This is a genomic window from Tautonia sp. JC769 (assembly GCF_040717455.1).
Taxonomy (GTDB): Bacteria; Planctomycetota; Planctomycetia; order Isosphaerales; family Isosphaeraceae; genus Tautonia.
The window spans coordinates 115344-230686 of sequence record NZ_JBFEFH010000004.1; the positions used below are offsets into that span (position 1 = coordinate 115344).

Consider the following 115343-nt stretch of genomic DNA (forward strand, 5'->3'; position numbering starts at 1 on the left):
GACCTCCGTCCCGACGATCGAGCTGGAAGGCGGATGGGACACCCTGCTCAAGGGACGATCCCGCAAGCGGCTCCAAACGGAAGTCATCCCCGCATTCCTCCGGCGCCAGCGGTGGTTCGCCGGCAAAGCGCGCAAGTTCCGATCGGTCGAGATCCTCGACTCGACCCAGCCGAGGAACCTCCCCGACCGCACGACGATCGTCACGATCGAGGTCCGATACGACGATGGGCACGTCGAGAACTATGTCCTCCCCCTCGGCATCGCGACCGGTGCCGGCGGCTTCGACCTCGTGAATCAGGTGCCGAAGTTCGTCCTCGCCATGCTCCAGGGCAAGGAAGGGCAGGCGGTCCTGCACGACGCGATCGCCGACGACCAGTTCTGCCTCGCGCTCCTCGACGCGGTCCGGAATCGCAGGGAATTCAGCTCCTCCGCCGGCCGCTACCGCGCCGAGCCGACCTCGGCTCTGGCCGAGACGCTCGGTGGCGCCGAGGTCGACCTGAAGCCGAAGCGTTCGACCGGCGAGCAGAGCAACACCAGCATCATGTTCGGGCAGCGCCTGATCATGAAGCTCTTCCGTCGGGTCGAGTCCGGCACGAATCCGGAGCTGGAGATCGGCCGGGCCCTGACGGAGAGGACCAGCTTCGAGAACTTCCCGAGGCTGGCCGGATCGATCGAATACCGACGTCCCGACACGGAGCCGACGACCGTCGCGGTCTTCCAGGAGCTCGTCTCGTTCCAGGCCGTGGGGTGGGAGCACGCCCTTGATGAACTCTCACGCTATTACGAGCTGATCTTGAGCCGGCCCGAGCTGGAGCCCCCCTCGATCGGCACGACCGGCCCGCTGGGCCTCGTCGGGGTCGAGGCGCCCGAGGTCGTTCGAGAGACCGTCGGCGTGTATCAATCGGCCGCGGCCACCCTGGGCAGGCGGACCGCCGAGCTCCATCGAGCGCTCGCCAGCCTGACCAGCGATCGCGACTTCGCCCCGGAGTCCATGAAGGCCCCCGATCGCGAGAAGCTCGCCCGGGAGATCCGAGGGCAGGTCGATTCGGCGTTGAGCCTGCTCCGGGATCGGATCGAGACGCTGCCGGACGAGATCGCCCCGCTCGCCCGCCGGGTCCTCGAGGCGCAGAACCTCATCACCGCCCCGCTCGACGCGCTGCCGAACGCCCCGATCGAGTCGCCCCTGATCCGGGTGCACGGCGATTACCACCTCGGCCAGGTCCTCTGGTCGTTGAACGATTACGTCCTGCTCGATTTCGAGGGCGAGCCGGCGAAATCGATCGAGCAACGCCGGGCGAAACACTCGCCGATCAAGGACGTCGTCGGCATGCTGCGTTCCTACAGTTATGCCGCCTTCGCGGGCCTCTTCGACGCGAGCCAGGATCGCACCTCCGACTTCGACCGGTTGCTTCCCTGGGCGATCGCCTGGGAACAATGGTCCTCGGCCTCGTTCCTGGGCGCCTATCTGGAGGTCGCCGAGCCCGCGGGCCTCGTCCCGAGCGACCGGCAGCAGCTCTCCCTGCTGATCGACAGCTACATGCTCGACAAGGCGCTCTATGAACTCCAGTATGAATTGAACAACCGACCTTCCTGGGTCCGTATCCCGCTCGCTTCCATCGGCCAGTTGCTGGAACGTAGCCAATCGGCCGGTCCTCATGCGGACGGCTCCTGAGTGTCGCCATCGTCTCCGAATCCCAGGAATGCTGTCCGATCCTCTCGGACTCCCGTCGAGGGTCAACTCGTGCCACGAGGACACGAGTTGACCCTCGACGCGGTCAGAACCACACAGCTTGATCTCCTGGCCCCTGCGTTCTGCCTCATGATCGCAGCGATACGCGCCGAAGGGATCGGGAGCTTCCGCCCCGGGCGGTCGAGGGAGACCGTTGCGTTGCTCCTGGGAAGGGGGTAGCCTCGCCTGAGCATGAACCCTTCCTCCCCAGAGGACTCCTCCAATGTCGATCCCGATCCCTCCGATGAACCGCCGCGCGGCGCTGAAGGCCCTTGGAAGCGCGATGGCGATTCCCTTCGCGTCCCGGGTGCGGGCGCAATCGCCGAACGAGACGCTCAACCACGCCAGCTTCGGGGCCTCCGGCATGGCCCTGGCAGACATCCGATCCCTGACGGCCAGCCCCCACATCCGCCTCGTCGCCGTGGCCGACGTCGACCTGAACCGCACGGCCGAGGTGAAGAAACTCTTCCCCGACGTCCGCGTCTATCAGGACTATCGGGCCTTGCTCGATCAAGAGACGGATCTCGACTCGGTCAACGTCTCGACCCCGGACCACATGCATGCGCCGATCACCATGCAGGCCATCCAGCAGGGCCTTCATGTCTATACTCAGAAGCCGTTGACCCAGACGATCTACGAGGCGCGCCAGCTGGCCAGGGTCGCCGCCGAGAAGGGGATCGTCAGTCAGATGGGGATCCAGATCCATTCCCATCCCGTGCACAAATCGGTCGTCGCCACCATCCACGACGGCGCCATCGGCCAGGTCAAGGAGGTGCACAGCTGGAGCGGGAAGCAGTGGGGCGACCGTTCGGCCCGGCCCGACCGCACCGACCCGGTTCCCGAGGGGCTTGACTGGAATGGCTGGCTCGGGGTCGCCGCCGATCGTCCCTACATCTCCGGGTGGTATCACCCCGGGAACTGGCGGAAACGGCTCGATTTCGGCACGGGAACGTTCGGCGACATGGGCTGCCACATCCTCGACCCGGTCTTCGCCGCCCTCGAGCTGACCGCTCCCACCGAGGTCCGATCGGAAGGGGGGGCGCCCAACGAGCACAGTTGGGGGCTCGACTCGGTCGTCCGATACACCTTCCCCGGAACCCCGCAGACGGCCGAGACCTTGACTCTGACCTGGTATGATGGCGATCGTCGCCCCCCCAGCGACGTGACCCAGGTCATCGGAGACCGTGACCTGAGCGATCAAGGGTCGCTCTATATCGGGACGAAAGGGGTACTTTACTCCCCTTACATCGCCCCCCCCGTGCTCCTCCCGGCCGAGGACTTCGCCGATTACAGTCGTCCCGAGCCGGAAGGGGATAACCACTACCTGCAGTTCGTCGAGGCCTGCCGGGGCAACGGGATGACCTCGACCCCGTTCTCATATGCCGGCCCCCTCACTGAAATGGTGCTGCTCGGCTGCCTCGCGACGCGGTTCCCGGCAACGTCGCTGGCCTGGGACGCGGAAGCCATGAAGGTGACCAACGTCGAGGACGCCAATCGCTTCGTTCGCAGGGATTACCGAGAAGGGTTCGAGACGCCGGGGCTGTGACGCAAAGGACCGGCTGATTCGACCCCCTCGCAACGCCCATCCGCCGGCTGTGCGGGACAAACCGCGATCCGACCGGGTTTGTCCCGCACCTGTCGATCGCCCCGGGTCAGGGTGATTCCTCCGAGTGCGTATAGACCTGGGCTCCCTGGAGATACGTCTCCAGGACTTGCGCGTGCAACAGCTCCTCGTCCGTGCAGGTGAGGAGGTTTCGGTCGAGGATGATGAAGTCGGCACGCTTGCCGGGTTCGATCGAGCCGATCTCATCCTCAAGAAACAACAGCTTCGCATTATTGATGGTATAGAACTGGATGGCCTGTTCTCGCGTGAGCGCCTCTTCGGGATGGAGCGATCCCTCGAATCCCTTCGCCTGTCGGGTGGTTGCGATCCACATTCCCAGGAACGGGTTATAGGGGTTGATCGACCGGAACGAGCCGATTTTCTGCATGTGATCGGAGCCGCCACCGACCGTCACTCCCGCCTGGAAGAGGCTCTGCAGCGGCTGGAAGTAGCGCAGGCGATCGTAACCGAACTGGGAGACGAGCGTCCTCGTATCGAGGTAGAGCCAGGCAGGCTGGATATCGACCACGACGCCGAGGCGCGCCGCCTGGTCGATCGCTTCACGACTCATGAAGTTCGAATGGGTCAGGCAGGGCCGGGTCGGGGCGATGAGGAGGTCGCGATTGACGGCCTCGTAGGCATCGAGCAGCGCGTGGACGGCCCCGTCTCCCACGCTATGGGCCGTGAATTGCAGGCCGGAATCCACCGCGGCTCGCACCATCGGCGCGAGCCGCTCCGGGGGGATGAACAGGACCCCTTGATAGTCGGGATCATCAATCGAGTAGATCTCGCTCAGTCCCCAGGGCTCGCGCATGTAGGCGCTCCCGGTCAGCATCCCGCCATCCAGGAACATCTTGATGCCGACGGTGCGTAACATGGAGTCCTCGGTACGCACCGCCTCGTCGGCGACCTTCCGGATCGTCGCCTCGATCTCCTCCAGAGTGCCCGCGGAACCCACGGCGTGCGAGATGCCAATCCGCACGGTCAGCGCATCCGACTCGTGGAGCCGCTCGTACTGTTCGACGGCCGAGGACGCTGCATTCCGATCGATGATCGACGTGATCCCCACCGAGTTATAATCGCGGAACAGCGTCGTTAAACGCTCATCCTCTTCCTCCCTCGAGGGCGTCCGGCCGGTCGACTCCGTCTTCACGTATCGCGTCAGGTTCCGGAGGATGCCGGTGGGCTTGCCGGTCGCCGGGTCCCGTTCGACCTTCCCGGGGCCTTCCGGCTCGAAATCCTCATCGATCCCGCTCAGTTCGAGCGCGAGCGTGTTGAGCGACGCGTCGGGGCCGGTTGCGAACAGGACAGGATTCCTGGGTGCGACTCGATCGAGCTCGTCCTTCGTCGGGTACCGTTGTTCCTTCAGCCTCGTGATGAAGACCTGCCGGACGACGACCCACTTCCCGTCCCCGAGCAGTTCGGCACGGTCGCGAATGTAGCTGAGCACGTCATCGATGGTCTCCATTTCATCGATGTGGTGATCAAACTCATGCATCGACGCCCCAGTCGGATGGGTATGCGAGTCGATCAGCCCCGGCAGAACGGTCCGCCCTTGCAGGTCGACCACCTTCGTCTCCGGCCCCTGGACCGCCTCCATCTCGTCCGCCGACCCGACCCGAAGGACGCGTCCCTCGGCGACCGCCATCGCCGACGCGATCGAGAATTCGGGGTCAACCGTCACGATCGAGCCATTCTCGAAAATGACTTCGGCCGTTGGGGCCTCATCTGCCCGGCCGTCCCCCCCCAGGAGGAGGAGGGCAACCAGCATGGGTGGCATCGTTCGAGACATGGCAGGACCTTGGGTTCGGTCGGACAGGGTGGGGACGAGGGCTGATCGGCACTCGCCCTTGATTCAGGAGCCGGACCCATATTGTGCCGGGGGGGACGTTGCCCGGCAACGGTCTGCTCTCGCGAGGAGAACCCGCGGAAGTGCCCGGTCCGGAGCGTCCAATTACCCGACAACTTATTCGGTTATAATATTAGGTCGATCGAACTAGGAGCCCTCTCACGTCATGGATTTTCTCTTGAATCCGGGGGGCTTACTGCGTGAATCAGGGCGACGGCTCACGCGAGGACCTCCTCCACCACCCGACCGTGCACGTCGGTCAGCCGGAAGTCTCGGCCGCTGTAGCGGTAGGTGAGCCGTTCGTGGTCGAGGCCGAGGAGGTGGAGGATCGTGGCGTGCAAGTCGTGCATATGCACCTTGTTCTCGATCGCCTTGTGGCCGAACTCGTCCGTGGCGCCGACCGCGTGGCCGCTCCTGGTCCCCCCGCCGGCCAGCCAGACGGTGAACCCGTCGGGATTATGGTCGCGTCCGGTCCCTTTCTGCTGGGCATAGGGCGTCCGACCGAATTCACTCCCCCACCAGACGAGCGTGTCCTCGAGCAAGCCGCGTCGCTTCAGATCGGCGAGCAGTCCCGCAATGGGCCGATCCACGCGCCGGGCATGCTGCTCGTGCGCGGGCATATTCGAATGCTGGTCCCAGGCCGGATTGGCGGTGCTGTCTCCGTAGGTCACCTGGATGAACCGCACCCCCCGCTCGCTCAGGCGGCGGGCCAGGAGGCACTGGCGACCGAAATTGTCCGTGGGTTCCCGATCGATCCCGTACAGGGCCTTCGTCTCCTCGGTCTCGCCGGAGAGGTCGAGGACGTCCGGCGCATTCATCTGCATGCGCCAGGCCAGTTCATACGAGGAGATGACCGCATCCAGTTCCGAATCCTCGCCCGTCGATCGCTGTTCCTGATTCAATGATCTCAGGAACTCCATCTGACGCGCCTGCTCCCGGGGCGATCGCACCGGGTTGGAGAGGTTCCGAATCGTGGCTTCCGACGCAGGTGCCCCCGCCTTCCCGAGCGCGGTCCCCTGGTACGCGGCGGGAAGGAACGCATTCCCGTAGTTCCTCGCTCCCCCGTTCCCTGCCGACGGGCCGATCGTGACGAACCCCGGGAGATTCTCGCTCTCCGTGCCGAGTCCGTAGGAAATCCAGGCACCCATCGAGGGCCGGATCCCCACCGTCGCCCCGCAGTGCAAGAAGAGCGTCGCCGGGCCGTGCGCAACCCCCTCCGTGTGCATCGAGTGGAGGAAACACAGGTCGTCGACGTGACGGTTCATTTCGGGGAATAAGGACGACCCCCACCGTCCCGACTCCCCGTGACGGGCAAAGTCCCAGAGCGGACGCATGATTCGCTGCTCGGAGCCCCGTTTCCCGCTATTGGCGAGGACCCGAGCATCGTCGAACGGCATGTCCTTGCCGTCTCGAGCCGAGAGCAAGGGCTTGTAATCGAACGAGTCGACCTGACTGACACCACCTTGCATGAACAGGAAAATGACCCGTTTCGCCCTCGGTGTGAAGTGGGGAGCACGCGACGAAAGCAGATCCGCGGGCGACTCCGCCCGAGTCCGAGCCGCCGAGAGCCCGGCCAGCGCGATCGACCCGAAACCACACGCGGCCGATTGAAGCAAGGCACGACGATTGATTGGAAACCCCACGGCGTCCTCCACGAATGCTCACGGGTCGGTCGTGCTCCTGCGGAAACAGGAGCCATGTCTCGAGGCTCACCACATGTTCCGACGTGGCAGAGACGTCAGTCGGCGTAGCGGAAATCGACCGTCGCAAAGAGGGTGTGAACGAACAACGACCAGGCTTCTCGCTCGTCAAGGGTCGACTCGGCCAGGAAACCCCGGGCGATGGCAAGCTCGTTCGGCGACGGAGATCGACCGAGCATGAGCCGATACGCATGATTAATGCGATCGTCGAGGGTGGCGAACTCGTGCGCCAGCAATCGAGTCGCCGTTCCTCGCGCTTGCTCGATCACGAACGGATGGTTCATGAGGAACAAGGCCTGAGTGGCCACGGTACTCGAATCGCGACGGCCGACCACCATGCTCGGGTCGGCAAAATCGAAGACCTCGAAGATCTCTGGAAGGGCATTCCGAAACACCGGCTCATAGACGGATCGCCGCGAACTCCTTGACTCGAATCCGTAATCCGCCGCGAGTGTCTCGGGGAACGAGGGACCATACATCGCGCGATCGAGCATCCCGGATACCGAGAGCATCGTGTCCCGGAGATGCTCGGCCTCCAGTCGCCTGCGATTCATGCGCCAGCGCAGCCGGTTCTCAGGGTCGAGCACCTCGGCACCGGTCTCGGCGAACGTTGACAGTCGATACGCCCTCGACATCACGATCCTTCGGACGAGCGACTTGATCGACCAGCCGTCCTCCATGAACTGGACCGCCATCGTATCCAGCAATTCCGGATGAGAGGGGGCCTCGCCCGTCGTGCCGAAGTTGTCGACGGAGGCCACCAGGCCCGCCCCGGTCAACCAGTGCCAGGCCCGGTTCACCACGACGCGTGCCGTCAGGGGATTCTGCTCGGAGGCCACCCAATCGGCCAGTTGCCGGCGCCCGCTTTCATCCTCCGGCAAGGGTTCCCACGTCTCCTGGGTCGCGACCCGGAGGAACCCGCGAGGCACTTCCTCGCCCAGATTGTGAACACTCCCGCGGATGTGGATGCTGAGGTCTCGGATCGGCTCGTCCTCGACGACCGACATCACCATCTCTCTCCGGGGGGCTTCTCGCTTGAGATCCTTGAGCCGTGATTCCAGCCGGGCCAGTTCCGAACGCCCCGACGAGTGAGTGTCAGGCGGGGGCGCCGTACCGTCGACGGGACGCCAGACCACCGCATCGGCGGTCACATGCCCCTGGGTCGATTCATTGGAAAGCTGCACATACGCCTGGCCGTTCGCCTCGAACCGGAATGCCCCCAGGCTGACGTACCGCCCTTGGATCGGCGGAGCCCGCCGCTGGTCGACCGCGTGTTCCGAATCCCCCTCCGCGCTCAGGATCCTGACCGGGACCGCGGGTGATCGGCCCGCCCCGGGAGAGTAGGCCAACCAGACTTCGTACATCCCCGCTTCCGGCAATTCGGGCTGAAACGTGAGCGTTTTTTCACCCTTCTCCCGGTTGTCATCGTGGAGATACCCCGCGCCGATGAACGTTCCGGAGTAGGTCGAATGCTTCCAGTCGCCGACCCGGTCGGCCTCCCCGTCATCCACCACGATCCCCGGCACGGCGTCCACGGCGAGGATGCGGTCGCCGGCGCCGGAATCCTTGAGCGACCGACGAAGGGCCTTGATTTGCGCCTCCACCTCGGCGACGGAGGCGTCGTGTGCCCGGATGGCCTCCTCCCGAGCCGGTTCCATCGGCAACGGCACTTCGATCCAGGCAGAGACATTCGCGTGGTCCATGGCGCGAGCATTCCTGAAGATGCCGGCCAGGGCATAATAGTCGCTCGTGGGGATCGGATCGAATTTGTGATCATGGCATCGGGCGCACGAGACGGTCTGCGCGAGGAACGCCTTGCTGGTGGTCTCGATCTGCTCGTCCACCAGATCCATGCAGAGTTGTTCCTTGTCCTGCTCTTCGAGGTTGGTATTCCCGAGGACGAGGAACGTGGTCGCGACGAGCTGACGCCGACGATCTTCGAGCGTCTCCGCCTCCAGCAGGTCGCCCGCGAGTTGCTCTCGGACGAACTGATCGAACGGCATGTCGGCATTGAACGCGTCGATGACATAATCCCGATAGCGCCAGGCCTCCTTGAAGACCAGGCCCCGCAGCGTGAGCGACTCGCCGAAGCGGGCCACGTCGAGCCAGTGTCGACCCCAGCGCTCGCCGAAATGCGGAGATGCCAGCAACCGGTCGACCAACTCGTCGTATGCAGTGGGCGAGGGGTCGTCCGCGAATCGTTCGATTTCCTCGGGCGTCGGCGGCAGGCCGATGAGGTCGTACGAGAGGCGACGGATCAATGCTGTCCGATCGGCATCGGCAACCGGCCGGATCCCTTCCGCTTCCAGCCGAGCGAGGATGAAGCGATCGATTTCGGAGCGAGGCCAGGAGGCGTCGATGACCCGCGGTGCGGGCGTGCGCTGGGGGGCCTGATAGGCCCAGTGCTCTCGGCCCGCTTCGAGGTCGATCTCCGCGGTGCGGGCCCGCTCGCCGCCCCGGTCACGAGGGTCGGGGGCCCCTTGCCCGACCCAGGTCTCGAAGTCCTCGATCACCGAGTCGGGGAGTTTCCCTTCCGGCGGCATCTGCAACAAATCGTAGCGCAAGGCATCGATCAGCAGACTCTCGTCCACCTCGCCAGGGACGACCGCCGGCCCGCTCGCCCCGCCGAGCAACAGCCCGTCGCGATCGTCAAGCAAGAGATCCCCTTTCAGTTTACCGGCGTCGTCGGCCTCGGCTGAATGGCATCGGTAGCACTTCTCGACGAGGACCGGCCTGATCTTCGTCTCGAAGAAATCAACGCCATCTTGCGTCATGGAATCCCCGAAAACGGGGCTCCCCATGGCAAGCAGCACGACCACGAGTAATGAACGCTTCGGAAGTGATTTCATCGAGAGATCGTCCTCGTCTTCACGACCATACGAGGCCGGGGTCATCGAGGTGACCTCTCGACCATGATCCGGAGGGGGCGCGCCTCGGCGACTGAGAGGGATCGGGCAAATTCATCCGAGGCACTTCTATTGGACCCGATTCAAGGCGGCGGTTCAAGGATTCCCGAACATGGCGTGGCAAACCCATCGGAAGATTCGCGTACTCCTCATCGGCGTCTCGGAGCGGGACGCCAGGCTGGTTCGGTCCGACGCCAGCAGCCCCGGGAGCGTGCCCCCGTGGGTAATCGACTCGGTATTCGAGCGAGGGTCGATCTGGCGTGGTCTTCGCTGCTCGCCACAGGCCATCCGGAAGATTTGGGCTTGAATCAGACGATTCGAGCGATGACCTTGGGAATCGCCCTGGGCGGACACCGGACCGTTGGATCGGACTATCGGGTCCCCCTACTCAACCGATTCGGGGAGTGTTTGGCGATCATGATCGAGCGAACCCTGGGCAAGAGTGGCCTGAAGGTCTCGGCCGTCGGGCTTGGCTGCATGGGGATGAGTGAATTCTATCATCCGAATCAGATGAACGACGAGGAGTCCGTCCGCGTCATCCACCGCTACCTCGATTCCGGTGGCAATTTCCTCGACACGGCCGACATGTACGGTTCCGGCCACAATGAGCAGCTGGTCGGCAAGGCCATCAGGGGTCGTCGCGATCAGGTCGTCCTGGCCACCAAGTTCGGCAACGTGCGCGGCCCTGACGGCTCCTTCCTGGGGGTTCGAGGGGACGCCGCCTACGTCCGAGAGTGCTGCGACGCCAGCCTGAAACGCCTCGGTGTCGATGTGATCGACCTCTACTACCAGCACCGAGTCGATCCGAAGACCCCGATCGAAGAAACCGTCGGTGCCATGGCCGACCTCGTCCGCGCGGGTAAGGTCCGCCACCTCGGTCTCTCGGAGGCCGCACCGGCCACGATCCGGCGCGCAGCCCAGGTCCACCCCATCACCGCCCTCCAGACCGAATACTCCCTCTGGAGCCGAGAGCCGGAGGAGGCGATCCTGCCCACGATCCGCGAGCTGGGCATCGGCTTCGTCGCCTATAGCCCGCTCGGCCGAGGCTTCCTGACCGGCCAGTTCCGGTCCATCGACGACTTCCCCGCCGATGATTACCGACGGAACGCACCCCGGTTCCAGGGCGAGAACTTCCAGAAAAATCTCGACCTGGTTGAAAAAATCAAGGCACTCGCCGCGGCCAAGGGCTGCTCGGCCAGTCAGCTCGCCATCGCCTGGGTACTCGCGCAGGGGGACGACCTCGTACCGATCCCCGGCACCAAGCGGTCGCACTACCTCGATGAGAACCTCGGCGCGCTCGACGTCCAGCTCACCAGCGACGAATTGCAGCAAATCGACACGATTCTGCCGGCCGGCGCCGCCCGGGGCAATCGCTACGCCGATCGTGCAATGCAGGCGATCGACCGATAAAGCGGGGGAGCCCGGCCTTCGGTCACCTCGGATCAAATCCGGCGAGCGGGGAGGGGTTCGCGTCCCCTTCCTGGAGCAGATATCCGGTGTCGATCGCGAGTTCGCGAAAGCGGTCGACCTGGCCCGATGGCCAGGCGACCTCCACCGACACGGGCGACCCATCGGTTCCGAGTCCGAAATGCAGCCGAGGATCGTGCGACGACAGATAGCTCTGCCCCCCGAGCCTCCAGGCGACCTGGCGGTGAGTCCCCTGGACGACCTCGACCCGGGCGCCGGTGGCGTCTCGAGGCGAAACCGAACCCTCCAGGCGGAGGGTGAGGAAATGGTGTCCTTCGGGCCGGTTGCGGAAACAGGCGAGCGGGCCGTCCTGGGGGACCAGGATCAGGTCGAGCCATCCGTCGTTGTTCAGGTCACCGACCGCCAGGCCTCGGCCGACTCGGGGCATGGTCCAGGGGAGGCCCGCGCGCTCGGTCACCTCGGTCAATCGGCCGGACGGCCCCCCGAGCATCAGTTGCGTGGGCATGGCATAGGGATAGAGCGGTCGGGAGTCGTTGACCATCCCATTCGCCGAGACGAGATCGAGATGCCCGTCGTTGTTCACATCCAGGAACGCGACCCCGAATCCGAGCAGGTACCGAGTTGGGGCCATCCCGAACGCGGCCGAGGCGTCGACGAACGAACCACCACCCAGATTCCGATAGAGGGTCGTCCCCTCGCCGTAGAAATTGGTCACGGCCAGGTCGGGCCGCCCGTCCCCGTCGACATCGGCACAAGCGATCCCCATGCCTGCCTGGTAGCCTCCGTCGGCATTCGACGCCACCCCGGACAGCTCGCCGACCTCCTCGAACCGAAGTCCCCCGCGATTGATGAACAGGAAATTGCCCGTCATGTCATTGGCCACATAAAGGTCGAGCAGGTCGTCGCCATCGAGGTCGGCCGCCACCACCCCGAGGCCCCGGCCATCCCGCCCGACGATCCCGGCTTCAGCCGTCACATCGACAAACGTCCCCCCATCGTTCCGGTAGAGCCGATCGGGGACAGCCTCGAAGAGCAGCGGCTCGCAATAGGTCGGTTCGCCGGTCTCGTCATCGACGCATAAACGAGGATTCGACTCGTCCCACTTCAAGTAATGGCAGACATAGAGGTCGAGATCGCCGTCGCCATCGAGATCCGCCCAGGCCGCCGACGTGGGCCACTCGGCCGGCCCGTCGAGCCCGGTCGCCGCGGTGACATCCTCGAAGCGGCCGTCCCCCCGATTCCGCCAGAGCTCATAGGAGTCGTATCGGGTCACGAACAGGTCGGGGAATCCATCATTGTCGTAATCCCCGACCGCGACCCCATGCCCGTAGCCGCTCCCGGAACCGGGGAAGCCGGCGGCCGTCGTCACGTCCTCGAAGGTGCCATCCCCTCGGTTCCGGAAGAGCACGTCGCCGGCCCCGCCCGACGCGTCCCCCGGGGGGAAACCGCCCCCTTGCGGAAGATACACATCGATCCACCCGTCTCCGTCGTAGTCGATCAGCCCGACTCCCCCGGACATCGTCTCCGGGAGGTGACGATGCGGCGAATGACCGGCTTCGAACCGGAAATCGAGGCCGATCGCCGACGCCTCATCCGAGAAGGTCGGGATCAATCCGACACTCGAAGGCTGAGGGGATGACGATTCGTTTGCTCGTCCCGTTGCGACGAGATCGACCGCCATCGCCCCGGGGTTGCTGGCAATCCGCTCGTTCGCCCGCTCGCGAACGGCCGCGTCGACCCGTGCCAGCGCCTCCCGAGCGTCGAGGGCACCCGGCTCGCGCCGGATCACGGCCATCCACCAGGCGGTGGCTTCATCCCAACGGCCGAGCGTCTCGGCCAGCTCGGCCATCTTGCGAGCCAGGGGGGCCAACTCGTCGTCGCCGAGGTGGAAGCGTCTCCCGTACACATCGCGTGCCTGATCGAGCTCGGCCTTCCGCCGCCGCAGGTCGGCCGCCTGTTCGGCATCCCCCCCCTCGATCGCCAGCTCCGCCAGGCGATCGAGCGCCTCGGGATGGCCGGGCACCCAATCGATCAGGTTCGTCAACGCGGAACGCTCACGCGAATGATCACGCGATTGGGCCGCGAACCAGGCCTCAAGCTCCAGCAGCTCGGCCGGCTCGAATGCGTCCCCCGGGAGGTGCTCGAGCGCCCGCCGTGCCTCGCTCGGATCGCCGGAGGCCCGAGCCCAATCCAACCGGCCTCGCCAGGTGGGGACGTCCTCCGGGGAGGCCTCGAGACAGGCCTCCAGGAGACGCCCCGCCTCCTCCGTCCGGCCGCCCCTCAGCGAGAGATTCGCCAATCCGAGTCGGACGCGAGGATCCTCGGGGTGATCGCGCCGGGCCTCCTCGAACATCGCTCGGGTGCGTTCCAGCGGGACCGACTCGGCATCGAGCAACCAGAAGTCCCGCACTACCCGGAGGGGATCGGTGCCGTCGACCAGGGCCTCGCGGAGCAACGCACGGGCCTCGGAGCGGCGATCCTGGAAGCGGTAGATCCGGCCGAGCATCTCCCGAGCCTCGGCCTCGTGGAGACCCCGATGATCCCGAGCGTCCCGAAGCAACCGTTCCCCCCGATCGAAGGCTCCCCGCTCCAACGCGACGGCCGCCCTACGCGTCAGGGCCGGACCGGCATACGTCGAAGCGGGCGGGACCCGCTCCCACGCCGCCAGCGCGGCGTCGTAACGACCTTCCTGGAGTTCGCAGATCCCGAGGAGGTACGCCGCCTCCCCCTCGCCGACTCCCCGACCCGCCAACCGCCTGAGCCGATCCAGGGCCTCGCGACGCTCCCCCTGCTCAAGGTGCCGCTTCGCCGCGGCCAGCTCCCGACGGGCCGACGCTCCCCGCGCGAACCAGGTCACCCCCAGCGCGATGGGCACGAGCGCGAGGGCGACCCAGAGGAATCGTCTTGCATATGCAGATCTGCTCGGCATCGGCATCCCCCGGCGGCCACTCTCAATCTCGGGAATCCGTTGCGTAATTTATAAGCGAATTAAGCGAACCCAGGGAATAATTTCCTTGACTCGGGGGAAATAAACCCGTTTATTAGCCTTGGGGTCGAAAGTTCTATCAACATCTCTGAACGTATCGTCTCGGGGTTGAATGGCGCGTCCATCCAACCGAGCAGGTAAACCTGTCGGACCGGGTCTGCGTGGATCGTGCGCCCGCGACTCGGCCCGACCCCACAGTCGTGCCCCCATCCGACGGGGCAGATCACCGCCATTTCGAGTTGGGTCGGCGTGAGCCCGATCGATGACCCCATCCCACGTCGGCTCCCGAATCACGAGCGACCGAACGGACGAATTCGCTCCCCAAGGAGATCGATTTCATGCGACACTCCCCGATTCGAAGGCCCGGCTTCACCCTGATCGAGTTGCTGGTGGTCATCGCCATTATCGGCGTCCTGATCGCCTTGCTGCTGCCGGCCGTGCAGGCGGCGCGCGAGGCAGCCCGGCGTGCCCAATGCACCAATAATCTCAAGCAACTCGCCCTCGCCTCGCACAACTATCACGACACCAACGGCGCCTTCCCCGCGGGCAACTACTCGCCCGACTGGCTCGACCCCAACACCTTCCCCTCTCCGACCGACTGGCACGACCCGAGCAGCAATTGCTGCCCCTGGGGCAGCTACAGCTGGGCCGCCGCCATCCTCCCTTACGTCGAGGGGACGAACGTCTACAACGCGATTAACATCGCCCTCCCCGCATTCGCGTTCACCGTCCCCGAGGTCTCCGGCTGGGCGGGCCCCAGCAACGAGCGCGGTCCGGCCGGCAGCCCGGCCAACTCGACCGCCGCCGGGGCGATGCCCAATGCCTTCGTCTGCCCCTCGGTCGACCGGGTCCAGCCCGAGAGCCAGTTCAAGGACTACGCCATCAACGGCGGGACCGGCCTCTGCTGCCCCGAACGGACCCGGACCCAGGCCCAGCGCCAGTCCGTCGGCGACGGCATGGGCGCCATGAACATGTATGTCAAGATGTCCGAGATCCGCGACGGCACCAGCAACACCATCCTCTACACCGAGAAGGCCCACAACGGCAACCACGGCTGGGTCCCCTTGAATACCGGCAGCAACCAGTTCCTCTGGGTCCACCACGTCTCCCAGGGCTACGTGACCGCCGCCGAGCACAACGGCAACCCCTTCCCCCCGAACTCGACCTACCCGAATTCGCGGGGAGCCTTCGGCCGGCATCCGGGCGGCGTGATGGTCGCCTTCGTCGACGGGCACGTCGCCTTCCTCAAGGAACATGTGAACTTCCAAACATATCGAGCCCTGTTCACCCGGAGTGGCAACGAGGTGATCTCGGCAGACTCGTACTGATCTGCCGCGATTTGCCCGCCAGGCCGTCCACACCGAGCCTCGCGCGCCTTCTTAGACGCGAGAGGCTCGGACCGCATCCCTGATTCGTGCCCACGCCGGCAACCCCGACCGAAATCGGGAGTTGCCGCGCGTGGGCCCTTCCGACCTCCTCATCGATTCGGGTACTCCTGAACATGAACAATTGCACGTTCGCTCGATCTTCGTCTGCGATTGCGCTCCTCCTCGCCCCGCTCCTGCTGATCGGCTGCGGCGATCCCGATGCCCCGGAGATCGCACGGGTCACCGGGCAGGTGACGCGAGGCGGCAAGCCGGTCCCGAACCTCACCGTCAACTACATGCCGACCGACGGGCGGCCGAGCTGGGGCATCACCGACTCCCAGGGGAACTACGAGCTGGAGTACAACGCCGACTACAAGGGGGCCAAGGTCGGTCACCACAAGGTCTACGTCGTCTTCAATCCCACGAGCATCGATGGGTCGATCGGCGACGTCGAGGGGCTCACCACCGAGGATCGCCGGGCCATCCAGCAGAAGTACGGGAGCGAGCAGACGACCCCGCTCGAGGTCGACGTGACCGAGGATCGCCAGGTCATCGACCTGGAGCTCGACTGACCACGGCTCCGGCCTCGGCCCCGACCGGGAGAACGTCCCCTCGCTGACAGGACCCGCCCCGAGAGCGTGCCCATGCGGCCCCGAATCCTGCCTCGGTCACCGGCCCTCACCCCTCGCCGCGGGGACCTCGACCGCCGGGCGCTGGCAAGTCTCGCCGTGTCGCTCCTGCTCCTCGCCGCGGGCTGTCGCGAAGGCTCGACCTCGCTGGCCGGCCCCTCGTCCGAGTCGCCGCCACCGGCGCCGAGCCGCCCCGCCTCCGGGCCGTGGTTCGTCGATCGAGCCCCGGAATTCGGCCTCGACGTGGTGACGACCTGCGGGACCCCGGAGAAGCGGTCGATCCTCGACTCGCTCGGGGTGGGCGTGGCCCTCTTCGACATGGATCAGGACGGCGACCTGGACATCTTCGTGGCGTCCGGGAGCCGGGTCGTCGATGGCGAGGTCGTCTCGAGCGGCGGCCCGTGGCTGTTCCGGAACGACGGCCCGGGACGCTGGGTCGACGTCACCTCGCAATCGGGCCTGATCGCCCGGGGATGGGCGCAGGGGGTCGCCGTCGCCGACTACGACGCCGACGGCGACCTCGACCTCTTCGTCGCCCAGCACGGCCCCGACATCCTCTGGCAGAACCAGGGGAACGGCACGTTCCGCGACGTGACGATCGAGTCGGGCCTCGGCCACGACCCGTACTGGGGAGTCGCGGCCACCTGGGGCGACTTCGACGGCGACGGCTGGCCGGATCTCTACGTCACCAACTATGTCTCCGTCGATGCGGCCGACCCTCCCCCGCTCGTCGGCTATCGCGGCCGATCCGTCCCGGTCTTCGCCGGCCCGGAGTCGCTCCGCGGCGAGCCCGACGTCCTCTGGCGCAACCGAGGCGACGGCACCTTCGAGGACGTAACCGAGTCCGTCGGCCTGCTCAGCCCCGACGGCAAGGGCATGGGTGCCATCTTCGCCGACCTCGACCACGACGGCGACCTCGACCTCTTCGTGACCAACGACACCCAGCCCAACGAGTTCTTCCGCAACGACGGCGGCCACTTCCGCGAGGAAGGGCAGCTCGTCGGGCTGGCCGTCGGCGAGATGGGCCGGGCCGAGGGGAGCATGGGGGTCGACCTGGCCGACCTCGACGGCGACGGCTGGCTCGACCTCGCCTACAGCAACTTCCACAAGGAAGGGACCCGACTGCTGCTCAACCACGACGGGCAGATCTTCTCCGACATCTCCCGGCAGTCGTCCGACGCGATCACCACCATCCTCTACGTCGGCTGGGGCATCGTGCTCGCCGACTTCGACCACGACGGCCGCCCCGACCTCTTCCAGGCCAACGGCCACGTCTATCCCGTCGGGCCGACCGAGCGTTACGACCAGCCCCCCATCCTCCTGCGCAACGCCGGCGGGCTACGCTTCGAGGACAGGACCGTTGCGTGGGGCCTCAACCTGGACGAACTCCGCTCCGGTCGCTCCCTCGCCGTGGGCGACCTCGACCTCGACGGCGACCTCGACCTCGTCATGACCACGATCGACGGCCCGCTCCGCGTCCTGATCAACGAGGCTCAGCACCTCGGCCCCTCGGTCACGCTCCGGCTCGTCGGTTCCCCTCCGAACCTCGGCGCCATCGGCGCCATCGCCGAGCTTCGCGCCGGCGAGACCACCTCGGTCGCCACCGTCCGCCACGGCGGCAGCTTCATGGCCGCCTCCGACACCGCCCTCCACTTCGGCCTCGGCCCCGCCGACTCGATCACGTCCCTGCTCATCCGCTGGCCCGACGGCACCACCTCCACCTATCCCGGCGAATCCCTCCCCCTCAACTCCCTCATCACCCTGTCGCAGGACGACCCCCGACCCGTCGTCCGCCCCTACACCCCCCGGTCAGCCTCGACCCCTTCAACGAGCGCCCCCCGCCCCTCTCATTGAGCGTCCGCGCCCTCACCATGCCTCACCCGACGGCTTGGCCGTTTTCGGGTGGCAACACGATTTGTGATGGTCGCTGGCCGCCCTCACGACGCAACCCAACGACCATTGCTCTCCATTCACCACCGGACTTCACCGTCCGGGAACAACACGCTCGAAACAACCCGATCGAGCAGTGGAGCGGAAGGGGATCGAACCCTCAACCTCAGCATTGCGAACGAAAAGCTCTCGAATGCCTCAAGTCGTATCTCCACAATGGTTTATAGTGATTCTGGGGCGACAATCCGATTCCGGCGTTTCTCGCGATTTCCCTTGTTTTTCGGTGTTTTCGCATAGTTTTGGTGCCGTGGCACTGAAACTCGGGAGTTACCCCATCTACGCCAATAAGAGAAGACCTTGGTAGAATACCCAGTCGCTTAGACGGGCGGCGTGCCAACCTCCGGTGGCCCGACCTACAGGAGTGATCGAATGGACCAAGAGTATCGCGAACGGTTGGAGAGTCGGTTAAGAGAGTTGAAGGAACAGCATCCCCGCGCACAAGCCGCTTACGACAGAGAATTCGACAAGGATTACGATACCAGACATCTTCGGGAAGCGCGAGATTGGCTGAACGGCATTGAGACTGAAATCGCAAGCATTGAGGAACAACTGAAACCCGCATCAGGATGATAAGAGCATGACTGAGGATGAACGATGGGATTACTTGGTGCAGTTGGATGATGAGTTGCTGCTCGGCGGGGTGATCCTTTCAGAATGGTGCTCTTTCATCACAAAGGAAGCGGATACTGCGTTTGCGAAGGGCGCGAACCTCGCCGCCCTACTCACGGCGGTGGCTGCCATCGAGACGCACCTGCGGGCCGAGTCCGGGCAGAGAGCGAAGGCACGCTTGGTTGATCTGATTGATGGGGCAGACATCGAAGCCGACCTCCGGCCCGATCTGCACCGCCTCCGCCTCTATCGGAATCGCTGGGTGCATATCGACGACCCGTGGGACGATGCCGATATTCTGGCAAGCCCGGAAACGCATGAGCAAGAGCTTGCGAGCATGGCCGAGTTCGCCATGAGGGCGATGCGTCGGGTGCTCTATAGCAGTCCTTGGGTGTAAATAGTGCTTGCGCGCTATTGCAATTTGCAATAACCTCCATCCGCACGGGCGATGATGCCTGGTTAACGAAGGAGTACTTATGGAGATCACCAAAGAAGAGTATTATCGTCGCTTGAAATGCGCTGAGCTAAAGCTCGACATGCTTGAGGCCGGTGGAGTGGACAATTGGGATTGGTACGGGGATTCCCTCAATCCCGATGGCGAACAGAGCTATTCCGATTTGAGAGATGAACTGAAGGCGGAAATCCTCGGAGGATGAACCCCGCCGAACTGCGGGCCGTCTGCGACTCGCTCAACGACGAGCGAGGCACGGGCGGGCAATCGAAGCTCGCCCGCCTCCTCGACTGGCACCATAGCACCGTCTGGCGTAAGCTCAACGGCCTGTCCCCGATCACCCAGTCCGATGAACTGGCGATCAGGCAGGCCGTCGTTTCACTGCCACCGGAAGTCTAGGCCGGGCTGGGGTTTAGAAGCTAAATCAACCCCATTTCAGTGCCACCGAAGCAGCAATCTTTTAATTCTTTAGTGGGATTTGTTGCCGCAACTGTTTGTGCTGCAATGAGTTAAGAGTGGAGCGGAAGGGGATCGAACCCTCAACCTCAGCATTGCGAACGCTGCGCTCTCCCAATTGAGCTACCGCCCCTTGAGCAAGAGGACTGTACCGCATTCCGGCCTCAGGCTCAAGAGTCGACCGCCCGGGGAGGCTCAGGATCAGGGGCCGGGTGACGGATCTCAACGGTTGCGAAGGGGAGGGCAGGGGGGTAGGGTGTCGGCCCTGGGGATCGAAAGCGGAGAGAGGTCCCGGTTCCAACGAGCCGATACCGAATCGCCCGGGTGCCTTCCGTCGGTGCCCGCCGTCGGGCGCGAAAGGTTCGTCCACGGCACCCGAAGGGACGAGGGTCGAGGCGATCGGGTCCGAGAGGACGACCCCGAACGACACCGAAGAGGGATCAGGCATGAGTCGCGTCTTCCGATGGGCAGTGCTGGCCGGGGTATTGGTGCTGGGGGGCGGCTGGGCGTCGGCGCAGGAGGCGCAAGTCGAGGCGCAGGGGTTCCCGGGCTGGCTCGTTGACTGGGAGCCGGTCGAGGTCAACCCGGTGTTCGAAGGGGCAGGGGGGGAGGCCTGGGACGCGAAGATCAGGGAACGGGGATGGATCAGGAGGGAGGACGACGGCCTGTATCGCCTCTGGTACACCGGCTACAACGAGGATCGATCCCCGAACCGGTTCCTCGGCCATGCCACGTCGCCCGACGGCATGACCTGGACCCGAGACCCTCGGAACCCGATCAACACCGAGCACTGGATCGAGGACATGTTCGTCCTCCGCCAGGGCGACCTGTATTACATGTTCGCCGAGGGCAAAGACGATGTCGCCCACCTGCTGGTCTCTCGCGACGGGATCGATTGGACGCGACAGGGGCCGCTCGACGTCCGCCTGACCGACGGCGAGCCGATCCCCCCGGGCCCGTACGGCACGCCCACGGTCCTCGTCAAGGACGGGATCTGGCACCTCTTCTACGAGCGAGGGGATCAGGGGGTCTGGCTCGCCAAGTCAACCGATCTGCGCGTCTGGACCAACGTGCAGGACGATCCGGTCATCCCCCTCGGCCCCGAGCCCTACGATCAGACCGCCGTCGCCCTGAACCAGATCATCGAGGTCGACGGCGTCTACTACGGCATCTACCACGCCAACGCCCATCGACCCTGGCGCGACTGGACCACCTGCCTCGCGCGGTCGACCGACCTGATCCACTGGGAGAAATTCGCCGGCAACCCGATCATCGCCGACAATCGATCGAGCGGCATCTTCGTCGAGGAACCTGACGGGTGGGTCCTCTACACCATGCACCCCGACGTCAGGCGCTTTCAGTCCGCCGGGTCGCGTGAGGAAGCGGATCGTCCCTGAATCGGCCGCACAGCCGCGGGGGCGGAAGATCGTCACCGGATTCTCCTGTTCGGTGTGGCCTATCCCCGGGATTCCCGGGGAGGGCGAGCCCGGCGGCTCGGGTCACCGATCCGAGGCCTCCGTGCCCCGGACCGATCGCCCCTCATCCCTTCCTTGAGGAACATGAACATCCAGTCGGCCCGCCTCGGGTCCTTCCGAGGGCGGTCAACGACGGCAGCCGATCACCAGCCGTAACCGGGGTGTCGGCCATAACCGGGGAACCGGCCGTGGCCGCCCCGTCCCGGGAACCCGACGTGACCGGGGACGCCGTAACCGGTCCGGTATTCCCGGTAGACCGATTTGCCATAGCCGTAGCCGTAACCGGGGACCCCGCACACGGGAGGGACCGGCGGCGGGCAGAACCGGGGCGGGCGCACGTGGCCGCAGGCCGACTTGCACCCGAGGTGGCAACCGCCCGGCGCCACGTGCGAGGTCCGGCCGATCCCCACATTCACGCTGATCCCGCCGAAGCCGCCGCCCGGCCCGATCCCGAACCCCGGCCGGTGGCCGAAGCCGGGGCCGAACTGCGCCGCCGCGGGGGTCGGCGACCCCAGCACGACCAGCCCGCCGGCCACCAGGGCGCCCACGAGGCTCAGGGTCTTCAGATTCAATCGCATCGGAGTGTCCTCACTCAAGGGGTTGAACTGCATCGGGATCGTCGGGCCGAGGGGCGTTCCTCCGCCCCGCGCCGTCCCGTCTCGGTCGAGCCCGGGGCGGCCGAAGCTCCTCGGCTCGATTCCATCCCACTCGTGCCGCTCGGGTGGTGGTGACGCGTCTCCAAACGGTTTCGAGGCGTTCGATTCGCGTCCCCGATCCTCGCCCGATTTGGCGGCGTCGGTCTGATCGCACCGGCTATGCCAGTGCCCATCCCCGGCAAGGCTTCATCTCCGTAAAGCCTTTTCCGGGAAAGAGGTTATCGAGAAATCCTGCAAATCGAACGGCGCGTGATCCCGAGGGAATCCCCGCCAAGCTCCTGGCGAGCCGTGACCTTTCTGTCGCCCCCGGGGGTCGAGGAGGCGGCCCCCCCGGGCCGGCTGAAGCAGGAGATGATTCAACGCCGGGGCAACGGTCCATTCCGAGCAAACTGGGGTTCCCCGCCCCCCGGGCTTCTGGTATCAACCGACCCGCGGGGCATCACGCGCCGCGACGGGGGGCGGCCCGATCGGACGGGTCCGCCGAGTCGGCGCCGGGAGCGTCCCGGGCCGATCGAGACCCGTCTCGTCCGTCGATCGACGGAGCCTTCGGATCGGGACGACTCCCAGGGAGTGGGAGGCGAAACCATGGCCCGGTGGTGGCCGACCCGCTCGGAGAACGGTGACCAGCCCGTTCGAGCACAGTTCCCAAGGATGGGGAGCGCAGGCATGCCCCTGCGGATGTCGATTGCCGCGGTGATCTCGCTCGGGCTGACCGTTGGCGTGCATTTCGTCACCGGCCAGGCCGCCCAGCAACCGCCCGAGGTCGCCAGGACGCCGCCCCCCGAGTCGTCGTCGACCCGGGACGATGCGCAGCCCGAACCGCCTCGCGTGGCCAGCCCCGCCTCGATGGCCGGGGCGGACGACCCCGCGACGGGCCGGGTCCCGCCCCCCCGCGTCGCCGACCCCGGAACGGCCCTCGCCGGCGACGGGCTGCCGCAACTGCCCGGCAGCGAGGACATCGGGCCTCCCGCGGTCGCCTCCCCCCGATCGCTCGACCTGCCCGCCGGCGTCGGCATCGACGGCCTGACTCCCCCTCCCGTGGCCGATCCCGATGCGATCGACCCCGACCGGGAGTCGCCCCCCGACCTCCCGAACCTCGCCGACGCGATGCCCTTCGGCCCCGGCGACGCCCCCGACCTGCCCGAGGCCCAGCCGCCGGTCGAGCACGAGCTGCCCCTCGACACCCCGATCGTCCCGGCCACCGTCCAGTTCGAGGATCTGCCGACGATCGAGGCCGACACCGCCCTGCCTGCAACCGAGGCCGCCCAGGTCGAGGATGTCTTCGCCCCCGGGCCGCCTCCGGCCGACCCGGGCATCGAATTCGACCAACCGGATCCCCCCGAAGACGCCCTGCCTGACCCCGAGGTCGGCGAGCCCCCCGCCGGCGACGACCCGTTCGCGCCGACCGACCTCGGCGGAGCGCCGGCCTTCGAGGCCCCCGACGACCCCCCGGCCGACCTCGGCCCCCCCGACGACGACCCGTTCTTCGCCGGGACGATGACCGCTCCCGAGGCCCAGGGACCGCCCGAGACACCCGCCGAGGCCCCCGTCTTCGACCCGCCGACGCCGAGGGAGGCCGAGGCCCTGCCGAACCCGGACCCGGCCCCGTCTCCCCCCCCGGCTCCCGCCGGCAACGGCGGCGGGTCGTTGATCGGCCGCGCCCCGGCCGATCCCCCGCCGTTCTCGTCGACCGAGCCGCCGGCCGACCCCTCGATCCGGACGTCCGCCGCCCCCCGAGACGACCTCGGCGCGATGGCGCAGAGCCTGGGCGACCGCTTCTCCGAGGGCCCCCGCGAGATCGGCCTGAACCTCGACGTGGCCATGCCGCAGACGTCGAACATCAACCTGCCGATGAAGGCCGTCATCACCCTCCGCAACGACGGCCGCGACGACGCCTTCGACGTGGTCGTCCGCCTCCCCTTGCCCGACGGCCTCGAATTCATCGAATCGTCCCCCCAGCCCGACGAGCAGGCCGAGGACGGCCGGATGCTCATCTGGAGCTGGTCCTCCCTCGGCCCGAGCGACACCCGGTCGATCGACCTGACCGTCAAGCCCCTGAAGGCCGTGCCCATGGACATCGTCCCCCGGGTCACGTCGGTCATGGCCGCCAAGTCGCGCACGACCGTCCAGGAGCCGAGGCTCAAGATCGACCTCGTCGGCCCGAACGACGACCAGGTCAAAGGGTCGGAGATCGACTTCAGCGTCACCGTGCGGAACAACGGCACCGGGCCGGCTCGGCAGGTCAACCTGATCGCCACCCTCACCGGCGGCCTCAAGGGGTACGACCACAACGGCCAGCTCTCCGACGCCCCCCGCTTCGAGCAGATGATCGGCGACCTCGCCCCCGGCGAGGTCTTCGGGCCGGTCGTCCTCACGGTCCTCGCCGACAGCAAGGGGATGCAGAACTGCACGATCGAGGCCCTCAGCCCCGACGTCGTCCCCGCCACCCCGGTCAGCGCCAAGCCGGTCAACATCGTCGTCCCCGAACTGGTCCTCGACGTCGTCGGCCCCGAGAGCCGCCCCGTCGGCTCCGTCGCCGAGTACACCGTGACCATCACCAATCAGGGCACCCGCTACGCCTCCGACGTGGCCGTCGCCCTCTTCGCCCCCGAGAGCGGCGTGCCCGACGTCCCGAAAGACGCCAAGTATCGCCAGGACCCCGACAAACGCCTGCACAGCATCTACTGGCGCATCCCCCGGCTCGACAAGGGGGAATCGCGCGAGTTCCGCGTCCCCATCCGGCTCGACCGCATCGCCCTCTACACCGTCGAGGCCGCCGCCCACTGCGAAGGCTTCCGCGAGGGGCGAGACACCCGGCGCTCCCAGAAGACGACCGAGGTCATGGGCATCCCCGACGTCAAGATCATGGACGTCACCCGCAAGGACACCGTGATCGACGCCGGCGACTCCACCGAGTTCGAGATCCGGATCAAGAACATCGGCTCGAAGGAGGCCACCAACGTCTTCGTCGACTTCTACACCAATGAATGGCTCTCCGTCGAGCGGACCGACCCGCCCAACGCCAGGACGAGCGACGAGAACCCTTATCATCACGGGTTTGATCCCCCCATCGACCGCCTCGCCCCCGGGGCCGACCGCACCTTCATCGTCACCGTGAAGGCCCAGAAAGCCGGCCCGGCCATCGCGAACTTCGACGTCCATGTCTTCTGGGAGGGCCTGCCCGAGACCGCCGCCGTCCGCGTCAACAATCACGTCCGGATCGCCGAGGGCCAGGTCGCCCGCTCCGAGTCCAACGCCCCGAAGTGATCGCCCGCCAATCCCCCCGATCGACACGCCGGTCCCTCTGGCCCGGCGTGTCGCTTCATGCGCGAATCGGCAACTCCCCTCTCTCTCCCCTCGCCGATCTCATTACAATGGCTTCTCTCGACGAAACGCCCGGTCGGCCGCCCGCCGGGCCATCGCCGCGCGATCCCACCGAGCGAGGCCACCATGCGATCGTCCTTCCCCCCCCCCCCATCCCTTCCCGGTCGTGACGCCTCCCGAGCCGTCTCTCCCGCGATCGCCTCCCTCCTCCTGCTCCTCGCGTCCGGCCCCCTCCGGGCCGACGACGGCCCCAATCGCCTCGCCGGCGAATCGAGCCCCTACCTGCTCCAGCACGCCGAGAATCCGGTCCGCTGGTTCCCCTGGGGCCCCGCGGCCTTCGAGGCCGCCCGGCAGCAGGACAGGCCCATCTTCCTCTCGATCGGCTATCGCTCCTGCTACTGGTGCCACGTGATGGAGCGCGAATGCTTCGAGGACGAGGCGATCGCCGAACTCATGAATGAGCACTTCATCTGCATCAAGGTCGACCGAGAGGAACGCCCCGACGTCGACCAGATCTACATGACGGCCCTCCTCGGGATCACCGGCGGCAGCGGCGGCTGGCCCCTCTCCATGTTCCTCATGCCCGACGGCCGCCCCTTCTACGGCGGCACCTATTTCCCCCCCCAGCCGCGCGACGGCCTGCCCAGCTTCCCCCAGGTCCTCGACGCCATCCACGAGGCCTGGACCGACCGCCGCGACGAGGTCGAGCAGGACGCCACCCAGCTCACCGCCTACGTCCGCCGCCTCTCCGACGTCGGCCCGGCCATCGAGGACGTCCCGCTCACCCGGGAGCTCACCGAACAGGGCCTCAATGCCCTCGCCCGCCGCTTCGACCCCCAGTACGGCGGCTTCGGGTTCGACCCCGAGCAGCCGAAGCGCCCGAAGTTCCCCGAGCCGGCCAACCTCGTCTTCCTGATCGACCAGGCCCGCCGCGGCCGAGCCCCCGCCGGCTCCCTCCCCAATCCGAAAGAGATGGTCCTGACCACGCTCGACCGCATCGGCCGGGGGGGCATCCGCGACCACCTCGCCGGCGGCTACCACCGCTACAGCACCGATCGCTCCTGGACCGTCCCCCACTTCGAGAAGATGCTCTACGACAACGCCCAGCTCGCCTCCGTCTTGCTCGAAACCTATGAGCTGACCGACGACCCCCGCTGGGCCGACGAGGCCCGCGCCACCCTCGACTTCGTCGCCGAGGCCATGACCCTGCCCGACGGCGGCTTCGCCTCCTCCCTCGACGCGGAAACAGAAGGGGAAGAAGGTGCCTTTTACGTCTGGACACCTGAAGGCGTGAAAATCGCCCTGAACGATGATCAAACCGCCTTCGATCTCTTCGCCCGCGCCTACGGCCTGAACGGCGAACCGAACTTCGAGGGCGACCGCTTCGTCCTCCTCCGGCCCGACACCCCCGGCGACCTCGCCGTCGCCCTCGGCCTCGCCCCCGAGCAGGTCGAGGACGCCCTCGCCCCGCTCCGGGCGAAACTCCTCGACGCCCGCAACCGCCGCGAGGCCCCCTTCCTCGACGACACCGCCCTGACCGCCTGGAACGGCCTGATGCTCGCCGCCTTCGCCGACGGCGCCCGCGTGCTCGACGACCCCCGCTATCTCGAGAGTGCCAACCGCGCCGCCGACTTCCTCCTCGATGCCCTGCGAGACGACGACGGCAACCTCCTCCGCTCCTTCCGCAATGGCTCCAGCCGCCTGCCGGGTTATCTCGAAGACTACGCCTTCCTCATCCACGGCCTCCTGCGCCTTCATGCCGCGACCGACGACCCCGAACGCCTCGACCAGGCCCGCGACCTGGCCGACCGCATGATCGCCTCCTTCGCCGACGCCCGCCGCGGCGGCTTCTTCTTCACGGCCGACGACCACGAGAGCCTCGTCGCCCGCGTCAAGGACCCGTACGACGGCGCCCTCCCCGGCCCGAACGCCGTGGCGATCCGCGACCTCCTCGCCCTCGCCCGCCTCACCGGCGACCCGATCTACCGCGACACCGCCCGCGACGCCCTCGACGCCTTCGCCCCGTCGATGGGCCGATCGCCCGCCTCGGCGCCGCTGTTGCTCGTCGCCGTCGATGAGCTGCTCGACCTGGAGGACGCCGCCCCCGCCGCGGCCGCCGACGCCCCGTTCACCCCCGGCCGCCTCCGGCTCCCGACCGATCCCACCGCCCCGGCGGCCGATCGCCCGGCGGTCGTCTCCGCCGATGCCACCGTGCCCGACGAGCCCATCCGCCCCGGCAAGCCGTTCGAACTCCGGATCACCCTGACCATCGACCAGAAGTACCACCTGAACGCCAATCCCGCCGGTGCCCCCAACCTCGTGCCGACCCTCATCAGCCTGCCCGACGACTCCCCCGCCACGCTGATCGACGTGACCTACCCCCCCGGGGAGCCGCTCACCCTCGCCGGCCAGGACGCCCCCATCTCCGTCTACTCGGGCACCATCACCCCCGTCGTCCGCATCACCATCCCCGATGACTCCGAGGCCGACACCGTCGATCTCACCCTCTCGATCCGCTACCAGGCCTGTGACGATCGTTCTTGCCTCGCCCCCGCGTCAATCTCCCTCCCGGTCACGCTCAAACTCAAGTAATCAGAGCGTCCGACCAACTCCCATGCTCGCATTCTCACATCGACATCCAATCGGGTAGTGTCGTTTGCCTGCCCGATCGGACGTCGATTTCTCCACCATCTGCCCCGTGCTGGAGCCCTCCGTGCCTCGCTCCGACGTTCCGCTCTCCGGATTCCTCAACCTCGACAAGCCCACCGGCCTGACCTCGCGTGACGTGGTCAACCGGGTCCTCCGCGCCTTCGGCAAGCCGAAGCCGAAGGTCGGCCACGCCGGCACGCTCGACCCCCTGGCCTCCGGCGTCCTGGTCGTCGCCGTCGGGCCCGCGACCCGCTTGATCGAGCAGGTCCAGCGCCAGCCCAAGACCTACCTCGCCACCATCCTCCTCGGGGCGACCAGCGACACCCTCGACGCCGACGGCACCATCACCCCGACCCTCGATCCCCCCATCCCCTCCGAATCCCAGGTCTGCGACGCGCTGGCCTCCCAGGTCGGCACCATCGACCAGCTCCCCCCCGCCTACTCGGCCCTCCGCGTCGAGGGGAAGCGGGCCTATGACCTCGCCCGCGAAGGCAAGGCCGTCGAACTCGCCTCCCGTCCCGTCCGGATCGATCGCATCGAATTGATCCGCCTCGACTGGCCCCACCTGGAGATCTCGGTCGATTGCGGCGCCGGGACTTACATCCGCTCCATCGCCCGCGACCTCGGCGACGCCCTCGGCTGCGGCGGCCTCATCGCCACCCTCCGCCGGACCCGCATCGGCCCCTTCTCCGTCGACGACGCCATCCCTCCCGATCCCGACCTCATCACGCTCGACTCCATCGCCGATCGCCTCCTCCCCCCGCTCGCCGCCCTTGCCGATCGCCCTCAGCTCCTCCTCACCCCCGAGCAATCCGCCGCCATCTGCCGCGGCCAGGCCATCCCCGCACCCGCCGACGGCCTCCCCTCACTGAGCGACACCGGCCCCATCGCATTGCGCTCTCCCGACGGTTCCCTGCTTGCCCTCGCGGAACTCGATCCCTCCTCCCACACCCTCCACCCCCGCCGCGTCTTCGCCCCTCCCGTCCCCCCTCGATCCTCCGAATTGACCTGACGCGATACGCCCCTGTGTCCCATGTCGTGAGCAACGATCTCACGGCAGCCCAACTCCGACCCTCGCCCCCTGTGGGGGAGAGGGTGGCCGCAGGCCGGGTGAGGGGGGCTCTGCCAGGTCATCCAGATCCGCCCCCCGGATCCGCTCGATTCCGCACTCTCTCGCGTCGCTCCCCGCACGAATTCACTGAACATTTCCCTGCCTTCGGACGAACTTGGAGAAGACCCGTTGTGTCAATCTCGTGGCGGGGCACTCATGGCTCGTTGACGGCACCTCGCACGCCGCCCTAGAATCGGCGGGCAGGGGAGTTGCCGGTCGGCACGCATCCGCTCATGGGGCTCCCCGACGGCGTGAGACGGCGCGTCCCGTCTCACCGTATCCTCTCCACTCCCCATCGAGGGTTGAAGCCGCCTTGACTGAACTGAAGAGCACCGATCGGAAGGATCTCCGCGAACGGGCCATCCTTGTGGGCGTCCTGCTGCCCGACGGGCAGTACAACCCCGAGGACCCCCTCGACGAGATCCGTGGGCTGGCCCAGACGGCGGGCCTGGTCGTCGTCGGTTCCCTCCTCCAGAAGCGGCAGCAGGTCGACATCGCCACCGTCATCGGCACGGGCAAGGTCGACGAACTCAAGGGGCTTTGCGAGGCCCAGGAGACCGACCTCGTGGTCATCGACCACGACATCGGGCCCGCCCAGGGTCGCAACCTGGAAAAAGCCCTCGGTGTGAAGGTCATCGACCGCACCGAGGTCATCCTCGACATCTTCGCCACTCACGCCCGCACCAACGAGTCGCGCCTGCAGGTCGAGCTGGCCCAGCTCGAATACTCCCTGCCGCGCCTCAAGCGGATGTGGACCCACCTCTCCCGCTACAAGGGGGGGATCGGTGTCCGAGGCCCTGGCGAGAAGCAGCTCGAGACCGACCGCCGGCTCGTCGAGGGGCGCATCCAGGACCTGAAAGCCAAGCTCTCGAAGATCCAGGCCCGCAAGGAACGCGAGGTCGCCGCACGCGACGCCGTGCCCACCGTCTCGCTCGTCGGCTACACCAACGCCGGTAAGAGCACGCTCATGAACGCCCTGACCGGCGCCGGCGTGCTGGTCGAGGACAAGCTCTTCGCCACGCTCGACACCCGGACCCGTCGCTGGAACTTCGCCGGCGGCGGCCAGGTCCTGCTGTCCGACACCGTCGGCTTCATCCGGGACCTGCCCCACTCCCTCGTCGCCTCCTTCAAGGCCACCTTGGAAGAGGCCCGCCAGGCCGACCTCCTGCTGCACGTCGTCGACGCCTCCAGCCCCGAGGCCGAGGCCCAGATCAATGCGGTCAACGCCGTGCTCGACGAGATCGGCCTGCGAGAGCATCCCACGATCCTCGTCCTGAACAAGGCCGATCGCGTCCCCGATCGCTCGTTCCTCGACGTGCTCCGCGCCCACCACGACGACTCGATCATCGTCAGCGCCGCCTCGGGCGACGGCCTCGACCGCCTGGAACAGGCCGTCCGCGAGGCCCTCAACGAAAACGCCCTCGACGCCCGGATCGAGACCACCGTCGGCGACGGCCGCGTGCTCTCGTACCTGGCGCAGCACGCCCTGATCCGCCACCGCGAGTACTCCGACGACGACCGCGTCACGCTCGACTGCCGCCTCCCCCGCCGCTGCCTCGGCTACCTCGCCGAACAGGGCGTGGATGTGAGCATCAACGATCAAGGCATCTACGTCTGATCGCTGATCCTCATCGATCGAGCACTCCCTTTCATCGTCCCACAACCCCGGCCCGGCCCGTGACCGATCCCACACCTCGGACACGGGCCGGGTTCTTTTTTTCGTCGGTGGCTGACCCGGGAACAGGCTCTGTTGCACTCTGCCCAATGCGTGGCCTTCCAGCCTCGGCGCGAACCCAACCGCCGACCCACCCCTCCAAGCATGCCCGACCCGCTCATCGGTTCCCGGATCATCCCCAAAAAACCTGCAATTCAGCCCTCCCAATCCTGATGATAATGAGGACGGCCCGGTCTCGCCGCGTCCTCGATTCCCCCCGCCACGAAGGCCCTTCGTCCCCGATCCCCCTTTGCGGCGTGACCGGGAGCGCTCCTGACGGAACGAACCCATTTCGACCCGGCCGATTTCCCGACTCAAACGACACAACTTCCTACAAAATCACTCGTTACGAAATCCCTCATGCCCGGCCAATCCGCGCCAGCAGAAGCGCTCCCGGTCCTGTCCAGGACCGTGTCGCACCGCTCAACCCCCGGACGCAGGCCGGGCGACGGCCCTCGATCACCGGGCCGGATCGGGCCGGGGCACATCGCGATCCCGGGGGCCGCGATCGGGCGCGAGCCGCATGCCATCCCTCGGCGATCAGGGCGTCACTGCGAAGGGGACGGTCACCGTACGCGCCTCAACCCGAGGCTCGACCCGATCGAACACATCGACCTCGAACGGCCGGCCGATGCCGTTGCCGGCCAGGTCTTCCAGGTCGGTGTCGGCCACCAGGCGATAACCCCCGGCGTGCCAGGGTGCCTCCGGCGTGAAGCTCCAGCGCGTCTCCGCCTCGCCCACCTCGGCCCGGCCGGCGAGCAACCTCCCGTTTTCATCGGAGACGGACAGCAGGCGACCGAGCAACGCATGGTCGAGCGGCTCGGGCAGTCGGACGACCAGGGGCGATCGCGTCCCGGCCTCGGGCGTCTCAATCGTCCAGTCCGACGGCTCGGGCGGGACCTCATCGGCGGGGGTCGCTTCAAAGCGCTTGCGGAACGGTCCCGCCAGGGGACGACCGTCGGCATCCGGCCAGTCCGACCCGATCCGGAGCGTGTAGCGTCGCCCCGATTCCAGAACCGGCCCCAGCTCCTCCCGAGGGACGAGCCCCTGCTTGATCCGCCCCGGGTCGATGAGCAGGGTCAACCGGGTCCCCGAGGGATCCCAGAGTTCCTCATCCAGCTCCAGGAAGGGGAACGGGACCGGATCGCCGTCGGGCCCCGTCAGCTCCAGATGGTGATAGACCTCTCCCCGACTCATCGGCGCCGAGAATTGGACGTAGAAGCGGAGCAGATTCTCCGGCAGCCGGTCCCCGGACGGGTAGACGGCGACGATCCGGGTGGCCTCGGCCGAGGCGTCCGGATCGGGGCGCGTCAGATCCGCCTCGATCGGCCCTGCCTCCGGGTCGCCTCCGGGCAGCAGACCGGGCCGGAAGGTCGCCCGGTAGGTCGTCCCCGGCCTGATCGCGTAGCGGGGCTCGAACCGGAGTCGCCCCGACTCCACACGGAGGCGGCCGAGCATCGGGCGATCCGCACCCATCACCGCGACCGAGAAGAGCGACCCGGGCCGCAGGTCGTCATCCTCCAGGAGTTCCAACGCAGGCGCCTCAAGCCCGACGACCTCGAACGCCCCGTCCTCGGCCAGTCGGATCGACGGCCCCTCGGTCCCGACCGGGCCCGGGAGCCCGGCGACGCCCAACAGCAACGGGAGCCAGCAGGTCATGATCGTCCTCAACGGTCGAGGGCTAAGGATGGAGCCTGGCCGGTCGAGCAATTGGCGAGCAGGGTCCCGAGGCCCGGGCAACGGCCCCCGGGCCTCGGGACGAGAAGCAGGCGCTTGCCCCGCGAATCAGGGCAGCTCGATCGTCTGCAGGTCCTGGGCGCCGCTGTCGTCCTGGACGAGGATCAGGGCGTGGCCGTCGTCGAGCCGATCGAGCTGGACGACGCCGTTGAGCTGGCCGAGGGTCTCGTAATCGAGGCCCGCGGTGTCCTCGATCCGGGTGGTGATCCCCTCGATCGAGGTGGCCGGGCCGGCGTCGAGCTTCATCACCCCCCGGGCCGAGTTGGCGATCAGGAGCAGGTCGCGCCCGTCCTTCTGGTACGAGACCATGTCGAGCGGGGTGTTCCGGTTGCCCAGCTCGGCAATCGTGGTCCCCTTCACGTGGGCGCCGGCCTGGAGCTCCTGCATCGGGATCTTCACCAGAGGCGTGCAGGTATAGGCGGCCATCAGGTACGGCTCGCCCTGGAGCTGCGTGGCGATGAAGGTCCGGATCGGCGACCGGGTCTCGAACCGCCCGTGGGCGCCGTGGTAGATCTCCAGGCTGGCCGACTCGGCCTCGGCCTGGAACGGCACGGGAATGGCCATCAGGCGCGAGGAGAACTCCTCGTTCGACAGGCCGGCGACGAACAGGCGGCCGTCGGCGAAGACCAGGTCGGTGATCGACTGGCTGCGGAGGCTCCGGCCGCGCTCCTCGGCGTTCGGGTCGGGCGGGTTCGGCAGCATGGCCTTGGCGAAGGGGACGTCCGAGAGGTCCATGACCTCGACCACCCCCGACGGCTCGACCCGGACGATGGCCGGCTCGGCGTCCGGCCCTCGGCCCCTCGAGACCGAGAGGTAGGCCTTGCCCGAGGCGGGATTGACGGCCAGGTCGTTGATGAGGATCTCGCGGCTCTCGGTCCCGAGCTCGGCGGCGATCCGCTCGTTGATCTTGGCGGCCTCGATCGCACCCTCGCAGGCGCATTCGGTGTCGTCCGTGGCGATGGCGAAGACGGCCGCGCCGGCCGAGTCGCCGACGAACAGGACCCCATCCGGGCCGAAGGCCAGGGCCCCGGCCGACTTCAGGTCGGGCGTCCCCCTGTCCATGCCGGCGGTCAAGGTCTGGGCGTTCGCGGAAGTGGCCACCAGGGCCCCGACAGCCAGGCTCGCCAGGGCGGTGCGCATCGTCTGCGTCATGAGAAGACCCCTCTTTGGTTCGACGTCTCGGGTGTCGATCGACGCGGGCGGAGTGGAGACTCCCCCTCGGGGAAGTCGAGCGCCATCTTGGTCCCGACCGTCCCGAGAAATCAACCGGCAACCCGACAATCGGCCGCCTCCCGGGCGGCCCGGGGGCGGTCACCGATGCAGTGGGCCGGCCGATCGGCCGGCCGGTCAGTCGAAGTCCACCGCCTCGTTCCTGGCCCCTTTCGGTTCTTCCTCCTCGTTGATCGGTTGCCAGTCGGCGTCGGCCACGATGGCTTCCGAGACGGGCAAGGTCGGGTCCCGATCGACCCGGATCGTCTGCCGGAAGGTCGCGCCGTCGACCTCAAGGATGATGCCGTAAGTCCCGGGAGGGACCGGAGTTCCCCTCGCCGGACGGCCCAGGGAACGCCTCCGCCCCCCGTCCTCCCTGCGGGTCAGGTCCCAGACGACCCGGTGCAGGCCCGGTTGCCGGGAGGTCCTGAGGGTTTGCAGGGCCTGACCCGCCGCGTCGACCACCGTCAGGGAGACCTCCTCGGCCTCCTCGGTCATCGAGTAGTAGAGCACGCCCCCGTCCGTCGGGTTCTCGCCGTAGAACTTCCGGTTGGTCCCACCTCGGATCGGCTCCCGCTTCCATCGGACCGCGGGCAGGGGGCGGTAGAGGTGGGCCTTCGCCTCGCGGACCTCCTCGGTCATCTCGCGGAGCGGAGACACGTCGAGCACCCAGAGGCTCCGGCCGTGCGTGGCGGCGACGATCTCCCCGGCGGTCGGATGGACGGCGATCTCGTGGATCGCCACGGTCGGCAGGTTGCTGTTGAGCGACTGCCACGACCCGCCGCGATCGACCGAGAACCAGAGGGCGAACTCGGTCCCGCAGTAGAGCAGGTCGGGGTTCGTCACGTCCTCCCGGAGGCATCGGGTCGAGCCTCGGGGGAGGTCGGCGGCGATCGCGTCCCAGGTCTGGCCGTAGTCCTCGGTGACGAACAGGTAGGGGTTGTCGTCGTCGTTGCGGTGGGCATCGACGGCGACGTAGCAGCGTCCGGCCTCGAATCGGGACGGCTCGATCGAGCTGATGCCCCTCGGGCCGGGCAGCCCGAGCGCCTCGGTCACGTCGGCCCACCCGGACCCACCGTCGCGGGTCGCCCAGAGCTTGCCGTCGTCGGTCCCGACGTAGAGCACGTCGCGATCGACGGGAGACTCCCCCAGGGCCGTGGCGCTGCCGCGGTCGGTCCGGGTGACCTCGGGGGAGATGATCCGCAGGTCGTCCCCGCGGTCGAGCGACTTCAAGACGTAATTGCCCGCCGCGTAGTAGATCTTCGGGTTGTGGTTCGAGAGGAGGAACGGGGTGTTCCAGTTCCACCGGTAGCGGACCCCCTCGACCCGAGGCGGCCGGATGCTGCCGCGCTCCCCGGTGCGGAGGTCCACCCGCTGGAGGGCGCCGTACTGGCTGGTGTAGTAGATCAGGTCGGGGTCGTCGGGGTCGACGCGGCACCGGAAGCCGTCGCCGCCGCCGACCCGGAGCCAGTCTTCATCGGTCGGCCCCTGGCCGTTCCGGGTGGCGACCGGGCCTCCCCAGGTGCCGTTGTCCTGGAGGCCGCCGTACGCCGAATAGAATCGCCTGGTGTCGACCGCGACGTGGTAGAACTGGCCGAGGGCCAGGTGATTCAGGTGGTCCCAGTGCTCGCAGCGGTCATACGAGACATAGGTCCCGCCGTCGGTGCCGAGGATGAGATGGCGGCCGTCTCGGGGGTCGATCCACAAGGCGTGGTGGTCGGCGTGGACACCCTGGCCCCCGTCGGCGGTGAAGGTCTTGCCCCCGTCTTCCGATCGGTGCAGGGCGATACCAAGCACGTAAATCCGTTTCTCGTCCGAGGGATCGACGCGGATCTTGCTGAAGTACATCGGCCGGGGGTTCAGGCTGTTGATCCGGGTCCAGGTCTCGCCGCCGTCGGTCGACCTGTAGACGCCGCCGGTCTCGAACCCCTCGTCCCCCTGCTCGTCCTGCTTGTTCTCCTGCTGGCCGCCGAGCGACGACGCGAAGGGGAGTCGCGGGCCTTGCTGGGTCGGCCGCGCGGCAAAGGTCAGCTCGAAGGTCTTCTCCTCGTCGCCCCGCCGGGCGTCGACGGAGACGGTCTCGCCGGCGAATTTCGACCGGAGCACGTCGATGAGATCCTGATACCGCTCGACCTTCGTGCCGTCGATCCGGGTGATGACGTCGCCGGATTCCAGGCCGGCCCGGGCGGCGGGGCCATCCGGGGTGATGGCGGTCAGGCCGGCGCCGATCGCCGAGTCCTCCCCCTGGATGCCCATCAGGGCCGGCTGCTTGCCTTCCGGGATCCGGGGCCCCTCGCCGATGCGTTCCGACTCGACGATGGCGAAGACGACCTCCGGATTCGACCGGGAGTAGTTCAGCCCGATGCGGCCGAGCTTGCAGGTCGGCAGGCCCTCGGTGATCCGCGTGAACGATCGGCCGCCGTCGGTGGTCTTGTAGATGCCGGCCTTCTCGCCGTACTTGACGGCCGGGTCGCCGACGTCGAACTCGTCGCGACGACGCTCGTAGGCGGCCACGAGCAGGGTGTCCGGGTCGTTCGGGTGCATGACGGCGTCGATGACCCCGGTGTCCTCGTCCAGGTCGAGGATCTTGTCCCAGGTCGCGCCGCCGTCGGTCGTCTTGAACAGCCCGCGCTGCTCGTTCGGCCCGTAGAGCCGACCGAGGGCCCCGACGTAGACCGTCTGCGGGTCCTCCGGGTGGATCACGATCCGGCCGATCTGGAACGACTCGGCCAGCCCCATGTTGGCCCAGGTCGTGCCGCCGTCGGTCGACCTGTAGACGCCGTCGCCGTAGGAGACCGAGTTCCTCGGGTTCTGCTCCCCGGTGCCGACCCAGACGATGTTCGGGTCCGAGGGGGCCACGGCGACGTCACCGATCGAGACGCTCGCCTCGCGGTCGAACAGGTGGGCGAAGGTGATGCCGTTGTTCGTCGTCTTGAGCAACCCTCCCGAGGCCGTGGCGACGAAGAAGGTGCTGGGGTCGGACTCGACGACCGCCAGGGCGATGATCCGCCCCCCCATGTTGGCCGGGCCGATCGCCCGCCACCGGAGGCGATCGACCCAGTCGGGGTCGACCGCCGGGGCCCGCGGTCCGGGGTCGGGAGGCTCGGCCTCCTCGTCCTTGATCGCCTCGAGTTCCCGGGTGAGTTCCTCGATCTGCTCCTGGAGTTCCGAGACGCGATCGCGAGGCTTGGCGTCATCCTGGCCGGAAACCGTTGTCAAGGTGAGGGTTGCAACGAACAAAGCGGCCAACACGGTCGATTGCCAACGCACGAAGTTCACCACGGCGGCATTCCGATTCATCGAAGAAATCCTCAGGAGCCGATCTCAAGGGATGACGGCGGCGAGTCCAGGGCGAGGGGCGGGCCTGATTTGCGCAATCGCTCAGGCTTTTCCATCTTAGATGAGCGAGAGCGCGGCGGCATCGGGTCCTATCATTTCAAGACGAACGAGCCGGGGGAACGAGCCGATGAAGGTGGACCACCCACGAATCCCCAAATCCGTTCGACCGCGGAACGCCGGACACCACTGGATGAGCGATCAGCAGGAGCAGGAATGGCGGCCCTGGACGAAGGCCGAGGAACGGGCCAATGCCCTGAGCCACGGGCTCGGGTTCCTGGCGGCCCTGATGGTCTTCCCCTTCCTGATCGGCAGCGCACTTGAGGTCGGCGGGACGACCGCGGCGGTGGCGGCGGCGATCTTCGGGACGACGATGGTGGTCGTCTATCTCTCGTCGGCGCTCCACCATGCGCTGCCGGAAGGCCGGACGAAGCGGCGGGTCGAGGTCGTGGACCGCGCGGCCATCTTCCTGCTGATCGCCGGGACGTATACCCCGTTCGCGCTCGGCGTGCTGCGGGGGACCTGGGGCTGGCTCTTGCTGGGCACGGTCTGGAGCCTGGCGCTGTATGGGATCGGCCGGACGATCGCCGCGGGGTCGCTGCGCCCCTATCAAGGGACCAGGCTCTATCTGGTGATGGGCTGGTTGATCTTGCTCGTGGTCGGCCCCGTGACCGAGCGGATGGACCCGAGGGGGCTGGCCTTGCTGGTGGCGGGCGGGATGGCCTACACGATCGGCGTGGCCTTCTACGCGGCGCACCGGATGAAGTTCCATCATTTGATCTGGCACGTGTTCGTCCTGGCCGGGTCGGCCTGCCACGTGCTGGCGACGCTCTGGTACGCGTCGGCCTGAGTCGGGAAGGGGAGGGCGTCCGAACCCCGGTCGATCGCGAACCCGTCGGCCGGGGACCGGCCCCGTCGCGGGAGGCTCCCCCTTGCGTGGCCCGCCGTCCGTGTCAGAATCGGGACGGGTCGAGGCGGAGGGGCTCGGCGGCGAGCCCGACTCGGTCCGCCCCTTTTTGGCCCGATCGGCGAGCAACGCGACCGATGAACGACGAGCCCGAGCAGCCGCAGATGCCCCCCGACGCGACCGACCCGCCCGCCCAGGTCACGGGGGTCGACCCCGAGAGCCGGAGATCGGCGATCGATCGCGCCTTGAACCTGATCGAGCGGCTCGGCAACATGCTGCCCGATCCGGCGGTGTTGTTCCTGATCCTGATGGTGGTCGTCTGGGGGGCGTCGGCGGCGCTCGCCCCGATCGAGTTCACCGAGATCCATCCCGTCACCCAGGAGCCGATCCGGATCCAGAACCAGTTGACCGGCGAGAGCCTGGCCGACTTCCTGGCGAACATGGTCGCCACATTCGTCGGCTTCCACCCGCTGGGGGTGGTGCTGGTGGCCCTGCTCGGGGTGGGGGTGGCCGAGCACACCGGCTTCATCAATGCGGGATTGAAGGCCCTGCTGGGGATCACGTCTCGTTCGCTGTTGACGCCCATGCTCATCCTGGTGGCGATCGTCAGCCACACGGCCGCCGACGCCGGTTATGTGCTGGTGATCCCGCTCGGGGGGGTGATCTTCCATGCCGCCGGGCGGCATCCGCTGGCGGGGATCGCGGCGGCCTTCGCCGGGGTCTCGGGGGGGTTCAGCGCGAACTTCATCCCGTCGGGGATCGACCCGTTGCTCCAGGGCTTGACGCAGGCCGGGGCGCAGGTGATCGACTCCGACCGCCTGGTGAACCCGCTCTGCAACTGGTACTTCACGGCGGCGTCGTCGGCCCTCATCATCCTGCTGGGTTGGTACCTGACGGACCGGGTCATCGAGCCTCGGCTGGCCATGACGAAGGTCGACGGGGACCTCTCCGACCTGCAGCCGATGGAGTCGCTCGGCAAGCGCGAATGGCGAGGGCTGGTGGCCGCCCTGGTGGCGATGGTCGGCAGCATCGTCGCGCTCGGGGTCCTGAGCATGCCGGCCGATTCCCCCTTGCGGTCGCCCGAAGGGGGCTTGACCGACGCCAGGGCCCGGCTGATGCAATCGATCGTCCCCTTGATCTTCCTCCTCTTCCTGATCCCGGGCGTCGTGTACGGCTACGTGGCCGGGACGGTCAACGACCACCGGGACATCGTCAAGGGGATGAGCAAGTCGATGGCGGCGATGGGGTATTACATCGTCCTCGCCTTCTTCGCGTCCTTGTTCATCAAGGCGTTCAATGACTCGAACATCGGTGCATTGTTGGCGCTGAAGGGGGCCGACGGCCTGCGGGCGCTGCGATTGCCGCCGCAGGTCACGATCGTCGGGATCATCCTCCTGACCGGGTCGGTCAATCTGCTTGTGGGATCGGCCTCGGCCAAGTGGGCCTTGCTGTCGCCGATCTTCGTGCCGATGCTGATGCAACTGGGCATCTCTCCCGAGCTGACCCAGGCGGCCTACCGCGTGGGGGACTCGACCACGAACATCATCACCCCCCTGATGCCCTACTTCCCCCTGGTGGTGGTCTACTGCCAGCGCTACGTGAGGGGGACGGGGATCGGCACGCTCGTGTCGCTGATGCTGCCCTATTCGGTGGTCTTCCTCGTGGCCTGGACGGTCTTCCTGGTGATCTACTGGATGCTCGGGATCCCGATGGGACTCGACGCGCCGTACGCCTATCCCTGATTTTGGACGCGAAGGTGTGCCCGGACCCCGGGGAGGACGATCCCGTTTCCTCCTCCGGGTTCCGGGCCGGTTGAGGCTCGATCGTCCGATCAGGACGGCTCCAGGCCCATCGCTTGGCGTCCCTGATCGGACAGGCGGGCGATCGTCCAGGGGGGGTTCCAGGTCAGGTCGACGACGACGTCCCGAATCCCGTCGACCCTGAGCACATGTTCGCGGATCCCCTCGCTCACCCGTCCTCCGCCCTGGGAGACGAGGAAATCGTGGACCGGGCGGCCGCGGTGCGGCATGGTGACGAGCACTTGGGCGATCCCGGCCCGGACGCGGACATCGTAGACGTAGCCGAGGTCGACGATGCTGGCCTCGGCGGTGTAGAGCTGCTCGTCCTTCACCCGATGCAGGGCCTGCCAGATCTTGCGCTTGAGCGGCCCGAACTCCTCGGTCTCTCCGCCTCGGGCGAGCGCACCGAGGGCCTGCGGGCGGGGAACCTGGGGGAGTCCGTCCGCGCGGCACTCGATCGGATTCAAGAGCCGATGACGCATGGCCTCCAGGGACTCGGCGTCATCGCTCCCCGAGTGGGCGAACAGGTGATAGGCGTTGCGTTGATGGAAGACGGTGCCGGCCTTCAGCAGCGTCTTCTGCGCCGGGTATCGGCTCCAGAGCTGCCCGTGCCCCTCGTAGAAGAGGGTCGGCGAGCCGGAGTGGTCGATCCGGTCGTGCCCCTCGACCCGATGCTCCAGCCAGAAGGCGAGGAAGGCGTCGTGGCTGCGGTCGTTGTAGAACCCGACGCCCCAGAGATCGTCGGCCGACTCGGGGGGGATCGGGCCGTCGTGCAATTTGCCCGAGGCGTCGAACCAGATGAGGTTCGTGTAGGAGTAGCCGGAGAAGACCCACTCGTCGTCGCGCATGGCCTCGATCCGGAGATCCTTGATGACCTCCATGGTCCCTTCCTTGACGAAGTACGGGAGGCCGGCGTGGAAGGTGTAGGTCTGGTCGATGTGCATGCGGCTCGGCGTGAAGAGCGGGTGGATGGGGCTGTGCGGGAATCCCCAGCGCCGGACCCGGACGAAGACCGGGCCCCGCTCGATCTCGTAATCGGGGCATTCGGCCCAGTTGCGCACCCGGAGCTTCTGGAATGACCCCTGGTCGACATAATCATGTGCCCAGTCGATCCCGGGGGGTTCGCCGTGCCCCTTGCCCCCGGCGTAGAGCTCCAGGCCGTGCTGCCGACGAGAGACCAGGCGTTCGAGCTGGCCGACCTGCGCGGAGAGCTGCGCGACGTAATGCTGATTGCTGATCTCCAGCGCGTAGCCCTCGCCGTCGACCGTCAGGTCGGTGACGTACTCCGGGCGCTCGGCGTTGGGGTTGCCGGTGAAGACGAGGTAGGAGGACCGGTCGTGCTGGGGGACGTCGGCGAGGAAGGCCAGGCGGCATCGCCAGCCCCGATCGGACCGGGTCACCCCGGAGACCTGCGAGGGCAACTCCTCCAGCGTCCCGAGCGCCGGGTCGACGCGAGCGACCCGGAGTTCCCGGGCCGGGTCGGTCGCCTGGTCGGCCCGGAGTCGGAGGCGAATCTCGATCGGTTCGCGATCACGAGCCTGCCCGATCGTCTCGAACAATGACAGGGCCTGCACGAACTCCCAGCCGCGTGCCCAGTCGGCCCAGGGCCCGGGGAGCTCCCCGACGGCGACGAACCCGTCGGCATCCAGGTGCGCCGGCCCCGGATCCTCCGACTTCTGGCGATCGCAGTGAATCGTGTCTCGGATCGACTCCGCCAGCGAGAGGGCCAGGTCGAACCGCCCGTCCTCGTAGGCGGCCCGGAGGAGGCGGACCTTCTCGGAAACGGGGTCGGTCCGATCGTTCGAGGGGCTTCGACGCATGACGCTACTCGATTCTGAGTTCTGATTGGGACCGAAGCGACCGCTTGGTGCACGCCGCGCAATCAACCCGATGGTAAACCGCCACCCCGGGCCGGGCCAGCACGCAGCAATCCCGGCCGATGAGGCGTCACGCCCCCTGGCGATCGCGTGATGAGAATCGGATGCCGATGCTTGACACGCGTCGCTCGGGGTGCTGCGATAGCCGTCCGATTGGTCCGCCCGAAATCCGACTGCCGCTGGATACCGCCCAAGGAGCACTCGCGATGGGAATCGAATCAAACGACCTCGAACCGGGGCGTCCGGACGGCCCGACGACTCTCCCATCGACGACGATCTCCCGACGCAACCTGATGGGGGCAGCCCTGGCCGGGGTCGCCGGCCTCTCCCTCGCCGGACGACCGCGCCGCGCCGGCGGGGCGGCCCAGGAGCGGAATGCCGCCCGGACGGATGCCCAGGTGGATGCGCAGGCCCGGGTGGCCCCGCTCTCGATCGAAGACGAGCCCTACATCGACGCTCATTCCCACATCTGGACACCCGACCTCGATCGCTACCCCCTTGCCGAGGGCTTCACCCGCGACGACATGCAGCCCCCCTCGTTCACGGCCGAGGAGCTGCTGGCGACGTGCCGCCCCTCGGGGGTGGGTCGGGTGAACCTGATTCAGATGAGCTACTACGGATTCGACAATACGTACATGCTCGACATGATCGCCGCGTACCCCGATCGCTTCGTCGGCACGGCGATCATCGACCCCGAGGGCCGGGACCCCGCCGCCGAGATGGCGGCCCTGGCGACGAAGGGGGTCCGAGCCTTCCGCGTCCAACCGCAGTTGCTCAACCTCCCGATCGATCGGTGGCTCGATCACCCCGGCTACGACGCGATGTTCTCCAAGGCCCCCGAGACGCGGCAGGCCATCAGCTTCCTGATCGACCCTGATGCGTTGCCGGAGGTCGATCGGGCCTGCCGGGCCTATCCGGAGACCGCGTTCATCGTCGACCACCTGGCCCGGATCGGCGTCGATGGCCAGTTCCGATCGGCCGACATCGCGGCCCTCTGCGATCTCTCCCGGAACCCCAATGCCTATGTCAAGATCGGGGCCTTCTACGCGCTCAGTCCCATGGGACCTCCCTACCGTGACCTGGCCCCCTTGATTCGCCGCGTGATCGACGCCTATGGACCCCGCCGCTGCATGTGGGAAAGCGATTGCCCGTTCCAGGTGGTCGATCACTCGTATGAAAGCAGCATCGACCTGATCCGATCGCATCTCGATTTCCTCGATGACGACGACCGACGCTGGCTCCTCACCCGGACTGCCGAGGAACTCCTGTTCCGGCCGGCCCCCTGATCCCTCCCGACCCCCGGCCCGGACAGCCCCGCCCCCTCCGGGGCCGCGCCCCTCAAGGCCATCGTCGCCTCTGACCCCCTGGAGTCCGGTCCCCCCACACGAACCTTCCCGCCGAGGCCAATCAACCGGCCTCGGCCCTCGGTACATCGGCGATCCCCGCTCGTCCCGAAACCACGTCGAACCGGCTCCATGCGATGTCCCCGACTTCGCAAATCGCCTCCTCTCCCTTCTCTTCTCTCCTATAGCCGCATCCGCTCATCTCGCCGATTTTCCCGCAACTTCGAACGATTCGGCGAGCGACCCTGCCAATCGGCCTTGAACTCCGGCCCCGGTGTTGATTAAATATCCCTCCTGCCTGGTTCCACTCGACGTGATTCGATCGAGGATCCTCGCCCCGTTTTTTTTCACCACCGCTTCGTGGTGTCTTCGGCTGCTCTCCGAATTGGGGAATGGTGTAACGGTAGCACGCTTGACTCTGGATCAAGTAGTCTAGGTTCGAATCCTAGTTCCCCAGCTCACGAGAAACCCGCCGAGACGGCGGGTTTTTTCATGCGCGTTGCTGAATGGGATCACGCGTCGCCGGCGTGTCGATCAGGGCCATGGCGTGCCTGACGATCGGGGAGCAGGCGTCCAGGGCTTACCAATATGGCCGTTCGGCCTCGTGGCCGATCGGTCGAGGAGAAGCCGCGGAGGGAATCCGATCGGGGGGCCGAGCGTCGGGTCATCGGCGGGCGCTCCCGCCGCGGGGGGCAACGTGTTATGATTGGTCGATGGGTGGGGGGGTCGATCGGATCGTCCCGATGGCGAGGAGAATCGGCCGTCCCCGCCCGGAGTCCACAATCGTCAGGAGGGCGAACGATCATGGCGGACGACCCGACCGACGACAAGCCGACCGAGGGGGATGATTCGCGCGTCCCTTCGCTCCCCGATTGGTTCGCGAAGACCGACTTCGACGAGCTCCTGCTCCAGGGAGACACCCTCCCCGACGATTGGCCCGGTCCGGAGCGGGTCGAGCTGGAGCAACTGGGAGAGCTCCTGCACCTGCTGCACCAGCATCCGGACGGGCGGCCCGAGCATGAGGGACCCGCCCCGGGTCGCCCGAAGGCGTCGGCCGAGCCGGGCCCCGGGGCCATCGACGGCCAATTCCCCCCCCTCGGCCGATTCGTGATCGATCGCGAGCTGGGTCGAGGGGGGTTCGGCGTCGTCTACCGGGCCTACGACCCGGACATGGACCGCATGGTCGCCCTGAAACTCCCCCGGGCCGACGCCCTGGTCACCCCCGACACGCGCCGACGCTTCCTCCGCGAGGCCCGCATCGCCGCCCGGCTCGACCACCCGCACCTGGTCCCGGTCTTCGAGGCCGGTCAGGTCGGCCCCATCTGCTACATCGCCAGCGCCTATTGCGAGGGGCCGAACCTGGGGCGATGGCTCCGCGAGCAGCCGAGGCCGCTCGACCCGCTCCTCGCGGCCCGGCTGGCCCGGGTCCTGGCCGAGGCCGTGGCCCATATCCACGCGAGGGGCCTCCTGCACTGCGACCTCAAGCCCGGCAACGTCCTGATCGAGCCGCCGCACGCTCCCGACGGGGACCCGGTCCTCCGACTCACCGACTTCGGGCTGGCCCGGCTGCTCGACTCGGCCCCGAGCACGTCGACCGCCGCCCGGCCGATGGGCACGCCGCCCTACATGGCCCCCGAGCTGATCGAGGGCCGGCCGAATGCCATCGGCCCTCCGGCGGATCTGTATGGCCTGGGGGCGATCCTGTTCGAGCTGCTCGCGGGACGGCCCCCGCATCAGGCCGAGACCCCGATCAAGCTGATGCACGAGGTCCTCTCCCGCCCCCCCGAGGCCCTCCGGAAGGCCCGCCCCGAGATCCCGAAGGACCTGGAGGCCGTGTGCCTCCGCTGCCTGGAGAAACGGCCCGAGTCGCGCTACCGATCGGCCCGGGCGCTGGCCGAGGACCTCGACCGGGTGCTGGCCGGCGAGCCGACCGAGGCCCGCCCCCTGGGCCGCGTGCACCGCCTGGCGCGGTGGTCGGCCCGGCATCCGGCCCGGGCGGCCCTGGTCGGCCTGGGGGTGCTGACGATCGCCCTGAGCCTCGGCTCGGCGATCGCCCTGTCCCGCTCGAACGCCCGGCTGGAACTCGCCCGGGCCGAGACCCAGCGGGCGCTGGAGGGGGAGCGTCGCCTGCGGTACGTGGCCACGCTCGCCCTCGCCCAGGAAGACGCCAACCGGGGTCGGGTGACGCAGGCCCAGCAGCGGCTCCTGCAGCTCGTCCCCGCCCTCGACGGCGACGACCAGCTCGACTTCGCCTGGCACTACCTGTACCGCCGGCTCCGGGGCGATCGCACGGTCCTGGGGGTCCTGCCCGGCCTGGTCGAGCACGTCGCCGCCGGGACTCGGGGGGACGTGCTGGCCAATACCCGGGGGAGCGTCGGCTGGTGGCGGCTCGACTCCCGGTCCGGGGAACGCCCCCGCGTGCGGAGGCTCCCCCCGCCGGCCCTCGGGGGCCTCTACACGTGGTCGGTCGGGCCGATCACCCCCGACGGATCGCTGGCGGTGCTCAACGTCGATGACCGCCTGATCGACGACCTCGATCGGTGGCGGACGGTCGCCTCGCCCCCGCTCGACGCCGAGCAGAAGGCCGAGGCCGATCGTCGAGAGGCCCTCGCGCTGCTCTCCCTGACCGACGGCCGGGTCGACCTGGTCGAGGTGGAGGACCTGGAGCTCGCGATTCCGGGCGCCTTCTCCCCCGACGGGTCGACCCTGGTGGTTGGCCGTCGGGACGAGGGCAGGGGAGTCCCGCTGGTCGAGTCGATCGAGGTGGGGCTCGCGACGGGCCGTCGGCTGTCGATCGTCCTGGTCCGCGAGGCCAGGGAACTCTCGATCCGTCCCGACGGCCGATGCGTCGCCTCGATCCTGCCGATCGAACGCCGGGCGGGGGCGGGGGAACCGCGCGACCTGATCCTCTTCGACCTGCCGTTGCAGGCGAAGGCGAGGGCCCGTCGCATCCCCCTGGCCGACAACGCCTTCCTCTCGGCCGCCCCCGTCGATGGCGGGCCGATCGTCTCGACGGCGGGCCGCGAGCTGGAATACCGGGACGCGACGACCGGCCGCCTGGTCCGCTCCGAACCGTGGTCCGACGACCTCATCAATCACGTTGTCTTCTCGGGAGACGGCGATCGGCTCTTCGTTGCGGACGAATCGAGGCGGGCCGCCGTGATCGGAACCGGCATCGAGACGGGCAGCGAGCCGCTCGGAGGGCTCTCAAGCCCGGTGAACGCCGCCGAATTCCTCCCGGGGAAGCCCGACGTGGTGATCGGCATGGGGAACGGCCAGGTGATGCTCTGGCACCCCGAGCCGCTCCCCGATCTCCCTCAGCTCGAGGGCCACGCCGACGAGGCCTGGGACGTAGCGTTCGCGAACGACAGCCGTCGATTGGCCTCGTTCGGCGGGGACGGGCTGGTCAAGGTCTGGGATCTCGAGTCGGGGGCGCTGCTCGGCGAGTTCGAGGGGCACGAAGGCTGGTCCTCGTGCCTGGCGATGGCCCCCGACACGCGACTCCTGGTGTCGGCCGACTTCCTCGGGAGGATCCTCGGCTGGGACCTCGACGCCGGCGGGCTCTCCAGGGAGTACCGGGGACACGACGCCCGGGTCCGCGACCTGGCCTTCAGCCCGGATGGGGCGATCCTGGCCGCCGGCGGCGACCTCGGCGAGGTCGTCCTCTGGGACGCCGCCACCGGAAAAGAGCACGCCCGGCTCCCGGGGAGCGGGGCCAAGATTCGGGGCCTGGCCTTCCGGCCCGATGGCCGGGTGCTTGCCGTGGCCGACGACGAGGCCCGGGTGCTGCTCTTCGATCTGCGCACGAGGCGCCGGCTCGGCTCCTTCGCGGCCGGTTCGACCACCTCCGCCACCTCGGCGGTGACCTGCATCGCCTTCAGCCCCGACGGCCGGGTCCTGGCCGGTGGCGACAACCTCGGCTCGGTCATCCTCTGGGACGCTTCGAGCGGCCGGGAACGGGTCCGCCGCATGCTGCGACACGCCGAGGAGCTGAGCGACCTGGCCTTCAGCCCCGACGGGCGATTGCTGGCCACGGCCGGGCAGGATGGGGTCGTCTCCCTGCTGGACGTCGCCACCGGCGAGGCGCACCTGTCCCTGACCGACCACGACGGCGGCGTCAACGCGGTGGCCTTCTCCCCCGACGGCCGCACCCTGGCCTCGGCGGGCCACGACGGCTCGATCCGGCTCTACTGGGCGGGCCTCGGGACGCCGCTCAACGGCCGACGCCCGCCGGGCCCTTTCCTGGCGAATTAAGGCCGATCATCGGGCGGCCCCAGGGCGTCGAGCACCGGGATCGGGAAGAGGGCCGAAGGCTCCCTCGCCTCGAACATCAGGCGTTCGATCCGGTCCACGATCTCCGGGTGTTCTGCCGAGCGGTCGTGCAATTCCCCGGGGTCGGAGGCGAGATTGTAGAGCTCAAGACCCAGATCCTCGCCGCGCATCAGGTCGGTGCGAACCCCCTTCCAGTCGCCGAGCCGGAGGGCCTGCTGCCCCCCGTAGCCCGGGAATTCCCAGTAGAGCCAGTCGTGCCCGGCCTGGTCTCCGGGGGAGCCGAGCAGGGTCGGCGCCAGGCTCAGGCCGTCGATCGACTCGGGGATCAGGTCCGATGCCCCTGCCAGGTCGAGGAGCGTCGGCAGGAGGTCGGGGAAGTAGCCGACCGCGTCGCTCTCGGTCCCCTCGGGGATGCGGCCGGGCCATCGGGCGATGGTCGGCACGCGCAGGCCGCCCTCGTAGACCTGCCCTTTCAGGCCTCGGAACGGGCCGTTGGAGTCGAAGAAGGCGCTGTCCGCCCCCCCCACGCGGTCGTGGGTCGGGCCGTTGTCCGACGTGAAGAGGACGATCGTCTCTCCGGTCAGGCCGAACTCGTCGATCCTGTCGAGGATGCGACCGATCTCGTGGTCGAGGTAGCTGACCATGGCCGCGTAGCCGGCGTGGGGCGTCGGGTGCGACGTATAACCCCTCGGACTCTCGTTGATCCATCCGGGATCGTCGCCGAGCGTGCCACGGTACCGGGCGATCCATTCCTCGGGAGCCTGGATCGACACGTGGGGGATGGTGAACGGCAGGTAGAGGAAGAAGGGGCGATCCCGATGCTCCTCGACGAACCGGAGCGCCTCCTCCGAGAACCGCTCCTGGGCGTGGATGGCGCCGGTCTGGCCGCGATCGTTGCCGGGCAGCGGGACCTGCTCGCCATTGCGCCAGAGGAACCTCGGGTAGTGATTGTGCGCGTGGGCCTGGCAGAGATAGCCGAAGAAGAGGTCGAAGCCCTGGCGGTTCGGATCGCCCGACGACCCCTCGAAACCGAGCCCCCACTTGCCGATCGCCCCGGTCGCGTACCCCCGACGCTTGAACAGCTCGGCGAGCGTCACCTCATCGTCGGGGATGGGATTCTGGCCCGGGAAGAGGCCGCGATCGTCGTCCCGGACCCGGCCCGGGGGGTTCCCATTGTTCCGCACGAAGGAATGGCCCGTGTGCTTGCCGGTCATCAGCGTGCAGCGGGCCGGGGCGCAGACGGGGCTGCCGCTGTAGAAGGAGGTCAGCCGCATCCCCTCGAACGCCAAGCGGTCGAGGACCGGCGTCCTGATCCGTTTCTGGCCGAAGCACCCGAGTTCGGCATACCCCAGGTCGTCGGCCACGATCAGGACCACATTGGGCGGCCGGCCTTCCTCGGGACCCGAACCGGAGGCCACGCCCTGGCCCACGAGTCCGGCAAGAATCCCGTAAAACCATCGGCTCAACCGGGGTCGACTCATGGCACGCCCTCAGACAGGAGTGATGAACCCATCGGGGTCCGGGTCCGGCACCGGCCCTCGATCCGCCCATCCTCCCGGACGACCTGCAGGGGATCAAGCGTGCAACACCTCCCGCCTCCGGCCGCACGTGAGGTCGAAACCATCGAGGCCGGCATCAGCGCCCGCAGGTGAGACCATCCGGGAAAAGGCTCAACGCTCCTGGCGGTCGGCGGGGGAATTCGACGATAATTGCCGACGCGATCCGCACTGCGATCGCTCGCGAGCGGCGGACCCCAAACCCCCGGGTGAGTCATCCCCATGGATCTGGAGCAACTCCACGTCGTCGCCCGCAGGGAACTGGCCAGGTACGGATTGCAGGAGTGGCGATTCGGATTGGCCAGGACCAGGCGACGGCTCGGGGCGTGCAAGTACGCGACGAAGCAGATCGAGATCTCCGAGTATTATGCCCGGCATAGCCCCGCCGAGACCGTCCTCGACACCCTCCTGCACGAGATCGCCCACGCGATCGCCGGGCCGGGGGCCGGCCACGGGCCGGCCTGGAAGGCGATCGCCAGGCAACTGGGGGCGACCCCCCGTTCCTGCGAGTCCTCGTCGAGCGCGGTCGTCGAGCCGGGCGACTGGCAGGCCACCTGTCCCTCGTGCAATCAGACGGCCCACTTCTACCGGCAACCGAAGAGCCTGCGCGGCTATCGCTGCAAGTGCGCCGCCCGGTCTCCCCTGACCTTCGAGTACAAGGGCGATCCCGCCCGCAAGCCCGCCGCCCCGCCGTCGGCCGAGGGGGCGGCACGCTGGGAAGCGACCTGTCGCGGGTGCGGCGCGCAGTACCTCCGCGTCAGGCGGCCGAGGGACGGGCGGTATCGGTGTCGATGCGTCAGGGGGCACGCGCTCGTCTGGCGAGCACGATCCCCCGGTTGATCATCCGATGGCCGGTCGGCCTGGAGGCGATTGCATCCGAGCCTTCCGCGCGCAACGTTCATTTCGACGGTGTCCCGAGGACCTGGAGCGTCGAGGGCTCCGCGACCGCTCGTCAAACACACCGTTCGGGCCGCGCCGAGGCGGAGACGCGCGGGCGACGACTCAGACCGCCTCGTTGCCCCCGGAGACGGGGGCCGGCGACTCGGAGGCTGATTTGGCCGCCTTGGCCTTGGGGCGAGGCGGTTCGGCCTGCCGGACGGCGCATTGCGGATGAATTCCGGCCCGAGAGTAGACGGGTTGCTGGCAGACCGGGCAGCGAGCCCGGGTCGAGACCGGCATGTGCAGATGCTTCGAACTCATCAAGGCCTCCCGGTGGTTGGGGAACGGGTCACCGAGGATGCCATTCCAGGGGCGACCGCCGGAGCGGACGAGGAGCCCGCACGCGCGAGCTCCCCGAAAAGCCTCGTGGTGGCGGGCGATCAATAACGCCGGCCGCCGCCTCCCCCGTAACCACCGCCGCCGCCGTAGCCGCCGCCGCCGCCGCTCCGGCCCCGGCCGCCGCCGTAGCCGCCGCCGCCGCGGTCTTCCCGGGGCTTGGCCTCGTTCACGGTCAGCCGGCGGCCGTCGTGCTCGCGGTCGTTCAGGCCGTCGATGGCGGCCTGGGCCTCGGACTCGGTATCCATCTCAACGAAGCCGAAGCCCTTGCTGCGGCCCGTCTCGCGGTCCTCAATCACCTGAGCACTTTGGACGGTACCGAACTGCGAGAACAACTGCTCCAGGTCTGAACTGTTGACCGAGTAGGTCAGGTTGCCGACGTAGAGTTTCTTACCCACCACAACTCTCCTGGACGCAGACAGACCGGCCCCTCGATACTTTCCGGGCCGGAGAGAAAGGGGCTCAGCGTAAGCCCGATTTGGCGGGAACGGCGAAGGAGGAAGACGGATGCAGGCGCCAGTAACGGTCCCACCTCGCTCTCTCGGTCGTCAAACCAACCGATTTTGATCATAGCAAAGAAGCGGCGGCGAAGAAAGCGGGTGTTCCGGAACACTCCCCTGAATCCCGGATCTCCCCGCCCCTCGACGCCCCCGCCCCGCGGCGAGGACCCTCGCATTCGCATCAGAGCACGCGACGCTGAGGGCCCATCACCCCGGGCGACCCGGGTCGTCCGGGGCGTCGGCGTGGATCGGCGAGACGAACCCCCCGGGCTTCACCGCGAGGATCGAGCAGGAGGCCTGGCCGAGCAGCGACTCGGCCGTGTTCCCGATCAGCATGCCCGCGACCCCCGATCGGGCCATCGTCCCCATGATGATGACGTCGATCCGCTGCGCCTCGACGAACTCGGGGATGACCGCGTTCGGCGCCCCCCGGAGCAGTTGCACCGCCTCCGAGCCGATCCGCCCCCGGTGCCGCGCGACCAGGCGGTCGAGCGCCCGGGCGGCCCCGGACCGAACATTGTTCACATAGGTCTGGATCTGCTCGTCACTGTATCCGCAGTTGCGGAGGATCCCCTGGGCCTCGGCGTCCCAGACGTGGGCGACGATCAGCTCGGCCGCATCGGCGTCGGCCAGGGCCACCGCCAGGTCGAGGACGCGAGTGCCGACGGACTCCCGATCCGCCGACGACTCGGGGGCGCCGCCCATCGGGGCCGGATCCACGAGCGCCAACATCCGTTCCCTGGCCCCGGGATCTCTCGGCCCGCCCGACCGGGAGAGCCAGACCGGGCAGGGACAGGTCCGCAAGATCTGCCGATCCGCCGAGTGGAAGGCCCCCTCATCGGACGCCGCCGCATCCTTCACGAGCAGGTCGTGGCCGCCCCGGACCGCCTCGCGGACCGACTCCACGGCGGGACGCCCGCGGGCCACCCGGGTCTCCACGCCCACCCCGGCCGCCGAGACCCGGTCGGCGGCCGCCTCGACCCGCCGGCGGGCGTCGTCGAGGACGGCCTGGTCGACGCGGTCCGCGTCGTGCAAGGCGATCCGGGCGTACCAGGGCAATTCCTGCACGAGCCCCAGCAACGTGATCGAGGCGTGGAAATGGTCCGCGAGCCGGATCGCCCGATCCACCGCGTTCGGCGGCTCGGCCTCGTGATCCAGGGGCACGAGTATCTTCTGAATTGCGAGCATCGGTCTTCGCCCCCTGAGTTCGGATCCGTCACCGCTGGCACGGGCGACGGGTCCCGTCATGGCATCGCGACGTCGGTGAATCTCGATCCATCCGACCCCTCTCGGCGACGACGACCGCAGGCCGGGGCTCAGGGGCGACGGAGAGCCTCCTTCAGCAGGGCGACCATGCTCATCGAGTCGGTGATTTCGCCCCGATCGAGCATGGCACGCGCCTCGTCCCACGAGACCCGGCGCACTTGCAGTCGTTCGGTCGGTTCCGGCTGGCCTTGCCCCCGGGTCAACCGGGTGGCCCGATACAGGTAGGCGACCTCGTCGCTCACCGAGTTCGACAGGTGCATCGTCCCGAGCGATTCCCAGTGCTCGGCCGTCAGCCCCGTCTCCTCGGCCAGCTCGCGGCGGGCGGTCTCCTCCGGAGACTCGTCGGGCGGGCACCCTCCTTCCGGGATCTCCCACGAGTAGGAATCGAGCGGATAGCGGTACTGCCCGACCAGCCAGAGCGAGCCATCCTCCTCGACCGGGAGCACGCCGACCGCGCGATTCTTGAAATGCACGACCCCGTAAATCCCGGGCGAACCGTCGGGCCGGATCACCTGATCCTCCCGCACCGCGATCCAGGGGTTCTCGTAGTGGACCGCGCCGGAGAGGGTCGTCCAGGGATTCTCGCCCCCTCCCTCGCGGGCCGGGCCTCCCGGTTCCCGGATCTCGTCAGAGTGATCGGGCGCCAACGGTCGCTCCAAAAAGGGGGGGGATCGAGGGGGAAAACCGGCCGGCGATGCCGTCAGGCGTTGGCCATGGCCTCCTTGAGCGTCACCCCCATGTCGGCCGGGCTCTTGGCCACCAGGATCCCCGCCCCTTCGAGCGCGGCGATCTTGTCCGAGGCCTTGCCCGACCCGCCCGAGATGATCGCGCCGGCGTGCCCCATCCGCTTGCCGGGAGGGGCCGTCTGGCCGGCGATGAAGGCGGCGATCGGCTTGGTGAACGCCCCCGACTTCACATAGGCTGCCGCCTGCTCCTCGGCGTTGCCGCCGATCTCGCCCATCATCATCACGGCATCGGTGTCGGGGTCGTCCTGGAACATCTTCAGGACGGCGACGAAGTCGGTGCCGTTGACCGGGTCGCCGCCGATGCCGACGCAGGTGCTCTGGCCGATGCCCAGGTTGGTCAACTGCCAGACCGCCTCATAGGTCAAAGTCCCCGATCGGCTGACCACCCCCACGCGACCCGGCTTGTGAATATAGCCCGGCATGATCCCGATCTTGCAGGCCCCCGGGGTGATCACCCCCGGGCAATTCGGGCCGACGAGCCGGGCCGACGGGTGATGCGCCTTCAGGTAGGCCACGGCCCGGGCCATGTCCAGCACCGGGATCCCCTCGGTGATCGCGATGATCACCCGGATGCCGGCGTCGGCCGCCTCCATGATCGAGTCGGCGGCGAAGGGCGGCGGCACGAAGATCATCGAGGCGTCGGCCCCCGTCTCGGTCACCGCCTCATCCACCGTGTCGAAGACCGGCACACCCAGGGTCGTCGTCCCCCCCTTCCCGGGGGTCACGCCGCCGACGAGCTGCGTGCCGTAGGCCTTGCACTGCTCCGAATGAAAGGCCCCGGCCTTCCCGGTGATGCCCTGGCAAATCAATCGGGTGTTCTTGTCGACAAGGATGCTCATGGTCTTCTTTGTGAGTTCAGGGCGAGTCAAGGTGGGCGACCCCACCGATTTCTGAAACGATGGGCGGCGCCCACCCCACGTGATGATTCCCGGTCGCCTGACCGACGCTCGGCCGTGCTGACCCAACCGGCCCGAGACCGATCAGGACGACTGCGCCGCGGCCACGACCTTCTGGGCCGCGTCGGTCAAACCCTTGGCGGTGATGATCTTCCGGCCCGACTCCTCGAGCAGCTTCATCCCCTGTTCGACGTTCGTCCCCTCCAGGCGGACGACGAGCGGGAGCTTGAAGTCGATCTCGTCGTAGGCGGCCAGCAGGGCGGCGGCGATCGTGTCGCACTTCATGATCCCGCCGAAGATGTTCACCAGGACCGCCTTGACCTTGTCCGAGGCCAGCAAGATCCGGAACGCCTCGAGCACCTGATCCTTGTTCGCCCCGCCCCCCACGTCGAGGAAGTTCGCCGGCTCGCCGCCGTGATACTTGATCACGTCCATCGTCGACATCGCCAGGCCGGCCCCGTTGACCAGGCAGGCGATGTCACCGTCGAGCTGCACGTACGACAGGCCGTGCTCGGCGGCCCTCATCTCGTTCGCGTCTTCCTCGGCCGGGTCGATCAAGGCGGCGATGTCGGGGTGGCGGTACATCGCGTTGTCATCGAAGTTCAGCTTGCAGTCGAGCGCCAGCACTTCGCCGGCGTCGGTCACGATCAAGGGGTTGATCTCGGCGAGCGAGCAGTCGGAATCGAGGAAGAAGCGCACGAAGTTCTTGAAGAACTTCTGGCCGTTCTTCGCCGCCGGCCCCTCCAGTTGCAACGCCTTGACCAGCTTGCGGGCCTGGAAATCGGCCAGGCCGATCCCGACGTCGATCGTCTCCCGGTGGATCTTCTCGGGGGTCTTCTGGGCGACCTCCTCGATCTCGACACCGCCCTCGGTCGAGGCCATCAGGACCGGCGCCTGCACGGCGCGATCGACCGCCAGGCCCAGATACAGCTCCCGCGAGATGTCGTGGCCGACCGCGACGAGCATCTTGTTGATCTTCGCCCCATCAACCCCGGTCTGATAGGTGATGAGCGTCTTGTTCAGCAGGCTCTCGGCGGCCTTGCGCGCCTCGTCGGCGCTCCGGACCAGTTGGACGCCGCGGGCCACCCCGTCGGGGCGAGGCTTCTGTCCCGAGGCGATGGCCAGGGCGTCGGCCCGGTCGGCGTCGGGGCCGATCGCGATCCCCTTGCCGCGGCCCCCCGCGTGGACCTGGGCCTTGACCACCGCCAGCTCGCACCCGAGCTGCTCGAAGGCCTTCGCGGCTTCCTCGGGGGTCGAGACGACCTTCCCCTCCTGGACGGCGACTCCGGCGGCCTTCAAGAGGTCCTTGCCCTGGTATTCGTGAATCTTCATCGTCGGTCGCTATCCTTCGGAATTCGAGTCGGCCTCGGGCTTCGGGAGTCGGTCGAACCCAATGAGTCCCGTACCATGAGAATGAGGGGCGGTGCGAGCACACGAGACGAGGCTGGCCGCGGTCTCGGCCCGTCGCCCCCGAGCGATGGCGATCGGATCGACCGCAACGGGGACGATCGGCTCGTCGATCCGAGGGATCGGTGGAACGAGAGCCAGTCCGGGCCAGGCCGCCCCGCTCGGTCGAAGATCGAGACGCCCGGCGGAGGAGCGGATCGAGGGCCGTCACCGTCGACCACGGCGAGCCGCTCAACTCCAGGCGGGTCGGGGCCGGAGCCTCGATTCGATCCTCGCGGCGTGCTTCGGAAATTGGTTTTACCAAACGAACAAGGCACGCTGCCAGACCCCACCGCACGACCTCAGCGTCTCGGATTGCGGGGCATGACGCGGAGATGCTGGCGGAATTCCCGCTCCACCTCCCGGGCCACCTCGTCCAGGTCGAGGTCGCTCCACCAGTCCAGGGAGGGGGCCGCATCCTGGCGAGCCTGATCGAGCGACGCGATCGGCTCCTCGAATTCGAGGACCCAGGCATCGACCTCCTCGGGAGTCGGGCGATCCGGGCGGGCGCGTTCCAGATCGTCGGGGGCCGACTCCAGCGGCTTCGGCACGCGGCGACGCGATCGCAATTGATCGAGGAAATCGAGGAAGTCGTCCGACGACCGCGAGGTCGCCCGCCTCCGCTCGGCGGCCCTCCGGATCCGCCGGTCGCTCGACACCACCGTGAGCGACCGCGGGGCCGAATCCCGGGCGATCAGGCGCTCGATCCGGGTATCGGCGTCCTCGTCGTCGATCGCGTAGATCACCGTCATCCCCTTGAAGGTCGACTCGGGCGCCTGGTTCAGGGGGAGCGTCGACGCATCGAAGACGATGGTGGTGGACGACGCCTGCCGCTCGCCGAGCGTGATCGCCAGCTCGTTCAGGAACCGCTGCCGGGCCCTGCGCAGGCCGTCGGGGCCGAACCGACGGTCCATCCGTCCGGCCGCGTGCATCAGGTTGTAGCCGTCGATCAGCCATCTCATCAGGCTCACCCGTTCGACTGGGCCGCGGGTCGGCGCGTGCGTGCTCCTTTCCTTCAAGCATAGTCAACAAACCGCCTTACGGCAAACGTCCCGGTCACCGAGGCCAGGCGTCCAGGACCGCCTCGTCGAGGCTCGGGAACATCTCGATCAGCGATTGCAGCCCCACCACCTCCAGGGCCACCCGGACCGCCGGGGCCGGCTGGGCCAGCCGGAGGCCCCCCCCCTGACGCCTCAATTTCAGGTGATGGGCCATGATCACGCCGATCGCCCGGCCCGAGAGGCAGGCCACGGGGGCCAGGTTCATCACCACGTTCACCGCCGCGTCCGGCCGTCGCATCAGGCCGTCGAGGCTCTCCCGGAGCGCCTCGATCGCCTCCTCTCGGTCGAGCTGGCTCACCACGGGGGAGAGGACCAGCACGTCGTTGATCCGCTCCAGCCGGACGCCCTCGGGGGCCGACGCATCGACCTGTGTCGAAGTCGCTTCGGGCGTCTCGGGGTCGCCCGTCGCCTCCCAGATCGGCGATTCCCGCCCGCCCTCCGGATCCGGCGATCCCGCGGGCCGTCCCGCTCCGGCAGGCATCCCGCCGGATCGAGAGAGTTCGAGCTGATACGGCCCGATCGCAAATGAGGCCAGGCCCTCCAGGAGGGACGAGGAGGACCGGATCAGCGTCCCCTCGACCATCGTCCCGTTGCTCGAACCCAGGTCGTCCAGCCAGAACCCCCCGTCGCGTCGCCCGATCCAGGCATGAACACGGCTGACCGATCGGTGACGGAGCCGAAGCTCGCACGGTGCATCCCGGCCGATCCGGAGTCCCTGCTCCGGGATCCGGAGCGTCCCCAGCACGTTCCCGTCGCGTCGGATGGTGAGGAAGCCGGAGGGGCCGGGGGCTCGTGCCTCGACGCCCTGGCCCGTCGAACGCTCAACGGGAGGGCGGGGAGCCGATCGCTCGTCCAGGCAGTCGAGCAACTCCCTCGGGACCAGCTCCCCGGGGGTCGGCCAGGGACCGTCGAGGGCCGACTGCAGGTCCGGTTCCACCTTGAAATACCGTTCCAGGCCGCACAGCTCGATGAGCCGCCGGACGTCCTCGCCCACCTTGCACAGCTTCAGGCACCCGCCGGGACGCGCCGAGCAGAGGCGGTCGAGCGTCGTCACGATCTCCAGGAACTGGCTGGAGACCTGCTCGACTTTCGCCAGATTCAGGACGATCCGCGAGCAACCGGCCGCCGACAGGTCGCGAAGCTCGCCGCGCAACTCCGCCAGCGGCCCCTCGTGGATCAACTGGCCGTCGAGCAGATGGACCACCGTCAGATCGCCCCGATGCTCCGGGCGAAGCCGCTTCCATCCCTGCTGTCTCGGCGATTGCCGCGCGTCGGGCGGCGATTGCCCCGGGACCCGGCGGACCGGGGACCCGACCGGCGAGGACGAAGGCCCCGGGGCCGGGCCCTGGCGACGGCCCACACCATCGATCCGGGACGTGATCCAGTCTTCAACCAGGCGGTCCGCCTCCCGATCTCGGGAATCCTGGGCGCGGACCTCTTCCGGTCCGCGACCGGCCAGTCGGGCCGTCGAGGTGCGCGCGCAATCCATCATCGAGACTCCCCAACTCGTGGAGCACGGATGCGTCAAGGGGCCCGGCATCGCCCCTGGGACGTGCCGGGCCGCCACTCTCCGGTCCGAACCGCGTCGGACCCCACGAGGATCTTCAGCGTGATCGGGCCGGACTTCGGCCCGACTTTTTCCCCGGGACGACTCGCCTTGCAGAGATCCGGCTCAAGGGCCGGTCAGCGCCCCGGATCGGAACCGGACCTCGCCGTTGACGATCACCGTGTGGGCCCGCCCGGTCACTTCCCAGCCGCCGAACGGCGTGTTCCGGCTCTTGGAGCGCGACCGATCGGGGTCGATGACCCAGTGGGCGGCCGGGTCGAGGATCGTCACGTCGGCGTCGAACCCCGGCTTCAAGCTCCCCTTGCGATGCTCCAGCCCCAGAAGCTGCGCCGGGGCGATCGTCAGCATCCGGACCGCGGCGGGCCAGTCCAGGTGCCCCGGCTCGATCAGGTACGAGATGGTCAATGGAACAAGTGTTTCCAGCCCGATGATCCCGAACGGGGCCAGGTTCAGCTCGCGGGCTTTTTTCTCGGGGGCGTGCGGCGCGTGGTCGGTCGAGAGGACCTCGATCGTGCCGTCGGTCAGGCCCTCGATCACCGCCTCGACGTCGGCCTTCGTCCGCAAGGGGGGATTCATCTTGAAATGCGAATCGAACGATGCGAGCCGGTCGTCGGTCAGGGTGAAGTGGTGCGGGCAGGCCTCGGCCGTCACCCGGACCCCGCGGCGCTTCCCCTCGCGGACGCAATCGACCGCCCTGGCGGTGGAGATGTGCTGGATGTGCAGGCGGCCCCCCGTCACCTCGGCCAGGCGGATATCCCGGGCGACCATGATGTCCTCGGCCTCCGGGGGCATCCCGGGGATCCCGAGCCGCATCGACTGGAACCCGCCGTTCATCACGCCGCCCTCGGTCAATTCCATGACCTGGCAGTGTTGCATGATGACCTTGTCGAACATGCTTGCATATTGCAATGCCCGCTTCATCAGGGCCGGGTTGGCGACCGGGGCGCCGTCGTCGGTGAAGGCCACGGCGCCGGCCTCGACCAGGCGGCCCAGCTCGGCCAGCTCGGTCCCGCTCCGCCCCTTGCTGACGGCTCCGACGGGGTACACGTTGCACTTCTTCGCCCGCTTGGCCTGCAGGACGATGTACTCGACCCCCGCCGGGGTGTCGAGCGGGGGCAGGGTGTTCGGCATGCAGGCGACGGTGGTCACGCCGCCGGCCAGCGCCGCATCGGCCCCGGTGGCGATCGTCTCGTCCTCCTCGTTGCCCGGCTCGCGCAGGTGGACGTGGCAGTCGATCAGTCCGGGGGTGACGATGAGGCCGGAGGCGTCGATCACCTCGTCGGCCTGGCCCGGGCCGTCGCGGCCGACGGCGAGCACCTGCTTGTCCCGGAGCCAGAGGTCGAGGGTCGCGTCGATCCCCTGGCTCGGGTCGATGAGGCGGCCGCCCTTGATGTGGATGGTGCTCACGGTCGGAGATCCTTCACGGCGATTCGGACGGCCTCGCGCCCGTCGAGCGCGAGCGGGGCCTCCTCGATTTCAAGAGCAAAGCGGCGGCCGCGGTCGTCCACAACACGCCCTCGCCAACACGTTTGAGTTTGAGAATTTGAAAGCATCGATTTATTCGATCACGCCGAAATCACTCGGGCCGATGGCCCTGCGCGGCCCGCCCGCTGACGAGGTAGAGGACCGCCATGCGGACCGCCAGGCCGTTGGTCACCTGATCGAGGATCGCCGAGTGCGGTCCGTCGGCCACCTCGGGGGTCAGCTCGACCCCCCGGTTGATCGGGCCGGGGGCGATCAGCAGGACGTCGGGCCGGGATCGGAGGATGCGTTCCTGTGTCACGCCATAGAAGTAGAAGTATTCCGAGACCGAGGGGAACAGGCCCCGCTGCTGCCGCTCGGCCTGGATGCGGAGGACGTTGATCACGTCGAGCCGGGGCAGGACCTCGTCGAGGTGGTGCGCCACCTCGCAGCCGAGCTGCTCGAAGCCCCGGGGGACGAGGGTGGGGGGGCCGCAGAGGATGACCTTCGCCCCGAGCTTCGTCAGGCCCCAGATGTTCGAGCGGGCCACCCGGGAGTGGGCGATGTCGCCGACCAGGCCGACGGTCAGCCCCTCGATCCGACCCTTCTTGCGTCGGATGGTCAAGAGGTCGAGTAGGCCCTGGGTTGGGTGCTCGTGGGCGCCGTCGCCGGCATTGATGACCGACGAGCCGACGTGCTTGGCCAACAGGTGGGGGGCCCCCGAGATCGAGTGGCGGACGATCATCACGTCGCAGCCCATCGCCTCGATGTTGCGGGCCGTGTCGATGAACGACTCCCCCTTGGACAGGCTCGACGTGCTGGCCGAGAAGTCCTGGACGTCGGCCGAGAGCCGCTTGGCGGCGAGGCTGAAACTGGTCCGGGTGCGGGTCGAGTTTTCAAAGAAGAGGTTGAAGACCACCTTACCTTGCAGGGCCGGGACCTTCTTGCGGGGGCGGTCGGAGACCTCGGCGAAGGACTCCGCGGTGTCGAGGATCGCGGTGATCTCCTCGGCGGAAAGCTCCTCGAGTCCGAGCAGGTGGCGGCGGGTCCAGGTCGCGGATGGGGTCGCTGACGCGGTCGCGGCCGAAGCCGGCGCAGTGCTCACGGCGGTTCCTCCTTCGCCGGGAAGCCGATCGAATCAAAAAGGGGAGGGGGGCACGTCAAGGCGGTCGGGGTCGGGTCAGACGGGGACGCGGACGACCTCGTCGACCGGGTCGATCGGCCGGAGCCGGACCTCGATCCGGTCGCCGGGGGCGACCTCGACGACCTGGCCGGCGTAATCGGCCTGGATCGGGAGTTCTCGACTGCCTCGATCGATCAGGACCGCCAGGCGGACGCGGGCCGGCCGACCCAGGTCGCAGACGGCGTTCATCGCCGCCCGGACGGTCCGGCCGGTGTGCAAGACGTCGTCGACCAGGACGACCTCGGCGTCGTCGACCTCGAAGGGGATGTCGGTCCCCTTGAGCACCGGCCAGTGGTCCTGTCGGCCCAGGTCGTCGCGGTAGAGGGTGATGTCGACCGCCCCGACGGGAGGGGGGTCGTCACCGCCGATCAGGTCGGCCAGGCGCCTGGCGAGGGGCACGCCCCGCGTCCGGATGCCGACCAGGCGAAGCGGGGCGCTCGGGCGCCTGCCCTCGGCGATCTGCCGGGCGAGGTCGAGCAGCAAGGCGTCCATGACGTCAGGCCCGCAGACGCGCGATTCGGCTCGTGACATCATCCGAAGTGACCTCGGTCCTCGATCCTCAGATCCGCGTTCGCCCGGGTTCATTGAGGGGATCGTACCAGCAGGACGCGGCCCCGACAAGCGACCGCACCCCGACGTCGCCGCGAGGCCGGGCCACCTCGGGGGCGGGGAGAAATGAAAGGCCAACGCCGGGGGGGTCGGTAGGGGTCGTGCAACCCGGCGTTGGCCCAGGGGGATGTGACTGGGAGGAGCATACAGGAACTCCCCCGTCACATTCCCCCAGGAATCGCCGAAGCTTTGATGAAGCTTTCGTGAGACGAGGGGAAGGCCGGCTCAGCACCGCCCGACGATCGCCCGATCCCCCGATCCCCTTGAGAGGAGTCTAATCCCTGGACTCGAGGGTGGAGAACAGGTCGAGGACCGCTTCGGTGATTTTCGAGGCGGCGCCGACCTCCAGGTAGCTCGACCGGGCCCGCCAGGTCTCGTAACCGCCGAGTTCGTGGTGGGCCTCGGTCGGCAGGTAGCCGTTGTAGCCGTTGGCGAGGGAGACGGTGAAGGTCGACGGGAACGGGCTCTCCTGCTTCAGCCGCAGGCCGATCTCGACGAAGACCTCGCAGGGGATGGCCGCGATCGAGAGGTCGCCGATGCGGAGGGCCTGGAGCGTGACCGGGACGGTCTCGGGGTACTCGCTCAGGAGGATCGACTCGCGGGCGTAGACCTCTTCGAGCGAGGTCATGATCGGGCCGTCGGCGGCCTCGACGATGGACCGGGCGCGGTCGAGGTCGTCGGGGCTGGGGAGGCGGACGCCGAGATTCAGCTCGGTGGCCTGGGCGTCGAGGGTCAGGTCGGAGCGGTAGTCGAGCGACTGGGCGACCCGGGCGGCCTCGGTCGCCAGCTCATCGGCCACGAGCCGCATCTGCTCGTAGGGGGGCCGGGCGGGTCGAGGCTCGCGGAAGTTGATGTTGTTGATGTCGCCGCTGGTGCCGTTGGACATGATCCCGACGAAGGGGGGGGCGAGCCGGTCGGCGTCGAGCAGCTCGGCGACTCGGCCGGCGAACATGCCGTAGTAGTCGGCCGAGACGTCGCCGCCTCGGGTGCCGCCGACGTAGTGCAGCGAGTAGTTGGCCAGCAGGGCGATGGGCCGTCCGTCCCGGGAGCGGGCGGAGAGGACCCAGACCTCCGGGTCGATCGGCCCGGCCGGCTTGACCAGGTCGGCGCTGCCGGCCCCCGGGTTCATGCGGACCTTGTCGGTCCCGCCGAACGGGTTGGTGAGGGTCACCTCGGGCTTCAGGTGCCAGCGACGGTTGTGGACCTGGCGATCGTTCGATCCGGCCCCCCAGGCGACCTCGGCCGGTTCGAGGTTGTTGACGGCGCGTCGGACGCCGTCGCTGATCCGGCGGGCGAGGAACGCGGGGTAGCCCGGCACGGTGTCGCTCTGGAAGACCGGGGCGCAGGTCGGGGCCGAGTGCGTGTGGGTCGCCGAGATCAGGATGTGGTCGGCCGGGATGCCGGTGGCCGCCTCGATCTGCCGCTTGGCGTCGAGGACGATCTCCCGGGGGATCATGCAGAGGTCGCAGACGACGAGGGCCAGCTTGGTCGTCCCGTCGTCGAGGACGAGGCAGCGGGCGTGCGTCTCGTCGTGGACGTTCGAGGCCGGTTGGTCGCGCATGTTGCCGTTGAGCGACGACCCCAGGGCGGGGGTGATGTTGCTCGTCGCGGCGCCGGCCCGCAGGCCGGCGGCCTCAGGATCATCCTGGGGGGCCGCGATCGCGGCGGGACCGACCAGCAGCGAGGCCAGCGCGAGCCGGGCGAGGAGCCTTCGGGGGGCCAACCGGTGGGGAGGGCGTCTCGTCATGATGGCACCGAATCCTGTCGACAGGGGCAATCCGAGGGTCGCGGGCGATCCCGAGACCGCGAGGGCCAGTCTCTCGACGCCGGTCGGGAGATGCAAGGCCCCGGATGCCGGCCGGGGTGTCCGAGGGGAGAGCGGCCCATCGGCCCGGCCCTCGGCGCGGGGCCCAGTCAACGTGCCTCGGGGCAGCCGCGCTGGCCTTTCACCGTCGCTGAAGGCGAGGAGCAGGCCCCTGGCATCGCGGAGCGTCCCGAATCGGCGGGGTCCGACCGGGCCGGCTCATTCAGACAGAAGGAGAGGCGGACGGGGCGAGACGTGATGACGGAGGAAGGGCAGGGGAGATCGGTCGGCGGGACGGGCGGATGGGGCGATCCAGGCCCGCCGATCGAAAAGGGGGCGGGCGGGAAGGCCGGACGCAACGGGGTGGCGTCCGGCGCTTCGGGTCGGGCGGGGCGGGCTTACCAGCTGGCCTTCTTCATGCCGGGGATCTTGCCTTCGTGGGCGAGCTGGCGGAGCATGATGCGGGAGATGCCGAACTTGCGGTAGTTGCCGCGGGATCGGCCGGTCAGGGCGCACATCTTGCGGTGGCGGACCTTGCTCGAATTGCGGGGCAAGCGGGCCAGGGCGGCGTAGTCGCCGGCTTCCTTGAGCTGCTTGCGCCGTTCGGCGTACTTGGCGATCAGCTCCTCGATCCTCTTCATCTTCTCGACGCTTGACTTCGAGGCCATCTCGGCCCTCCAACTCGGGACTTTGCGTGCGATACCCGGACCGGACCCGGAATTCCTCCCTCACGTCGGCCCAAAATCGGGACCATCGACCGCGAGGCTTCGAATCAGACGATCATACCCGCCGCCATCGCCTCTCGGGAAGATGGTTCTTCGGCTTCCGTTCGATTTCGAGTTGCCAAGGAGCGAGGGATGCGGGGATTGCGGGTGATCGCCTCGCGGCCGGGGCCGTCCCGTCCGGTGAGGCGTTCGGCCCAGCGGCATTTCCAGGGTTGATTCCGCAGAGAGCCGTCGAGCCTCCGAGAATGCACCGATCCCCCAGGCCTTCCGGATGGTGCATCATCGGAATTTCGACAGCTCCCTACCTGGATTAGGGGCTTCGGCGTTGCTCGGGATAGGGGGATCGGGGGGTCAGCGGGGGTGCGGGGCGTCTCTGGAGGTCCGGGGGACGGTCTGCGGGGGGACGACCGAGACGGAAATGGGGTGAGGAGCGGTCCGATCGGCCTCGGTGCGCCCGTCGGTGCGCTGCTCGGTGCGCCGGGGGGAGGGGGAGGGAGCGTCGGGAGTGGTCTTGCGGATCTCGTGATCGGGGTGGGAGTTGGGTCGATCAGACGCCTCGGGATCGGGCCGTCGCGGGGGCTCGTTTCGGGAATCGAGGGGGGCAGGCCCGGGACGAGGGGGAGCGGACGGGGGAGGGACGTAGGCGGGGGCGTCGTTGCGTCGGGATTGGGAGGCGTCCATCAGCTTCGCCTCGCGGGCGAGGCGTTTGGTCCGCTCGGCGCGGAGGCGGTCGAGGGCGTGCAGCGACTTGTGGAAGTCGCGGAAGGCCTCGCGGCGGTAGCGCTGGCGGAGCTGGCCGTCCTTGGAGGTGTCGACCAGCGAGGCGGTCTCGACGGCCTCGGCCTGGGGGGCATCGACCTCGTCCCAGACGATCGGGCGGAGGGTTTCGAGGCGGGCGAGCTGGTCGTCGACGAAGGCGAGCAGGCGGTCGGCGGCGGCGCGGTCGGCGACGGATTCGGCGAGGGGCTGGAGGGCCTTCGGGAAGGCGGCGGCGGCCTGTTGCCAGAGGAAGGCCGGCTCGCCCTGGGGGTCGGCCGGCGGGGTCGGGCCGTGGCCGAGCAGGTTCATGGCGGTGGCCAGGTCGCGGCCGCTCCAACCGGGACCCGAGGCGATCGACGCCCGCAACTGACGCCACTGGCGGAGCATCCAGTCGATACCGAAGGCGCTCTCGTAGAACTCGTCGATCACGGTGTCGGGGCTGGCCCTGAGGTCCTGCGCCTTGCGCCGGAAGGCGTGACGCCGCTGCTCCTGCCAGTCCTTGACCGCCTGCCGCGTGCCCGTCTTCAGACGGGCCTCCTCGGCATCGGCACAGCGCAAATAACGCACATATTCGATCGCGGCCGAGGCGACGAGCGCCTCCTCCGGAGGCGTCTCCGGGAACGACTTGGTCGTCCACTGCGCGACGAGGACCACCATGCGCTCGTGCTCCTGATCGCTGAGCGGCCGTTTCGCGGTCAGGCCGTGCGTGACCGCGTTGGTGCCGGGCGATGGCCGGGTGCCTGTGGCGTTCCGGCCGCTCAATTGCGATGGGTGCGTGTTCATGGTGCTGCCGCCTCGATTCGATGGGTGCGCGGGTGACTCTCGGTGCGTCTTGCGATGCGTGCTCGACCCGCGTTCCGTTCCGCAGAGCGTGCTGGGGGAGAAACCGTCGGCGCGGACGGGGATCGAGCGGACACTTGAAATCATCGTGAAAATCGGGAGGCGTAGTCACTTTTTCCGGGGCGAAGGATGGTAGAGCGGGATTGGGATGTTGGCCTGACCTCGGATGGGTCGCGTTTCGCCGCCAGAACGCTTGCATCGTTGCAAGAAAATCGAGAGAATCGTCCAAGCGAACGGTGGCGGACGGGGGACCTGGTATGCTTGATCGCGGGAGGTCCAGCGTCTCCTCCAGACCCAGCCGTCGTGCCGCTGCGCGGCACCCGGAGACCATGCAAATCGACGATCTGGCGGCTACGTGTGGAGCCGTCGGAGGTCATTCCTGGGACGAGCGGCATGGGCCGAGGGCCATGCGAGACGACAACGAGGCCGGCGATGTTGCGCCGCATCAGCCGCAGAACCGTGCTTCGTCCGCGTCGAAACTGCGACGCGGAAGGAGGCACTGCCCCGTTTGCCTGGCACCGCTCGGCAAGGTCGCCGGCCGTACCCGCCTCAAGCGGTCTTGCTCGGCTTGCGGCGCCCATCCCCAGCAGTCGAAGCATTGCCTGCGGTGCGGCGCTTCCGGTCGCGTCTGGTAGGGCAGGCGGGGGGCGGCCTGTCAGGCGTGCGGCCTCCACGGGTCCAAGCATTCGGTCGTCGCCGGGGCCGACGCCTGACCCAGCGTCGCGGCGGCCCCGGCCCGCCGCGGATAGAACGGACGATCAGGTCAGTCGTCCGGAACGCGCTTCGATGGGAGGCATTTGCGGGAAACCGGGCAGCAAAGGCAGGCAATGCCGCCCAATCGGCCTCCTCCGGCTGCGACGCCCGGCAAACGGCACGTTGTCCGGACCGCTCCCCGGGGGACCGGCGCGATCATTCATCTCTCCAGCTCCGGTGTCGTCGTCGCTCCCGGACTCTCATGGACCATGCCCTTTCACCAATGCGGAGACATCCCATGCCCATACGGGATCCGATGGGACCGATCATCGCGACTCGTCCCATGCTCTGGAGGAATGAGGACGGGGTCGACGTTCCTGCACTGGTGGAAATCGGCTTGCCCTTCGAGGATCCCGCCGATCCGGCCGCCCGAGAGGGTTGGTGGTACTGTCGGCTGCGGATTACAGGCCTGGGGGACGACCAGATCCACACCTTTGAGGACGTCGATTCCGTTGGTGCGCTCTGCGCGGCCCTTACCATGGCGGGCACGTTCGTCTCGATCGCTCCCGGTTCCGCCGGTCTCGACTGGGCAATGTTGCCCAACTGGGGCTTCCCGGTCATGCCGACCCCTGACGTTGGTGGTGCCGGTGGGGCGGGTGCCGGCAACCCGGTCGTTGAGTCCTGAACCCAGCTACACACGTACATCCTTTTGGCGGATGACCCGGACAACTTCCGAGTTGTCCGGGTCGCGCAGCGAAAGGATGCGTGCGGGAGAAGCCGAGCAGCGATGACAGGCAAGGCCGCCTGCTCGGCCTCCTTCGGCTGCGCCGCCCGGACAACTCGGAAGTTGTCCGGGCCACCCGATGGTCCGGCGATGACTCGCAATGTTGTCGGCGGGTGGGTAGCACTGGTGACCTCACCAGTGTTCATGTGCGGCGATGAGGAAATGCCCCTTCGCCATCAGAGGCCGACCTCACCGGGCCTTGCGGTCCGGAAGCCCTGGCAGATACGGTCGGGCGAGCCTCCTTCGTCCGCGACGTCTGGTGACATCGGCCGGGAGGGACACTGGGGAGGACGCCAGTGTCACCCAACAGTCAATGCGCGCGAGCAATTGCATTCGGGCGTGGAATTTCGTCCGGCTTCTTGTGTCGCCGAGCGCCGATGCGCGGCATCGTGGAGGGATGGAGAGGGGGCTTCGGTGGCGACTGGCGGAGCCGTCGGAGTGCGTGACGGGACGGGAATGCTCCGGAGAATGATCATGAGGCGATTGAACGTTTTTGCCCTGTTCCAGGTCCTGGCGGGCGGGGCCGCGACGCTGTTGGTGGCATTCGGGTATTTCTGGTTCAATCACCCGCTTCAGGAGGCGCTCGGCGAACTCGACAGGATGGCGGCGAGGGCCGAGTCCGAGATCGCGACCGTCGAGGGTCTCCTGACCGACATCGACGGGGTGGCGGAGAGCGTCCAGGACGCGTTGCCATTCCATCGCGAGTCGCTTGAGGCGATCGGCCAGTCGACGACGGCGGTCGCGAGGACGATGGGTGAATGGGAGGCGGAGATCCCGGGCATTCAGGACCTCGCCACCGACACGGCCCACGTCTGCGAGACCTTCGCGGCGCAATTGCCGATTCGCGTGCCTGCCGTCGATCTGAGATCCCGGGTGGTCGAATACCAGTTGCCGGAGATCACCGCGAAGACCCAGGAGGTCGAGATCCCTTACCAGACGGCGAAGGTGAAGACGAGTACCAAGACGCTGACGTATCCGACGGGCGCGAAGGATGAAATGAACGGGTTCGAGCGGGGATTGGGCCGCGTCGCCGGTCGCAGTCTGGGCAACATCCGCTTCGAGTACCCCTCGGGCATTACCCTGTCGAATGGGAGCGTGACCCTCGACTATCCCAGCGCGATCACCCTCCAGACGGCCCGCAAGACGGTCTCCATCCCCGCGACGCCCGAAGTCACGATGAAGGACCACAGCTTCGAGGTTCCCGACGCAATCGAGGTGACCCATCGCGATCTGATGAAGGACGAGAAGGCCATTCTCGAGCAATCGTCGAGGCAGTTGGCGTCGATGACCAGGTCGCTGGACTCGACGAGGGACTCGCTCCGCGACGTGATCGGGCTCCTCGAGAATGACGTCCCGAAGTCGCTCGACGAGACCCGGCGGAATTTCGAGGCCGCCGAGACGGCGTTGACGACCTTCCGGTCCGAACGCATCCCGAGGGCGCTGGCGGATCTGGAGGAACAACGACTCGGACTGAATCAGTCGCGGAGTGTCTTCCTCGCGCTTTCGGGTCTCATCCCCCTCGCCTTCGGCACCATCGCATTGATGTGCGCGGCGATGGCCGTCGGCGGTGTTCAGAAGGTGTTCGTTGCACGGTCGTGAACGGCGGGCGGCCCGGGCAAGGGCGTGTTGAGGTTGGCCGAGAATTTCCAGGGGTCGATGGGGCAGACACGTCGCGGCGGTGTCGTGGTATCATCGAGGCCGGTTCTCGGCGGGGCAGTCTGGTGAGCTGAATCGGGGGGCGAGGCGGTGGGGATGTCGCGTGAGGGCTTCCTGCGCAGGCTCGGCGCGGGGAAGGCCGTCAACTGCACGTATCGACGCGGCGAGTTCACCGGCCTCATCTCGGCGTGGGCGAATGCGAATCGGTTCGTCCTCACCTGGGAGGAGTGCCCCGAGGGAGAGCAATACGACGAGTCGACGTACACCCGAGACGAGCGGCACGAGTTCGCGACGGCCGGGGAGGTGCTGGCCTTCGTCGAGCGGAGCGGCCATCCGGCGTCGGACTTCGGGCCCTGAGGCCTCGACTCGCCTCGCGCCGGGGCGGACGAGGCGCGCGGTCGGGGGTGCCGGGGGAATCGGTGACCATTCCGGGCGGGCGGCCCGCCGGGAGGGGGCGTGGGGGGATCGGGGGGAGGGTCGGGCGGATGCGGCGGATCGTGGTGGACGGCCAGTCGTTCCGCTGGAGGTTCGATGGCGTGCTGGTCGTCGTCCCGGGCGACCGCAGCGGACCGCCCCTGTACGTCGATTGGGGCTGGCGGGACTGGCTGGGGCCGGACGGGCTGGGGGGCGAACCGCGGGTGGTCACGCCCCGGTTCGTGGCCGAGGCCGTCCGCGTTGCGGTGGCCCACGGTTGGCCGATGACTTCGAAGGGCCGGCCGTTGCGATTGGGGTTCGAGGGCGGTCGTTTCGTGCTGATGGCCGGGACGGCCTGACCCTACGCCGCGGCGGACCGGCTCGCCGCGGCGGCTCAGTGTCATGGGTCGCTCCGTCTCGGCGGGCCGGTTCGCCGGGCTGGGTCGAGGGGTGGCGAGGAACGATGGCGAACTTCCGCTGCGAACGCTTGTTCGTGATGCTCGACGAGCCGGTCCCCGGCCTCAATCACATGAAGGCCGTCGATGCGGTCGAATTCGCCTGGCATCACTCCGACGCCCATGCGGAGCAGCTCGGCCTGACCCCCCTGGGGGATTTCACCTTCGCGCCCTTCGAGCGACCGAGGTGGCGACCGACCGCCGCGGGGCTGAAGACGGTCCGAGGGCTCCTGGAACTGTATCGGGGCTGGCTCGCCCAGGGGCACAATCCGTATGGTCTCTCGGAGGAGGTTCTGGGGGCGAAGGTCGCCGTGATGACCCAGGTTGAGGCGGTCCTGGATGCCGCGGACTCCCGCGACCGCCAGTTCTACCTGTCTGCCAGGGATCTGGCCTGACCTGGCGTTGCGGGGGGCCGGCCGTCCGAGGGGGTTTCGAGGAGTCCGATCGTCCATGACAAAGCGAGCGACCATTGAAGCGATCGCAAAGCTTTCACATTTTGACATCGATGAAGACGATGATGTTGCGATTGCGCATGACGTAATCGCGAGCTTCGGGACCGTCAGGCGCGAACGAGACGCACATGGGCGTTCTGTGCGATTCCTGCACGGCTGTCTGAGACGCTACCTGTGGGCCTGGGAGGATTTGGGGTGTGAACCACCCGGCCCGCGAGCGGCGTTCGAAGCCGTCGCGACCTGGTTGGAGACCGGCGCGTTCACCGCAGACTTCGCGGAGCGTTGCCTGCCGGTCACGCCGATTCGCGACGGACAGCCGGTCGAGGACTGCGATGAACCGGCGTTGAGCGACCTGTCGGGGGCGTCCGCGAGGCTTGCATACTTCTGCAAGACCCGCAATCCGATGGACGCGGCGATGGTTTTGGTGGGCCTGTTCTGGGCGGACGCGGAGGGCTTGCGGGCGGACGATGGGGCAGGATTCTGCGAGTGGCTCTCGACCGAGGGTGTCCGGATCGCCTGGCCTGAAGAAAACGGGGGATGACCACGCAGGGCCCCCGAGTGGCGGAGTCGGCCGTTTCTCATGGTGCAAGATCGCTCGTCTCGGCGGGTAGGCCGGGTGTGTAACGACAGCGGTTCTACCGATCTGTCCGGACGCAGGCCGTGGTGGGGATGGAACCCTGCCACCCCGCCTCGGCCCGGCGGCAGGAGTGAGAGGAGTGTGAGATGGAGAGAGATGTGCACATTATTGACTTCTTCCCCCACACCTTCGCCTGCGACTGCGGACGGCCGCGTCTCGTGCAGTGGAGCGATCGGGGGAAGGTCGTCGCCTGTTTGACGTGCGGGCAAGAACACGGGCCGTTCGAGTTGCGTGGACGGACGAAGGCGGATCGTGGGCATCCCGTCGCCGTTCAGGAGGGAAAGGGTGCGGGACAGATCGCGGGAGGGGCGGAAACGACCGGAGCGGCGGGGGCTGCCCTGAGTTCGAACGGGGAGGGGGAGGGAGGATCGGGATCGAGCGAGGTGGATAGGACTGCTGGCGTCAAGATTCTCCTGGGTGTTGTGATCAGCATCTCGCTCGCGCTGGGGACGGCGATCCTGGTGGCTTATGATGTCTCGTTGCTGGGTGCGCTGCTCGGGATGGGGGTGTTCCTGGTCGTCGGGACGCTGGCGGGGGCGCTTCTCCTGCGGGCGGCGATCGGCGCGTACAACGCAATGATCGCCTGCCACGACCCGGAAGTGACGGTGCCGGAGCCGGGGATCGGGAAGGCGATGACGATCACCTTCGTCGCGACGCTCGTCAACCTCTTCGCCGGGCTCGTCCTGGGCGTCCTCGGCGGCGGTCTGGCCGGGCCGGAGGAGGTCCGCGCCGAGAGGGGGGGGGATGTGATTGCACAATTCCTCGCCCTGCCGGTCGGCCTGTTCGTCATGGCGAGCCTGCTCGCGCTGCTCTTGCCGACGACGTTCGCGCGGGCGTTCTGGGTGACGATGTGCTATCTGTCGATCGCGCTGGTCATCGGGGGGACGATCACCGCGGTCATCCTCCTTGTGGTCCCATGATTCTTGCGATTCAAGCATGAGTGTGGTAGCGTACGGCGGGGATCGTCCCGACTGTGACATTGTGGCGGGCGACCCGAGAATGGGTCCGACGCCTTCCGGGAATCAGGATTGAATTTGCCGAGGACGCGATGGTGATCTGGAGTGGTTGGGGGTTCCTGGTGGGGGTGATCACGTTCGGGTGCCTGATCGCGACCGAATTTTTGGTGGAGGAAGTCTACCAGGATGAGCAATTCTATCAGGCGAACGGGTGGCCGAAGCTGGCGGGGTTCCTGGCCTCGGCGGTGATCGTCGGGGTGGTGGGGCGATGGATCGGGAGGAAGCAGGGGAGGGTGCTGATCGACCCGGAGACGGGCGAAGAGGTGAGGGTCGGCGGGAACAACACGTTCTTCTTCATTCCGATGGAGAAATGGGCGCCCATCCTGCTGGTGCTCGGCGTGATCTTCCTGTTCGTGACCGATTGACCGGGGCCGGGTCGCGAGGGCGTCTTGCAGCCTGGGTGAGCAAGGCGTGAAAAACCTGCCCACGAAGACGTGGGCATGGCACCCGTCATTTGCAAAACCTCACATGCGATCGACGACGTCGATGCCGAGGACATTCAGGCCGAAGGCGAGGGTGCGGCCGGTGAGGTCGCAGAGGGCGAGCCGGCTGGAGCGGCGCTCGGGGGACTCGGCCTTGAGGACGGGGCACTGCTCGAAGAAGGAGCTGAAGTCGTTGGCGAGGCCGAAGAGGTAGTCGGTCAGGACATTCGGCTTCAGCTCCGAGGCGGCGGTGTCGAGGGTCTCGGCCAGGCGGACGAGGGTCAGGGCGAGGGATCGCTCGGCGGGGTGGGTGAGGAGGATGGGGGGGCGGGCGGAGCGGATCGCCTCGGGGGTGGTTCCCCCTTTGCGGAAGATGGAGCGGGTGCGGGCGTAGGCATACTGCAAATACGTGGCGGTGTTGCCGGTCATGGCGACCATCTTGTCGAGGTCGAAGACGTAGTCGCTCAGGCGGTTCTGCGACAGGTCGGCATATTTGACCGCGCCGATGCCGACGACCTCGGCGACGCGGGCGCGCTCGTCGTCGGAGAGGTCGGGGCTGTTGGCGTTGACGACCTCGCGGGCCTTGGCGACGGCCTCGTCGAGCAGCGATTCGAGGCCGACGACGTCGCCGGACCGGGTCTTGAACGGGCGGCGGTCGGCGCCCAGGATCGTGCCGAAGGCGACGTGATCGAAGCGGACGTCGGCGAATCCCCAGCGTTTGGCCACGTCGAAGACCTGCTTGAAGTGGTCGGCCTGGCGGCTGTCGACGACGTAGAGCAGGCGGTCGGCGTGGAACTCGTCCTCGCAGTATTTCACCTTGGCCAGGTCGCTGGTGGCATAGGTGAAGGCGCCGTCACGTTTCTGGACGATCATCGGTGCCTTGGTGGCCTGGGTGAAGACGACGGTGGCCCCCTCGCTGGCCTCGGCGAGCCCCTTGGCCTTCAGGTCGTCGACGACGGCGGGGAGCATGGCGTCGTAGAAGCTCTCGCCGAGCTGGACATCGAAGCGGACGCCGAGGCGTTCGTAGATGCCTTCGAGGGCGCCGAGGCAGTGGGGCATGAACTGCTCCCAGAGCCGTCGGTTCTCGGGGTCGCCGGCGTGGAGCTTCGCGGTCTCGTCGCGGGATTGCTCGACGACGGCTTTCCCCTCGGCCACGGCGGCTTCGACGTCGGGTCGGGAGAGGCCGGAATCCTCGAAGAGCTTCGCGAACAGGGCGGCGGCCTCGTCGCGTTTGCCTTCGGCTTCGAGGGAGCGGACCTTCTCCAGCTTCGGACCGTAGTCCTCGGCGACTTTCATCTTCGAGGCGGCCAGGCGGTAGAGGCGGGCCAGTTCGCCGACGGGGTCGCGGTCGTAGGAGTCGGCGTCGCGGTGGTTTTTCCAGCCCCAGAGGATCTGGCCGAACTGGAGGCCCCAGTCGCCCAGGTGGTTGTCGCGGACCACCTTGTGTCCGAGGGTCGAGAGGAGCCGGGCGAGGCTCTCGCCGATGACGGTGGAGCGGATGTGGCCGACGTGCATCGGCTTGGCGACGTTCGGCGAGGAGTAGTCGATGATGATCGTCTCGGGATTCTCGACGGGCACGACGCCGAGGTTGTCATCGACCAGGAGGGATGAGAGCACCTCCGACAGCCATTCCGGGCGCAGGCGGACGTTGAGGAAGCCGGGGCCGGCGACCTCGGGGGGGTCGGCCATCGGGTCGAGATTCACCCGGTCGGCGACCTGCGCGGCGAGTTCGCGGGGGTTCTGCTTGGCCCGCTTGGCCGCGGCCATGCAGCCGTTGGCCTGGTAGTCGCCGAACTTGGGGTCGGTGCTCGGGCGGACGGCCTGGGCGAATTCGTCGGCGGGGACTCCCTCGGGGGCGGCGTCGGCAAACGCTCGGCGGAGGCGCATCAAGACGTTCATGGGTGGCAGCGGCGTCCGTGGGGCAGGCGGGGGGGTTGGCTCGGGTCGAGGGGGCCGTCGGTCAGTCCGAGGGCTGGTCGTCGGGCGTCGGGGGAGCGGGGGAGGAGGGGTTCTCGTTCCACTCGATCCGGGGGGCGTCGCCCCAGATGTCCTCGATCGAGTAGAACTCTCGGGCGTCTTCTGAGAAGACGTGGACGACGAAATCGCCGTAGTCGATCAGGGTCCAGCGGCCTTCCTCGGAGCCCTCGATGCCGAGCTTGAACTCCTTGCGCTGCTTCATCTCGTGGTCGATCTCCGAGATGATCGCGTTGAGCTGCCGACGCGATGGCGCGGTGATGACGACGAAGTAGTCGAACAGCGGGGTCAATTGCCGGAGGTCGAGCAGGACGACGTCCCGGGCGCGGTTGTCGTGGGCGATCCGGGCGCAGTCCCTGGCCAGGGCGAGCGCGGCCTCCTGCCGCTCGGGGCTGGATCGGGAGACCGTGGCGGGGTCGATCTCGTCCTGGACGTCGTGGTAGCGGGCTCGGCGCGGGAGGACCGGGAATTCCTCTCGGAGGGAGTCCTCGTGGGGCGAGCCGTCGGGCTTGGGGGCGTTGGAGTCGGGCATGTGAGCTCGGGAATAGGCTCGGACGGTCCATCCGAGCGGGAGGGAGGGGACGGGCCGGGAGGGCCGGGGACCCGCGATCGCACGACCGGTCAATCGACCCGCAACCGCCCCGTCCGCCCTGCATGATTTGCGATTGATTCTACCAGCCGAGACCCGGTTCGACCACGGCCGGTTCGCCGAGTCGTGGAGATCGGATCCGAAAATCTTTGGTGTTTTGTGACTAAGGGTCGGTCGAATCTCGATAGTGATGGTAAGGGCACTGGACCGCGGGACGCCTCCCGCCCCGATGCCTCGTGACGCTGGGCTCGCACCTGGACTCGGGAACGACAGACGATTCGGCACGCGTCGCAGAGACTCTTGCCGAGGGGCGATCGGTCCCGATCTCGATGAAACCAACTCGTGTGATTGACACCGTGGAGTCTTGACGAATGGCGCTGAACCCCCTCCGCAAAACGCTCGGGCCGCTCGGCATCCGGGGCGCCGAGACCAGCTCGGCCTTCTCGACGGAGGCCGAGGCGGGGCTGGCCCGCTTCCGGGCCCGCCGCGACGAGCTGCAACGCAACGTCCGGCGCGGCGAATTGACCCCCAAGGTCGCCCGTCGCCTGGCGGCGGAGACCGCGGCCGAGATCCGGCAGGCGCTCACCAACCAGGCGGCCGGCTTCAGCGCCGTGCCGCGATCGTTCCTCGACCGGCTGGCCGAGGTCGCCTCGACCCGCGACCGCTCGCGCGATTCGGCCTCGCTCGAGGCCCTGCAACGCGAGACGAACCGCCTGCTCCGGGAATCCCTGATCGAGCAACAACTGCGCAACCGCGAGGAGGAGTTCCGGGGCCAGGCGTACGCGAGGCCGGTGGCGGGGGGATCCCCGGCCCCGTCGCTCGACGGCCTGCTCCGGTTCCACGAGACGGCGACCCTCGCCCGGGACGAGGCGGCCCGGGAATGGGCCCGGCGGCAGCTCGAGGCCTACCGGCCGATGGCCCCCGACCCCGACGACCAGCGGCAGATCGACCTGGCCTGCGACCGGCCCGACCGGGTCAATCCGAGGCTCGTCGGCCGCTACCTGGAGCAGCTCGAAGGGGGGGCGAGCGACGAGCTGGAGGCCTTCGCCGAGCACGCGATCGCGGCCCACGACGCCAACGCCTGCGTCGCGGCCTTCATGCTCGCCCGGGAGGCCCCCGAAGGCCCCTCGATCGGCTGGGTCAGGCGGGTGCTCAACGGGCTCGATCACTTCCCCGACGCCGCGCTCATCACCCTGCGGGCCTGGGAGGCCGAGGCCAGGGCGGAGGAATCGGAGGTCGCCCGGGCCGAGGCCGATCGGATCGCCCTGATCATCGACGCCGAGGCCGCCATGCCTGCGCTGCAGGCCCCCTCCGAGGCCGACCTGGAACGCGCCTCCCGATTCGAGGGGATGCCGCTGGCCACCCCGGGCGAGCCGATCGGCCTGGCCTTCGGCCGCCGCGGGTTCACCGCCGAGGAGTTCTCGGCCCTTGAGGCGACGACGCCCGACGGCGACGACGCGTCCCCCGACCAGCCCTCGCACGCCTGAGAGCCCGGGACGGCCCCGCGGCGAGGCCGGATCGGGCGGGGCCGTCGCTCAACCCCGAAGTGATCGTTCAACCTTGATGTGTCCTCGACCTCCTCGCCAACGCGCCCCGACTGGCCTCGGGGCGCGGGCGATCTTTGACCGGAGTACGACGCGGTGAGCACAACCCTCGAAGACCCCTCTGGCGCGATCTCCAAACGGCGGGCGAGGATCCTCGACGCCATGGTCGACGCCCCCCTCGCCTGGAGCTTCCCGGACGACCTGGCCCAGGCCACCGGCCTGGACGGCGAGGCCCTGATCGACGAACTCGCGGACATGGATGTCGAGGGCCTGATAGACGTCTGGGAGCGTCCCGAGGGGCTGGCCGTGACCCTCTCGGTGCTGGCGGCCGACCGGTTCGGCTACCACCTGATCGAGTCGGGCCCGTACGCGACGCCTCGATGGGCCAGGGCGGAGGAGCCGGGGCCCGGGCCACCGCGAGCGACGCAGGTCCTGCGGTCGGCCTCGACGTCCCTCTTCTCGGGGATGATCGACCCGCACCCCGGCCCCGAACTCGCGGCCGAGCTGAACGAGCAGGCCGACCGCTACCGGGCCAATGGCCGCTTCGGCACCTTCCGGAGGGGGGCGGGCCGGGGGGAACCGCCGCGGCCGACGCTCTTGCTGGGTACCAACCTCAACGCCTGGTCCGAGGCCCGGGGGGGCGACTCGCCGACCTGCCCGGCCTGCCATTCGCGCCCGCTGCCGGCCTTCGCGTACTGCCTCTGCTGCGACCGCTGGGGGCTCGAGGCGCCGAACCCGGTGTCAACACCCCGGCGGGCGTCCTGGGGCGGCGCGACGCGGAATCCGTCGACGGCCCGATTCGACCCGGGCGCGCACGACCCGAGGCGCGGCCCGGCCCATCGAGCACCCTTGATTCGCCATCGCAAGGAGCATGATCGTCGGGGGCGCCTCGCCGGTCGCGATGCTCGGAGGAATCATACCGAATCGCCCGGATGACGACCCTCGAAGCCCGTCGCCGGTCGCCTCGGGATCCTCCCCGGACCCGTGGCAACCCAGGGGCACTGGCCGAGGCGATCCGGTGTCACGGCCCGGCCTGTTGCCGGCCGACCCGCGACGGTGCCGGGCGGAGGGCCCGATCGGGGAGCGCCGCATCGGGTTGGTCGGCCCGCTGGTCGCGCCGGACGAGGCGGTCGAGCTGCGCGGAGAGGGTCGCGAAGCAGTCGTCCCAGGAACAGCCCCGCGCGACCCGACGACGGCCGGCCTCTCCCAGGCGTCGGGCCGTCTCGGGCTGATCGATGAGCCATTCGAGGGCCGAGGAGAGCGTCTCCACCTGGCCGAACGGCACGAGCACGCCGGTCCGGTCGTGCTCGACCACCTCGGCCACGCCCCCGGCGGCGGCGGCCACCACGGGCTTGCCGTTCGCCCAGGCTTCGAGGAAGACGATGCCGAAGGAATCGGTGCGAGACGGCATGGCAAAGAGGTCGATCGCGTCGAAGAAGTCGGGCTTCTCGGCCGGGGAGAGGGGGCCGGTCCGGAAGAGCCAGCGGCGGGTCTCGGAGGGCAATCCCGCCGCGAATTGCTCGAAATGGGGGGAGCTGACCCCGGCCAGGACCAGGGCGATCGGGTCGTCGGCGGGCCGGCTCGCGTTCAGGGCCATGACGGCCCGGACCAGGTCGGTCGTCCCCTTGTTCGGGTCGAGGGTGGCCAGGTGGCCGATCAGCGGTTGGTCCGGCCCGATGCGGCGCGAGGAGCGGAACCGGGCGCCCTGACCGCCGCAGGCCTCGGCCGGCTCGAAGCCCATCGACACCTGCGTGATGCGGGACCGGGGGATCCCCCAACCGGCCACGGCGTCGGCCTCGAGTGCCGTGACGACCACCACCGCGTCGCTTTCGCGGAGCAATCGGACTTGATGCGGTTTCGTGTAGGTCCGGTGGACCGGGTCGCCCGGGGTCGCCAGGTGAAGGAACGGCGTGAGGATCAGGGGGGCGCCGCAGGATCGGGCCTTCTTCCAGGCCGCGAACGAGAAGTTCGTGAACGGGAACCCGACGGCGAAGACGGCGTCGTAACGCTCGCTCGTCCGCTCCAGGTCGGGCATCAGCGGCAGGTACGACGCGAAGCGGCACCGGGTCGGCCAGTGGGGGACGTGGCTCAGGAGCCGGCCGACGTACCGTTGCATCGGGATGTGCCGGACCGGGAAGCGGCGGACCCGGGCGCCGTCGAGGGTGGCGACGCTCGGCTCGTCGAGCCGGGCCCGGCTCGGGTCGTTGAAGTACCAGAGGTCTCGGGCGTCGCTCGTCAGGACATCGACCTCATGCCCCCGATCGACCAGGCGGCGGACCATCGCCCGGCCGTAGGTCTCCGCGCCGCCGAGACACGGGGCGTAGCGATGGGTATACCAGGCGATCCGCATCGGTCGACGTCTCCTCAAAGCGTCCGGGGCATGTTCGGCGGCGACGGGGGCCGCGCCTCGCGGCCGGTCCCGCATGGGTGTCGTGCTCGCGGCCGTCACCGGGCCGCGCGGGGGCCGGTCCCCCTCGGCCCGAAGGCGAGGACCTGACGGGAACTGCGTTCCTGCTCATCCGCCGGCCGGAGGCAGACCCCCCGGACGATCATCGAAGCCGGGGCCCGTTCCGACTCGAAGTGCCTCGGCAGCCGGGAGACGTCCAGCGCCCCGTCGCTTTCGAGGCGGAACTGCCCCTCTGATTCGGGCAGGATGAACGGAGGGCTGACATAGAGCTCGAACGCCCCGGGCGAGACGGTCCAGCGCCAGACCTCGCGCTCGCCGTCCTTCAGGACGACCTGCCGGGGCACGGTCAGGCTCCTGGCCTCGAAGGCGAACACGAGCGGTTCTCGGGGGGTCGGGTTGACGAACTCGATCGCCGGGGACGCGGTCGCCAGGCGGACGAATCCATCCTTCGGCAGGAGATAATACCCTCCCCAGTCCTCCGAGCCGAGCGCGACGGGGGCCTGGGGGGGCCGCATCAACTCGCGGTCGAAGACGATCACGGAACCGTCGTCGTAGCAGCGGGCGTGGGCGAGGGCCTCGGCCATGCGGTCGATCTGCTCCGGCGGCAGCTCGCTGGCGCGGTGGAGGACGACGAAGCGGAGGTCGTGGTGCGTCAGGTAGAGCCAGGCATAATCATGGAAGTCGGCATTGCGGATGAGGTCGAAGTGCTCGGCCCCGGGCAGTCCGGGGAAGGAGGCTTCCGTCATCCGGGTGTCGGCGAAGGGGGAGTTCCAGCTCACCAGGTCGTCCTGGGGGCGGTTCTGGTGGCCGGAGTAGCCGGCCGTGGTGGTCCCCCCGTGCAGGGCCTGCCAGTAGGTGAGCCGGGCGTTGAAGGAGTTGGCGTTGCCCGAATTCATGTGCGGGATGTCGACCCAGGCGGCGTCGGGGTGATTCGTCCGCAGCCAGGCATAGGCCTTCGGCAGTGCGGGGATCGGTTCGGCCCCATAGGGCACCTGCGCCAGGTCGACCACGGCCACGACCAGGACGGCGGCGAAGGCCAACCCCCTGGCCCTCGGCCGCGACCATCGGCCGCGGAGTTGCATCCAGGCGGCCCCGGCGAGGATCCCGGTGCAGACGGGCACGAAGAGCTTGAAGCGCGCCGGCACCCGGATGAGGCGGAAGGGGATGAACCATTCCCAGTCGCGCAGCCAGCCGGCCGGCATCGCGACCTGGTGCAAGCCGTATTGCAGATGAGCACCCAGCGAGAGGACGAACAGGATCGCCGCCGAGAGCCACCAGAAGCCCGCGTCCTGGAACCGGACCCTCCCCCACCAGGCCCGGGCCAGAAGCAGGAGGGAGACGACGCCGAGATAGGCCATCCCCTCGCCCGGCGTCCGGGTCGCGCCGTAGAGGTCGATTGGGACAAACCCCTGGAGCACCTGGCCGGGCATCGGGACGACGTAGGCCCACCAGGGGGCGCCGTAACGCTCGAACTCGGCCCGGGGACGGATGCCCGCCTGGCCGTTCAGGACGTTCCAGATCTGGCCGGCGAAGAGGACCATCAGGATCGGCAGGCAGGCGGCGACGAAGCCGGTGATCCAGGCCCCTCGCACGACGAGCCACCGGCGCAGCTCGCCCCGGGGCTGTCTCGACGCCTTCCAACCCAGGTAGAGCGCCGCCGGGAAGAGGGCGAAGACCAGGAAATAGGCCGCGCACATGGTCAGCAGGATCAGGCCCGCCACGGCGGCGGCCAGGCGTTTGCCCCCCGGCCGATCGACGAATCGCATCCAGGCGAGGAAGAAGATCGGGAAGCCGCCGACGTACATCAGCTCCAGGTGGGCATGCGAATGGACCAAAACCGGCCCGCTGAGCATCGCCAGCAATCCGGCCAGGGTGGCCGCCGCGTCATCCCGCAGGACCGCCCGGGCCAGGAAGAAGGTCCCCAGCCCCGTCAGCAGGAAGCCGAAGAGCCAGAGGAGGTTGAAGCAGAGCACGTCGTTGTCGATGACCGTCGAGACGATCAGATAGAGTAGCGATTGCAGGTGGAGCGGGGAGAAATTCCCGATCGGGGCGCCGACGGGGTATTGCAGGTCGGGGCAGACGAGCGGCGATCGCCCTTCCATCAGGCACTGCTTGTACCAGCGCATGACCCAGAGGTGCTGGAGCGGGTCGCCCGTCGAAGGGAGCCGGGTGGCGAACGTCTTGACGAAGGGCCAGGTCGCGCCGGCGACGGCGATCAGGTAGAGGGAGACGACCGCGATCGGCGTCCACCAGCGGCGTCGGCCGTCGGGGGTCGAGGGGTTCGGATCGGTCGCTGCTTCGGTGTCCACGAGACGGTCCCCAGGGAGGCGAAGGGAGGTCGGAGGGAGGGGTTTCGCGGGGTTTGAGTCGCCGGCCGGTCTTGCGAAGGGTTCCCCTCACTCAGCGGCGGACGACGTCCGAGGGGGTCCCCATCAGCACCAGGTCGCCCGGGACCTTGCGGTCGAAGATGTAGACGCGGGCCTGATCGGGGTCGGCCCCCTTCGGCACGATCGTCTCGGGGGCGAGGGGGCCGATCAGGGAGCGTAGGATCTCGCAGTAATCCCACTGGCCGTAGACGTGGGCCTCGCGGGCCACCACCCAGCGGGCGTCCTGGTCGGCCCCGGCGTAGATGACGTCGGCGAAGGTGTAGCCCGGGTAGTCGCCGTAGAACTGGCTCCAGCCGGTCAGGTCCACCACCTTCTCGCCCGGCTGGACGTGGTCGGCGAGCCAATCGGCGGCGTCTCGGTAGGCGGCGAAGGGGCCGTTCAGGGGTTCCTGATGTCTCGGGACCGAGGGGAGGATCAACACGGCGATCGCGAGCAGCCAGAAGACCGGGCCGGGGCGGATCGCCTCTCCCGGAGCACCGATCAGGCGCCCGGGAATGGTGATCGACCGCAAGAGGTGATCGACCGCGAGCGCGGCGAACGGGATCAGGAGCATCGCCGGGATCATCGCGTGCCGGGGGCTGCAATAGCCCCCCGTGGCGTGCAATCGCATCAACCCGAGGAACGAGCAGGCCAGCATCACCGTCAGGAACAACCCCTGACGCGCCGACCGGGTGTTGCGCTTGGCCCGGTAGAGGCCGATCGGGACCAGGATCAAGATGGGGACGGTGACGGCGTCTCGGATCGACTCGAAGACGACCTTGGCGGCGACCAGGTAGGTCTTGGCGACCGATTGCGAGGGGTCGAAGGGGCGGTTGCGCTCGACGGCCTCGGCCCCGGACGGGGCGGCGGTGCCGATCAACCGGGCGACGGCCGGTTTCGTCCCCACCCCCCCCTTGCTGATCATGAACGGGGCGATGACGAGGCTCGGCACGATGACGAGAAGGCCGACCGCCGCCCACCAGCGCGACCATTCCAGCCGAGTGCTCTTCAGGAGCGGCATCAGGGCCAGGGTCGCGACCATCGTCGCCGGGAGCAGCAGGCCTTCCGGCCGGGTGAAGTAGGCGAGGATGGTGGCCCCGATCATCGGGGCGAGCCAGGCGAATCGGCCGTCCTTCAGGAACCGCAGGGCGGCCCAGACGCCCCACATCCAGAAGAGGAGGAAGGTCCCCTCGCTCAGCACGTCGGCCAGGACGTTGGTCATGACCGGCGCCCCGAAACAGAGGACGCACGCCATCCAGGCCGTCCGGCCGCCGACCAGTTCCAGGGCGACCAGATACAGGGGCAGGACGAGCAGGATGCCCGCCAGGACCGACGCCAGTTGCGCCGCGCGCTGCCAGTCGAGCGGCTCGTCGCCCCCTTCGAGGCCATGGGCCACGGCGATGGCCACCGGATAGGCCGGATGGTCGATCGACCCGAGCAGGCCCCCGACGATCTCGCCGGCCTCGATCACCTTGGCCTGGCGGATGTAGCGGAGGCCGTCCGCGAAGATGATCGACGTGTGGGAGGTCTTCCAGGTGAGGAGGCTCCCGGCGGCGACCATCAGCACGACGACGACGAATCCATGTTGCAGACGACTCATGCGACCCCTCCCTGGGACGCGACATCCCCCAGCCTCCCGCCCTCAAACCCGAGGGGGGATGGTCCCGTTCGGAGTCGGGTTTTACCGCGATCGGGGGCGATCGTCGAGCCGAATCGGCCCGATCCTCCGGGAATCGCGGCCCCCGCGAGGCGTCCGGGATCGGATCCCCGGCGAGCGGCCGCGGACGGTCCGCTCGGCGAAGCGTCGGACGTCGACCCCCCGGAGTCCCCGATCGGCGTCGAGCGTCCGGGCGATCCAGCCGACGGCCATCCAGGCATTCGCCTCCGCCGATCGGCCGAGCCAACGGCAGGCGGCCTGGCGCAGCCGGGCCTCGCAGTCGATCACCCGGGCCAGCACCAAGGCCTCCCAGCGCGGGCGGAACTTGAAGAAGTAGAGGAGCTTGCTGTGACGGGTGACGACCCGGAGCACCGGGCTGACGCCCCTCGACTGCAGCGGGTGCAGGTGCTTCAGGGTGATCGCCTCGTCGAACTCGACCGACCAGCCCCGGTCGCTCGCCGACCGGCAGAGGGCGACTTCCTCGTGATAGAGGAAGAAGTCGTCGTCCATGCCGCCCAGTTGCTCCAGGACCGATCCCTGGACGAGCAGGCAGGCCCCCGTGACCCACGGGACCGGGCCGGGCCGGGTGCGGTCGAGCGACCAGTACTTGCGCCGGGAACGCGGGGTGCAGGCCTCCCGGAGGCAGCCGAACAGGGTCGGGAACGACCCGACCGAGTGTTGCCGGGTGCCGTCCTCGTTGCTCAGGGCGAAGCCGACGATGCCGGGGGGGCCTCCGGGGCGGGCCTCGTAGGCGTCGATCCGGGCCACGATTTTCGCGGGGAGATCGGGCTCGGCGAGGGTATCGGGATTGAGCAGGAGGAGCCAGCGCGCGGCCGACTCTCGCCAAGCCGTATTGACTCCTGCCGCAAAACCGGCATTGTCAGGGCGCAGAAGCACGCGGATCCCGGGTCGGCCCCGGAGGCCGGGCGGCGGCGGGTCGTCCGAGGCGTTGTCGACCAGGATCAGCTCGCAACGACCGTCGGACCGCGAGAGGGCCGCCGCCATCGCCTCGACCAGCAGCTCGCAATCGGGCCAGGAGTTGAAGTTGACGATCACAATCGCCAGGGTCGGGGTCGGAGCCGGGGGCGTCGGGCCTTGCGGCCCTTCGAGCGGTGCGATGGTCATCCGAGCTCGGCCCTCGTTCGAGACTTGGCGCCGGGGGAGGACGGTCGAGAATCACTGGAATCCCCGGGGCGACCGGACCGATGGTAACGCCTGAGCCGATTCGCTGAAGGCCGATTTTTTTGCGGCGATCGCGTGGCCGGCTCGAATCCGGCCGCTCCCCACGACACCGAGGGAACGGTGCAGACCCGATGAAGGAATCTTCCCCCCCTGATCCATCCTCCGTCCCGACGCGGTCGGGCGATTCCTCGGAATCGGGCCGGGTCCTGATCGTCGGGGCCCGTCGCCGGCTCCGGACGATGCTCGACCAGCGTCCCTGGTCCGGCCTGCGCATCGTCGGGTTCGTGGATCGCTCGGGGAGGGGCCGCCAGCTGGCGATTCATCCCGGGTCCGAGCCGATCCCGGTGCTCGGCCGCCTGGAACGGCTCTCCGACGTGATCCGGAGCTCCCGGGCGACCCATATCATCGTGGCACTCTCCGAACGCCCGAGCCGGGATTCCGATCCGGAACTCCATGCGCTCCAGAACCCCAAGCTCCGAGTGCACTGGATGGCAGACGAGACGGGATCGACCGCCCAGGAGCGAGGTTCCCGGGCCGATCTGCCCCACCACCGCTATCAGCCGTCGCACACGATCGGCGAGTCGATCCATTCCGGCCGGATCGCCAAACGGCTGCTCGACCTGACGTTCGCTGCCCTCGGCTTGCTGGTGATGGCGCCGCTCTTCGCGGCGATCGCGCTCTTGATCTACACGACCTCGGGCCGGCCGATCTTCTACACGCAGGAGCGGATCGGGCAGGGGGGGCGGCTGTTCCGGATCATCAAGTTCCGCAGCATGAAGCCGAACGCCGAGAGCGACACCGGCCCCATCTGGGCGGCCAACCACGACGACCGGTGCACGCCGATCGGCGACTGGCTCCGCCATTCCTGTCTCGACGAGCTGCCCCAGTTGATCAATATTCTGCGAGGCGACATGAGCCTCGTCGGCCCCCGGCCCGAGCGGCCGATCTTCGTCGAGCGGTTCCAGGAGGAAGTCTCCGATTACCCGCTGCGCCACGTCGTCCCGGTCGGCCTGACCGGCTGGGCGCAGGTGCACGGCTGGCGAGGCCGGACGTCGATCCGCAAGCGCCTCCAGTACGACCTCGACTACGTCCGCCGCTGGTCCTTCTGGCTCGATCTCAAGATTCTCTGGATGACCGCCCTGCACGTCGCCTTCGGCAAGGTGGACTGGGGCATGCCCCGCAATCGGAGGGTGGACCGTGAACCGACCGACGCTCTCGGTCGTGATACCCTCGCATAACGGCCGCGACCTGCTGCCCGCCTGCCTGGAGAGCCTCCGGTCGCATCGCCCCGACGGGATCGACCTGGAGGTGATCGTCGTTGATGACGCCTCGCGAGACGGCTCGGCCGAATGGGTGAATGCGCACTTTCCCGAGGTCCGTTTGATCCGCCTGGAGCGGAACGGCGGCTTCTGCGTGGCCGCCAACGCCGGGATCGCCGCGGCCCGAGGGGCCTTCATCCAGCTCCTGAACAACGACGCCGAGGTCTGCGACGGCTGGGCCGAGGCGGGACTCGCCCCGTTCCGCGATCCGGGCGTCGGGTCGGTCGCCCCGTTGGTCCTGGTCCGGTCGCGGCCCGACCGGGTCGATTCGGCGGGCGATTGCTACGCCGTCTTCGGCTGGCCGTCGAAGCGGGGGCACGGCCAGGCGGCCGAGCGTTGGAAGCACGAACTCGCGGGCGAGGTCTTCGGCGCGAGCGCCTCGAGCGCCTTCTATCGGGCCGAGGCGCTGCGGAAGGTCGGCCCGTTCGACCCGTCGTACGGGTCGTATTACGAGGATGTCGACCTGGCGTTCCGGCTGCGATGGGCCGGCTATCGCTGCGTCTTCGAGCCGAACTGCCGGGTTTTGCACGACGTGTCGGCCACCTACGACCACGGCAGCCCGGCCTTGCACCGCCGGATGGCGAAGAATGCCGAGGCGTTGTTCTGGTCGAATCTGCCCGCCGGTTGGCTGGCTTTGGCGCTGGTCCCCCACCTGGGATTCCTCGCCGTCCAGCTCCTCTGGAAGCTGTCGAAGGGCAGGGCGTGGCCGTTCTTGCTGGGCAAAGGGGACGCGATCGCCGAGCTGCCCCGGTTCCTGAAGCTGCGGGCCCATCGCCGGGCCCTGGCCCGGTCGGCCGAGGCGCGCCCGAGGTTCCGGCTGGGGGTCGCCCCGGTCGAGGCGGCGGTCGACCATCTGGCGCAACCGATCCGGGCCGGGGCGTGAGTCGATTCGTCACGACTCCGGCACGGTTCGATCATCGCTTGCAGGGCGTGTTTGCCGATCAGCCCTTCTTGGCCGAGACGGCGGCCTGGGCGGCCTCGACGACCTTCGAGGCGGTCAGGCCGTACTTCTCCAGGAGGGCCTCGGGCGATCCGCTCTCGCCGAACGAGTCGTCGAGGTTGACGTAGCGGATGGGGACCGGCTGCCCTTCGGAGACGGCCATCGCCACGGCGCTACCGAGCCCGCCGTGGGCCAGGTGCTCCTCGGCCACGACGATCGCGCCGGTCTCCCGGGCGGCGGCGAGCACGGCCTCGCGGTCGAGCGGCTTGATGGTGTGCATATCGAGGACGCGGGCCTCGATCCCCTGGCCGCTCAGCTCGTCGGCGGCGTCGAGGGCCGAGGCGACCATCAGGCCGTAGGCGATGATGGTCACGTCCTTGCCGTCGCGGAGGACGTTGGCCTTGCCGATCGTGAACGGGGCCGAGTCGCCCGTGTAGACCTTCGGCACGTCGGGCCGTCCGGTGCGGAGGTAGACCGGACCTTCGTAGTCGAGGATCGCCTTCGTGGCGGCCTTGGTCGAGGCTTCGTCCGCCGTGACGACCACGACGAAGCCGGGCAGCGAGCAGGCGAGGCCGACGTCCTCGATGCCCATCTGAGAGGCGCCGTCCTCGCCGATCGAGATGCCGGCGTGGCTGCCGACGACCTTGACGTTCAGCTTCGGGTAGGCGACGGCCATCCGCAACTGGTCGTAGGCGTTGCAGAGGATGAAGGCCGCGAAGCTGGCGATGACCGGGGTCTTGCCGCACGAGGCCAGGCCGCCGGCGATGCCGACGAGGTTGCTCTCGGCGATCCCGATGTTGAAGAACCGGTCCGGATACTTCTGGCCGAACCATTCGGTCCGGGTCGAGTTCGAGACGTCGGCATCGACCACGACCACGTCCGGGTAGTCGCCGCCGAGCGCCTCCAGGGCGCGGCCGAAGGCGTCTCGGGTGGCCTTGCCGATCTCTCGCTTGGACTGCAAGGCAGAGGAAGCGCCCGCCATGAGTGTCGTCACCTTTTGAGGGATTTGGAGCGTCTGGTTGTTCGATGTTCGGGAGCGGGAAGACGAAAGGGTCAGGCGCCGGCCTCGACCTCGGCGATCGCCGCGTCGAGATCCTTGGCCTTCATCGGCTTGCCGTGGAAGTTCGGGTCGCCCAGCTTCTCCAGGAGCTTGAGCATCCCCTGGCCCTTGTGGGTGAGGGAGACGATGCAGGTCGGCTGCCCCTTGACGCCTCGGGCGCGTTCGAGCGCGGTGACGACTTCCCCCATGTCGTTGCCGTTGATGACCTGGGTGTGCCAGCCGAAGGCGGCGAACTTGCCGTCGATCGGGTCCATGTTCAGGACGTCCTCGGCGGCGCCGGTCTGCTGGAAGTGGTTGCGGTCGACGATGCAGGTCAGGTTGTCGAGCTTGTACTTCCCGGCCGAGGCGGCGGCCTCCCAGATCTGCCCCTGGCCCAGCTCGCCGTCGCCGGTCATCACGTAGGTGCGGTACGACTTGCCGTCGACCCGGGCGGCCAATGCGTGGCCGACGCCGATCGAGAGCCCCTGGCCGAGCGAGCCGGTGGAGGCCTCGATCCCCGGCAAGCGGTTCATGTTCGGGTGCCCTTCGAGCGGGCTGCCGAGCTTGCGGAGGGTCATCAACTGGTCTTTCGGGAAGTAGCCGGCCTCGGCCATGGCGGCGTAGAGGACCGGCGCCGCGTGCCCCTTCGAGAGGATGAAGCGGTCGCGATCGGGCCAGCGGGGCTGCTTCGGGTCGTAGTTCATGAACCCGCCGAAGTAGAGCGCGGTCACCACCTCGGCGGCCGACATGGAACTGCTCGGGTGCCCCGAGCCGGCCTCGGTCGTGCTCTTGAGAATGTCGATGCGGATGGCCTTGGCGCGCTGTTTGAGCTCGTCGAGGTTGGCGGGCACGGTCAATTCCTCCAGGATGCGTCGTCGAAACGGCCCTTGAACATAAGGATCCCGCATGGGTTTGGGCAAGAGCGCTTCGCATGAGGCCCGGACGATTGGTCGAGGTCGGCCGCCCGTGGTACGATCGTCGGGACCGATGCCGCCCCGCGTATTCCGAGGTCGCCCGCGGCCGGCGGGCGGCCGAGACGCCCAACCGATCAGCGAAGGCCGAGTGTGACCTATTCGTTCCCGGACAGCCCCGAATTCCTCCGACTCCTGCAGGGGGATCCCCGGGCGGATCTCACGCGGATCGCGCTCGAAATCGCCCGCGACGCCCGCCCGGGGCTGGAATTCGCCCCCTGGCTCCGGCGGCTCGACGACCTGGCGGCCCGGGCCCGGCTGCGTGTCTCGAACGAGGCCCCCACCCTGGCTGTGCTCCATCAGATCAACTGGGTCCTGTACGTCGAGGAGGGATTCTCGGGGAACGAGGAGGACTACTTCGACCCGAGCAACAGTTATCTCAACGAGGTGCTCGAGCGCCGGACCGGGATCCCGATCTCGATGGGCCTGGTCTACCGGGCCGTGGCCGAGCGGCTGGGATTGAGCCTGCACGGGGTGAACCTGCCCGCCCATTTCGTGCTCAGGGCCGACCACGCGCCCGCCGGGCCGATCTTCATCGACCCCTTCCACGGCGGCCGGCTCCTGGACCGCGACGCCTGCCGCGAGCTGATCGCGTCTCGCATCGGCAGGCCCGTCGAGCTGGCCGACGAGCAGTTCCTGCCGATGACCCCGGCCGCGATCGTGGCCCGGATGCTCAGGAACCTCCGCGCCATCCACCTGCAGGGCGGGGAGGCCGCGCCGGCCTTCCACGTCCTGAGACGCCTGGCGGCCCTCGAACCGGGCGAAGGGGAGCATCGCCGCGATCTTGGGATCGTCGCATTGGGGATCGATCGGCTGGAGGACGGGATCGAGCAGCTCTCGGCCTACCTGGAGCAGGACGGGCAGGCCGCGGACGCCGGCCGGATCCGGTCCTTGATCCTCGACGCGAGGCACCGGCAGGCCGAGGGCGGCGACCCCGAGGCGGATTGATCGCCCTGATGGGCATAATCGGCTCAAGTCCCGCCCGCCCATTGCCGATGTTCGGATGAAGGAGCACGAGGCGAACGGCCCGGCCTCGGGTCGGGATCGTTCCGCCTTGATCGCAGGAGGGCCTTCCGGGCCGCCCGGTCGTCGGGCGGGGCGGGTCGGGGGGACGGAGGAGAGTCCTTGCAGACGCGACAGGTCGGATGCATCATCGCGACCGCGCTGCTGGTGGTCGGCCTGACCGGTTGCCGGAACCTCCCCAGGGGGGGGTTCGGTCGGGGGCCGGATGTCAGGACCATTGCCGGGATCGGGCTCGGTCCCGATCGCCTGGCGATCCGGGACGGGGCCCCGTCGACGATCTCGAGCCGGGTCGACCCGCCGGGCGGCGGCGAGGAGCCGAGCAAGGTGATCGGCCAGGTGGTCGATGACCGCGGGGTCCCGGTGGCGAACGCCCGGGTGCGGCTCGCCGTCGATGGCACCCCCGGGGGCCGCGAGGTCGTCGGGACGACGAACCGGTCGGGCCAGTTCCTGCTCAAGGGCCTCCGCCCGGGAGAGCAGTACACGCTGATCGCCGAGTGGGACGACGGCCGAGAGTACCTGCTCGGCCGGTCGTCGGTGTCGAGCCCGTCGGAGGAGGTCCGGATCGAGGTGGCCTCGGTCGAGGGCTCGGGCCGCCCGGTGTTCGCCTCGAACGCCGGCGCGGAGTCGTCTCGGGCGGCCTCGTTCAACCGAGACGATCGCGAGCCGGAACGGATCTCGCTGCTCGGCGATCGGCCCGGGGATCCGCCGGCCGCTCCCAGGCCGGACGATCGAGGCTCGGGACGGGACCGAGTGGGCTGGATCCCCTTCGATTCGGTCAACCGGACGGCGCTCGAACCGACCGGACCGGAGGAGGCGAACGCCGGAGGCCCGCGACCGCTCGATGCGGGGCGGGGGATCGAACGCCCCTCGGGCATTGGGCCGGCCAAGGTGGACCCGGACATCGCCCCTTCGAGCGGGGAATCCGACCCCCTCCGGCGTCGCCTCGAGGCGATCCAGGAGGCCTCGGACCTGGATCCGAACGACTTCCCCCTGCCGATGGTGGGGGCGACCGGGCCGGGGCCGGACGAGCCGAGGCCGATCGGGCCGGGGCCGCGGGAACCCCAGACCCGGACGCCGGGCCCGGACGCGGCGCCGGAACCGAGGGCCGCGAGGCCGATGGCGGGCGGTCCGCCCCGGGCGACGAGCGACGCCGTGCCCCCGGTCCGCCGATTCGAGCCGGCGATGGACCGGGATCGCGAGCCGCTCGACCCGCCCTTGCTCATGACCGACACCCCTCCCGAGACCGAGGACCTTCGAGACGACCCGGCGGCCGAAGCCCCCGCGGCGGGCCCGTTCGGGATGCAACCGGGGTCGATGCGATTGCCCGACCCCGCGCCGAGGACGACCGCCCCCCTCGAACCGGACGACCGACCGACCGCGATCGAGCGTCCGGCTCCCGAGGAGGTGGCCGCGACCCCGGACGAATCGCCCATTGAGGCCGAGCCGTCGCTGGTCACCGACGGGCCGGAGCCCGATTTCCCCAGCCCGCTGGAGCCCGAGGCGCTTCCCCCCATCGCCGACGGCTCGGACGCAGGCAATGTTGACGGGGCCGATGCGACCGCCGGCGGCCTCGACCCGGCTGGGCCGGGGCCCGGGCCGGGTGACCTCGTCGAGGACGAGCGGGGGGATTGGCCGGCATCGGTGGAATCGGGGCCGGTGCAGCCGGGGAATCCGGAGGCGATGGCCGCCGAGGAGGTTCCGTCGTTCCGGTGGTCGGATCTGCCGCCTCCCGGCCCGCTCGACGCGGGGGGCCCGCAGGGCGATGGCGAGGGATCGACGGAGGAGGGCGAGTCGGACGCGGGCGGCCCGGGACGCTGGTCGCGAGGGCTGTTGAAGTGGGTGTCGAGGGAGCAGGACCCGGCGGACGACGGCCCGGCCATCGAACCCGCCGTCCGGTTCGACGCCGAGCGGAATCGGCTGGAGGACTTCGTCCTGCCCGACCTCAACGGCCGGCGGTTCCAGTTGTCGGAGGCGGAGTCGGACTACGTCTTGCTCTGCTTCTGGGGGACCTGGTGCGACCCCTGCGTGGCGGCGATGCCCCACCTGGCGGACCTCCAGCGCCAGTTCGGCCCCCGTCGGCTGCGGGTGGTCTCGATCGCCTCGCAGCGGAACGGCGAAGGGGGGCCGAGGTCGCTCTCGCGGCTTTCGAGGCGGCTGGGCCTGAACTACCCGATCCTGCTCGCCCCGACCGACCAGCCGTGCCCGGTGGCCGGGGCAATGGGGGTGCAGTACTTCCCGACTTTGATCCTTCTCGACCGCGACGGGAACGTCGTCCACCGCGAGACGGGGGCGACCGGAGACAAGCTGATGAGGCTCGACCGGGCGATCGCCGCCGCGATGGACGAGTCGGTCATGACGGTCACGAAACGGTGAGATCCCCCGAGACGGTCATGAGAGCCCGGTGATCGTGCCGGTCGCGTCGACGTCGATCCGCAGCGCGGCCGGCTGGCGCGGGAGCCCGGGCATCCGGACGATCTCGCCGGTCAGGGCGACGAGGAACCCGGCCCCGGCGGCGATCTCGATGTCGCGGACGGTGATCGTGAAGCCTCGGGGTCGGCCGCGGAGCTTCGGATTGTCGGAGAGCGAGTCCTGGGTCTTGGCCATGCAGATCGGCAAGGAGCCGAAGCCGAGGCGCTCGGCCTTGCGGAGCTTCGCCTGGGCCTCGGCGGTGAGGGTGATGCCGTCGGCGCCGTAGACCTTGCGGGCGATGGTCTCGATCTTCGCCTCGGGGGCCTGGTCCAGCTCGTAGAGCGGCCGATAGGGGGTGAGCGGGCGGTCGGCCGTGGCGACGACCAGCTCGGCGAGGTGGGTGGAGCCGGCGCCGCCCCGGCCGAAGACGTCGGCGGTGGCGCAGGGGATCCCGAGCCCTTCGCAGAAGGCGTGGATGACGTTCAGCTCCCCATCCGTATCCTCGCGACGCTGATTGATGGCCACGACGACCGGCTTGTCGAACTGTTTGGCGGCGTCGAGGTGGGCGGCCAGGTTCTCCAGGCCGCGCTCGACGGCCGAGGGGTCGGGGTGGGTCAGGTCGTCGAGCTTCACGCCGCCGTGCATCTTCAGGGCGCGGACGGTGGCGACGATGACGACCGCCGAGGGGTTCAGGCCGGCCGATCGGCACTTGATGTCGAAGAACTTCTCGGCCCCGAGGTCGAAGGCGAAGCCGGCCTCGGTGACGGCGTAGTCGGCGTGCGCCAGGGCCATCCGGGTGGCGAGGACCGAGTTGCAGCCGTGGGCGATGTTGGCGAACGGACCGCCGTGGACGAAGGCGGGGGACCCCTCGGCCGACTGCACGAGGTTCGGCATCAGGGCTTCGTTCAGGATCGCCACCATCGAGCCGGTCACGCCGGTCGAGGAGGCGAGAATCGGCTCTCCCTGGCGATCGTAGCCGAGGAGGATGCGGTCGAGCCGGGCCCGTAAATCGTCGTACGACTCGGCGAGGCAGAGGATGGCCATGACCTCGCTGGCGGCCGTGATGTCGAACCCCGACTCGCGCGGGACGCCCTGGCCGGGGCCGCCGAGGCCGAGGACGACCCGCCGCAAGGAGCGGTCGTTCATGTCCATCGCCCGCTTCCAGAGGACTCGGCGCGGGTCGAGTTCGGTCTGGCCGAAGTGGAGCTGATTGTCCATCGCCGCGGCCAGGAGGTTGTGGGCGGCGGTGATGGCGTGGAAGTCGCCGGTGAACTGGAGGTTGATGACGTTCGAGGGCTCGACCGTGCTGGCCCCGCCGCCGGTGGCCCCGCCTTTGCGGCCGAAGACGGGCCCCATCGAGGGCTGCCGGAGGGCGAGGCAGGCGTTTTTGCCGATCCGGCGGAGCCCCTGGGCCAGGCCGATCGAGGTGGTCGTCTTCCCCTCGCCGGCCGGGGTCGGGGTGATGGCCGAGACGAGGATCAGCTTCCCGTCGCTCCGCCGTTGCCGGGCGTCCGTCAGGGCGTCGAGCCGGACCTTGGCCTTGTCCCGGCCATACGGTTCGAGCGCGGAATCGCCGATGCCGAGATCACGGGCGACCTCGGTGATCGCCCGTCGTTGCACAGAATCTGCCATGAGTGCGCCAGGCTCCCTGGGATCGGACCGACCGACCGACCGATCGAGTCGGATCGGCCGGGGTCGTCTCTGCGAGGATGGGGGATGATGGATCTTTTGAAGGTGTTATTTCAGGTTGGCGTTGACCAGCGCATCCACGCGGCGCTGCACCATCCGCCGGACCGGCCGAGGGGCGATCCGGCGCGCGAGGTAGTCGGCCGTGAACAGGGGGAGGCCCATGAATTTCACGCGGTGCTGCACCTTGAACCAGTAATTCTGGCGGTCGAGGCGCTTCTGCTCGGCGGCGTCGACCGCGATGCGGGGCAGGCCGCTGAGGGGGTAGCCGCGGGATTCCATCACGTCACCCAGGCGAGACTCGACGAGCTGCACCTCGCGTTCGGAGAGCTTCCGCTTCCATTGATACATGAGCTTCGGGTCGGGGGCGTCGTAGGTCGAATGCTCGGGATAGCTGAGCATGCTCGCATCATAAGGGATGCCGAGGAAGGAGCAAAGCCGGGTCAGCTCCTCGGTGGGGTTGGCGGTGAGGTCCTCGAACCGGATCTCGGTGTATCGCGAGGGGTCGATCTGAGAGCGGAGGTCGTCCCATTGCTGCTCGGCCTTGATCCAGACTTTCGACGCGTTCCAGACGTTGCCGGCCCATCCCATGCCGATGACCGACCGGGCGACGTCGCGGGGGTCGCGCAGGAGGTGGATGTATCGGGCGTCGGGCCAGAGCCTCGGCAGGCGGTGGTAGTCGTAATGGATCGTCGCGCCCAGGACCTGAGGGTTGCCCGGCTTGCGGGCCAGGATCTGGGCGAGGAAGCTCCGGACGAGTTCCGGGTAGGACAGCGCGGGGTCGATGTCGAGCTTGTACTTCAGGAAGATGCGGTTGAGTTCGAGCGCCTTGCGGACCTCGCCGAGGTCGGGCCAGCCGGCGTCCTTCGCGTCGGAGACGGGCGTGACGATGAACTCGAATTCGGACCCGAAGGCGATCAGGGGATGGTGTTGCAGCATCAGGCGGAGCATGGTGCTGCCGCTGCGCTCGGAGCCGACGAGGAAGACGGGATTCTCAATGAGTGGAGATGTCATCGGGGTGTATCGGTGTCGAATCCATGGGTGGTGAATCATCTGGGGAGACTGTACGTCATGACCCGGGCGTCAACAACGTCGGCCCTGGCGAGCGGCCCGGGGGGACGGACCCGGCCGTCGGCCGCGGGGGACGATCTCCGGGCCGATCGAATCGGGCCCCCTCCCCGATCAGGAGGGATCGTCGAGGTACTTCGCCAGCCACCGGTGAATCTCGTCCCACCAGGTCACCCGGTTGGCGGGCTTGGCGATCCAGTGCCCTTCGTCGGGGAAGAAGAGGTAGCGGCTGGGGACCCCTCGGCGCTGCAACGCGGTGAACATGCCGAGCCCCTGGGCGTCGGGCACGCGGAAGTCGAGCGCGCCGTGGATGACGAGGGTGGGGGTCTGGAAGTGCTCGACGAAGTTGCTGGGGGAGTGGACCTGGTACGCCTCGGGGTTCTCCCAGGGGGGGCCGCCGAATTCCCACTCGGGGAACCAGAGTTCCTCGGTGGTGAAGTACATGCTGTGCAGGTCGAAGACGCCGGCGTGGGAGATGAGGGCCTTGAAGCGGTCGGAATGGCCGGCGATCCAGTTGACCATGTAGCCGCCGTAGGAGCCGCCGGCGGCGGCGATGCGGTCGGCGTCGAGGAAGTCGTAGGTCTCGAGGGCGTAATCGAGCCCCTTCATCAGGTCCTCGTAGACCCGGCCGCTCCAGTCGGTGCTGATCTGGTCGGTGAACTCCTGGCCGAAGCCGGTCGATCCGCGCGGGTTGACCGCGACGACGGCATAGCCGGGGGCGGCAAACAGGGCGAGGTTCCACCGGGCGTGCCAGCTGTCGTGCCACGATCCCTGGGGGCCGCCGTGGATCAGGAACAGGACGGGGACCTTCTTCCCTTCCTCCAGGCCGGGGGGCCGGACGAGCCAGCCCTGGACCTCGTCTCCGTCGGCCCCGGCGAAGGTGAATGACTCGGCTGCGGGGAGGTCGAGGGGTTCGATGAGGGCGTCGTTGTGCGTCGTGAGTGGGCGGAAGTTGTCGGGGCCGGTGGGGTCGGCCCAAAGCTCGGCCGGGCGGGCGGCGGAGGACCGGGTGAAGACGATCACGCCGTCGGCGGCGCGCTGGGCGTCGCCGTAGGAGCCGTCGCCGGTGAGGATCGCCCGGGGGGCCATCCGGGCGAGGGCGGGCACCTCGTAGACGATGCTGTCGCCGCCGTCGTCGATGATCGCCAGCAGGGCGGGGCGGTCGCGGTCCCAGGAGAAGGAGGAGACGGGGCGGTCGATCACGCTCGTCAACGGGATCGGCTGCACGGTGCCCAGTTCCTCGGCCGGGATGACGCTCAGGACCCACTGATCGGCCTCGAACCCGGCGCGCTCCTGGCTGAGGTAGGCGAACCACTTCCCGTCGGGGGAGAAGGAGGGGTGGGCGTCGGCCGCGGGGTTGGCGGCGGTCAGGTTCGTCAGCTCGCCCCCCTCGACGGGGACGGTCCAGAGGTCGGAGTTCGTGGACCAGGGGCGGTTTTCGAGCGGCTCGGCGGTGAAGGCGAGGGTCTTGCCGTCGCTTGAGAAGGCGTAGTCGGTCGAGCCGCCGAAGGGGGCGGGGGGGACGTTGACCGGAAGGTCGGGGGTCAGGTCGCGGGCCTCGCCGGTCTTGGCATCGACGACGAACAGGTGGCTGCGCTTGCCCTCGTCCCAGGACATCCAGTGGCGGACCATCAGGTGATCGTAGGTTTGGGCGGAGGTCTTCACCTCGCCCTTTTCCTTGTCCTTCTTGGCCGTTTCCTCAGGAGAGAGGCCGGGATAGACGTGGGCGACGACGGCCAGGTGGTCGCCGGTCGGGGACCAGACGGGGCCGTCGACGTCGATCGGCAGGTCGGTCAGTTGGCGGGCCTCGCCGCCGTCGAGGGGGAGGAGCCAGACCTGGCTGGATCCGCCCCGGGAGGAGACGAAGGCGATCGACGTGCCGTCGGGACTCCAGCGGGGGTGGGCGTTCGACCCCTTGGCGGTGGTGAGCTGCTTGGGTTCGCCGCCGGCCACCGGGACGAGCCAGAGGGAGCTGTTCGACCGGCCGGCCTCGCGATCGACCTCGGAGACGACGTAGACGACCCGTGTCCCGTCGGGGGAGACCTGGGGATCGGCGACACTCTTGACGGCCAGCAAGTCATCGACCGTCATCGGCCGGCCGCCGGCGGCGGCGAGCAGGCGGCCGGTGAAGGCCAGGGCGACCAGGAGCAGGAGCGGGACGAGTCGGCTCATCGGGGGTCGATCCTCAATCGGGTGCGCGGGGCGGTGCGCCGTTCGGTGCGCCGGGCGGCAATGACGGAAACGAGAACGAGGGAATCACTTGTGGCAATGGCAGGTGTTCGTTTCGGGGACCGGACGCCAGGAACGCGGGGCGTGTCGTTACGGTCCGGTGCACCCTGGGTGCGCTCGTCGGTGCGCCGCGAGGCGAGGACGGAACAGGTTGTCCGGAGGGATGTTCCGGCATTTCAGGGCATTCGTTTCGGCGAACACGGATGCGAGACACGGTGAGGCGGCCGGGGTCGGTGGCATGGTTTCGGCCTGGTGCGCCGCCGGTGCGCCAGGCCATCCGGGCGGAACGGATTAATTTTCAATGGGTTAGAGCATTTCGAGTTATTCGTTTCGAGAGATTGGGGGGCGTTGGAATGCCGATCAAGGGGAACGAATCACGGAGGGTCATCGCGAGGCGATCGACCGGCTCGAAACGCCTCGTCTGGCCGTCCATTCATCCATAAGTATCGGGAATTGAGGCCGGTACAGTCACTCGACGCCTGAGAATCGCGGGGCGTCCCGGGAACCGGGACGCGGGGCCGGGGCGAGTTTGACAGGCAGCGTACACGATTCGGGGCGTCGGCGCAAGCCCCCGGGGGTCGACGACGCCTGGCAATCGGCCGGATGATCTGGCAGGATGTCCGCGTCGATCGACCCCCGGGCCTCCCCGTCGGCGGCCGGCTCGTCCCTCTCCCTCTCCCCGAGACGGGCCCCAGGCGAGATTCCCCGGGGCGCGAGCCGGTGGCGCGTGCCCCGATGCGTCGGCGCGGTCGGGCCCGATCCGATCCCACGGAGCAAGAACGCGATGAGCAGTGCGGCAGACGCGAGCGGGGCCTCGCGCCGAGGGATCCTCGGCTACCTGGGCCACCATCCGAAGGGGTTCTGGTTCATCTTCTGGGGAGAGCTGGCCGAGCGGAGCAGCTACTACGGCATGAGGGCGATCCTCCTGCTGTACATGTCGACGCAGCTCGGCCTGGGGGACCAGATGGCCAGCTTCGCGATGAGCCAGTTCATCGCCGCGGCCTACTTCCTGCCGCTCGTCGGGGGGTACATCGCCGACAACTACTTCGGCAAGTACTGGACGATCGTCGGATTCTCGGTCCCTTATATCCTGGGCCACGTGATCCTCGGGGTCGAGAGCGTGCCGTTCCTCATCATCGCGCTGGCGTTGCTGGCGATGGGGAGCGGCGTGATCAAGCCGAACATCTCGACCCTGATGGGCCTGACCTACGACCAGAAGCGGCCGGGCGAGGAGCAGTTGCGCAGCGACGCCTTCGCCATGTATTACGCGGCCATCAACATCGGGTCGGCGGCCTCGACGTTCATGCTGCCGTTCCTGCGCGACCGATACGGCTATGCGATCGCGTTCCTCTTCCCGGCGGTCTTGATGGCCGTCGCGTTCATCTTCTTCGCGGCCGGGAAGAAGCACTACGCGGTGGAGGTGATCGACCGGACGCCCCCGAGCCCGGAGGAGAAGCAGCAGCGCCGGCAGGTGATCCGGCGCATCTTCGGCCTGTTCTTCGTCATCTGCTTCTTCTGGAGCATCTTCGACCAGCAGGCGAGCACCTGGACCTTCTTCGCCCGCGACCTGCTCGACCTGAACCTGTTCGGGGTGACGCTCGCCCCCGACGCCGTGCAGGCGTTCAACCCGGTCTTCGTGCTGGCGCTGTTGCCGATCGTGACGTTGGCCTGGCGCGGGTTCGCCGCGTGGGGTCATCCCCTGCGGGCGACGGACAAGATGCTCGTCGGCTTCGTGTTCACGGCCCTGAGCATGGCGATGATGGCGGCGCCGGCCTGGATGGCGCACCAGACGATCGACCGCCTGTCTCAGGAGGGGGCCCACTTCATCCTCTTCGACGACGAGGCGACCCCCGAGGTGGCCGAGATCGCCGGGCGGGGGGCGGGCTACTCGATCGTGCACACGGTGAGCGACGTGGAGCACCTGGAGCTGGACGACCCCGAGAAGGTGGTGTACGTGCGGCAGCTCCCGCTGTCGCCGGAGGGGATCTACGCGAGCTATCTCGCGGATGGGTACCACTTCGTGACCCTGAGCGACAACGCGCAACGCGTCGTCAGCGAGCAGCTCCGCCGCCTGTCGACCAGCCGACGCGAGGTGCCCCTGGAGGACCAGCCGGGGGTCGCCGTGAGGGTCGAGATGCGGCCGAACCTGATCAACACGGTTGTACGGGTCCGTTCCGCCGAGGAGGTGGCGGGGCTGGACTTCGGGACGGAGACGCCGAGGCTCGCCGTCGTCGGCGCCGAGGAATTGACGGCCGGCCAGTCGGGGCCGATCGTGGCGGCGTTGAAGGAGCGGTATCCGGCGATCGTCAGCCCGGCGGTCGGCGGCCCGGAGCTGGTCGAGGCGGTGACGCAGCGGTACCCCGGGGCGATCGAGCTGCCCAAGCCGTCGGTGATCTGGCAGATTTTGGCGTATGTGATCGTGACGGTGGCCGAGCTGTGCATCTCGGTCGTCGGCCTGGAGCTGGCCTTCACGGCGGCGCCGAAGACGATGAAGGGATTCATCACGGGATGCTTCCTGCTGACCGTCTTCTTCGCCAACCAGCTCAACGCGGTGATCACGCCGCAGTACCCGAAGATGCCGGCGTACGTCTTCTTCCTCCTGATGGCGGCGATGATGATCCCGGTGTCGTTGGCCTTCCTGTTCATCGCCCGGCGGTTCAATCGGTCGGTCGAGCGCCTGAAGGCGGAGGAAGAAGCGGCGGCGCACCACGACCAGGACGTCAACCCGCCCGAAGGGCCGATCGAGGGGAATGTCCGGCCGGGTGATTGACCCGGCCTTGGACATGGGGCGGCCCTGGAGATCCGGATCGAGGGGAGAGCCCCCTCCTGCGGGAAATGGTGCAGGAGGGGGCTCCGTCAGTCGATGCTCGGGGCCGAAGACACGTCCGGGAGGGGCCGAACGGGAAGCGATCAGGAGCCGTCGCCGCCGACGGCGACGGTTGCGTCGACCGCCGGCGGGGCGGCCTCGGCCTCGGCGAGGGTCGGGATCGGCAGCGACTCGGCGAGCCACCGGGAGACGAACGGCTGGCAGGCGACCGGGCCGGGATCGGGGTAGAAGATCGGGCCTCGGATCAACTCGACGTGATTGACGGGGATGACGACGTGCTCGGTGGCCCCCTCAAGCCGGGTCGAGGCGACGGCGACGGCGCCGTCTCCGGTCCCCTCGGTCAGGACGTCGAGCACGTCGGGCAGGTTGCGGAGCGCGAGGCCGGCGAGGCCGCCGAGGAACCTCGATCGCCGCTGGATCTGCCGGTAGCGCGACTCGATCGTCTGGCGAATCTCCTTGTTCAGGAAGCCGACGTCGCCGGCCAGGATGTAGTAGGGCACCCCCTCCCGGGGGCGGTTGCGCGCGAGCCGGTCGAGGAAGGGGCTGCCGGGCGCCAGGTCCTTGGCGGCGGCGCCGATGCGCTCGCCGAGGACCATCAGGGTCCGGCCCTCGGGGTCGATCGAGGAGCGGAGGGCCTCGAGCATCTGGATCATGTCCTGCGCCGGGGCCAGGGCCGACCCCGCGTTGGGCGGACCGATCAGGATCAGGGAGGCCACGTCGTCGGCATAGTGAGGACCTTCGACGTAACTCCGGGCGAGCAAGGCCCCCATCGAGTGACTGAGGATGCTCCACGGGCGAGCGTCCTGGTGCTGCTCCCGGAAGGCGCGGAGGGAGGCGACGAAGGCGGGGATCGTCCGGGAGAGCTCCTGGTTGTACGGGTAGTCGTAGAGGACGACGCCGTAGCCCTCTCGTTCGAGCAAGGGGGCCAGGTGCACGAACGACCCGGAGGTGGAGTTGATGCCGTGGATCAGGCAGACGGTGGGGCGGGTCGGGTCGTTCGGCCGGTAGGAGGGGCGGGGGTGGAGGCCGATCCGTCGGGCGCGGACCCGAGGGGCAGGGGCCTCGTTCCGGGGGGCCTCGACCCGGGCGGGTTCGTCGGGATCGGACAGAGGGGGCGCGGGGAGGTTGAGGCTGAAGGACGGCCAACTCAAGAGCAGCAGGAGAAGCGTCGGCAGCATGGGATCTCCTCGATCCGGGAGTCCGTTTTCGTGAGTGAGAGGGGGCCGATCCCTCAGCCCCTGAAGATAAAGTAGACCGCTCCCAGCAAACAGAAGCCCGCCCAGAGGTAATTCCACCGGAGCGGCTCGCCGAGGTAGAACAGGGCGAAGGGGACGAAGACGCTGAGCGTGATGACCTCCTGGAGGATCTTGAGCTGGCCGACGTTGAGGACCTGATGCCCGATCCGGTTCGCGGGGACGTGGATCAGGTACTCGAAGAAGGCGATCAGCCAGCTCACCAGCGCCACGAGCAACCAGGGCTTCTCCTTGAACCCCTTGAGATGAGCATACCAGGCGATCGTCATGAAGACGTTGCTCGCCATCAATCCGAGGACCAGCAAGAGAACCCGAGGCATCTTCCCGGAACCCTTCGTGTTTGGGGGCGTCGGCGATCGATCGAGGGCCCGCGAGGATCGGCCCCGGTTCGGCGGCCGGCGCGCTCGGGTCAATCGGCGGCCAGGGACGTTCCTTTTATCATAGGAGGGCAGTCGAATCGGGAAGCAGGATCGGGGGAGGTGCGTTGACGAGGACTCGACACACCCTACTTGAGAAAACGTCGAGGGCCGACGGTGGCCGGCCCGGGGAACCGGGCATTACTGAATGATGGACGACTTCGCGGCGGCGGCCTGCTCCATGAGATCCTGGACGCGGGAGACCATGTCTTCGGGGTCGACGAGGGTCCCCTCGATCGCCAGGGCGTTGGACCAGAGCTGCAAGGCGCAGAGAGTGATGAACGGCTCGTTGGACGGGTTGCTCGCGAGGGTGGACAGCCGGGCGACGAGCGGGGCGTTCGGATTGACTTCCAGGACACGGCCGATGGCGGGGACGTCGCGGTTGGCCTGCTGGAGGATGCGCTGCATCTGGGTGCTGAGGCCGCCCGAGGCGTTGACGAGGCAGCAGGGGCTGTCGGTCAATCGCTTCGACTCGCGGACGTCGACCACGCGGTCGCCGAGCGCCGCGCGGAACAGCTCCAGGACCCTCGGGAAGCCGGTGCCGGACGATTCGGCCGGGGGCGTCTCGATCTCGGGGCCGGGCAGGTCCAAATCGGCGGCGTCGATCGACTTCAGGTCCTTCCCCTCGAACCGGCCGAGGGTGGCCATGACGAACTCGTCGATCGGGTCGGTGAGCAGGAGGACCTCGACGCCGCGGCGGCGGAAGATTTCGAGGTTCGGGCTCTTGCGGATCGAGGCGAGGTCGGGGCCGCCGAGGTAGTAGATGGCGGTCTGATCGCCCGGGGCCCGGGAGACATAGGCACTCAGGGAGGTCAGGTCCTTGCCTTGCTCGTCCCGGGTCGAGGCGAAGCGGAGCAAGGAGGCGATCCGGTCGCGGTGCTCGAACTCGGAGACGACCCCTTCCTTGAGGACCGGGGCGAACTGGTCGTGGAAGGCGCGGAAGGTGTCGGGGTCGTCGTCGGCGAGCTTGGTGAGGCGGTCGAGGACGGCCTTGACCAGGACGCCTCGGATGCGTCGGATGACGGTGTTGTCCTGGAGCGTCTCGCGGGAGACGTTCAGGGGGAGGTCCTCGCTGTCGACGAGGCCGTAGAGGAAGCGGAAGGAGTCGGGCAGGAGGTCTCGGCAGTCGTTCTGCACCAGGACGCGGCGGGCGAGCAGGTTGATGCCGTGCTCGGTCCGGCCGAGGCCGAGGCGCTCGACGTTCGACCTGGGGCAGTAGAGCAGGGCACGGAACTGGATCGGCGAATCGACCGCGATGTGCAGGTGCCAGAGGGGAGCCTCGTCCCCCCGGTGGGCGAGGTGCTGGTAGAACTGTGCGTGCTGCTCGTCGGTGACCTGCCCCTTCGGCTCGACCCAGATGGGGCGGACGTCGTTGACGACCTCGCTACCGACGCTGATCGGGTGCGGGATGAATCGGGAGTAGGTGCGGACGATCTGCGCGATGCGATCGGGTCGGGTCAGGTCGCGGACGTCGTCCTTGAGGTGGAGGATGATCTCGGTGCCGCGGTCGGATTTGTCGACCGGACGGATCTCGAACTGGCCGGAGCCGTCGGAGCGCCACTCCCAACCCTGCTCGTCGCGGTAACTTCGGGAGCGGACGGTGACGTGCTCGGCCAGCATGAAGGCCGAGTAGAAGCCGACGCCGAACTGGCCGATGAGCGAGACGTCGGCCTTGGCCTCGCCGAGTTTGCGGACGAATTCGAGCGACCCGCTGCGGGCGATCGTGCCGAGGTTCTCGACCAGCTCGTCGCGGGTCATGCCGATGCCGTTGTCCCGGACGACCAGGTCGCGGGAGTCGGGAAAGCCTTCGAGGGTGATCCCGAGGTTCTCGGCGGCGTCGCGCTGCGCCTCGTCGGTCAACGCGACGTAGCGCATCTTGTCGAGGGCATCGGAGGCGTTCGAGATCAGCTCGCGGAGCGCGATCTCTCGGCTCTGATAGAGGGAGTGGGCCAGCAGGTGAAGGAGCTGGGTGATCTCGGCCCGGAAGGCGAACTGCTCGGGCTCTCGGGTGGCCGTCGACATGGATCGAGACACTCCTCAGCGAGAAGGGAACGGATCGGCAACTCGGCTCGCAGACTCATCCGGCACGCGCCAGGTCCTGAATCCATGTGACGCAGCCGGCGTGCCACGGGAATGGGTGTCGACGCAACTGGTTGACTGGTAGAAAGAAATGTCCAGCAGACGTGATGAAAGGCGTTCGCCTTAGCACTGCAATATCTGCCAGAATGGCAGTTTCAACCACTTCGGCGGAGCGGTGACCTGTTGAATCGGGGGCCTCGGTGCGAGGACCCTAGACCATTGAGAGGACGCCGTGCTCGGATAAGATCACACGAGGGGGTTCTGGTTTTCGAGTCGTCGGTCGGTCGCCGGGGACACCATCCAGCGAAGGAGGGGGACGAGCCATGTCGGATCAACACGGGCGGGGAGACCGGAGGCAAGGGCCGGGGTCGCCCCAGGGGGGGCGTCGGGGGATGATCGGGATCAGCCGGATCCACGACTCGGAGGATTACGAGCTGGTCCACCCGCGCTGCGTCCTGCAACGGCGGTCGGATTACGAGGAGGGCCTGACGCTCTGGAAGGAAGGGGATCCGGAAGGGGCCCGCGACGCCCTGCGCTTCGCCCTGGAAGGCTGCGGCGACAATCTGTGGGTGCATGTGGCCCTGGGGCGGATCGCGTTGGAGTGGGACGAGGATTTTTCGCTCGCCCGAGGGCATTTCGGCTACGCCTTCGAGCTGGTCGAGCGGGCCTTGCCCCGGTCGTTCTCGGGGAGGCTGCCGCGGAAGATCCCGGGGAACAAGCCGTTTTTCGAGGCGGCGGAAGGACTTGCGGCCTGTTACGAGGGGCTGGGGAAGAAGGGCGAGGCGATGCGGATCCGCACCCAGGCGGAACGGCTGGGACGCTCGCAATCGTGACTCCGTTTCCATAGTTTTAAGAAAATTCCCCGGATTGGTCCTTGACACGGAGATAGGGGAGGAGTCTACTGCGCCCACACATCAGTGGCGCGCCATTCCTTCACGTGCGCAATCGCTCAAGGTTCAGCGTCTTGACTCCTGGACGGACACCGAGCGGGAACCCATCTCCATGAACCTCTTCATTCCCCCCCCCCCCCCCGATCTTCGGGCTGTCGGCGGCGCGTGACGCGACCGTTGATCGAGGCCCTCGACGCGATCTGCCCGGTCTCGGTCTTCCTGCTGCCGATGCCGATCGCCACGGCGGCCCCGGGAGTGATCGCGGAGGCCACGGGGCCGAGGCCGGCCCTCTCGGATGATGGGGAGGAGGCGGGGGATCGATCGCGACCCGGGCGCGGAGTCGTCTTGCTCGTCAGGCCGATCGAATCCGAAGCGGCCGAATTGATCCGACAACGCGGGTCGGTGATTCCGGATCAAACCGTAATTCCTCGGGGGTCCTTCACCGCAGAACCGACTCGATCGATACCCGTGATGTCGATCGACTCGACGATCCCGGCGGTCCTCATCGTGTATTCCTCGGGGATCGATGACAGCAGGTTCTCGTTCGAGTCCTTCGCAGTTCCTTTCGCACCCGTCGCGGTGGCGCCGGCCTCGGGGACGGTCTCCCCGGTGCCTGCTCCGACGACCCTCAGCACGCCTGCTGCGCCGGGGATGCCGCAAGCGTCGGCACCCGTCGCCTTGGCGGACGACGACGGGATTCGACCGATGACACTGCCGCCGTCGTCGGCCGACGGGGATGGTCTCGACGCGATGGTTTCCGGACGGAGCGGGGGCAGTGGTGGGGGCGGGGGAAGCAGTGATGGGAGCGGGGGCAGTGGTGGGAGCGGGGGCGGGACGCCGCCCGACATGCCCCCGCAACTGGTGCTCGCATCTGGCGGGGGATGGGGTGCCGCGCCGAAGATGGAGAACGGGCAACCGGTCCCGGGAGAATTCGTGGTCCCGAACGGCGTTCCGGTCGGCTCAGTGGCGTACTTCCAGGTCGGGAACCCCAACCCAAGTTACGTGATTACCACCGTGACCTGGGACGGCGGCACGGACATCAAGGGCTACATGTCCGGGACGCCGACCTCGGCCCCCGCGAAGAAGCAGGAGGTCCTGACCGGAGTCGCAAAGAATCAAACGAGCTATACATTTGTAGTCAAGGCCGAGGCAAAAAATTACACCGTTCGCGCCGACGTGCAATATGCGAATGGCGCCAAGGGATGGGTGACGGTCGAGTTTGCTTCGGTGCGACCTACGACCACGCTTGCTGTCCCGGAGGATAAAGTCGGGTTCCAGGCAACCGGCGACACAAATACACATAATGTCGCCGGACTTGTGCAAGCAATCTTCTTTCAAGCTACAGCAACGACTCACCAGCATGGCGGAAGCTTCATTTTCATGCAGTTGGTGAAATCAGCTCGCGTCGAGAGTGCATATTTCGAAAACAACAAATTAGTCAAGGAATACATTGAAAACGACAGATCGATTCCGAATGGTGAGGATTTCGATGGCAAACTTCACGACGACTTTCTAAACAGACTTGCATATTTACACATTTATGACGGCAATATAATGTACGGTTGGCATCTGATGCCTGGACGATCCATGCCAGTCCCGGCAGCTCCGCCTGGAGGAACACCTGATCCTCCCATGATGTTCGACGACCCGAAAAGTCAAGTTCCTTTGGACTGGATAGGCAATGCTTTCACTTCAAGTTTTTCTACATACCTGATGTATAAGCCGCAATCAGGTGTATGGGTTGCTCTCAACCAAATTGATTGGTCGGTCTCTCAGGCTGCGACTAGGACCGGGCCGGGGGGCACCTGGGAAGCACTCACTCTTCCTGCCCCTACGCAAGTCTCACAGCCAAGCACACCGAACGGGATGGCCGCCTTCCCCACCTGGGTTAATTTTACATCAAATTTCATCAATGATCAACTAAACCCATGGAGGCCCTTGGACTAGGACATTACGCGATTTGCGACCCAAACTCAATTCGCGAACTGTTTTGCCAATTCACGAGGGTTCAATCATGCGTTTATTTTCTTTTCAGTGTAGCATCCGGTGCTGCATTCTTTTCGTATTCTTGGCCGGGACCCTGACTTGGACGGAGATTAGGCGACAACGGTTCGCAAAGTTGGCTGATTATCACACGGAGCGTAGTTCGCCGGTGAGGATGCTCGGCAGATCAGGTTACATGGCAGGCACAGATTCGTCTGGTCGATTGATCTTTGATTGGGAAATTGAGTGGCACCGCCGCCTCGCCTTAAAGTATCGCTGGGCATCACTTCGACCATGCTTCCCCGTGGCCCCGGACCCCGATTGGAAAGTATTTCGCAAGGAATTTCGAGCTGACGCTCTGCGTCATAATAACTCCTCGAATGCACTTCTACCCTACCGCGATCTCACTCAGACCGTGGAATCCACGCCTGGGAAACCGATTTCAATCGAAGATTCCTTATAAATTTTTTATCATAAGATATTACAATCAATTACTAAAATGACGAAAATCAAGAATTGGACGGCATCACAATATAATGTTGATGGCGGCCACATCCGTCCTCCGGAAAAAGTAAAGTCTCTCGGCTTAGCATCGAGCTTTTCTTGACCCGCCGCATCCTCTTCGCCTCGCACCACTGCTACCTCGACGACTCCAACGGCGCGGCCGTCGCGAGCCGGGAGATGATGCAGGCGTTGGGCCGGCGGGGGTTCGGCGTCGAGGTGCTGAGCGGGTCGATGCTCGACCTTGATGAGGATCACGACCCGAGGGCCTGGATGGCCGGGCGGTTCGCGGGGTGGGAGCAGGGGGATGACCGGGCGTGGCCCCTCGATGCTCGTGGGGTCCGGGCCGAGGCACCGGATTCCCTCAAGCTGGACGTCCGGGGCGTCCCGGTCACGGTGCATCTGCACGCGACGACGAGGCCGCGCAACCCCGACGAGGAGGAAGGGCGGGACTTCCTCCGGCTCTTCGAGGAGATCCGGCGTCGCTTCCGGCCCGACGTGGTCGTCGGCTACGGGGGCAGTTGGCTGGCCGGGGAGGTCTTCCGGAGGGCGAGGGCCTCGGGGATCGCGACCGTCTTCATGCTGCACAACTTCCACTACCCGAGTCCCAAGCCGTTCGCCGACATCGACCGGGTTTGCGTCCCCTCCCGGTTCGCCGCCGATCACTACGCCGAAGCCCTGGGGATCGCCTGTTTCGTGCTCCCGAATCTCGTCGATCGTGGCCGGGTCGAGGCGGGGGAGGTCGATCCCCGATTCGTGGCCTTCGTCAATCCGTCGCCGGGGAAAGGCGTCTGGCCGTTCGCTCGCATGGCCGAGGAACTCGGGAAGCGGCGGCCGGAGATCCCGCTGCTCGTCGTCGAGGGGCGGGGGACCGAGCGGACGCTCGCCTCCTGCGGCCTCGATTTGCGCGTCCACGGCAACGTCTTCCTGATGGCCCACACGGCCGATCCCCGGCGGTTCTGGGGGAAGACCCGCGTCTGCCTGATGCCGTCGCTCTGGTGGGAGAATCAGCCGCTGGTGGCCATCGAGGCCATGATCAACGGCATCCCGGTGATCGGCTCGGATCGGGGAGGGCTCCCGGAGACGCTCGGCGACGCCGGCATCGTCCTGCCGCTGCCCGATCGCCTGACGCCGAGCACGCGAACGCTGCCGACGGCCGAGGAAGTCGCGCCGTGGGTCGAGGAGGTCATCCGGCTCTGGGATGACACCGCCTTCTTCGAGGAGCACCGCCGCCGGGCCCGCCAGGAGGCAAGCCGCTGGGATGCCGAGGCGTTGGAGCCGAGGTACGAGCGGTTCTTCTCGGAGATTCGTTCCGGTGTTTCTCCGCGCCTGTCGCAGGTGTAGAAACGATTCGAGTCTCGGGCTTGTCCCTGGGTGTTCGCCGGGCCCGCGACCGAGTTTCCCCCGATCGTAGCGCAGACAGGATGGTGGAGACGTAAGGCGGGCACGTCGCGAGGGATCCGGGTTGCTCTCGGGGCAGGATTGAGACGGATCGGACCGACCCGGACGTGGCGCGGTGGTCTGGTCTCGGGGATCGGAGCGCGATGGGTCGGCGCCGACGCAATCCGCCGTTTTGAAAAGAATGCCGTCGCCGGTTGGATCGGTTTTCCGAGATTGTACTTTTTCTATATTGCGGGGTTTCCGGGATCGTTATAGAACGGCCGCCGAACGAGACGGGACCGCGAGGCGAGACGAGACGCCCGGCCCGGCGATCGGGACGAACGAAGGCCGGCGTGTTCGCGAGCTTCGCGACGCTCCCGGCTGCCGAGGTCCCTGGTCATCGGGCGGGACCGGCCGGGACCTCCTGGTCGGTCGGCGGCGCGACGTTCCCGAACCAGTTGACGATCGCGTTCGGCCCCCAACGGGATCGATCGCGACGACACCCGGGGTATTGCCTCAATGGTCATCCGTCACCTTGCCGAGGGCGTGGAAGTGCTCGCCCCGGCGAAGCTGAATCTCTTCCTTGAGGTGTTGGGCAAGCGGCCCGACGGCTTCCACGAACTCGAGACACTGATGGTCGCCATCGATCTCCACGACCGTTTGACCCTCGCCGTTGACGACTCGGGGCAGATCGCGCTGACGTGCGACGACCCGGCGTTGCCGACCGGCGCGGACAATCTGGTGGTGAAGGCGGCCGAGGTGCTTCGGGCGGCGGCCGGACCGGACGCGTCGAAGGCGCTCGGCGCCCGGATCTCCCTGGAAAAGTCCATCCCGGCCCAGGCCGGCTTGGGAGGGGGATCGAGCGACGCCGCGGCGACCCTGGTCGCCCTGGATCGCCTCTGGGACCTGCACACCCCGGCCGGCCGGCTTCGCGAGCTGGCCGGTCAGATCGGCAGCGATGTCCCGTTCTTCCTGGACGCCCCAGTGGCCGTCTGCCGCGGCCGGGGCGAGCGCGTGGAACCGCTAGACCTCAACCCGGACGTGATCGCTGGGTTCCACGCCATCCTGGTCTGCCCGCCCGTGGGGGTCCGCACCGCGGACGCCTTCGCCGGGCTGACCCCGCCGGATCGGCCCGAGCCGATCGCGCCGGTGATCGACGCCCTGCGGGGCGGCGACCCGGGGCGGTTGGGAAGGCGCCTGTTCAACCGGCTGCAACCCGTGGCCGAGCGGATTCAACCGGCGTTAGGCCGGGTCCGAGCGGCCCTGAACGACCTCGGCTCGTCCGTCCTGGACGGGCACTTGATGAGCGGCAGCGGCTCGGCCTACTTCGGCCTCGCTCGCAACCGCGAGGCGGCAGAGCTCGCCGCCAGCCGGCTCGGCGACCTCGGGATCGGGATGGTCCGGGTTGTCCGATGCGGTCCCTGAGCCAGACATTCACCCCGCGTAAAGGAGTACGGCCGTGGAAATCACCGAAGTGCGCATCAAGCTCATGGAGGACAACTCCGGCAGCAACGAGCGCCTGCAGGCCTTCTGCAGCATCACGTTCGATGACATGTTCGTCATCCGTGATCTGAAGATCATCGAGGGGGCCAAGGGCTTCTTCGTGGCGATGCCGTCGCGCAAGCTGACCGACCGCTGCCACCACTGCGGCACGAAGAACCACCTGCGCTCTCGGTTCTGCAACCAGTGCGGCGCCCGCCTGGATGAGAATCGCGCCCTTCGCGACGCCGACGGCCGCGCCAAGCTGCACGCCGACATCGCGCACCCGATCAACTCCGGCTGCCGGGAAAAGATCCAGGCCGCGGTCCTGGCCAACTACGCCGAGGAGCTGGAACGCTCGAAGATGCCCGGTTACGTCTGCCGGTACGACGACTTCGACGACGACTTCGACGCCATGCCGGCCGCCAACCCCTACGAGACCTCCGTGCCCGCCGCCCAGGCCGGCCCCCCGCTGCGTCGCGGCCCGCTCCGGAGCCACACCCAGCACGCCCGCGGTGGCCAGTCGGTTCTGCGGGGGCCGCACGTCGCCCCGCGCTCCGACGCACGGCACCAAGGGGCCCCGGTCGATCGCGAGGCCGAGTTCGGCTCGGGCCTCTGAGATGACCTCTCGGTCGTGACGACCGAGACAGGATGCTGACGCTTCGACAGCCCCCATCTCCTTCGCGAACCATCGCGGGGGGATCGGGGGTTTCTTCGTGTCCTGGGGTGATCGCTGGTCGCAGGGCCCACGAACTTCTACAATCGTCGGAGAGAACTACGATCGGAGGCCACCCTTCGGGGCGGAAACGCAAACACATGACGATCGATCGTCCCGACCCGACTAAGGCCCGACGTTCGCGAAGGATTGGTTCGCTCCTGGTGCGTCCGATCCGGATGGTCCTGCTGGTGTACCTGGGGTTGATGCTCGTGCTTTCGGGATTCCAAACCAGGCTGATCTTCCCGGGCCAGATGTCGCAAGGGTTGGCCGGGTATGCCGTTGCTCCCCGCGATGGGGTCGAGCGGATCGAGATGACGGCCGAGGGGGGAGAACCGGTGGTCGGGCTGTTCGGCGCGGCCCTTGAGGCGGACGGCTCGCCTCGGGAGGATGCCCGGCATCGGCCGACGATTTTGTTCTTCTACGGCAATGGAGACAGCCTGTCGGGGAATCTGCAACAGCTCGACTCGTTCCGCAGGCTGGGCGCGAACGTGATGATCGCCGAGTACCTGGGCTATGGGCTGAGCGGCGGGCAGGCCAGCGAACGCGGGTGCTACGCGACGGCCGACGCGGCACTGGCTCATTTGAAGAGTCGAGCGGACATTGATCCGAGTCGGATCATCGCCGCGGGGTGGTCGCTCGGGGGGGCGGTGGCGGTGGATCTGGCCAGCCGGGAGGAGGTCGCGGGCCTGGCGGTCTTCAGCTCGTTCACGAGCATGCGCGACATGGTCCGCCGGTTCTATCCGATCCCGGGCCTCGGCCTGTTCCTCAAGCATCGCTTCGAGAACCTGAAGAAGATCGAGGGCATCCGCTGCCCGACCCTGATCGGCCACGGCTCGGACGACCGGATGATCCCCGCCGGCATGTCGGACCAACTGGCCCGTGCCGCCGGCGGGCCGGTGACGAGCTTCCGCGTGCCGGGGGACCACAACGACTTCTTCTACCTCGGTTCGGATCGGATCGAGGAGGAGATGAAACGGCTCGTCGAACAGGTCGCCGAGTGATTACGCGCTGACGTCGTCATCCGTCGGGGGTTTCTCGTTGCTGGACGGCTCCGGTGCGTCCGTGCGGCGAGGGCGACGGGTGGCGTCGCGGTCGATGCCGTTGAGGTGGGCGGTGGAATAGCGGCCGAAGGAATCGCGGGCGAGGTGGGCGTCTTCGGGGGAGGATTCGAGGAGGTGCCTGGCCCGGGCGCGGACCTTCTTCTGGCCGGCGCGTTTCAGCTCGCGCTTGGTTTCCCGGAGTTGCCGCTTCTCGTCGTGCCGAGGCATGGGTCGGGCTCCGTGAGGATTGGAGAGGGGTCGAGGTGCGTCCCGAGACGTCCCGGTTCAGGTCGGAGGCCGGTCGGGGGGCGGAGGTTCGGGGGCGGTGGTCGCACGCCGGAGGCGGTCGCGGACCGCGGCCCACGAGGGGTAATCGGGAGGCATCCGGACGATGATCAACGAGGCGCCCGAGGCGTCGCAGCGGTGCAAGGAATCATAGAGGGCGCGGGAAGCCTGCGCGGGGTCGGGCAGGTCGATGCGGAGGGAGGGGTGGAGGGAGTTCCAGTCCGGAACAGGGGTGCCGCAGACGATCAGGGCCAGGGAGGTCTCGGCCGGGATCGCGGGGGGTGGGGAACCGGGTTCGACGCGAATGGCCGGGGTCCGGGGGGCGTAATGGATCGGCAGGAGGCCGGGGCTGGCGGCGGCGCGGTCGGCGAGGGGGAAGGATTCGGAGGAGACGGAGGAGAGGACCGGGACGCCGAGGACGGCGGCAAGCTGATCTGCGTCGATCGGGCCGGGGCGGAGGATGCGGGGGCGATCGCCGGAGAGGTCGAGCACCGTCGATTCGAGGCCGACGGAGGCCGGGCCGGCGTCGAGGATCAGGTCGATCCGCCCGTCGAGATCGCGGGCGACGTGCTCGGCGCGGGTGGGGGAGATGCGGTTCGATCGGTTGGCGCTGGGCGCGGCGAGGGGACGGCCGACCAGGGAAATGAGGGAGAGGGCGACGGCGACCTCGGGCACGCGGACGCCGACGGTGTCGCGCCCGCCGGTCACGATGTCGGGGATGAGGGGCGAGCGAGGCAGGACGAGCGTCAGGGGCCCCGGCCAGAAGCGGCGGGCGAGTGTCTCGGCGGCCTCGGGCCAGGCGGAGACGCACCGGCGGGCGAGGTCGGGGCCGTCGGCGTGGACGATCAGCGGGTTGGTGGACGGCCGCCCCTTGGCGGTGAAGATGCGGGCGACGGCCTCGGGATCGGTGGCGTCGGCGCCGAGGCCGTAGACCGTCTCGGTCGGGAAGGCGACGAGGCCGCCGGCGCGGAGGATCGCGGCGGCCTCGATCAAGGGCGGGGCGCCCGGGTCATCGGGCGCGATCGATCGTATCGGGGTGGCTCGGGTCACGGGAAGGCTCGTCGGGCCCTTGGCTTTTCTGCTTCTGGCGGGCGGCGATCCCGGTGGGCAGGCCGCTGGAAACGCGCTCGTCGTAGGAGGCGCGGAGGGTCTCGTACAAGTCGTTGCGGCGGTCGTAGAGCCGCTTGAGGGGCCGAGGCTCGCGGCGGGCGAGGGCGTGCGCGGTCAGCAAGGGGAGGGCGATGGTGCTGTCGGTGTAGCAGACGACGGCGTCGGGCAGGCGTTCGGGATCGACCTTACCCCAGGTCATGGCCTCGTGGGGGGTCGCGCCGGAGAGGCCGCCGGTGTCGGCCCGGGCGTCGGTGATCTGGAGGAAGTAGTCGTGCCCCGATTCTTCCAGGCCGAGCACTTCCTGGATCTGCGGCTCGGTCTGGAGGATGAAGTTCTTCGGGCTGCCGCCGCCGAGGATCAACACGCCGGAGGTGCCGCCGCTGCGCTTGGCGGCGTAGACGATGGCGGCGGTCTCGTTCACGTCGCGGAGAGTGTCGAGCTGCAAGGCCCCGCCGGCCAGCGAGCGTTCGGCGGCGTTCATGCCGATCGAGCTGTCGCCGGGGCTGGAGGTGTAGATGGGGACCCCGGCCTCATACGCGGCGGCGAGGAAGCTGTTGCCGGGCGTGCCGCCGAGGGCGCTGGAGCGGGCGTGGAGATACTTGCCGACCTCGAAGTGGAACTCGGCGGTGCTCATGGACCGGGAGAAGGCGTCGCTGGCGAGCAGCTCCCGGTAGAAGGCGTCGGTATCGAGCAGGGTCTTGTAGTCGAAGACGATGTCGTAGATGCGGATGATGTCGTGTTCGCGGAGGCGGAAGTCGTCGAGGCCGGGGAGGCTCTGGTGGAGCGGCAGGTCGAGGGCGTAGTGGGTGTCGTGGTAGAGGTTCGCCCCGGTCGAGACGATCCAGTCGACGAACCCGGCCTGGATGAGGGGGATCAGGCAGCTCATGCCGAGGCCGGCGGGAGTCAACGCGCCGGAGATCGTCAGGCCGACCGTGCAATCCGGTTCGAGCATCTTGCGGGTGAAGACCTGGCAAAGCTCGCGGAGCCGCCCGCCGTTGTAGCTGAGCATCGCCTGGTCGATCAGGTCGGCCGCCGAGACGGCGCCGTTGACCGCGGGGGGGGCGATCCGGTGACGACTGATCTGATGGAGGTACGCGTTCTCTGCCATGGACCGACCCTCAATGGGGTGCTCGAACGATCGCGATCGAGCGGCATTCGACCGAAGGGAAGCACGACGTCACGCCGGAGCGACTCGGCCGTCGGGGGAGGTGAGGGCCGCCGACGGCCGAGGAAATCGATCGTCACTCAGGGCAGGAGGATGGCCGCGGCGACGACCGTGGTCCAGTGGCCTCGGGCATGGCCGACGGCGGTGGCGGTGACTTCCTTGGTCTGGTAGATCACGTCGGCGATCTTCCAGATCTCGCGCTTCTCGTCCCAGGAGCTATCCGGGTCGAACTCGACGCCGAGGACGGTGGCCAGCATCTCGGCGGCGAGGTCCTCGGCGTAGTCCGAGGCGTGCTGCTCGCTCTGGCCGTAGGCGTGGTGCTCGGAGAGGTAGCCGAAGCGGTTGCGGTCGCGGGGGATCGCCACGCCGACGCTGGCGGCGCAGAGGCGGTTCGGCTCGGCCGTGGCGCACTCGCTCATCACGCAGTGCACGATCTGGCCGGGTTGAAGCTGCGGTAACCCTTCGTCGATCGAGATCTCCTCGCAATTCGGCGGGAAGATGCTCGACACGCGGACGAGGTTATAGTAGGCGATCCGAGCATCACGCAGCGCCAGCTCGAAGCTGGAGAGCTTCTCACGATGCACGCCAACGCCCTTGGTGAAGAACAGCTTCTTGGGGACATACATTTCGGAGTTCTTGCTCCCGTGAGCGCTCATCCCGGCGCCGGTGCGGCCGGGATGCCGCGAATCAAGAAAAAGCGACCGGAGGGTCTGGGAAAGTCGAATGGATCACTGTATCCGTTCGGGGACCGTTTCGACAAGACTTGCACGCGACCATCCGGAATCAACCGGCGGCGGGAGATTCCGCCCGTGTGGTTCGGGTAAGATCGATCGCCGTCGGGGGAAGGGCGGGCGATTCGGGAATCGGCGGCGCCGAGGGTTCAGAAGACGATGGGGCAGTCAGGTTCGCGGTGGACATCCCGGGGGCTGGGGGCGGGGCTGGTGCTGGTGCTGGTGCTGGGATCGGCCGCCACCGCCCTGCTCATCCGGGATCGGGGCGACCAGGCCGACTGGCTCCTGGTCGGGCTCGGGGCCCTGATCGGGGGGATCGTCGGCCTGGCGGTCAGGGTCGTGACCCGGACGAGGGCCGGGCGCCCGGATGACGGGGGCGAGCTGCCCCCGGATCGCTCGATGGTCCCGCCGGCCTCGCCCCGCGACGACCGCCCGGCGGACGGGGAGGTCGGCATCATCCCGATCGGCGGGGTGATCGCGAGCAGCCCGGTCGACGGCTGGGAATTCCGACGGTTCGAGGGGCTGGAGCCTCGGCCCGAGGAGGAGGACTTCCGCGGGTTCCGGATCTGGGGGCGACGCTATCCGCCGCTGCTCGGGAGGGTGGCGATCGTCTCGCTCTTCGTCGGTCGGGACGGCAAGAGCTGGTCGATCGACGAGCTGGTCAAGGCGCATCGCGCGTTGCGAAGGGCCGGGGCGTGGATCGAGCGGGAGGCGATCCGGTGGCAGGTCCCGGTGAATCTCGACCTGGTGGACTGTTATTTTTCCACGGTCGAGGCCGACGCGGACCGCGAGGTCGCGATCTTCCGGCCCGATGAATGGGGAGACGTCGGCCTGCCCGACCCGGACGCCGAGCAGCGGATTCTCGGGATCCTCGGCCGATCGGCCGGGTTGCTCGGGTTCAGGGACCCGGTGGACCTGCTCGGCCGGGTGGGTCGCCGGATCGAGGCCGATCAGATCGTCTGGCTCCTGCACGTCCGGCGTGCCGGCAAGTCGATCGCCCTGCCGAGCGACGCGACCGGCATCCCCGGGGTGGCCGTCGCCGTCTGCTATGCCCGCGAGGAGGACTTCGAGGCGCCGATGGCGGGGCCGCCGTTCGCCGACCCGATCACGTTCGTGCACGAGCTGATGCACCTGTTCGGCGCGAGCGACAAGTACGACGTCTCGCTCTCCAGCTTCCCGAGGGGGACGGTGAGCGAGCGCGACATCATGGTGCTGGGGATCGAGGCCCTCTCTCGGCTGCAGGTGGACCCGCTGACGGCCGTCGAGGTCGGCTGGGCGGCCTCCCCTTCGGATCGACCGGGCGGGCCGAATCGCCCGCTGCGGAGCCCGCCGGAACGGGGTCGACCGCCTTCCTCGCAGAAAAAACGCCCGAGACGACCGTGATCGATTGAATCACGGGCGTCCGGGCGGATGGGCGATTGCCGGGAATCGGGAACAAAAATACCGACCGGTCGATGATATCAAAAGAGCGCGTCGATCAATTGACCTCTGCAGCCTGGCCCGATTCGACGAGACGATTGATGATCTCCAGGGCGTCTTCGGCCCTCCGGAGATCGGCATATTTCGCCATCGGAGCCGAGGACGAGCCGTCGCCGTAAATGCCGACGATGGTTCGCAGCCCATTCGACTCGCCGAGGTCCGCCCGGAGGAACAACCCCGACCGGATCAACGAGGCGAGGTTGCGCTGCCAGAGCTGGACTTCGGACAATTTCTTCGTCGAGAGCATCGGCGAGTCCCCCCGCGGTATGAGGACCATCCCTGGCCGGTCTCGGCGTCTCGAGAGACGCC

The 115343-nt window shown here is 68.2% G+C and carries 85 protein-coding genes and 2 tRNA genes (1 of these 87 only partly in view); 43 read left to right on the forward strand and 44 right to left on the reverse strand.

What is annotated here, in order from left to right:
* Positions 1-1672, forward strand: the final stretch of a protein-coding gene (gene treS, locus AB1L88_RS05930; protein WP_367095715.1) for a maltose alpha-D-glucosyltransferase. Its footprint begins 1691 nt before the window's first position; the window shows 1672 of its 3363 coding nt (coding positions 1692-3363); the start codon falls outside the window, past its left edge; the stop codon is at positions 1670-1672.
* A 280-nt stretch (positions 1673-1952) separates the two neighbouring features.
* Complete coding sequence (locus AB1L88_RS05935) at positions 1953-3275, forward strand: Gfo/Idh/MocA family oxidoreductase (protein ID WP_367095716.1); 1323 nt, start codon at positions 1953-1955, stop codon at positions 3273-3275.
* 106 nt (positions 3276-3381) lie between these two features.
* Here AB1L88_RS05935 and AB1L88_RS05940 read toward each other — a convergent pair whose 3' ends face one another.
* From AB1L88_RS05940 to AB1L88_RS05950, 3 genes are all read right to left on the reverse strand, one after another.
* Complete coding sequence (locus AB1L88_RS05940; RefSeq protein ID WP_367095717.1) at positions 3382-5103, reverse strand: amidohydrolase; 1722 nt, start codon at positions 5101-5103, stop codon at positions 3382-3384.
* A gap of 296 nt (positions 5104-5399) precedes the next feature.
* The gene (locus AB1L88_RS05945; RefSeq protein ID WP_367095718.1) at positions 5400-6824 is read right to left on the reverse strand and encodes a DUF1501 domain-containing protein; all 1425 of its coding nucleotides are present in this window, start codon (positions 6822-6824) and stop codon (positions 5400-5402) included.
* 95 nt (positions 6825-6919) lie between these two features.
* Positions 6920-9730, reverse strand: a complete 2811-nt coding sequence (locus tag AB1L88_RS05950; protein ID WP_367095719.1) for a DUF1553 domain-containing protein — start codon at positions 9728-9730, stop codon at positions 6920-6922.
* A gap of 474 nt (positions 9731-10204) precedes the next feature.
* Here AB1L88_RS05950 and AB1L88_RS05955 point away from each other — a divergent pair, with 474 nt between their 5' ends.
* A complete protein-coding gene (locus tag AB1L88_RS05955; protein WP_367095720.1) occupies positions 10205-11197 on the forward strand; it encodes an aldo/keto reductase in 993 nt (330 codons plus the stop codon).
* Between the two features lie 22 nt (positions 11198-11219).
* On the opposite strand, the gene AB1L88_RS05960 is transcribed toward AB1L88_RS05955, so the two are convergent.
* Positions 11220-14144, reverse strand: coding sequence for an FG-GAP-like repeat-containing protein (locus tag AB1L88_RS05960; protein ID WP_367095721.1), 2925 nt, complete (start codon positions 14142-14144; stop codon positions 11220-11222).
* A gap of 395 nt (positions 14145-14539) precedes the next feature.
* On the opposite strand from AB1L88_RS05960, the gene AB1L88_RS05965 reads away from it, so the two are divergent.
* The 7 genes from AB1L88_RS05965 (at position 14540) to AB1L88_RS05995 (ending at position 19606) form a co-directional block, all read left to right on the forward strand.
* Positions 14540-15529, forward strand: coding sequence for a DUF1559 domain-containing protein (locus AB1L88_RS05965; protein ID WP_367095722.1), 990 nt, complete (start codon positions 14540-14542; stop codon positions 15527-15529).
* A gap of 173 nt (positions 15530-15702) precedes the next feature.
* On the forward strand, positions 15703-16140 hold the full coding sequence (locus AB1L88_RS05970; protein ID WP_367095723.1) for a hypothetical protein: 438 nt from the start codon (positions 15703-15705) through the stop codon (positions 16138-16140).
* A 72-nt stretch (positions 16141-16212) separates the two neighbouring features.
* A complete protein-coding gene (locus AB1L88_RS05975; protein ID WP_367095724.1) occupies positions 16213-18051 on the forward strand; it encodes a CRTAC1 family protein in 1839 nt (612 codons plus the stop codon).
* 465 nt (positions 18052-18516) lie between these two features.
* Positions 18517-18717, forward strand: coding sequence for a hypothetical protein (locus AB1L88_RS05980; RefSeq protein ID WP_367095725.1), 201 nt, complete (start codon positions 18517-18519; stop codon positions 18715-18717).
* 7 nt (positions 18718-18724) lie between these two features.
* Positions 18725-19153 (forward strand): hypothetical protein, encoded by a 429-nt coding sequence (locus AB1L88_RS05985; RefSeq protein WP_367095726.1) that lies wholly within the window; start codon positions 18725-18727, stop codon positions 19151-19153.
* A 79-nt stretch (positions 19154-19232) separates the two neighbouring features.
* Positions 19233-19412 (forward strand): hypothetical protein, encoded by a 180-nt coding sequence (locus AB1L88_RS05990; protein ID WP_367095727.1) that lies wholly within the window; start codon positions 19233-19235, stop codon positions 19410-19412.
* Complete coding sequence (locus AB1L88_RS05995) at positions 19409-19606, forward strand: hypothetical protein (protein WP_367095728.1); 198 nt, start codon at positions 19409-19411, stop codon at positions 19604-19606. Before AB1L88_RS05990 ends, AB1L88_RS05995 begins: the two co-directional genes overlap by 4 nt.
* Before the next feature lie 117 nt (positions 19607-19723).
* Here AB1L88_RS05995 and AB1L88_RS06000 read toward each other — a convergent pair.
* Positions 19724-19796: transfer RNA gene (locus AB1L88_RS06000), tRNA-Ala, on the reverse strand.
* Between the two features lie 313 nt (positions 19797-20109).
* Here AB1L88_RS06000 and AB1L88_RS06005 point away from each other — a divergent pair.
* Positions 20110-21060, forward strand: coding sequence for a glycosylase (locus AB1L88_RS06005; RefSeq protein ID WP_367095729.1), 951 nt, complete (start codon positions 20110-20112; stop codon positions 21058-21060).
* 221 nt (positions 21061-21281) lie between these two features.
* On the opposite strand, the gene AB1L88_RS06010 is transcribed toward AB1L88_RS06005, so the two are convergent.
* Positions 21282-21716 carry a hypothetical protein gene (locus AB1L88_RS06010; protein ID WP_367095730.1) on the reverse strand — a complete coding sequence of 145 codons (435 nt, stop codon included), beginning with the start codon at positions 21714-21716 and terminating at the stop codon, positions 21282-21284.
* A 744-nt stretch (positions 21717-22460) separates the two neighbouring features.
* Here AB1L88_RS06010 and AB1L88_RS06015 point away from each other — a divergent pair.
* The 4 genes from AB1L88_RS06015 (at position 22461) to hflX (ending at position 30496) form a co-directional block, all read left to right on the forward strand.
* On the forward strand, positions 22461-25061 hold the full coding sequence (locus AB1L88_RS06015) for a hypothetical protein (RefSeq protein WP_367095731.1): 2601 nt from the start codon (positions 22461-22463) through the stop codon (positions 25059-25061).
* A 183-nt stretch (positions 25062-25244) separates the two neighbouring features.
* On the forward strand, positions 25245-27710 hold the full coding sequence (locus AB1L88_RS06020; protein WP_367095732.1) for a DUF255 domain-containing protein: 2466 nt from the start codon (positions 25245-25247) through the stop codon (positions 27708-27710).
* A 121-nt stretch (positions 27711-27831) separates the two neighbouring features.
* On the forward strand, positions 27832-28779 hold the full coding sequence (truB, locus tag AB1L88_RS06025) for a tRNA pseudouridine(55) synthase TruB (RefSeq protein WP_367095733.1): 948 nt from the start codon (positions 27832-27834) through the stop codon (positions 28777-28779).
* A 412-nt stretch (positions 28780-29191) separates the two neighbouring features.
* The gene (hflX, locus tag AB1L88_RS06030) at positions 29192-30496 is read left to right on the forward strand and encodes a GTPase HflX (RefSeq protein WP_367095734.1); all 1305 of its coding nucleotides are present in this window, start codon (positions 29192-29194) and stop codon (positions 30494-30496) included.
* A gap of 636 nt (positions 30497-31132) precedes the next feature.
* Here hflX and AB1L88_RS06035 read toward each other — a convergent pair.
* From AB1L88_RS06035 to AB1L88_RS06045, 3 genes are all read right to left on the reverse strand, one after another.
* Positions 31133-32251, reverse strand: a complete 1119-nt coding sequence (locus tag AB1L88_RS06035) for a hypothetical protein (protein ID WP_367095735.1) — start codon at positions 32249-32251, stop codon at positions 31133-31135.
* A gap of 126 nt (positions 32252-32377) precedes the next feature.
* Positions 32378-33481 (reverse strand): hypothetical protein, encoded by a 1104-nt coding sequence (locus tag AB1L88_RS06040; protein ID WP_367095736.1) that lies wholly within the window; start codon positions 33479-33481, stop codon positions 32378-32380.
* 195 nt (positions 33482-33676) lie between these two features.
* The gene (locus AB1L88_RS06045; RefSeq protein ID WP_367095737.1) at positions 33677-36838 is read right to left on the reverse strand and encodes a PDZ domain-containing protein; all 3162 of its coding nucleotides are present in this window, start codon (positions 36836-36838) and stop codon (positions 33677-33679) included.
* Positions 36839-37067: 229 nt separating this feature from the next.
* On the opposite strand from AB1L88_RS06045, the gene AB1L88_RS06050 reads away from it, so the two are divergent.
* Positions 37068-37724, forward strand: coding sequence for a hemolysin III family protein (locus AB1L88_RS06050; protein ID WP_367095738.1), 657 nt, complete (start codon positions 37068-37070; stop codon positions 37722-37724).
* Positions 37725-37945: 221 nt separating this feature from the next.
* A complete protein-coding gene (locus AB1L88_RS06055; protein WP_367095879.1) occupies positions 37946-39523 on the forward strand; it encodes an AbgT family transporter in 1578 nt (525 codons plus the stop codon).
* Between the two features lie 89 nt (positions 39524-39612).
* Here AB1L88_RS06055 and AB1L88_RS06060 read toward each other — a convergent pair whose 3' ends face one another.
* Positions 39613-41400, reverse strand: coding sequence for a metal-sulfur cluster assembly factor (locus AB1L88_RS06060; protein ID WP_367095739.1), 1788 nt, complete (start codon positions 41398-41400; stop codon positions 39613-39615).
* A gap of 263 nt (positions 41401-41663) precedes the next feature.
* Between AB1L88_RS06060 and AB1L88_RS06065 the strand changes: the two genes are divergently transcribed.
* The 3 genes from AB1L88_RS06065 (at position 41664) to AB1L88_RS06075 (ending at position 47054) form a co-directional block, all read left to right on the forward strand.
* Positions 41664-42743, forward strand: a complete 1080-nt coding sequence (locus AB1L88_RS06065; RefSeq protein WP_367095740.1) for an amidohydrolase family protein — start codon at positions 41664-41666, stop codon at positions 42741-42743.
* 443 nt (positions 42744-43186) lie between these two features.
* A tRNA-Gln gene (locus AB1L88_RS06070) sits at positions 43187-43257 on the forward strand.
* Between the two features lie 347 nt (positions 43258-43604).
* On the forward strand, positions 43605-47054 hold the full coding sequence (locus AB1L88_RS06075) for a protein kinase (protein ID WP_367095741.1): 3450 nt from the start codon (positions 43605-43607) through the stop codon (positions 47052-47054).
* Here AB1L88_RS06075 and AB1L88_RS06080 read toward each other — a convergent pair.
* The gene (locus tag AB1L88_RS06080) at positions 47051-48553 is read right to left on the reverse strand and encodes an arylsulfatase (RefSeq protein WP_367095742.1); all 1503 of its coding nucleotides are present in this window, start codon (positions 48551-48553) and stop codon (positions 47051-47053) included. The genes AB1L88_RS06075 and AB1L88_RS06080 overlap by 4 nt on opposite strands.
* Positions 48554-48850: 297 nt before the next feature.
* Here AB1L88_RS06080 and AB1L88_RS06085 point away from each other — a divergent pair, with 297 nt between their 5' ends.
* Positions 48851-49468 carry a SprT-like domain-containing protein gene (locus AB1L88_RS06085; RefSeq protein ID WP_367095743.1) on the forward strand — a complete coding sequence of 206 codons (618 nt, stop codon included), beginning with the start codon at positions 48851-48853 and terminating at the stop codon, positions 49466-49468.
* A 162-nt stretch (positions 49469-49630) separates the two neighbouring features.
* On the opposite strand, the gene AB1L88_RS06090 is transcribed toward AB1L88_RS06085, so the two are convergent.
* The 14 genes from AB1L88_RS06090 to AB1L88_RS06155 form a co-directional block, all read right to left on the reverse strand.
* Complete coding sequence (locus tag AB1L88_RS06090) at positions 49631-49828, reverse strand: hypothetical protein (protein WP_367095744.1); 198 nt, start codon at positions 49826-49828, stop codon at positions 49631-49633.
* 119 nt (positions 49829-49947) lie between these two features.
* A complete protein-coding gene (locus tag AB1L88_RS06095) occupies positions 49948-50301 on the reverse strand; it encodes an RNA-binding protein (protein ID WP_367095745.1) in 354 nt (117 codons plus the stop codon).
* Positions 50302-50610: 309 nt separating this feature from the next.
* Complete coding sequence (locus AB1L88_RS06100; protein ID WP_367095746.1) at positions 50611-51591, reverse strand: universal stress protein; 981 nt, start codon at positions 51589-51591, stop codon at positions 50611-50613.
* A gap of 128 nt (positions 51592-51719) precedes the next feature.
* A complete protein-coding gene (locus AB1L88_RS06105; RefSeq protein ID WP_367095880.1) occupies positions 51720-52292 on the reverse strand; it encodes an NUDIX hydrolase in 573 nt (190 codons plus the stop codon).
* Between the two features lie 77 nt (positions 52293-52369).
* Positions 52370-53254: a succinate--CoA ligase subunit alpha gene (gene sucD / locus AB1L88_RS06110; protein WP_367095747.1), complete on the reverse strand. Its 885-nt coding sequence runs from the start codon at positions 53252-53254 to the stop codon at positions 52370-52372.
* Positions 53255-53395: 141 nt separating this feature from the next.
* Entirely contained in the window at positions 53396-54643 is a 1248-nt protein-coding gene (sucC, locus tag AB1L88_RS06115) for an ADP-forming succinate--CoA ligase subunit beta (RefSeq protein WP_367095748.1), read from the reverse strand.
* Positions 54644-55059: 416 nt separating this feature from the next.
* Positions 55060-55719: an NYN domain-containing protein gene (locus AB1L88_RS06120; RefSeq protein WP_367095749.1), complete on the reverse strand. Its 660-nt coding sequence runs from the start codon at positions 55717-55719 to the stop codon at positions 55060-55062.
* Between the two features lie 94 nt (positions 55720-55813).
* Positions 55814-57310 (reverse strand): STAS domain-containing protein, encoded by a 1497-nt coding sequence (locus AB1L88_RS06125; RefSeq protein WP_367095750.1) that lies wholly within the window; start codon positions 57308-57310, stop codon positions 55814-55816.
* A gap of 180 nt (positions 57311-57490) precedes the next feature.
* Positions 57491-58792: a dihydroorotase gene (locus tag AB1L88_RS06130; RefSeq protein ID WP_367095751.1), complete on the reverse strand. Its 1302-nt coding sequence runs from the start codon at positions 58790-58792 to the stop codon at positions 57491-57493.
* A gap of 169 nt (positions 58793-58961) precedes the next feature.
* Positions 58962-59951, reverse strand: coding sequence for an aspartate carbamoyltransferase catalytic subunit (locus AB1L88_RS06135; protein WP_367095752.1), 990 nt, complete (start codon positions 59949-59951; stop codon positions 58962-58964).
* A gap of 75 nt (positions 59952-60026) precedes the next feature.
* Positions 60027-60563, reverse strand: a complete 537-nt coding sequence (gene pyrR, locus AB1L88_RS06140) for a bifunctional pyr operon transcriptional regulator/uracil phosphoribosyltransferase PyrR (protein WP_367095753.1) — start codon at positions 60561-60563, stop codon at positions 60027-60029.
* 349 nt (positions 60564-60912) lie between these two features.
* Complete coding sequence (locus AB1L88_RS06145; RefSeq protein ID WP_367095754.1) at positions 60913-62385, reverse strand: neutral/alkaline non-lysosomal ceramidase N-terminal domain-containing protein; 1473 nt, start codon at positions 62383-62385, stop codon at positions 60913-60915.
* 455 nt (positions 62386-62840) lie between these two features.
* Complete coding sequence (rpsN, locus tag AB1L88_RS06150) at positions 62841-63110, reverse strand: 30S ribosomal protein S14 (protein WP_367095755.1); 270 nt, start codon at positions 63108-63110, stop codon at positions 62841-62843.
* Between the two features lie 408 nt (positions 63111-63518).
* Positions 63519-64709, reverse strand: a complete 1191-nt coding sequence (locus tag AB1L88_RS06155; protein ID WP_367095756.1) for a hypothetical protein — start codon at positions 64707-64709, stop codon at positions 63519-63521.
* Between the two features lie 1048 nt (positions 64710-65757).
* Between AB1L88_RS06155 and AB1L88_RS06160 the strand changes: the two genes are divergently transcribed.
* From AB1L88_RS06160 to AB1L88_RS06195, 8 genes are all read left to right on the forward strand, one after another.
* A complete protein-coding gene (locus AB1L88_RS06160) occupies positions 65758-66144 on the forward strand; it encodes a hypothetical protein (RefSeq protein ID WP_367095757.1) in 387 nt (128 codons plus the stop codon).
* 573 nt (positions 66145-66717) lie between these two features.
* Complete coding sequence (locus AB1L88_RS06165; protein ID WP_367095758.1) at positions 66718-67842, forward strand: hypothetical protein; 1125 nt, start codon at positions 66718-66720, stop codon at positions 67840-67842.
* Positions 67843-67995: 153 nt separating this feature from the next.
* Complete coding sequence (locus AB1L88_RS06170; RefSeq protein WP_367095759.1) at positions 67996-68256, forward strand: hypothetical protein; 261 nt, start codon at positions 67996-67998, stop codon at positions 68254-68256.
* 128 nt (positions 68257-68384) lie between these two features.
* Positions 68385-68672: a hypothetical protein gene (locus AB1L88_RS06175; RefSeq protein ID WP_367095760.1), complete on the forward strand. Its 288-nt coding sequence runs from the start codon at positions 68385-68387 to the stop codon at positions 68670-68672.
* Positions 68673-68776: 104 nt separating this feature from the next.
* Positions 68777-69163: a hypothetical protein gene (locus tag AB1L88_RS06180; protein WP_367095761.1), complete on the forward strand. Its 387-nt coding sequence runs from the start codon at positions 68777-68779 to the stop codon at positions 69161-69163.
* Positions 69164-69218: 55 nt separating this feature from the next.
* Entirely contained in the window at positions 69219-69761 is a 543-nt protein-coding gene (locus AB1L88_RS06185) for a hypothetical protein (protein WP_367095762.1), read from the forward strand.
* 479 nt (positions 69762-70240) lie between these two features.
* Positions 70241-70777: a hypothetical protein gene (locus AB1L88_RS06190; protein WP_367095763.1), complete on the forward strand. Its 537-nt coding sequence runs from the start codon at positions 70241-70243 to the stop codon at positions 70775-70777.
* A gap of 128 nt (positions 70778-70905) precedes the next feature.
* Positions 70906-71238, forward strand: a complete 333-nt coding sequence (locus tag AB1L88_RS06195; protein ID WP_367095764.1) for a hypothetical protein — start codon at positions 70906-70908, stop codon at positions 71236-71238.
* A 99-nt stretch (positions 71239-71337) separates the two neighbouring features.
* Here AB1L88_RS06195 and argS read toward each other — a convergent pair whose 3' ends face one another.
* Positions 71338-73194 carry an arginine--tRNA ligase gene (gene argS / locus AB1L88_RS06200; RefSeq protein ID WP_367095765.1) on the reverse strand — a complete coding sequence of 619 codons (1857 nt, stop codon included), beginning with the start codon at positions 73192-73194 and terminating at the stop codon, positions 71338-71340.
* Between the two features lie 61 nt (positions 73195-73255).
* Positions 73256-73801, reverse strand: a complete 546-nt coding sequence (rsfS, locus tag AB1L88_RS06205) for a ribosome silencing factor (protein WP_367095766.1) — start codon at positions 73799-73801, stop codon at positions 73256-73258.
* A gap of 428 nt (positions 73802-74229) precedes the next feature.
* On the opposite strand from rsfS, the gene AB1L88_RS06210 reads away from it, so the two are divergent.
* Positions 74230-75345, forward strand: a complete 1116-nt coding sequence (locus AB1L88_RS06210) for a hypothetical protein (RefSeq protein WP_367095767.1) — start codon at positions 74230-74232, stop codon at positions 75343-75345.
* 153 nt (positions 75346-75498) lie between these two features.
* Complete coding sequence (locus AB1L88_RS06215; protein WP_367095768.1) at positions 75499-76338, forward strand: hypothetical protein; 840 nt, start codon at positions 75499-75501, stop codon at positions 76336-76338.
* Between the two features lie 85 nt (positions 76339-76423).
* On the opposite strand, the gene AB1L88_RS06220 is transcribed toward AB1L88_RS06215, so the two are convergent.
* The 4 genes from AB1L88_RS06220 to AB1L88_RS06235 form a co-directional block, all read right to left on the reverse strand.
* Complete coding sequence (locus AB1L88_RS06220) at positions 76424-77752, reverse strand: glycosyltransferase family 4 protein (RefSeq protein WP_367095769.1); 1329 nt, start codon at positions 77750-77752, stop codon at positions 76424-76426.
* Positions 77753-77847: 95 nt separating this feature from the next.
* The gene (locus tag AB1L88_RS06225) at positions 77848-80118 is read right to left on the reverse strand and encodes a hypothetical protein (protein ID WP_367095770.1); all 2271 of its coding nucleotides are present in this window, start codon (positions 80116-80118) and stop codon (positions 77848-77850) included.
* Between the two features lie 91 nt (positions 80119-80209).
* Positions 80210-81775 carry a glycosyltransferase family 39 protein gene (locus AB1L88_RS06230; protein ID WP_367095771.1) on the reverse strand — a complete coding sequence of 522 codons (1566 nt, stop codon included), beginning with the start codon at positions 81773-81775 and terminating at the stop codon, positions 80210-80212.
* An 81-nt stretch (positions 81776-81856) separates the two neighbouring features.
* A complete protein-coding gene (locus tag AB1L88_RS06235) occupies positions 81857-82957 on the reverse strand; it encodes a glycosyltransferase (protein ID WP_367095772.1) in 1101 nt (366 codons plus the stop codon).
* Between the two features lie 188 nt (positions 82958-83145).
* On the opposite strand from AB1L88_RS06235, the gene AB1L88_RS06240 reads away from it, so the two are divergent.
* Both AB1L88_RS06240 and AB1L88_RS06245 read left to right on the forward strand, forming a co-directional pair.
* A complete protein-coding gene (locus tag AB1L88_RS06240) occupies positions 83146-84252 on the forward strand; it encodes a sugar transferase (RefSeq protein ID WP_367095773.1) in 1107 nt (368 codons plus the stop codon).
* Complete coding sequence (locus AB1L88_RS06245) at positions 84212-85216, forward strand: glycosyltransferase family 2 protein (RefSeq protein WP_367095774.1); 1005 nt, start codon at positions 84212-84214, stop codon at positions 85214-85216. Before AB1L88_RS06240 ends, AB1L88_RS06245 begins: the two co-directional genes overlap by 41 nt.
* Before the next feature lie 58 nt (positions 85217-85274).
* Here AB1L88_RS06245 and AB1L88_RS06250 read toward each other — a convergent pair whose 3' ends face one another.
* The gene (locus AB1L88_RS06250; protein WP_367095775.1) at positions 85275-86255 is read right to left on the reverse strand and encodes a transketolase C-terminal domain-containing protein; all 981 of its coding nucleotides are present in this window, start codon (positions 86253-86255) and stop codon (positions 85275-85277) included.
* Between the two features lie 71 nt (positions 86256-86326).
* The gene (locus tag AB1L88_RS06255; protein ID WP_367095776.1) at positions 86327-87163 is read right to left on the reverse strand and encodes a transketolase; all 837 of its coding nucleotides are present in this window, start codon (positions 87161-87163) and stop codon (positions 86327-86329) included.
* A 213-nt stretch (positions 87164-87376) separates the two neighbouring features.
* Here AB1L88_RS06255 and AB1L88_RS06260 point away from each other — a divergent pair, with 213 nt between their 5' ends.
* Both AB1L88_RS06260 and AB1L88_RS06265 read left to right on the forward strand, forming a co-directional pair.
* Entirely contained in the window at positions 87377-88231 is an 855-nt protein-coding gene (locus AB1L88_RS06260) for a transglutaminase-like domain-containing protein (protein ID WP_367095777.1), read from the forward strand.
* 177 nt (positions 88232-88408) lie between these two features.
* The gene (locus AB1L88_RS06265) at positions 88409-90679 is read left to right on the forward strand and encodes a redoxin domain-containing protein (RefSeq protein WP_367095778.1); all 2271 of its coding nucleotides are present in this window, start codon (positions 88409-88411) and stop codon (positions 90677-90679) included.
* A gap of 15 nt (positions 90680-90694) precedes the next feature.
* Here AB1L88_RS06265 and AB1L88_RS06270 read toward each other — a convergent pair whose 3' ends face one another.
* The 3 genes from AB1L88_RS06270 to AB1L88_RS06280 all read right to left on the reverse strand — a co-directional run bounded on the left by AB1L88_RS06270 (position 90695) and on the right by AB1L88_RS06280 (position 95641).
* The gene (locus tag AB1L88_RS06270; RefSeq protein ID WP_367095779.1) at positions 90695-92347 is read right to left on the reverse strand and encodes a formate--tetrahydrofolate ligase; all 1653 of its coding nucleotides are present in this window, start codon (positions 92345-92347) and stop codon (positions 90695-90697) included.
* Positions 92348-92452: 105 nt separating this feature from the next.
* Complete coding sequence (locus AB1L88_RS06275; RefSeq protein WP_367095780.1) at positions 92453-93415, reverse strand: sulfotransferase; 963 nt, start codon at positions 93413-93415, stop codon at positions 92453-92455.
* Between the two features lie 168 nt (positions 93416-93583).
* A complete protein-coding gene (locus tag AB1L88_RS06280; protein WP_367095781.1) occupies positions 93584-95641 on the reverse strand; it encodes a S9 family peptidase in 2058 nt (685 codons plus the stop codon).
* Between the two features lie 841 nt (positions 95642-96482).
* Between AB1L88_RS06280 and AB1L88_RS06285 the strand changes: the two genes are divergently transcribed.
* Positions 96483-98468: an oligopeptide:H+ symporter gene (locus tag AB1L88_RS06285; RefSeq protein ID WP_367095782.1), complete on the forward strand. Its 1986-nt coding sequence runs from the start codon at positions 96483-96485 to the stop codon at positions 98466-98468.
* Between the two features lie 140 nt (positions 98469-98608).
* Here AB1L88_RS06285 and AB1L88_RS06290 read toward each other — a convergent pair whose 3' ends face one another.
* From AB1L88_RS06290 to htpG, 3 genes are all read right to left on the reverse strand, one after another.
* The gene (locus AB1L88_RS06290) at positions 98609-99703 is read right to left on the reverse strand and encodes an alpha/beta fold hydrolase (RefSeq protein WP_367095783.1); all 1095 of its coding nucleotides are present in this window, start codon (positions 99701-99703) and stop codon (positions 98609-98611) included.
* 53 nt (positions 99704-99756) lie between these two features.
* Entirely contained in the window at positions 99757-100098 is a 342-nt protein-coding gene (locus AB1L88_RS06295; RefSeq protein WP_367095784.1) for a DMT family protein, read from the reverse strand.
* A 237-nt stretch (positions 100099-100335) separates the two neighbouring features.
* On the reverse strand, positions 100336-102216 hold the full coding sequence (gene htpG, locus AB1L88_RS06300; RefSeq protein WP_367095785.1) for a molecular chaperone HtpG: 1881 nt from the start codon (positions 102214-102216) through the stop codon (positions 100336-100338).
* 380 nt (positions 102217-102596) lie between these two features.
* Here htpG and AB1L88_RS06305 point away from each other — a divergent pair, with 380 nt between their 5' ends.
* From AB1L88_RS06305 to AB1L88_RS06330, 6 genes are all read left to right on the forward strand, one after another.
* The gene (locus tag AB1L88_RS06305; RefSeq protein WP_367095786.1) at positions 102597-103106 is read left to right on the forward strand and encodes a hypothetical protein; all 510 of its coding nucleotides are present in this window, start codon (positions 102597-102599) and stop codon (positions 103104-103106) included.
* A gap of 903 nt (positions 103107-104009) precedes the next feature.
* Positions 104010-105110: a hypothetical protein gene (locus tag AB1L88_RS06310; RefSeq protein WP_367095787.1), complete on the forward strand. Its 1101-nt coding sequence runs from the start codon at positions 104010-104012 to the stop codon at positions 105108-105110.
* A gap of 639 nt (positions 105111-105749) precedes the next feature.
* Positions 105750-106991, forward strand: coding sequence for a glycosyltransferase (locus tag AB1L88_RS06315; protein WP_367095788.1), 1242 nt, complete (start codon positions 105750-105752; stop codon positions 106989-106991).
* A gap of 555 nt (positions 106992-107546) precedes the next feature.
* Positions 107547-108452 (forward strand): 4-(cytidine 5'-diphospho)-2-C-methyl-D-erythritol kinase, encoded by a 906-nt coding sequence (gene ispE, locus AB1L88_RS06320; protein ID WP_367095789.1) that lies wholly within the window; start codon positions 107547-107549, stop codon positions 108450-108452.
* Positions 108453-108486: 34 nt separating this feature from the next.
* The gene (locus AB1L88_RS06325) at positions 108487-109125 is read left to right on the forward strand and encodes a SpoVG family protein (protein ID WP_367095790.1); all 639 of its coding nucleotides are present in this window, start codon (positions 108487-108489) and stop codon (positions 109123-109125) included.
* A 260-nt stretch (positions 109126-109385) separates the two neighbouring features.
* Entirely contained in the window at positions 109386-110225 is an 840-nt protein-coding gene (locus AB1L88_RS06330; protein ID WP_367095791.1) for an alpha/beta hydrolase, read from the forward strand.
* On the opposite strand, the gene AB1L88_RS06335 is transcribed toward AB1L88_RS06330, so the two are convergent.
* The 4 genes from AB1L88_RS06335 to AB1L88_RS06350 all read right to left on the reverse strand — a co-directional run bounded on the left by AB1L88_RS06335 (position 110226) and on the right by AB1L88_RS06350 (position 113450).
* Complete coding sequence (locus tag AB1L88_RS06335; RefSeq protein WP_367095792.1) at positions 110226-110492, reverse strand: hypothetical protein; 267 nt, start codon at positions 110490-110492, stop codon at positions 110226-110228.
* Positions 110493-110549: 57 nt separating this feature from the next.
* Positions 110550-111599, reverse strand: coding sequence for an L-threonylcarbamoyladenylate synthase (locus tag AB1L88_RS06340; RefSeq protein ID WP_367095793.1), 1050 nt, complete (start codon positions 111597-111599; stop codon positions 110550-110552).
* Complete coding sequence (speY, locus tag AB1L88_RS06345; RefSeq protein WP_367095794.1) at positions 111559-112767, reverse strand: deoxyhypusine synthase; 1209 nt, start codon at positions 112765-112767, stop codon at positions 111559-111561. The genes AB1L88_RS06340 and speY overlap by 41 nt, the downstream gene beginning before the upstream one ends.
* A 137-nt stretch (positions 112768-112904) precedes the next feature.
* On the reverse strand, positions 112905-113450 hold the full coding sequence (locus tag AB1L88_RS06350) for an arginine decarboxylase, pyruvoyl-dependent (protein WP_367095795.1): 546 nt from the start codon (positions 113448-113450) through the stop codon (positions 112905-112907).
* A 264-nt stretch (positions 113451-113714) separates the two neighbouring features.
* Here AB1L88_RS06350 and AB1L88_RS06355 point away from each other — a divergent pair, with 264 nt between their 5' ends.
* Positions 113715-114938, forward strand: a complete 1224-nt coding sequence (locus AB1L88_RS06355; protein ID WP_367095796.1) for a hypothetical protein — start codon at positions 113715-113717, stop codon at positions 114936-114938.
* A 94-nt stretch (positions 114939-115032) separates the two neighbouring features.
* On the opposite strand, the gene AB1L88_RS06360 is transcribed toward AB1L88_RS06355, so the two are convergent.
* The gene (locus AB1L88_RS06360; protein WP_367095797.1) at positions 115033-115281 is read right to left on the reverse strand and encodes a hypothetical protein; all 249 of its coding nucleotides are present in this window, start codon (positions 115279-115281) and stop codon (positions 115033-115035) included.
* Between the last annotated feature and the right edge of the window lie 62 nt (positions 115282-115343).

Bases quoted from the DNA above. Each gene is read 5' to 3' on its own strand.
- sucD (WP_367095747.1), bottom strand. From the start codon at position 53,254: ATGAGCATCCTTGTCGACAAGAACACCCGATTGATTTGCCAGGGCATC.
- AB1L88_RS06060 (WP_367095739.1), bottom strand. From the start codon at position 41,400: ATGCGTCGAAGCCCCTCGAACGATCGGACCGACCCCGTTTCCGAGAAG.
- AB1L88_RS06180 (WP_367095761.1), top strand. From the start codon at position 68,777: ATGGCGAACTTCCGCTGCGAACGCTTGTTCGTGATGCTCGACGAGCCG.
- AB1L88_RS05970 (WP_367095723.1), top strand. From the start codon at position 15,703: ATGAACAATTGCACGTTCGCTCGATCTTCGTCTGCGATTGCGCTCCTC.
- rpsN (WP_367095755.1), bottom strand. From the start codon at position 63,110: ATGGCCTCGAAGTCAAGCGTCGAGAAGATGAAGAGGATCGAGGAGCTG.
- AB1L88_RS06010 (WP_367095730.1), bottom strand. From the start codon at position 21,716: ATGCGATTGAATCTGAAGACCCTGAGCCTCGTGGGCGCCCTGGTGGCC.
- AB1L88_RS05990 (WP_367095727.1), top strand. From the start codon at position 19,233: ATGGAGATCACCAAAGAAGAGTATTATCGTCGCTTGAAATGCGCTGAG.
- AB1L88_RS06005 (WP_367095729.1), top strand. From the start codon at position 20,110: ATGAGTCGCGTCTTCCGATGGGCAGTGCTGGCCGGGGTATTGGTGCTG.
- AB1L88_RS05950 (WP_367095719.1), bottom strand. From the start codon at position 9,730: ATGAAATCACTTCCGAAGCGTTCATTACTCGTGGTCGTGCTGCTTGCC.
- AB1L88_RS06040 (WP_367095736.1), bottom strand. From the start codon at position 33,481: ATGACGCAGACGATGCGCACCGCCCTGGCGAGCCTGGCTGTCGGGGCC.
- htpG (WP_367095785.1), bottom strand. From the start codon at position 102,216: ATGTCGACGGCCACCCGAGAGCCCGAGCAGTTCGCCTTCCGGGCCGAG.
- AB1L88_RS06360 (WP_367095797.1), bottom strand. From the start codon at position 115,281: ATGCTCTCGACGAAGAAATTGTCCGAAGTCCAGCTCTGGCAGCGCAAC.
- AB1L88_RS05975 (WP_367095724.1), top strand. From the start codon at position 16,213: ATGCGGCCCCGAATCCTGCCTCGGTCACCGGCCCTCACCCCTCGCCGC.
- ispE (WP_367095789.1), top strand. From the start codon at position 107,547: ATGGTCATCCGTCACCTTGCCGAGGGCGTGGAAGTGCTCGCCCCGGCG.
- AB1L88_RS06035 (WP_367095735.1), bottom strand. From the start codon at position 32,251: ATGACCTGCTGGCTCCCGTTGCTGTTGGGCGTCGCCGGGCTCCCGGGC.
- AB1L88_RS06210 (WP_367095767.1), top strand. From the start codon at position 74,230: ATGGCGCTGAACCCCCTCCGCAAAACGCTCGGGCCGCTCGGCATCCGG.
- AB1L88_RS06145 (WP_367095754.1), bottom strand. From the start codon at position 62,385: ATGACGAGACGCCCTCCCCACCGGTTGGCCCCCCGAAGGCTCCTCGCC.
- AB1L88_RS06125 (WP_367095750.1), bottom strand. From the start codon at position 57,310: ATGATGGATTGCGCGCGCACCTCGACGGCCCGACTGGCCGGTCGCGGA.
- AB1L88_RS06275 (WP_367095780.1), bottom strand. From the start codon at position 93,415: ATGACATCTCCACTCATTGAGAATCCCGTCTTCCTCGTCGGCTCCGAG.
- AB1L88_RS06165 (WP_367095758.1), top strand. From the start codon at position 66,718: ATGAGGCGATTGAACGTTTTTGCCCTGTTCCAGGTCCTGGCGGGCGGG.
- AB1L88_RS05960 (WP_367095721.1), bottom strand. From the start codon at position 14,144: ATGCCGAGCAGATCTGCATATGCAAGACGATTCCTCTGGGTCGCCCTC.
- AB1L88_RS06235 (WP_367095772.1), bottom strand. From the start codon at position 82,957: ATGACCATCGCACCGCTCGAAGGGCCGCAAGGCCCGACGCCCCCGGCT.
- AB1L88_RS06295 (WP_367095784.1), bottom strand. From the start codon at position 100,098: ATGCCTCGGGTTCTCTTGCTGGTCCTCGGATTGATGGCGAGCAACGTC.
- sucC (WP_367095748.1), bottom strand. From the start codon at position 54,643: ATGAAGATTCACGAATACCAGGGCAAGGACCTCTTGAAGGCCGCCGGA.
- AB1L88_RS06015 (WP_367095731.1), top strand. From the start codon at position 22,461: ATGCCCCTGCGGATGTCGATTGCCGCGGTGATCTCGCTCGGGCTGACC.
- AB1L88_RS06290 (WP_367095783.1), bottom strand. From the start codon at position 99,703: ATGCTGCCGACGCTTCTCCTGCTGCTCTTGAGTTGGCCGTCCTTCAGC.
- AB1L88_RS06085 (WP_367095743.1), top strand. From the start codon at position 48,851: ATGGATCTGGAGCAACTCCACGTCGTCGCCCGCAGGGAACTGGCCAGG.
- AB1L88_RS06080 (WP_367095742.1), bottom strand. From the start codon at position 48,553: ATGAGTCGACCCCGGTTGAGCCGATGGTTTTACGGGATTCTTGCCGGA.
- pyrR (WP_367095753.1), bottom strand. From the start codon at position 60,563: ATGATGTCACGAGCCGAATCGCGCGTCTGCGGGCCTGACGTCATGGAC.
- AB1L88_RS05965 (WP_367095722.1), top strand. From the start codon at position 14,540: ATGCGACACTCCCCGATTCGAAGGCCCGGCTTCACCCTGATCGAGTTG.
- speY (WP_367095794.1), bottom strand. From the start codon at position 112,767: ATGGCAGAGAACGCGTACCTCCATCAGATCAGTCGTCACCGGATCGCC.
- AB1L88_RS06090 (WP_367095744.1), bottom strand. From the start codon at position 49,828: ATGAGTTCGAAGCATCTGCACATGCCGGTCTCGACCCGGGCTCGCTGC.
- AB1L88_RS06305 (WP_367095786.1), top strand. From the start codon at position 102,597: ATGTCGGATCAACACGGGCGGGGAGACCGGAGGCAAGGGCCGGGGTCG.
- AB1L88_RS06160 (WP_367095757.1), top strand. From the start codon at position 65,758: ATGCCCATACGGGATCCGATGGGACCGATCATCGCGACTCGTCCCATG.
- AB1L88_RS06185 (WP_367095762.1), top strand. From the start codon at position 69,219: ATGACAAAGCGAGCGACCATTGAAGCGATCGCAAAGCTTTCACATTTT.
- AB1L88_RS05955 (WP_367095720.1), top strand. From the start codon at position 10,205: ATGATCGAGCGAACCCTGGGCAAGAGTGGCCTGAAGGTCTCGGCCGTC.
- AB1L88_RS05985 (WP_367095726.1), top strand. From the start codon at position 18,725: ATGACTGAGGATGAACGATGGGATTACTTGGTGCAGTTGGATGATGAG.
- AB1L88_RS06280 (WP_367095781.1), bottom strand. From the start codon at position 95,641: ATGAGCCGACTCGTCCCGCTCCTGCTCCTGGTCGCCCTGGCCTTCACC.
- AB1L88_RS06175 (WP_367095760.1), top strand. From the start codon at position 68,385: ATGCGGCGGATCGTGGTGGACGGCCAGTCGTTCCGCTGGAGGTTCGAT.
- AB1L88_RS06310 (WP_367095787.1), top strand. From the start codon at position 104,010: ATGCCCCCGCAACTGGTGCTCGCATCTGGCGGGGGATGGGGTGCCGCG.
- AB1L88_RS06045 (WP_367095737.1), bottom strand. From the start codon at position 36,838: ATGAATCGGAATGCCGCCGTGGTGAACTTCGTGCGTTGGCAATCGACC.
- AB1L88_RS05935 (WP_367095716.1), top strand. From the start codon at position 1,953: ATGTCGATCCCGATCCCTCCGATGAACCGCCGCGCGGCGCTGAAGGCC.
- AB1L88_RS06020 (WP_367095732.1), top strand. From the start codon at position 25,245: ATGCGATCGTCCTTCCCCCCCCCCCCATCCCTTCCCGGTCGTGACGCC.
- AB1L88_RS06335 (WP_367095792.1), bottom strand. From the start codon at position 110,492: ATGCCTCGGCACGACGAGAAGCGGCAACTCCGGGAAACCAAGCGCGAG.
- AB1L88_RS06355 (WP_367095796.1), top strand. From the start codon at position 113,715: ATGGGGCAGTCAGGTTCGCGGTGGACATCCCGGGGGCTGGGGGCGGGG.
- AB1L88_RS06155 (WP_367095756.1), bottom strand. From the start codon at position 64,709: ATGAACACGCACCCATCGCAATTGAGCGGCCGGAACGCCACAGGCACC.
- AB1L88_RS06100 (WP_367095746.1), bottom strand. From the start codon at position 51,591: ATGCTCGCAATTCAGAAGATACTCGTGCCCCTGGATCACGAGGCCGAG.
- AB1L88_RS06050 (WP_367095738.1), top strand. From the start codon at position 37,068: ATGAGCGATCAGCAGGAGCAGGAATGGCGGCCCTGGACGAAGGCCGAG.
- AB1L88_RS06240 (WP_367095773.1), top strand. From the start codon at position 83,146: ATGAAGGAATCTTCCCCCCCTGATCCATCCTCCGTCCCGACGCGGTCG.
- AB1L88_RS06220 (WP_367095769.1), bottom strand. From the start codon at position 77,752: ATGCGGATCGCCTGGTATACCCATCGCTACGCCCCGTGTCTCGGCGGC.
- AB1L88_RS06120 (WP_367095749.1), bottom strand. From the start codon at position 55,719: ATGAGATGGCTGATCGACGGCTACAACCTGATGCACGCGGCCGGACGG.
- AB1L88_RS06230 (WP_367095771.1), bottom strand. From the start codon at position 81,775: ATGAGTCGTCTGCAACATGGATTCGTCGTCGTCGTGCTGATGGTCGCC.
- AB1L88_RS06170 (WP_367095759.1), top strand. From the start codon at position 67,996: ATGTCGCGTGAGGGCTTCCTGCGCAGGCTCGGCGCGGGGAAGGCCGTC.
- AB1L88_RS06075 (WP_367095741.1), top strand. From the start codon at position 43,605: ATGGCGGACGACCCGACCGACGACAAGCCGACCGAGGGGGATGATTCG.
- AB1L88_RS06055 (WP_367095879.1), top strand. From the start codon at position 37,946: ATGCCCCCCGACGCGACCGACCCGCCCGCCCAGGTCACGGGGGTCGAC.
- AB1L88_RS05980 (WP_367095725.1), top strand. From the start codon at position 18,517: ATGGACCAAGAGTATCGCGAACGGTTGGAGAGTCGGTTAAGAGAGTTG.
- argS (WP_367095765.1), bottom strand. From the start codon at position 73,194: ATGAACGTCTTGATGCGCCTCCGCCGAGCGTTTGCCGACGCCGCCCCC.
- AB1L88_RS06195 (WP_367095764.1), top strand. From the start codon at position 70,906: ATGGTGATCTGGAGTGGTTGGGGGTTCCTGGTGGGGGTGATCACGTTC.
- AB1L88_RS06350 (WP_367095795.1), bottom strand. From the start codon at position 113,450: ATGTATGTCCCCAAGAAGCTGTTCTTCACCAAGGGCGTTGGCGTGCAT.
- AB1L88_RS06270 (WP_367095779.1), bottom strand. From the start codon at position 92,347: ATGGCAGATTCTGTGCAACGACGGGCGATCACCGAGGTCGCCCGTGAT.
- AB1L88_RS05940 (WP_367095717.1), bottom strand. From the start codon at position 5,103: ATGCTGGTTGCCCTCCTCCTCCTGGGGGGGGACGGCCGGGCAGATGAG.
- AB1L88_RS06250 (WP_367095775.1), bottom strand. From the start codon at position 86,255: ATGGCGGGCGCTTCCTCTGCCTTGCAGTCCAAGCGAGAGATCGGCAAG.
- AB1L88_RS06285 (WP_367095782.1), top strand. From the start codon at position 96,483: ATGAGCAGTGCGGCAGACGCGAGCGGGGCCTCGCGCCGAGGGATCCTC.
- AB1L88_RS06065 (WP_367095740.1), top strand. From the start codon at position 41,664: ATGGGAATCGAATCAAACGACCTCGAACCGGGGCGTCCGGACGGCCCG.
- rsfS (WP_367095766.1), bottom strand. From the start codon at position 73,801: ATGCCCGACTCCAACGCCCCCAAGCCCGACGGCTCGCCCCACGAGGAC.
- AB1L88_RS05995 (WP_367095728.1), top strand. From the start codon at position 19,409: ATGAACCCCGCCGAACTGCGGGCCGTCTGCGACTCGCTCAACGACGAG.